This is a genomic window from Streptomyces sp. NPDC024555 (assembly GCF_055559335.1).
Window position 1 is genome coordinate 1 of the sequence record NZ_JBVHKV010000025.1, and the last position, 107,551, is coordinate 107,551.

The window sequence follows — 107,551 nt, forward strand, 5'->3', positions numbered from 1 at the left end:
GGCCCCCCCCCCCCCGCCCCCCCCCCCGCCCGGGGGGGGGGGGCCCCCCCGGGGGGGGGGGCCCCGGCCGGGGGGGGCGCCGGGGGGGGGGGGGGGCGCGCCCCCCCCCCCCGCACCCCTCAGCCGCCGGTCACGAAGGCGCCGAGGACCGCCGCCAGACGGCCCGGGTCGTCCGCCCCGCACAGCTCGCGCGCCGAGTGCATCGAGAGCCCCGGAACGCCCACGTCCACGGTCGGCACGCCCAGCCGGGCCGCCGTGAGCGGGCCGATCGAGGTGCCGCACGGCATCGCGTTGTGGGAGACGAACGGCTGCCAGGGCGCACCCGCCCGCTCGCACGCCGAGGCGAACACCGCGATCCCGGAGGAGTCGGTGGCGTACCGCTGGTTGACGTTGACCTTCACCGTCGGGCCGCCGTTGGGCAGCGGACGGTGGTCGGGGTCGTGGCGCTCCGCGTAGTTGGGGTGCACGGCGTGCGCCATGTCGGCCGAGACGCAGAACGCCCCCGACAGGGCACGCGCCCAGTCCTCAGGGCTGCCGCCCCTGGCCGTCACGGAACGGCTCAGCACCCGCTCCAGCAGGGGGCTCTGCGCCCCGGTGTCCGAACCGCTGCCGACCTCCTCGTGGTCGAAGGCCGCCAGCACCGGCACGTACGCGGGCTCCGCCCCCGAGGCGGCCGCCGCGGTCAGCGCGGTCACCCCGGCGTGCACCGAGACCAGATTGTCCAGCCGCGAGGACACCAGGAACTCCCGCTCCGCGCCCAGATATCCGGGCGGCTGGACGTCATGGAGCATCAGGTCCCAGCCCAGCACCTCGTCCGGATCCGCCTCGGCGGCCTCCGTGATCCGGCGCAGCAGCGCGCCCTCCTCGGCCCGGCCCAGCGACCAGACCGGCGCGAGGTGCCGCTGCCGGTCCAGGGCCAGACCGTCGTTGACGGTGCGGTCCAGATGGATCGCCAGCTGCGGTACGCGCAGCAGCGGTTCGTCGATCTGGACCAGCCGGGACTCGACGCGGCCACCGGGACCGCGCAGCGCGAGCCGGCCCGAGACGCCGAGATCGCGGTCGAGCCAGGTGTTGAGCGGGACCCCGCCGTAGATCTCCACGGCGATCTGCCGCCAGCCCGCCGACGCGGTGTCGGGGCTGGGCTTGACGCGCAGGTTCGGCGAGTCGGTGTGGGTGCCGATGATCCGGAACGGGGTGTGGGCGGGTGTCCCGGACGGGGCGTACCAGGCGATCAGGGCGCCGCCGCGGGCGACGAAGCAGCCCCCGGTCGTGCCCGTCCAGTCGTCGGTGCCGCGCAGCTCGCGGAAGCCGGCCTTCTCCAGCCGCTGGGCCGCGCTCGCCACCGCGTGGTACGGGGACGGGCTGGCGCTGATGAAGGAGAGCAGGTCGTCGGCGTGACTGCGAGGGGGTACCGGCGTCATGCGGTGTCCGCCTTTCCGGAGTGGGAGGGTGCGGGCGCGGGGGACCGGACCGCGGAGCGAGGGGGACGGTTCGGACAGGGGCGCGGGAACGGGGGCGGCCCCGGCAACGTCGGACAACTCACCGCACCGGCCGTCCGTCCCGCAAGCGGCGCGGCCGGGTACCTGCGGAAAAGAGGCGGTGGGGTGCGGGACCGGGCCCGGGACCCGTCCGCCGGGGCCCAGGAGGCGGAAGGGACCGGTGGGGCGGTACGGACCCGGCCCGCCCGGCCCCCGCGCCGCCCGCCGCCCGCCACGCGCACGGCCACGGAGGGCTCCGGCCGCCGCGACGGGGCGTGCGCCACCGGGCCGTACCCCGCGAGATTGGCTGGAATCAGTTGGTCGGGGCAGGGACCGCCGCACCGGTTCACGGCGCCGTCGCCGTCCCGCGCGCGCCCCGCACCCGGATCAGGAAGACCACCGCCACCAGCAGGGCCACCCCGTGCGACCACCCCACCACCGCCAGCGGGCTGAAGCGGTCCAGGGCCGCCGCCACGAGGATCATCCCGGCCCCGAAGCCCAGGTTCTCCACCGTCGCGGAGAGCCCGAAGGCATGCGCCCGCGGCCCGGCCGGCAGGGTCTGGAGATGCGAGGTGTACGCGACCTCGGTGAGCCCGTCGGCGGCCCCGGCGACCAGCGCGATCACCGCCGTGGCCACCGGCCCGAACCCCGCGAACGCCAGGACGAACGAGCCCGACATCAGACAGGTGCCGTAGCCGAAGGCCGCCGCCCCCGGCGCCCGGCCGGTCCGCTTCCCGTACCGCTGGACCGCCCGCTGGGCCGCGATGTTGCCCAGCGCCCACAGACACCAGAAGGCGCTGACGAACACGGCGGGGCGCGCGGCGTCGAGCGTGCTGGAGTAGACCGGCAGCGCCGCGTTGTGCGACGAGGAGCCCAGCGCGTCCACCCCGCGCAGCGCCACCATCAGCGCCATCCCCGGCACGGCGGACAGCGCGGCGAACGCGACGGGCATCCGCCGCCGGGCCGCCGGGGCCGCCTCCTCCGCCCGCTCCGGCCGCCGCTCCCCGCCGCCCGCGAACGGCAGCAGCGCCACCGTCACCGCGCAGACCGTGAACGTCGCCATGTCCACCACGAACGCGGCGGTGTACCCGACGAGCGAGACGACCACGCCCGCCGAGGCGAAACCGGCCACCATCGCCATCGAACGCCCGGTGATCGACAGCGAGTTCGCCCAGGACCGCCGCTCCTCGCCGACCATCTCCGGAATGGAACTGCGCAGCGCCACCATGAACAGCGTCCCGCACCCGCCGACCACCACGGAGACGGAGACCAGCGCCGCCGTCCGCAGGGCGTCCGGCGCGCAGATCAGCAGCAGCATCACCGCCGCCTGCGCGATATTCGTCCAGAGCATGATGCTTTTCGCCGTGAAACGCGCCAGCAGCGCGCCCGCCGTCAGCCCGGCGGCGAATCCGGAACCCAGCCGGACCGCCATGAACAGCCCCAGCGCGAGGGCCCGCCCCGTCGTCTCGTAGACGAACAGATTGAGCGCCACCATATTCAGGAACGTGCCGTACGAGGAGACGGCGTAACCCGCCACCAGGACGCGGTACCGCCGTTCACCGCGCGCGGAGCCGTCCGGCGTTCCGGCGGGGCGGCCGGGGGAGGGGGACTCGGTCTCGGACGTCATCCCGCCATGGTCGTCCGGTCCCCGCGAAGCTCCGCCGCCGGACCGAATGCGCAAAGGTAATCTGCATCCTTGTGAAGGACGATCATTCCCGCCCACCGATGTGTGATTGCCGCGAATCGTCGTCGGACGGCCGCGTGCGCGGCGACCGTCCCGTACCGGAGCGTCCGTGCGAGACGGCGCTCACCGCCTACCGCGGCGCACTGCGCACCGGCGGGCTTCCCGCCCCCGACGTGCCCGACTGCCTGCGGGCCCTGCATCTGATGGTCGCCGACCGCGAGGCCCCGGGACTCCTCATCCCCGTACCGCCCGAGACCGCCTCCCACGCCGCGCTCACCCCGCTCCGGGAAGCCGTCCTCGAACGCCGCCGCGCCCTGCGCGCCACCCGCACCGCGCTCTCCGTCTTCGAGACGCTGTACGCGGACGCGCACCGCACCAGCCGGCCCGAGCTCACCCGGCTCTCCGGCAGGGCCGTCATCAGCAAGGCGCTCGACGCCGGGGTGGCCGACTGCCGCGAGGAGGTGCGCACCGCCCATCCCGGCGGCGGCCGGCCCGCCGGCGTCCTGGAGGAGGCCCTCACCCGGGACCTGGGCAACCTCGGCCGGGGCGTCCACCAGCGCACGATCTACCAGCACACCGTCCGCTCCGACCGGGCCACGCTCGCCTACATCGAGCAGGTGACCGCCGCCGGGGCCGAGGTCAGGACCCTCGCCGAGGTCACCGACCGGGTCATCGTCTTCGACCGGGACCTGGCCTTCGTCCCCTTCTCCGACGCACCCAACGAGGCGCTGCGCATCCAGCACCCGTCCCTGGTCCGCTTCCTGGTCCGCGCCTTCGACGAGGCCTGGGCCCGCGCGGTCCCGGTCCGGCCCGAACGCACCCCGCTGCGCACCCCCGTCATCACCTCCGACCTCCAGCGCGCCATCCTCGTCGCGGTGGTCAACGGCGAGACGGACGCCGCCATCGCCCGGCGCATCGGCATGAGCCGCCGCAGCGTCGCCGAGCACATGCGGAAGGTCTCCGAGCAGCTGGGCAGCACCAGCCGCGCACAGCTCGGCTATCTGGTCGCGACCTCGGGACTGCTCGACGGCTGAGCCCGCGGCCCGGAGTCCCGGGCCGCGGGCCGTCGCCTCAGGCCAGGCCGGGGCCGCGCACCGGAATGCTGGTGAACGTGGGCGCCGGGGCGGGCTCGGTGAAGAAGTCGTTGCCCTTGTCGTCGACGACGACGAACGCCGGGAAGTCCTCCACCTCGATCCTCCAGACCGCCTCCATGCCGAGCTCCTCGTACTCGACGACCTCGACCTTCTTGATGCAGTCCTGCGCGAGCCGGGCCGCCGGGCCGCCGATCGAGCCGAGGTAGAAACCGCCGTGCGCGCCGCACGCGTCGGTGACCTGCTTCGAGCGGTTGCCCTTCGCCAGCATCACCTTGGAGCCGCCCGCCGCCTGGAACTGCGCGACATAGCTGTCCATCCGGCCGGCCGTCGTCGGGCCGAAGGAGCCGGAGGCGTAGCCCTCGGGCGTCTTCGCCGGACCCGCGTAGTACACCGGGTGGTCCTTCAGGTACTGCGGCATCTCCTCGCCCGCGTCGAGGCGTTCCTTGATCTTGGCGTGCGCGATGTCGCGCGCCACGACCAGCGGACCGGTCAGCGAGAGCCGGGTCTTGACCGGGTACTTGGTCAGCTCGGCCAGGATCTCGTCCATCGGCCGGTTGAGGTCGATCCGGACGACGTCGCCCCCGGTGTCCAGGTGCTCGTCGGTGGTGTCCGGCAGGAAGCGCGCCGGGTCCTTCTCCAGCTGCTCCAGGAAGACGCCCTCGGCGGTGATCTTCGCGGTGGCCTGGCGGTCGGCCGAGCAGGACACGGCGATGGCGACGGGCAGCGAGGCGCCGTGCCGGGGCAGACGCACCACGCGCACGTCGTGGCAGAAGTACTTCCCGCCGAACTGCGCGCCGATCCCGATCTTCTGCGTCAGCTCGAAGACCTTCTCCTCCAGCTCCTTGTCACGGAAGCCGTGACCGGTGGGGGAGCCCTCGGTGGGCAGCTCGTCCAGGTAGTGCGCGGAGGCGTACTTCGCGGTCTTCAGCGCGAACTCGGCGGACGTGCCGCCGACGACGATCGCCAGGTGGTACGGCGGGCAGGCCGCGGTGCCCAGCGAACGGATCTTCTCCTCCAGGAACTTCATCATGGAGGCCTCGTTGAGGACCGCCTTGGTCTCCTGGAAGAGGAACGACTTGTTGGCCGAGCCGCCGCCCTTGGCCATGAAGAGGAACTTGTACGCGCCGCCGTCGGTCGCGTACAGCTCGATCTGGGCCGGGAGGTTGGAGCCGGTGTTCTTCTCGTCCCACATCGTCAGCGGGGCCATCTGCGAGTAGCGCAGGTTGAGCTTGGTGTACGCGTCGAAGATGCCGTGCGACAGGGCCTCCTCGTCACCGCCCTCGGTCAGCACGTTCTGCCCGCGCTTGCCCATCACGATCGCGGTGCCGGTGTCCTGGCACATGGGCAGCACGCCCGCGGCGGCGATGTTCGCGTTCTTCAGCAGGTCGAGCGCGACGAACTTGTCGTTCGACGAGGCCTCCGGGTCGTCCACGATCCGCCGCAGCTGCGCCAGGTGGGCCGGGCGCAGATAGTGCGAGATGTCGTGCATGGCCTCGGCGGCCAGGGTGCGCAGCGCCTCCGGCTCGACCTTGAGGAACGTACGTCCGTCGGCCTCGAAGGTGGACACACCCTCGGCGGTGACCAGTCGGTACGGCGTGGTGTCCTCGCCCACGGGGAGCAGATCGGAGTACGCAAACTCTGGCATTACGGCCATTCCTCACTCGGCAGACAGCGGCTGGCCACCCTTGGACAGCGCACCCACCAGGGTAGGACCCCGCGCGGGCACCGGGCTTGTGAGGTAGGGCTCACCGTTCCCCGCGCGGATGTGCGCGACAGGCGGCGTCGCCCCCTAGTCGCGATCTATCGCGTTTGGGTACGCTGGGCCGGTGGACCTCGAAAAGCACCCCCAGCGGCCGGCCGCACCGGCGGAACCCGAAGGCATCCGCGCCTCCGACGCGGACCGCGACCGGATCGCGGACATCCTGCGGGAGGCGATGGCCGAGGGCCGGCTGACCGCCGACGAGCACGCCGAGCGGGTCGACTCGGTCTACCGCGCCAAGACCGTCGGGGAGCTCGAACCGCTCGTGCGGGACCTTCCGACACCGGGCGGCGTCCCGAGGGCGGCGGCCGCCCCCGCAGCCGACGTCCCGGAGGAGCCGGCGGGCCCGGCCGACAACCTGGTGGCGATCTTCAGCAGCTCCACCCGCAAGGGGCGCTGGCGCGTCGGCGCGCGCACGAACGCGTTCGCGCTGTTCGGCAGTGTCGAAATCGACCTGACCGAGGCCCTGTTCGGCCAGCGGCTCACCGTGATCAACGCGACCTCCGTCTTCGGCAGCGTCGAGATCAGGGTTCCGGAGAACATCTCGCTGCGCGGCAGCGGTACGGGCATCTTCGGGAATTTCGAAGTCGTCACGCTGGAATCGCCCGAGCCCGAGGCCCCGGTGGTCGTCGTCAACGGATATTCGGTGTTCGGCAGCGTCGAGGCAAAGCCCAAGCGCGGCAAGTTCATCGCGGATCTCCAGGACCGGGTGCGCAAACACCTCGACAAGCACCTGGACAGGAATCTCGGCAAACACCTCGGCCACTGACGGCGATTCGGCACGGATTCGGCAGCGAATCGGGGTCCGCGCATTTCCGCGGATTCCGAACGGAGTGCCACTCAGTGCATAGGCGTGCGTACAGCGGGTAGGGAGTGCTGCATCGTCTCTCGCTCGCGAAGCCGTCGTCAGGAGTAGACCGTGCTGTCACTGCCGCACCAGTCCCTGCAGGTCGCCGCCGTGCCTCCGCAGCGGTCCCCCGCCCGGGAGGACCAGGCCGGTCCCTGGCACTCGGAGGCGGTGTGCCGCCGGGACGAGGCCGGGCTGTTCTTCGCCCCGTCGAAGGAGCCGACCGCCGCCCGGCTGTCGCGGGAGGAGTCCGCCAAGCGGGTCTGCGCACGCTGCCCGGTGATGACCGAGTGCCGGGAGCACGCGCTGGTGCAGCCCGAGCCGTACGGGGTCTGGGGCGGTCTCACCGCGGCCGAGCGGCGGGTGGCGCTGGCCCGCAGACGCCGGCGCGAGGTGGAGCTCAAGGCCTCCGGGGCGGCCGGCCGCGTCGCGGCGGCGGGCTGAGGCGCCCGCACCGCGCACCCCGAATCCCGACCCCCGTTCCCGGGTTGCCGTTCCGGATCCGGTCCCGTCCGCGCGAAGAGGCGCCCCCACCGCACATGGGGGGCGCCTCTTCGGGCGGACGGGGCCGGGGCGTGCGGACCGCCGCGCGGGGTTCACCCCGCGCGGCGGGGACTCACTTCGCCCGGTCGAAGTCGATGGCGCTGTAGGCGCGCAGCTTCGAGAGCCGGTGGGTGGAGTCGATCTTCCGGATGGTGCCGGACTTGGACCGCATGACGATGGACTCGGTGGTCGCGGTCTCCGAGCGGTAGCGCACCCCGCGCATCAGCTCGCCGTCCGTGATGCCGGTCGCCACGAAGAACACGTTGTCGCCGCTGACCAGGTCGTCCGTGGACAGCACCCGGTCCAGGTCGTGCCCGGCGTCCAGGGCGCGCTGCCGTTCGGCCTCGTCCTTGGGCCAGAGCTTGCCCTGGATCACCCCGCCGAGGCACTTTATGGCGCAGGCCGAGATGATCCCCTCGGGCGTGCCGCCGATGCCCATGAGCAGGTCGACGCCGGTGCCCTCGCGGGCGGCCATGATGGAGCCGGCCACATCGCCGTCGGAGATGAACTTGATCCGGGCGCCGGTCTCCCGGATCTCCTTGACGATGCCCTCGTGGCGCGGCCGGTCCAGGACGACGACGGTGACGTCCTCGGGCATCGAGTTCTTCGCCCGCGCGACGCGGCGGATGTTGACGGAGACCGGGGCGTTGATGTCGACGAAGTCGGCGGCCTCCGGGCCCGTCACCAGCTTGTCCATGTAGAACACGGCGGACGGGTCGAACATGGCGCCCCGGTCGGCGGCGGCCAGCACGGCGATCGCGTTGGGCATGCCCTTGGCGTTCAGCGTCGTGCCGTCGATCGGGTCGACCGCGATGTCGACCTCGGGCCCGGTGCCGTCGCCGACGCGCTCGCCGTTGAACAGCATGGGGGCCTCGTCCTTCTCGCCCTCACCGATGACGACGACGCCGTTCATCGACACGGTGGAGACGAGGGTCCGCATGGCCTTCACGGCGGCGCCGTCGGCGCCGATCTTGTCCCCGCGGCCGACCCAGCGCCCGGCGGCCATGGCGGCGGCCTCGGTGACCCGGACCAGCTCCAGGGCGAGGTTGCGGTCGGGGGCCTCCGGGGAGACCTCCAACTGCGACGGCAGATGATGCTCGGACATCGGAGCGCACCTTTCTGTACGACGACGACCGGATGAGGGTGATGTGACTCTATCGCCACGTCGATAAAATGAGCAGACCGGGTCACGTTTGAGCGGATGCCCCCGGTTCGGGCGCGTCGGCGCTGATGCGACGATGGGTCCGTGGCAAAGCAGCGTGGCAAGCAGACAGCGCGGGACATGTTCCTGTCGGTGATGGTGATCGCCGCCGTGGCGGGCGTCGTCTACCTCTTCGTTCCGCACGACGACAAGGCCGACCCGGTCAAGGCCGTCGACTACCGGGTGGAGCTCCTGACCGCCCGGCGCGCGGCCCCGTACCCGGTGGCGGCCCCCGGCGGGCTGGCGGAGGAGTGGAAGGCGACCTCCGTGCGGTACAACGGCGCCTCCGGCAACAGCTGGCACCTGGGCTTCATCGACCCGGACGGGAAGTACGTCGCGGTCGAGCAGTCGACCGCCGCGGCCGGCAAGTACGTCACCGAGGTGAGCCAGCAGGCCAAGGACACCGGCCGCACCCAGCAGGTGGCCGGGGAGACCTGGCAGCGCTGGGAGGGCCCGCGCTACGACGCGCTGGTGCGCCACGACAAGGGCGCCACGACGGTCGTGACCGGCTCGGCGTCGGCGGAGCGGCTGGCCGAGATGGCGGCGGCGCTCAAGACCTCCTGAGCGGGTACGGAAAAGGCCCCGGAGCGGTGCTCCGGGGCCTTTTCCGTGTGCGTACGCCCCTGGGGGCGGCGGCTCAGACGGTCTTGACGACCTCGTCGTAGGCCAGGCGCGGCAGACGCGGGAACCAGGCGTCCTCGCCCGGCTTGCCGATGTTGACGACCATGAGGAGGCTGTGGTCGCCGTCCAGGAACTCCTTCTCGATGCCCGCGGCGTCGAAGCCGGTCATCGGGCCGGCGGCCAGACCGGCGGCGCGGACGCCGATGATGAAGTAGGCGGCCTGGAGGGCGGCGTTCAGACCGGCGGCCGACTCACGGACCGGGCGCTCGGAGAAGAACGCGTCCTTGGCCTGCGGGAAGTGCGGCAGCAGGGCCGGGAGCTCCTCGTGGAACTCGTTGTCGGCGGCCAGGATCGCGACCAGCGGGGCGGTCGAGGTCTTGGGCTGGTTGCCCTCGGCCATGTGCGAGACCAGACGGGCGCGGGCCTCGTCCGAGCGGACCAGGACGACGCGCAGTGGCGACTGGTTGAAGGCGGTCGGGCCGTACTTGACCAGGTCGTAGATCGCCTGGACCTGCTCGTCGCTGACCGGCTCGTCGGTGAACGTGTTGGCGGTACGGGCCTCGCGGAAGAGGAGGTCCTGGGCGGCGGGGTCAAGAGCGAGGGACATCGTGGGGATTACCTTCCGGACGTACACGGGGGATCGAGCAACGCGGATCACCGTACGGCAGGATTAGGTTAACTTTCAACTAAAACGGCCGGGGAGTGATCCACTCCACAGCGCGGCCCCCTTGCGCCCGCGCACCTACTCGGTACCCGCGGACCGTCCGCCCTCCGGCCCGTCGCCCGGGTCCGCCAGGGCCGCGTCGAGCCGGGCCCGCGCGCCCTCCAGCCAGCGGCGGCACACACCGGCCAGCTCCTCACCGCGCTCCCAGAGCGCGAGGGAGTCCTCCAGCGAGGTCCCGCCCGCCTCCAGCCGGCGCACCACCTCGATCAGCTCGTCGCGCGCCTGCTCGTAGCCGAGCGTGCCCGTCGCCGCCGTGGCGGCGGAGGCCGCGCTCTGGTCGTCCGTCATGTGATCCACCCTATGCGTCGGCTCGGTCGGTCTGATCGGCTGCCGCCTCGTCCGGTGCGGCGACCTGTACGGTGAACTCGCCGCCCGAGACCCGGGCCCGCAGCGCGTCCCCGGCCCCGCCGGCGTCCGCGGGGGAGCGGACGACGTGGCCGTCCGCCCGCTGGAGGACCGCGTAGCCGCGCTCCAGGGTGGCGGCGGGGGAGAGCGCGACGACCCGGGCCCGGGTGTGGGCCAGCTCCGAGTCCGCCCGGTCCAGCAGATGGCCCAGCACCCGCCGGCCGCGGCCGATCAGCGCGTCCACCTCGGCGGCGCGCTCGTCCACCATGCGGTGCGGGTGCTCCATCGAGGGCCGCCCCAGGGCATGGGCCAGTCCCCGCTCCTCCCGGTCGAGCAGCCCCCGTACCGTCCGCAGCGCCCGGTCCCGCAGCTGGCGCACCCGGTCCAGCTCCTCGCCCACGTCCGGCACGACTTTCTTCGCCGCGTCGGTGGGCGTGGAGGCGCGGACGTCCGCGACCAGGTCGAGCAGCGGGGAGTCCGGCTCGTGCCCGATCGCGGAGACGACCGGGGTGCGGCACTGCGCGACCGCACGGATCAGCTGCTCGTCCGAGAACGGCAGCAGATCCTCCACGCTGCCCCCGCCGCGCGCCACGACGATCACGTCCACCTCGTCGAGCGCGTCCAGTTCCTTGACCGCCCGCACCACCTGATTCACCGCGTGCACCCCCTGCACCGCGGTGTTGCGCACCTCGAAGCGGACGGCCGGCCAGCGGCGGCGGGCGTTCTCCAGCACATCGCGCTCGGCCGCCGAGGCCCGCCCGCAGACCAGCCCGATCAGCTGCGGCAGGAACGGCAGCGGCTTCTTGCGGTCGGCGGCGAACAGTCCCTCGCCCGCCAGGGACCGCTTCAGCTGCTCCAGCCGTACCAGCAGCTCACCGATGCCCACCGGCCGTATCTCCGTGGCCCGCAGCGAGAGCTGGCCGCGCGGCGCGTACCACTCGGGCTTGGCGAGGACGACGACCCGCGCCCCCTCCGTCACCACGTCCGCGATCCGGTCGAACACCTGGCGGAAACAGGTCACGCCCACCGAGATGTCGTGCGAGGGATCGCGCAGCGTCAGGAAGACCACACCGGCCCCCGGCCGCCGCGAGAGCTGCGTGATCTGCCCCTCGACCCAGACCGCGCCCAGCCGGTCGATCCAGCCCCCGATCAGCCGCGACACGTCACCGACCGGCAGCGGGGCGTCCGGAGAAGTTTGCAGAGCCATGCCGTGAGCGTATCGGCCGCCACCGACAACGAACGGCGCTACGGCCGTCCCGCCACCCGGCCCCGCTGGGCGAGGAGCACCGCCAGCCCCACCACCAGCCAGCAGGCACCGACGACCTGGGCGCTGCCCGTCGCCTCCACGATCACCGCGATCAGGATGCCCGCCCCGACCACCGGGACCAGGACATGACGCCACCAGACGGGCGGCCCCTCCATCCGGCGCACCGCGAACCAGCCGACCACCGACGCGTGGAGCAGCACGAACGCGGTCAGCGCCCCGATGTCCACCACCGAGACCAGATGGTCGAGACCGTCGTCGCGCCGGGCCGCCCACACCGCCGCGACCAGGGTGATGACGGCCGCGATCAGGATCGCCGGACGCGGCACGCCCGACCGCGCGTCGACCTTGGCCAGCAGCGCGGGCAGCCGGCGCTCCCGGGCCATCGCGAAGACCAGCCGCCCGGCCGCCGCCTGCCCCGCCAGCGCCGCGAACGCCGCCCCGATCGCCTTGCTGACCGCCACGAGGTCGTGCAGCCACGTGCCGACCGCGGAATCCACCGTGTCGTAGAAGGCCGATCCCTGCGCCTCCGGGTCGGCAGCCAGCTCGGCCGACGACATCGGCTCCAGGAGCGCCGCCAGATACCCCTGGGCGACGAACAGCACCCCCGCGAACACCAGACAGAACAGCACCGCGCGGGCCACCTTCTCCGAACCGCCCGTCACCTCCTCGGCGAAGGAGGCGATGGCGTCGAAGCCCAGATAGGAGAGCACCGCCACCGAGACCGCGCCCAGCACGGCCGTCGCCGAGAACCCGGAATCCCCGGTGAGCGGCGACAGCCAGCCGCGCTGCGCCCCGTCCCGGACGAGCACGACCACCGCCGAGCCCAGGAAGACCAGCAGCACGGCGATCTCCATGGCCAGCACCGCGAAGCCGACCCGGGCCGCCGCCCGGACCCCCCACAGGTTGAGGAAGGTGGTGAGGACCACCGCGAGGGCCGTCCACACCCAGCGCGAGACCTCCGGGACCAGGGCGTTCATCGCGATGCCCGAGAAGAGGTACGCGACGGCCGGGATCAGCAGGTAGTCGAGCATCGCCATCCACCCGGCGACGAACCCCGCCCCCTCGCCGAGCCCCTTGCGCGCGTACGCGAACACCGAACCGGCCAGCGGAGCCACCCGCACCATCTGGGCGTAACTGAACGCGGTGAACGCCATCACGACCGTCGCGGCGACATAGACGAGCGCCACGGCCCCGTCCGACTTGGCGTCCAGCGTGCCGAACACGCCGACCGGGGCCATCGGGGCGATGAACAGCAGCCCGTAGACCACCAGGTCCCGGAAGCCGAGCGTCCGCCGCAGGCGCGCCTGCTCCGTGGAGCCGGAATCCGTAGCGTTGCCGGCCATGAGCCCTCCGTAGGTAGCGTCGTGATCAGTCTCCCGACCCGCCGCGCCCCGCGCCCGTCAGGTGCGTCCTTACGGCCCCGCCCGCCGCGGGGGAGGCCGTTACGATGGGGCGCATGACTGCTACGACCCCCCGACGCGTCCTCCTCGCCGCTCCCCGTGGCTACTGCGCGGGCGTGGACCGTGCCGTGATCGCCGTGGAGAAGGCCCTGGAGCAGTACGGCTCCCCGGTCTACGTGCGCCACGAGATCGTCCACAACAAGTACGTCGTGCAGACCCTGGAGAAGAAGGGCGCGATCTTCGTCGAGGAGACGGCGGAGGTCCCCGAGGGCTCGATCGTCATGTTCTCCGCGCACGGCGTCGCCCCGACCGTGCACCAGGAGGCGGCCGAGCGGAAGCTCGCCACGATCGACGCCACCTGCCCGCTCGTCACCAAGGTCCACAAGGAGGCCGTCCGCTTCGCGCAGGACGACTTCGACATCCTCCTGATCGGCCACGAGGGCCACGAGGAGGTCATCGGCACCTCCGGCGAGGCCCCCGACCACATCACCCTGGTCGACGGCCCCGAGGACGTCGCGAACGTCGAGGTACGCGACCCGTCCAAGGTCGTCTGGCTCTCCCAGACCACGCTCTCGGTCGACGAGACGATGGAGACCGTCGGCGCGCTCAAGGAGAAGTTCCCCCTCCTGATCTCGCCGCCCAGCGACGACATCTGCTACGCCACGCAGAACCGCCAGATCGCGGTGAAGCAGATGGGCGCCGACGCCGACCTGGTGATCGTCGTCGGTTCCAAGAACTCCTCGAACTCGGTCCGGCTGGTCGAGGTCGCCCTCGGCGCCGGCGCGGGCGCCTCCCATCTGGTCGACGGCGCCGACGAGATCGACGAGGCCTGGCTGGAGGGCGTCTCCACGGTCGGCGTCACCTCCGGCGCCTCCGTGCCCGAGGTGCTGGTCGACGGGGTGCTGGCCTGGCTGGCCGAGCGCGGTTTCGAGGACGTGGAGATCGTCAAGGCGGCGGAGGAGTCCATCGTCTTCTCGCTGCCGAAGGAACTCCGCCGCGACCTGCGCGCCGAGGCGGCGGAGCTGGCGGCCGAGTAGCCGCGGCGGGGGCACGCGGTTCCTCCGGGCTTCCCGTTCCGGAAGTGGGCGGGCCCGGCTGCCCGTACCGTGGATCCCATGGAGATCTTCGGTGTGGACATCGGTGGTTCCGGTATCAAGGGCGCGCCCGTGGACCTGGACCGCGGCGACCTGGCGCAGCCGCGCCACAAGGTGCTCACCCCGCATCCGGCCACCCCTGAGGACGTGGCCGGATGCGTGGCCGAGGTGGTCGGCCACTTCGACTGGAAGGGCCCGGTCGGCATCACCTTCCCGGGCGTCGTCACGGACGGTCTGACGCGCACCGCGGCCAATGTGGACAAGGGCTGGATCGACCTGGACGCCCGCACCCTGCTCAGCGGGAAGCTGGGCCTCCCGGTCACGCTGCTGAACGACGCGGACGCGGCCGGCATCGCCGAGATGACCTTCGGCGCGGGCCGGGGCCGCAAGGGCACCGTGATCGTGCTGACCCTCGGTACGGGCATCGGCAGCGCGCTCTTCATCGACGGCAGGCTCGTCCCCAACACGGAGCTGGGCCATCTGGAGCTGCACGGCCACGACGCCGAGAAGCACGCCTCCACGAAGGCCAAGGAGGACGAGGACCTGAGCTGGCACCACTGGGCGCACCGGGTGCAGAAGTACCTGGCCCATGTGGAGATGCTGTTCTCGCCGGAGCTGTTCGTCATCGGCGGGGGCGTCAGCCGGAAGGCCGACAAGTTCCTGCCGCTGATCGAGCACGTGCGGGCCGAGATGGTCCCGGCGGAGCTGCAGAACAACGCGGGGATCGTCGGCGCGGCGATGGCGGCGGCGGGGCGCTGAGGCCCCGCCCCTCACTGCGGTGTGGTGCGGCGGGGCGTCCGGCCCGCGGGCCGGGGCGCGGCGGCGGGGGAGCCGGCGGGCCGGCCGGTGTGGGCGGCGATGACGAGCCGCCGCTGCCGGGCCCGCATCAGCCGGACCTTGCGTACGGTGGCGATGATCCCGGCCACGAGGGTGCCGCCGTACAGCCAGCCGGCGTGCACGGCGAGCGCGGTGACGACGGCCATGGTCTGCCCGCCGAAGCCGCCCGTTCCGCCGGCGATCGGGATGACGCCGACGGCGAAGGCGATCGGGACGCTGATCGGCGCGGTGACCAGGTCGGCGGGGCGCACCCAGAGCGCGGTGAGCGCGCTGACCGGCAGGAAGAGCACGCCGTAGACGGTGGGCGAGGCGTCGAGGGCCAGCCAGTCCAGGCAGGCCAGGACGAACATCACGGCGGCGGCGAAGAGCCCCGCCCCGATCCCGGTCAGCCGCGGGTTCGGCAGCCGCCGCAGGACCGGCACGGACGGGCCCCCCGGACGGGCCGCGCCGCCGGTCCCCCGGTGGACGGTCGCCCCGGACCCCTGACCGGCGCGGGCGCCGGCGCCCGGGGCCGCATGGGTTTTGAGCGGGGACAGGGGGGTCTGACGGGTCTGCCTGCGCTGCGGGGGACGTGTCCTGGGCTGCTCCACCGGGACAACGTAGGTCGCCGGGTGCGGGGAAGCGGGTGCGGGACACGCGCTTTGGCCGACCTTGGCGATGAGTTCGATGCCACACGGCCCAACGGGAACCGGTCAGGGCCCCGGCGCAGGGGCGTGGACGGGGAGGTCCGCGCGCCCTCGCGCGGGACGGGGCGTTCCGCGCGACGGCGCGCGCGAACGGGGAGTTCCGCGCTGCGCCTAGACTCGTCCGCATGGTTCGGGCGTCCCGCGGTGAGATGACCCCGGGGATGTGGCGGCGCGAGGCGGGCACGGTGATGCGCCGGGCCGGGGCGCTGCCGGAGCGGCCCGGGGCCCCCGGTGCCGTCGTCGCGGAGTTCCGGGTCGTCCCCGCCCCCACGGAATGGTCGCCGCACGCCCACCACCTGCACGAACTCGTCTGGGTGCGCGGCGGGACGCTGACCTCCCGGGTCGGCGACCGCGTCTTCACCGTGTTCGAGGGACACGGACTGTGGATGCCCGCCGGAGTGGTGCACGCAGGCCGGGCGACGGAGGGCGCGCGGTTCCACGACGCCTTCTTCGCCCCCGACCGCACACCGATCGCGTTCGGGGAACCGAAGGCCATCGAGATGACGCCGCTGCTCACGTCCCTGCTCACCCATCTGGCGCGCACCGATCTCGACGAGGCGGCCCGGCTGCGGGCGGAGTCCGTCGTGTTCGACGTGATCCGGCCCTCGGAGCACCAGCTCGCGCTGCGGCTGCCCGGCGACCCCCGGATCGACGCGATCGCCGAAGCCCTGCTCGACGACCCCGCCGACGGGCGTTCGCTGGAGGACTGGGCGCGGGAGCTGGGGAGCAGCGACCGTACGGTCACCCGCGCCTTCCGCCGGACGACGGGTCTCTCCTTCGCGCAGTGGCGGCAGATGCTGAGGGTGCACCGGGCCCTGATGCTGCTGTCCGACGGATGGGATGTGACGTCGGTCTCCGAGAGCCTCGGCTACGCCCAGCCCAGCACCTTCATCGCCGCGTTCCGGCGGGTCATGGGAACCACGCCCGGCGCGTTCTTCGGCACTGCGGACCCGGTGTCCGGGCGGGCCCCGGAGCCCTTGAGCCCGTGATCCCCTGATGCACCTGATCCCCTGATCCCCTAAAACCCCTGAAGCCCTGATCCCCTGAGGCAGGGCTGACGCGGCCCTCCGGGGTGTCCGGAATCCCGTATCGGGTGGCGAGAACGCCTGATTGTCGGCCCGCTAAGCGGAATATAGACTTCCCGAAGTTAGGTAACCCTTAGTTGTTGCTCGACGTGCTCGGCGCTGCCCGTGTGCGGACGGGCGCGCGGCCCGGCCGGTGACGGCAGGGCGGGGTGCCGCCGCCCGCGCCCCTGCGACCATCCGGACCCTCTCATGCTCACCAGCCCCTTCCGGCGTACCGGAGAACCCCCGGCCCGTTCCGCGACAGCCCCGGCCGCCGCGCTCAACGGGCGCGACCTGGTGCTGCGCTACGGCGGCGAACAGGTCGTCCACGGGGTCTCGGTCACCCTGGAATCCGGCCGGGTGACGGCCCTCGTCGGGCCGAACGGCAGCGGGAAGTCCACGCTGCTGCGCGCGCTCGCCCGGCTGCACCGGGCGGACGCGGGCCGGGTGACGCTCGGCGTCCCCGACGGGCCCGAGGAGTACGACGCGGCGCTGCTCACCCCCCGCCGGTTCGCCCGCGAGGTGACGCTGTTCTCCCAGTCGCGGCCCGCTCCCCAGGGGCTGACGGTCGCGGAGGTCGTGGCCTTCGGACGCCACCCCTACCGGCGCGGCTTCGCCGGACCGGCCCCCGAGGACACGGCCGCCGTCGACCGGGCCATGGGCGTCACCGGCGTACGGGACATGGCGGCCCGCCAGGTCGGCGAACTGTCCGGCGGGGAGATGCAGCGGGTGTGGCTCGCCGCCTGCCTCGCCCAGGACACCGGCGTCGTCCTGCTGGACGAACCCACCAACCACCTGGATCTCAGGTACCAGTTCGAGACGCTCGACCTGGTGCGGGACCTCGTGGAACAGCACGGCATCGCGGTCGGCATCGTGCTGCACGACCTGGACCACGCCGCCCGGATCGCGGACACGCTCGTCCTCATGCGGGACGGCCGGGTGTACGCGGCCGGACCACCCGCCGACGTCCTCACCGCCGAGAACATCGGCGAGGTCTACGACATCCGCGTCGAGGCCGCCATCGACCCGCGTACGGGCCGTCTGCGCATCGACCCGCTCGGGCGCCACCTCTCCTGACCCGCGCCACCCTCCCGGAGCGGCCCGTACGCCGCCCCTTCGAATCGTTTCAGACCGGTCCGTCCGACCGGTCGGAGAAAGAGAACCCTCATGAACCGTGCCCGCCGCCTGACGTCCGCAGCCGCCTCGGCCGGACTCGCCCTGTTCGCCCTCACGTCCTGCGGGACGACCGACGCCGATTCGGTCAAGGCCGGCAGCAGCGCCGACCCGTCCCCCGCGTCGAAGGACTGCGCCCAGGACACCACGGCCACCTCGACCGGGCCGGTCACCCTCACGGACGGCGTCGGCCGCCAGGTGAAGCTCGACAAGCCCGCCAAGCGCATCGCCGTCCTGGAATGGCAGCAGGTCGAGGACGCGCTGACCCTCTGCGTCACCCCCACCGCGGTCTCCGACGTCAAGGGGTACAGCACCTGGGTCAGCGCGGAGAAGCTGCCCGCCGGGGTGACGGACATCGGCACCCGCGAGGAGCCCGACCTCGACACCCTCTACGCGACTGAGCCCGACCTCATCGTCGTCGAGGCGTTCGACGCCAAGGACGAGACGATCAAGAAGCTGGAGAAGCGCGGCGTCCCCGTGATGGCCACGCGCGGCGCGAACCCCAAGGACCCGATCGGGAACATGCGCGAGGTGTTCGGCATGATCGGCAAGGCGACCGGCCGCACCGAACGGGCCGACCAGGTGCTCAAGGAGTTCGACGCCCACCTGGCCGAGGCCAAGCAGAAGGTCGTCGACGCCGACCTGCCGACCCGCGACTTCGTGTTCTTCGACGGCTGGCTGGAGGGCGGCAACCTCACCGTCCGCCCCTACAGCGACGGCGCCCTCTTCACCGAACTCGGCAAGGAACTCGGACTGAAGCCCGCCTGGACCAGCAGCGTCGACAAGAAGCACGGCAACGGAGGCGTCGACCCCTCCTACGGCCTCGCGCAGACGGACGTCGAAGGACTCGTCGCCGTGGGCGGCGCCAACCTCTTCTACGCCAACGACGAGGGCGCCGGCGGATACGTCGCCGCGCTGGAGAAGAACCCGATCTGGAAGACCCTCCCGGCCGTGAAGGAAGGCCGCGCCCACGCCTTCCCGGCACGGGTGTGGGGCGCCGGCGGCCCCCGCTCCAACGAGCAGGCGATCGACGCCTACGTCGACGTACTCGACAAGAAGTGAGCACCGGGCACGGGGCGGGGGCGGAACGGGCTGTGTCGGGACGGGTTGCGTCGGATCGGGCCGTGTCGGGATCGGCTGTGTCGGATCGGGCCGTGTCGGAACCGACTGCGTCAGGACCGGCTGTGTCGGAACCGGCTGTGTCGGAACCGGTTGTGTCGATACCGGCGGTGCCGGACCGGGCAGCATCAGAACCGGCCGCGTCGGATCGGGCTGCGTTGCAACGGCCCATGCCGGACCGGCCCGCCGTACCGGACCGGGCCGCCCCGCCGCGCGAGGAGCGTGGCGGCGGCCCGGCCGGGGCGGCCGTTCTGGCCGCCCTCCTCGCCGCGACCGTCCTGGTGGGCCTCTGGCATCTGACCCAGGGGACCTCCGGCGTCGGCGTCACCGACCTGCTGCGGCATCTCACCGGGCAGCCGGAGAACGCCGGCGGCGCACCCGTCGGCGAGATCCTCACCGGCTCACGGCTGCCGCGCCTGTTCGCGGGCGTGGCGGTGGGCTTCGCCCTCGGCTGCGCCGGCACCCTGCTCCAGTCCGTCACGCACAACACCCTCGCCTCGCCCGACACCCTCGCCGTGTCGGCCGGCTCCTACTGCGCCGTGACGCTCGTCGCCGCCTTCGGCGTCACCGCCCCGCTCTGGGCGTCGGGCGCCGTCGCCTTCGCCGGCGGCCTCGTCGCGGCGGCCCTCGTCCTGCTCCTCGCGGGCCGGGCCGCCGGCACCTCCGGCAGCCGCCTCGTCCTCGCCGGATCGGCCATGGCGATGGCCCTGGACTCCGCGACCGGGATGCTCCTCATCCTGTTCAAACAGAACACGACCGGCCTCTACGCCTGGGGCAGCGGCTCGCTCTCCCAGCTGAACATCGACGCGTCGCTGCGCGCGATCCCGCTCGTCCTCCTGGTGCTCTGCGCCGCCCTGGCCCTCTCCCGGCGGCTGGACGTCATGAACCTGGGCGACGACACCGCGGCCACCCTCGGCGTGCCCGTCCGCTCCACCCGGGTGGCCGCCGTGGTCTGCGCGGTGCTCCTGACCAGCACCTCCGTAACCCTCGCCGGCCCGATGGCCTTCGTCGGCCTGGGCGCCCCCGTCCTGGCGCGCCTGCTCGCCGGGCGGATCCGCGCACTGCGCCGACACCTGCTGCTGATCCCCGCGGCCGGTCTGCTCGGCGCGTTGCTCATCCTGCTCGCGGACGCGGTCCTGCGCGCCGTGCAGGGGGCCGACGGGGCGGCCGCCATCCCCACCGGGGTGCCGACCACCCTGCTCGGCTCCGTCGTGATCGTGGTCCTCGCGCTGCGGCTGCGCGACACGGGCCGGCTGCGGCAGCCCCCGCCGGCCCGGGTCGCCGTGCGCTCCCGCCGCGGCTACCTCCTCCTCGTGGCCGGTGCGCTGGTCCTGCTGGCCGCCGCCGTCCTCGTGGCCGTCCTGGCGGGCAGCCTCTGGCTGCGCACCGGGGACCTCGCCCTCTGGATCCGCGGCACCGCCCCCGGCCTGGTCGGCCAGGCACTCGACGACCGGGTGCCGCGGGTGACCGCCGCGGTGCTCGCGGGCGCGGCGCTCGGACTGGCCGGATGCGTCGTGCAGGGCACGGTGCGCAACCCGCTCGCGGAGCCGGGGATCCTCGGCATCACGGCGGGCGCCGGACTGGGCGCGGCGGGCGTCGCCACCTCGGGCCTGGGCGGCGGGCGCACGGTGCTCATCACGGTCGCCGTCTCGGCGGGCCTCGCCACGTTCGGCCTGATCGCCCTGCTGGCCCGGCGCGGGGGCTTCCTGCCCGACCGGTTCGTCCTGATCGGCATCGGTACGGGGTACGGGCTCAGCGCCGTGACCACGTTCCTCCTGCTGCACGCCGACCCGTACAACACCCCCCGCATCTTCACCTGGCTCTCCGGGACGACGTACGGCCGTACGTTCCCCGACGTCGCCCCGGTCGCCATCGGCCTGGTGCTCGCCCTCCCCGTCCTGCTTCTCCTGCGCGAGCGGCTGGACCTGCTCGCCGTCGACGAGGACACCCCGCGCATCGTCGGCGTCCGCGTGGAGCGCACCCGCTTCACCGCGCTGGCGATCGCCGCGGTGCTCGCGGCCCTCGGTGTGGTCGCCGTCGGCGTCGTCGGCTTCGTGGGGCTCGTCGCCCCGCACCTCGCCCGGTCCCTCGTGGGCGCCCGCCAGGCCCGTGCGATCCCGGTCGCGATGCTGCTCGGCGGCCTGCTGGTCTGCGTCGCCGACGCGCTGGGCCGCACGGTCGTCGCCCCCGCGCAGGTGCCGGCCGGCCTGATGATCGCGCTGGTCGGCGCCCCGTACTTCATCTGGGTGCTCCGGCGGTCGCGGGCGTGAGGCCGGGAAGGTCCGTGCCTCCGTACTTCCCCGTCCCCGACTCCGTCCCCATCCGTATCGCGTCAGGAGAGTTTCGTGCGGTCTGTGCAGAGTGTCGTCGTCATGCCGTACGAGCCGGAGGGGGTGTCGGCGCGGCTCGGGCACCCCGGGGTGGCGGAGCGCTGGCGGTCGGTGGACCGCTCGGCCCATGCCCCGCACGTGGTGGCCGTAACCGGTGAGAGGGGCGACGACTGGACCGCCGCCGCGCTGGTGACGGCCCGTCCGGGGACGGGGTATCTGAAGATCGTCGATGCCGTCGGGGACGTACCGGCGGCCCTCACGGCGGTCACCGCCCATGCGGTCCGCCGAGGACTGGTCCAGCTGAAATGGGAGGGGTGGACGGCGACCCCCGAGGAGGCGGCGGCCGCGGGCTTCACCGCCCTGGACCCGCCGGTCGCGCAGGCGCAGGGCGCGGCGGGCCCGGAGACCGGCTATGTGCGCTGGCTGTACGAGGAACTGGTGGCGGCGCCTGCGGAGGAGGACGCGGCGATGGCGCCTGTACACGAGGGCCGGACGAGGGAGCACGCGTACGCCGACACGGTGGCGGCGCCTCCGTACTACGGGCAGAGCACCCACTTCACCTGCGGCGCCGTCACCGCCCTGGTCGCGCAGGCGCACGCGGGAGTCCTGCCGCGCGAGGCGCTGGACCGCCGGGCGGAGCTGACGCTGTGGCGGGACGCGAACAACGTCATGGCGTGCGAACCCGTCGGTCTGGGGGTCGCCCTGCGCAGGGCCCGGCCGTCGTCCCGTGTCACGGTCCACCTCGACACCGACCGCCCCGTCCTCCTCGACCACCTCGCGCCGGACGACCAGGAGTGGCGCGCCCTGCTCCAGAAGGTGTCCCGCACGGAGGCGGAACGCCTGGGCGTCCCCGTCGACCCGCACCACCTCCCCCTGAGCGCGGTCCGGGAGGCGATCGGCCGGCGCGACCACGTCCTGCTCCTCCTCTCGCTCGCCGCGATGCAGGGGTTCGACGTGCCGCACTGGGTGCTCTGCCACGGCGCCGTGCCCGGCGCCCTCGTGATCGAGGACCCCTGGGCCAACGCCGCGACGGGGGACACCTGGGTCGACGCCCACCTCCTGCCGGTGCCCGACGCGTCCCTCGACACCATGTCGACGATGGCTCCGGGCGGCTTCCGCGGAGCGGTGACCCTCGGCAGCCCGCACCGGTGAACGCCCCCGACCGCGCCGGCCCGGGGGCTACGCTGCCCGGTGCCCGGCACCGCCGTACCGAGCCGCCGCCGTACCGAGGAGAAGACGAAGCGATGGAGATCCGTCCCACGACCGACGAGGACCTGGAGGTCTTCGTCGACACCGTCCACACCGCGTTCGGGAGGTTCCCGGAGACCCCCGTCACGGACGGCGGGCGCTGGTGGTCGGCGCTGGAGATGGAGCGCGCCCTGTTCGCCGTCGCACCGGACGGCAGGCCCGTCGGCACCGCCGCCGCGTACTCCTTCGAACTCACCCTGCCCGGCCGCATACCCGTCCCGGTCGCCGGCGTGACCGCCGTGGGCGTCGTGCCCTCGCACCGGCGGCAGGGGGTGCTCAGCGCGATGATGCGGCACCAGCTCACCGAGGTACGGACCCGGGGCGAGTTCCTCTCCGTACTGCTGGCGTCGGAGGCCCCGATCTACGGCCGCTTCGGCTACGGCCCGGCCACGTCCACCGCCCGGCTGACGGTGCCGAGGGACAGGGCGGGGTTCGCGGTGGCCAGGGGGAGAGGGGCGGGCGCGGGCGTGGGCGCGGGTGCGGGGACCGGTGCGGGCGCGGCGACCGGCATCGGCGATGGCACCGGCATCGGCTCGGGCGCTGGCTCGGGGACCGGCATCGGCTCGGGCGCAGGCTCGGGGACCGACATCGGCCCCGGCGACGGTTCGGTCGAGGTGCTGAAGCGGGCCGACTGCGGCGAGATTCTCGAAGCGGTGTACGACCGGTACCGCCGCGCGCAGCCGGGGGCGCTGTCCCGGCCGCCCCGCTGGTGGGCGCTGGGGGCGGGGCAGCCGCCGGTGTCCCCGGCGCCGCGCTACGTGGCGGTGCACCGGGACGCGGACGGCGTGCCGGACGGGTACGCCAGCTACTCCCTCGGCGAGGAGAACACCCTGACGGTCGACGAGACCGTCGCCACGGACGACGCCGTGTTCACGGCCCTGGCCCGGTGCGTCCTCGGGCACGACCTGGTCTCCCGGATCGTGTTCCGGCACGTCCCGCCCGAGCACCCGCTGCGCTGGCAGCTCGCCGACGTCCGGGCCGGTGAGGTCGGCGGCCAGACGGACTGGCTGTGGGTGCGCCTCCTCGACGTACCGCGTGCGCTGACGGCGCGCGGCTGGTTCGCGGACGGGGAGATCGTCCTGGACGTCGACGACCCGTTCCTCGGGGAGCGGGCCCGCCACCTGCTGACCGTCCGCGACGGGAAGGCGGACTGCGTCCCCACGGACCGGGACCCGGACCTCTCCCTGGACGTGCGGGACCTGGGGTCGGTGTACCTGGGGGGCACCCGCCCGAGCACGCTCGTACGCGCCGGGCACATCACGGCGCACCACCCCGGCGCTGCGGCACTGGCGGACACGCTGTTCGGGACGGAGGAGCCCCCGCACTGCCTGCACTGGTTCTGAGGGTCCGGGGCGAGTCCGCCCCACCCTCATCCACACGAGGCGAGGATCGATCCCGCGTTCGAGGGAGATCTACTCGTCCGTGTCCCTGTACCGTGATACGCGCACGTGGACGCCGATGCGCTCGGGCTCCCGCCCGTAAGGGGGAGCCGGTGGTGCGTCCGGAGTCGCGGCCGACCCCACCCTTCTTGATCCTGAGCGGACGTTTGTGGCATGAGTACTAGTATCGGAATCGTCGGTCTGCCGAATGTCGGCAAGTCGACCCTGTTCAACGCCCTGACCAAGAACGACGTGCTGGCGGCCAACTACCCGTTCGCCACGATCGAGCCCAACGTCGGCGTGGTCGGTGTCCCGGACCAGCGCCTCAACAAGCTGGCCGAGATCTTCGGCTCCCAGCGGCTCCTCCCGGCGACCGTCGACTTCGTCGACATCGCGGGCATCGTGCGCGGCGCGAGCGAGGGCGAGGGCCTGGGCAACAAGTTCCTGGCGAACATCCGCGAGTCGGACGCGATCTGCCAGGTCATCCGGGCCTTCAAGGACGAGAACGTCGTCCACGTCGACGGCAAGGTCTCGCCCAAGGACGACATCGAGACCATCAACACCGAGCTGATCCTCGCGGACCTCCAGTCCGTGGAGAAGGCCATCCCGCGCCTCACGAAGGAATCCCGTCTCCAGAAGGAGAAGGTCGCCGTCCTGGCCGCCGTCGAGGAGGCCAAGAAGATCCTCGAAGCGGGCGACACCCTCTTCCAGGCCGGCATCACCGCCGGCACCGAGAAGGGCCACCTCCTCCACGAGCTGCACCTCCTCACCACCAAGCCCTTCCTCTACGTCTTCAACGTCGACGAGGACGAGCTGGTCGACGAGGACTTCAAGAACGAGCAGCGCGCCCTGGTCGCCCCCGCCGAGGCCATCTTCCTCAACGCCAAGATCGAGTCCGAGCTGATCGAACTCGACGACGACGAGGCCCTCGAACTCCTCCAGTCCATGGGCCAGGACGAGCCCGGCCTCGCCACCCTCAGCCGCGTCGGCTTCGCCACCCTCGGCCTCCAGACCTACCTCACCGCCGGCCCCAAGGAATCCCGCGCCTGGACCATCAAGAAGGGCGCCACCGCCCCCGAGGCGGCCGGTGTCATCCACACCGACTTCCAGAAGGGCTTCATCAAGGCCGAGATCATCTCCTTCGACGACCTCGTCGAAGCCGGCTCCGTCGCCGAGGCCCGCGCCAAGGGCAAGGCCCGCATGGAGGGCAAGGAGTACGTGATGCAGGACGGGGACGTGGTGGAGTTCCGCTTCAACGTGTAGCCGCTGACATATCACCACGTCACTGATCCGGCAAACATACAGGTCAGAGAGGGTCCGACTCTTCGGGGTCGGGCCCTTGGTTTTTTCCCGTGCTGGGATGGTGCTGGGATAGCTGACCACTCGTCACCTGTCATCACCCCTGCTCACCCCTACCGTGCTGGGATCGTGCTGGGATGGGATGGGGATGCCCGTGCTGGGATTTGAGCGAGCGGGGCGCTGGCCGAGTGTGAGGGCAGTGCGGACGTGGCGCTTTTCCTACTCGTTTGACACACTCGGGGTATGGGTGAGACGACGTACAGCATCGGGGAAGGCCCGGCGACGCGGGTGAGCCTGTCGCTGCCGGAAGGGACCGCGGAGGCGATCCGGGCGCGCGTGGGGAAGCGGGAGTTCTCCGCGTTCATTGCCGAGGCGGTCGAGCGTGAGCTGCGCGGGCAGGTCCTGGACGAGTACCTGGCGGACTACGAGAGCCGCAAGGGGCCGGTTTCCGAGCCGGCTCGTCAGCGGGCGCGGCAGGTCTTCGACGAGGTGTTCGCCGAGGAGGCCGAGTGGCCCGCCGCAGGCTGAGTCACGAGGGCTCGCTCGTCCTGGACAGCGAAGGGCTCTCGAAGCTGCTCGCCGATGACGAGCAGGTGGTGGCTCTGATCGCTGAGGCGCGCTCGCGCGGCATGGAGGTCGTGATCAGTGCGCTCACCATCATCGAAGTCGTCCACGTCCGTACGAACAAGTCCCGCCTGAACTGGGTGCTTTCCGGGCTGCGGGTCGTCCCGGTGGGTGATGAGGAGGCGAGGGCTGCCTCGAAGTTGTTGATGAATGCCGGGTTGCACGGACACAAGTACGCGATCGACGCGGCCGTCGCCGAGGCCGCGCTGCGACAGCACCGCCCCGTGGTCATGCTGACTTCCGATATCGACGACATGGCCAAGCTGTGCGGCGATCGGGTCCGGCTCGTGGCGGTGTGATTTCCCTTGGTCCGGCTCAGTAGGAGCGGGGGTTCTTCCTCCAGCTCACGGATCCTCTTGCGGGCTGCGGGCTGCGGGCTGCGGGCTGCGGGCTGCGGGCTGCGGGCTGCGGGCTGCGGGCTGCGGGCAGCTCCGCCTCGACGGCGTCACTACTGCCCGGGACGACGGCCAGCGGCGAGGAATGGGCACCGACCCGACGTCCATCGGCAGCCCGGATCCAGTTCCTCAGCGTCTCGGTATTCACTCCGAGATCGCCGGCGACGGACTTGATCGTCGCGCCCGGCCTCGACCAGTACAACGCGACCGCGTCCGTCTTGGACTCGGCGGGGTAGTGCTTCATCCCCACAGGGACTCCGTTCTCCTGGAGCATCAAGACCCAAGTTTCTCCGGTGTCCAAAATCCGGGGTCAGGGCCCCACTCGTCCACTCGCGGTGATCGAACTCGGCCTCGACAGCCCTGAGCCGGAAGTCTGACGGCAGGCCCGGCCGGGGGCGCCTCAGCCGATCAGGGCCGTGGGTCGTGGTCGATCAGCTTCAGCAGGCGTCAGTGCCTCGGCTTTCGTCTCCGGGGCGTCCATGTCCCAGTGAGCCAGCTCATTCCAGTACTCCTTGACGGCGGTGATGCGGCACATGAGTGGGAGCGTCGGCCGCTCGCAGGTAGGGGTGCGCTCAAGGGGAAGCGGATTCGGCCAGGCTCCGGGAGCGCTGCACGTGGTGAGCAGGCCCGGGCGGCTACGCAGCCTCGTCGCGCATGGCGGACTGGGCCGACTCGCTTTCGACGCCGATGACTTCGACGGTCACGCCGCGAGCGGCGAGGGCCTTCGCGGTCTGGGCCAGGGTGATGGCGGAGAACGGGAAGAGGGAGTCTGGTGTGAGCTTGGCTCCGTCCTTCAGAAGGATCGCGAAGACGACGCGGCGCGGGATGAAGTCCTCGGGGACGCTGCGGGCCGGATCGCTGTTGACGTGTACGGACCGGGCGAACTCCGCGCGTACGGCCGCGTTCTCGAAGAGGAGCTCAACGGAGACGCGCGCCTGGCTGAACAGGTGACTCAGCGGGCTTGAGGAGTGCGCGGGCTTCACGAGGACAAGAGTGTCGTCCTCGGTGAACAGGTCGCAGATCTCGACGGAGTTGCTTGCCCGAAAGGGGTTGTGGACATTCTTCTTGTCCAGGCAGACCCAGCCGCGACGGGCCTGGGCGGCCAGCTTGTTGTAGTCGCCTTCGTCTACGGGACGCATCACGCGCATACCCTTCCTGTTGAGCTTCTCGACGAGCGGCCAGCGGGGGAGATCGACTGAGGGCGCGTCGGGGAACAAGGGAGCCACGGTCTCGTTGACGTTGCGCAGGTAGCCCGCCCCGAGCTCGTACCACTCACCGTCGAGCAGACAGAACGTGCGGGAGCTGAGGGAGAAGGTGGCCTCGATCCACTTCATGGCGGTTTCCTTGGACAGGGCTTCCAGGGAGGCGGTGCGCGGGGCGAGCGCGGTCCGTGCGGAGAGCGTGTCACGAAACAGTTCGACGGTGCCCTGCCGGAGCGCCGTGACGCGGGCGCCTGCCTTGATCACACGGGCCCGCTCCAGGACGTAGTCGAGACTGAACTCGTCACGGAGGTGGGGCGGGCAGGACCCGATCTTGATGGTGCAGGCGGTGGACCGGGGCAGGTCGGTGCTCTGGGAGAAGGGGACGGCGGCGATGATCCGGCCGTCTGCGGGACGGCCGAGCGTGGCGTCCAGTTCCGCATCGAGCGCGTCGATGAGGGAAGCGTCCTTGACCGCGGTGATGTGCTCGATGAAGGCCAGGTCGGGGTGGGGAACGTCGTGCTCGCAGATCGTGGCGATGGCGCGAATGTCCTTGATCAGCGTGGCGGGGGTGGTGCCGAGTTTGATACGGAGACCGATGCCGCCCTCCGCGGACATGGCCCCGTTCCTGGTGCCGCTCCCTGCAGTGAGGCCGACTTCGTCGAGGTAGCCGCCGAGGTGGCGGATGATCCGCCCGTGGTCCCGGAGTCCGAGTGCCGGTGCGGAGGCGCCGGCAGGGATCAGGGAACTGTCGATGCGCGCCTGGCCGAGGAGGCTGGCAGTGAAGTCCCGCACCTGACGCGGGTTGATGGCGCGGATACCGAAGGACAGACCGAAGCGCGCGTCCTTGAGCTGGGCGGGGAGAAGCCGGTAGCCCTGGTCGAAGCCGATCGCGTACACCACGTCGTCGACGGCGAGCACGAGCAGTGCGCCGGTGCGCTGCTCGCCCTGCAGCAGGTCCGATTCGCCGGCGAGCCGGAGGACATCCTTGCCCCAGGCGGCTTCCTCCTTCGCTACGGCGAAGGACACCGCGAGGGCGGGAACTCCCATGTGATCGCTGACGTCGCGCACGACCGCGTCCAGGGTGTCGAGGGCGTCGACGTCGAGGGCTTCGAGCATCGACTCAGGGGTCGCCTTGACGCGGGTCAGGCGGTACAGGGTGCGCTTCGACGCGGTGCTGGACACAGAGGTCTCCTGGGGCGAGGTTGCGGTGCGGTTCGGTAGCACGAGCGGCCTTACGGGACGGGTGGTGTCGAGGCGGACAGGGGTGAGTGCTCGGCAAGGGAGCAGAGGCGCGGCGATGAGGACGCCGGCGCGGTCAGACTCGAATGGGGCCAGCGTCCCGGCGGGTGGTGCCGGGGTGATGGTGGCGAAGGTGCCAGAAGATTGGAGGTGAAATTGTTCGAGAACCTGATAACCCTGGTTATCAATCACTGGCGAGGCTGAGAGCTCGACCGGCTGTAGCGTGTGAGGCGCACTGGGAGAAACGTTCTCGACCGAGAGCACGAGGCAGTCGTCACGAAGGGAGCGGAACCGCCATGGCCAGCACGCGTGAAGCAGCCGTTCCCGTCCTGCCGGAGGAGACCTCCTGGCGGATCAGTTACGCCGAAATTGGGGCTTTGGCCCAGGTGCAACGGCCCGTCGTCACGACCTGGGCGCGCCGCCACGCAGACTTCCCCGAGCCCGTCGCATACGAGGGAGTCAGCCCGCTCTTCGATGGCGGCGAAGTCGCCGAATGGCTTCTGTCCACCGGCCGCGGCAACGCTGATGCCGACCAGATCCGGGCGGAGCTGGTGCTGCACACCCTTTCCGCTTGGCGGCGCGCGATCCCCGCCCGCACGCTGGTCGACACAGTGACCGCGCTGCTCTGCCTGCGCCAGCTCCTCGACGAACCGCTCTCCGAGCTGCCGTGGCGCACGATCCTGGAGCGCGCCTCGGAGACCGACTTCGAGGACACCTACCTCCACAAAGAGCTGCGCGACCTGCCGGACGCCGAACGTCAGGGTCCCCTGCTCGCCGTACTCGCCGACCACCTCACCGAGGCCGCCTACACCCCGGCCGACGCGCTCGAACGGGTCATGGACGCGCGCCGCCGCCTGGGCTGCGACGACCTCGCCGCCGACGAACCGATTCCGCTGGTGAGCCGCACGATGGCCCACCTGACCGGCCTCGCGCGACTGAACGAGCGCGAGGAAGGAACAACGGCCGCCGTCCTGCATCCCCGGAGCGGCGATCTCTTGGTCGCCCTGCACGAATCCGTGTCCGACGCCGAGGACTCACCCTTCTTCCTCTCCGCGGACCCGATGCCGGACCTGGCCCGGCTCGCCCGCCGCCGCCTCATGGCACAGGGCGTCCAGGAATTCGAGATGGACCTTGCCGACGGCGAGGAACTGGCCACGGAAGACTGGGGAAACCCGCACGTCATCGCCTGCTGCCTGCCCTATGAGGCGGCCGAGACCCGCAGCCCGCTCGCCGTCCTGCAAAGCCTGCAGGACCTCACCGACCTCCTTGCCGAGGACCGCACTGCCATCGTCCTGGGACCCGCCGACGCGCTCGTCCGGCCCCTACCCGCCCGCGGGGAAGCGGACCGTCTGCGCCGGGGCTTCCTGGAACAGCACCTCCTCAAGGCCGCGATCAGCCTGCCCGAAGGCGTACTCCCCTTCCGCCCGGCCCACCGCACCGCGATCTGGATCCTGCACCGCACCCCCGAAGACAAGCGCACCGGCCAGATCTTCCTCGCCGACCTCTCCTCACGCCCCCTCACCCCGCAAACCCTGGACGGGCTGGCCGAGGACATCGACATCTTCCGCGACGCCGGCTGGCGGGCGGACAGCCGCCACGAACCGCGCAACGCCGCCGTCGTCCGGGCCACCGCGCTGACCGGCGCACCCGGTGCCGCGTTCACCCCACAGCACCGCCCGCACGCCGACCGCTACACCCGCACCGTCGTCGAACGCCCGGCCCGCATCTCCGAGACCGAACTCCGCCTCCAGCAGCTGATCGACGCCACCCGCAGCGCCCTCGACCACGCGCCCACGATCCGCGCCAACGCCGTCCTGCGCCCCGACGACCAGCCGGCCCGCCGCACCACCGTGGCCCGCCTGCTCAAGGACCGCCGCCTGCGCCGACTGCCCGGCCACCGCATCGCCGCCGAACACCTCCTCGGCGGCGGCGCGGGCCACTACACGGTCCTCACCCCGGCCGAGATCACCGGCAGCGCGCCGGTCGGCAGCCACCGCATCGACCGCGCCGTACTCCACACCACCTACGAGCACGCCTACTTCACCGAACGCGGCGACATCGTCGTCACCGCCACCCCGAGCTTCGGCGCGTACGTCGACGACGAGGGCCTGTCGGTGGTCGCCTTTCCCGCCCGCGTCCTGCGCGCACGGTCCGACGCCGAGCATCCCGTACGGCCCCGCGCCCTGGCGGCGCTCCTGCGCTCGGCGGCTACAGAACACCGGCGGGTGAGCGGCGCGGTCCGCTCCGCCCGCCGCATAGAGGACCTCCTCATCCCCGACCTCCCTGGCGACGAGGCCGAGCGTTACGACGCCCTCCTGGCCGACATCGCCCGCCGTACGGCCCTGCTGCGCCAGCACGCGGCGGCCCTCGACGACCTGACCACCCTGACCGCCGCCGGCCTCGTCGACGGCACGCTGACCCTCACCGAACCCCCTCTCGTCCGACCCTCGTCCGACTCTTGAAGGAGACCCGAGCGCCCATGCCTCCCCGGAAGAAGAAGCCCGCCGACCAGGCGGAGCTGTTCACCGCCTCCACACCCAAGGAGATCCAGGCCATCCTCTGGAAGGCCGCCGACAAGCTGCGCGGCTCCATGGACGCCAACCAGTACAAGGAGTTCGTCCTCGGCCTGATCTTCCTCAAGTACGTCTCCGACGCCTTCGAGGAACGCCGCGAACAGCTCGCCAAGGAGCTCGCGGAGGAAGGCATCGCCGAAGACCGCCTGGAGGAGTTCCTGGAGGACCAGGACGAGTACACCGGGCACCACGTCTTCTGGGTCCCCGAGAGCGCCCGCTGGTCCTCGATCTCCGCCAACGCCAAGAGCGGCACCGTCGGTGAAGTCCTCGACCAGGCGATGGACGCCATCATGAAGGCCAACCCGTCGCTGACCGGCGTCCTCCCCAAGATCTTCAACAAAGACAACGTCGACAAGAAGCGCCTGGCCGAACTCGTCGACCTCATCACCGACGCCCGCTTCGGCGGCAGCGACGACAAGCCCGCCCAGGACGTCCTCGGCGAGGTCTACGAGTACTTCCTCGGCAACTTCGCGCGTGCCGAAGGCAAGCGGGGCGGCGAGTTCTACACCCCGAGCAGCGTCGTCCGCCTCCTTGTGGAGGTCCTGGAACCGTACGAGGGCCGCGTGTACGACCCGGCCTGCGGCTCGGGCGGCATGTTCGTCCAGGCCGCCAAGTTCATCGAGGCCCACCGGGGCCGCGGCCACAAGGCTGACATTTCTGTCTACGGCCAGGAGCTCAATGAGCGCACCTGGCGCCTGGCCAAGATGAACCTCGCCATTCACGGCATTGACGGCAACCTCGCCGCCCGCTGGGGCGACACCTTCGCCGATGACAAGCACCCCGACCTCAAGGCCGACTACGTCATGGCCAACCCGCCCTTCAATATCAAGGACTGGGCGCGCAACGAGTCGGATGCGCGGTGGAAGTACGGCGTCCCGCCGAGGGGTAACGCCAACTACGCCTGGCTCCAGCACATGATCAGCAAGCTGGGGGAGCGGGGGACGGCGGGCGTCGTCCTTGCCAACGGCTCGATGAGCAGCCAGCAGAGCGGCGAGGGCGAGATCCGGCAGGCGCTGGTGGACGGGGACATGGTGGCGTGCATGGTCGCCCTGCCGGCCCAGCTGTTCCGGACAACGGCGATCCCGGCTTGTTTGTGGTTCCTGGCGAAGGACAAGTCGCCGGGGGGTGTGAAGGGACAGAAGGCTGCGGCTGCGGATCGTCGGGGCGAGATCCTGTTCATCGACGCCCGGGACATGGGCGAGATGGTCGACCGTACGGAGCGCGTTCTGACGGAGGTCGACCTCGCGAAGATCGCCGGGACGTACCACGCGTGGCGGGGGACTACGAGCGCGAAGAATTCGGGAGAGACGTACGCGGACGTGCCGGGGTTCTGCGCCAGCGCGGACCTAAAGACAGTGCAGGAGCACGGGTATGTGCTCACGCCAGGACGATACGTCGGGGCGGCTGAGGTCGACGATGAAGGGGCTGAAGCGGTGCCGGACAGAATCGCTCGCCTGACGGGGGAGCTGTACGCGCTGTTCGACATGTCCCGTGAACTTGAGGACAGCGTACGGAAGCAGCTCGGGAGGGTTGAAAGTGACTACTCGTGAAGTTCCTTTCTCGGACCTGCTGAGCTTCGTGGTCGATAACAGGGGGCGTACGTGTCCTACCACCGATGAGGGTATCAAGCTCATTGCAACGAATTGCATCAGCGATGAGGCTCTTTACCCTCGCTACGAGAAGGTTCGGTACGTCTCGCAGGAGACTTACGACGGATGGTTTCGGGCGCACCCCGAACCGGGGGACCTGATCTTTGTGTGCAAAGGATCTCCAGGGAGAGTGGCTCTCGCTCCGGATCCCGTGGATTTCTGCATTGCGCAGGACATGGTCGCCGTTCGCCCGGACGCCTCGAAAATCGATCCGCTCTACTTGTTCGCTATTCTCCGGTCGCTTGAGATTCGAAACAGGATCGAAAATCTGCATGTGGGGACAATGATTCCCCATTTTAAGAAGGGTGATTTTCATAAGCTGATGATTCCGGTCCCCGAGCGCGGGGTGCAGGAGGGTATTGGTGAGATCTATTACGAGATCTCGCGAAAGATCGCCGTCAATGAGCGCGTCTCGGCTACTGCCGATGCTCTCTCTCGCGTGCTCTTCGGTGAAGCTTTGCTGAAGTCAGCCGATGGATTTAGCGATCAGCCTCTGACGGCTGTGGCTGAGTTCATCAATGGACGGGCTTATACGAAGGGTGCCACCGGGACGGGGCGCATGGTTGTGCGGATTGCTGAAATCAACAGTGGTCCGGGGGGCTCTACGGTTTACAACGAAATCGACGTTCCAGATCGGCATTTGGCTCGCCCTGGAGACTTGCTGTTCGCGTGGTCTGGCTCATTGACTGCTGCGCGATGGTTTCGACCCGAAGCGATCATTAATCAGCACATTTTCAAGTGTATTCCAAGGGATGGGTATCCGATTTGGCTGGTGAGTCAACTAGTGCATCGGAAGTTGGATGAGTTCCGTTCAATCGCTGCCGACAAGGCAACCACGATGGGGCACATTCAGCGCAGGCACTTGGATGAGCCTGTACCGGTTCCGGGCCCCAAGGCTTTGGGGGCTTTGGATGGCGTAATCAGCCCTCTCTGGGAGCGCGCGCTGGTAGCTGAACAAGAGTCTCTGAGCCTCGCCACCCTCCGCGACACCCTCCTCCCCCAACTCATGTCCGGCCGCCTCCGCGTTAAGGACGCCGAGAAGATTGTCGAGGACCACGTATGACCACGCACGGGAACGACAACGGCAGCAGCGACACCCCCACCCCCGACAACTTCCGCCTCCTCGAAATCGACTGGGAGTTCCTCGCCCTCGAAGAGCTCGTGGAGCTCGACTGGCCGAAGGCCGAGGGCAATGAGCTCGCGCCCGGCTCCGGCCACCGCCGGTCCTGGGACGACCTGATCCTCTACTCCGATCTCCGCGAGGCCATCGAGAGGCTCAACCCTGCCCTCCCCCCGGAGGCCGTCCGTGAGGCCCTCGCGACTGCCGTGACCCCGACCTCCCAGGACACGTACGAGGAGAACCGGACCGCGCACGGCTACCTGACCGACGGCATCCACTCCGTCACGTACACCGACGCGCTCGGCGCCGAGCACACCCCGACCGTCCGGATCGTCGACCTGGAGCACGCGGACGCGAACACATACCGCGCCGTCCGCCAGGTGACCGTGATCAACGGTGAGCGCAACCGCCGCTTCGACCTCGTCCTGTACGTCAACGGGCTTCCGCTCGCCGTCATCGAGCTCAAGCGGGCCGGCGACCCGAACGCCACCCTGGCCGCCGCGCACACCCAGATCCAGCACTACGTCGAGGAGTTCCCGACCGCCTTCCGCTACAACGCGGTCGTGCTGCTCTCCGATGGGATCACCGCGAAGTACGGCACGCCCTTCACCCCGTACGAGCACTTCGCCCCGTGGAACACCGACGAGTTCGGCGCCCGCGTGGACACCGTGGACGCTGCCGCCGTCCACGCCGACGCCGATGCCGACGTTCCGACCGGCCAGGACCTGGCCCTGCACGGCCTGTTCACCCAGCCCCGCTTCCTCTCCCTCGTCCGGTCCTTCATCAACTTCGTGCCGGCCAAGCGCATGAAGCGGATCGCGAAGCCCCACCAGTACTTCGCGGTTACCCGCGCCGCCGACGCCGTACGCCGCGCCGCCGCGACCGACGGCAAGGCCGGCGTGGTCTGGCACACGCAGGGCTCGGGCAAGTCCGAGGAGATGGTGTTGACCACCAACCTCGTCATGCGCGACCCCGCCCTGCACAACCCCACCGTGGTGGTCGTCACGGACCGCACCGATCTCGACGACCAGCTCTTCGACACGTTCAAGGAGAGCGAGGTCCTGCCGGAACAACCCCACCAGTTCCTCAACCGCTCCGAACTCCGTGAAGAGCTGGCCGCCAAGCGCACCGGCGGCATCCTCTTCACCACCCTCCAGAAGTTCGGCCGCACCAAGCTGGAGAAGGAATCCGGGACCGACCACCCGCTTCTCTCGGAGCGTCGCAATATCGTCGTCGTGGTCGACGAGGCCCACCGCAGCCACTACGACCACCTCGACGGCTACGCCCGCCACCTGCGCGACGCGCTCCCGCACGCCACGCTCCTCGCCTTCACCGGCACACCGATCTCCGAGGCCGACCGCAACACCCGCGAGGTCTTCGGCGACTACATCGACACCTACGACCTCAAGCGGGCCGCCGACGACGGCGCGACCGTGAAGGTCTACCACGAGAGCCGTGTCGTCCAGCTCGTCCTTGACCACGACGTCGACCCCACCGCCATCGACACCGAGGCCGACCGCATCACCGACGGCCTGGACGACACCGAGCGCACCCGCGTCGAGCAGGCCGTCGCCACCATGAACGCCATGTACGGCGCCCCCGCCCGGATCCGCGACCTGACCCAGGACCTGGTCGAACACTGGGAAGCACGCCGTGCGGCCATGCTGCCGTTCGTCGCGGACGCCGACGACGCACCCGGCGGCGCCCCCGGCAAGGCGATGCTCGTCTGCGCCACCCGCGAGATCTGCGTCCGCGTCTACGACGCCCTCAAGATCCTTCGCCCGGACTGGCACACGGACGACCCCACCACCGGCGCCATGAAAATCGTCTACTCCTCGGACTCCCGCAAGGACTCCAAGGAACTGCGCGCCCACGCCCTGCGCGACTCCCAGCGCAAGGCCGTCATCAACCGTGCCAAGGACCCCGAGGACGAACTCCAGCTCCTCATCGTCAACAACATGCTCCTGACCGGCTTCGACGCGCCGCCCATCCACACCATGTACCTGGATCGGCCGCTGCGTGGCGCCGGCCTGATGCAGGCCCTCGCCCGCGTCAACCGCCGCTTCCGCAAGAAGGAGGACGGCCTCCTCGTCGGCTACGCCCCGCTCACCGAGAACCTCCAGAAGGCCATCGCCGAGTACTCCGCCGACGACCAGGCCGACCGGACCCTCGGCCAGGACATCGACCGCGCCCTGGACGAACTCCGCAACGAGTACGACATCCTCGACCAGATGCTTCTCGGCTGGAACTGGCGCGAACGCCTCTCCCGCCCCGACGCGAAGGCCTTCGTCAAGGCGGCCTACACCACGGCCGAGTACCTCCGCAGCCCCGCCACCCCGGGCAACAACCCCGACCAGCTCGACGACCCGAACCAGACCCTCAGCCGCCGCTTCCGCGAGCACGGCTACCGCCTGGAACGCTTCTTCGCCCTCGCCGGCTCCTCCGCCGACATCTCCTCCCGGTTCACCGACCAGCCGTACTGGAAGCGTGACATCCAGTTCCTCGTCGAGGTCCGTACGTACATGGCGAAGCTCGACGCCATGGACCGCGAGGCCCAGGGCCTGCCGGTCGCCCGCGACGTCGCTCTCTATCTCTCCCAGCTCACCTCCGCCGTCGTCGAGACCGGCGGCGTCACCGACCTCTTCTCCGAGGCCGGACTGGACAAAGCCGACCTCACCCACCTCAACGACGCCCTCGTCGGCCGCCTGCAGAACAGCGAAACCCCGCACCTGGCCGCCGAAGCCCTGCGCCGCCTCGTCGAGAAGAAGATGCGCGAGCAGACCCGGCACAACATCGTCCGCCAGACCGCGTTCTCGGAGCGCCTCCAGGACCTGATGACCCGCTACATGCGTCAGCAGCTCACCAGCGCCGAGATCATCGCCCAGCTGGTGGAACTGGCCAAGACGGTCGCGGAAGACGCCCGGCGAGGTGAGAAGTTCACCCCGCCGCTGGGGAACGACGAACTCGCCTTCTACGACGCGGTCGCCGACCTCGGCAGCGCTCGCGACCTCATGGGCGACGAGGTCCTCTCCGGTATCGCCCGGGACCTCGTGGTCCAGGTCCGCAAGAATCTCAAGAAGGACTGGATCGCCCGCGAGCCCGTCCGGGCCAGGCTCCGCGCCACCATCAGGCGCCTCCTGGCTCGCCACGGCTACCCGCCGGAGCAGTCCAAGGAAGCGATCGACCTGGTGATCCGCCAGATGGAACACTTCGCCGACAAGTGGTCCCAGGACGGCTCGGCTGCCGACGCATAGCCCTCGCTCATATCGCTCCTGGCCCCGGCAAGCGTCTGTTTGCCGGGGCGGTCGTCTGCCCGACCGGATGTCCTTCGCGGGGTCGGCAGGGGCTGCGCCCGACCGCCTTACGGCAAAAAGCAAATTCCCGTGCTGCGAGACGTGAGGTGCGTCAGGCCACTACTTTCAAGTCCGCGGAACGAACCGCAGAACTGCTAACTGCTGGTGGAACCGAGGGAGTTGTGGCATGTCGCAGCGAGCGCTGCTGTTGGTGGTGGTCGTCCTGGCATCCGTGGTGGTGGGGCTCGTGGCCGGCATCCTCGATTTCGTGGGCGCGGGAGAGGTCGTCACGGCCATCCAGAACGGTGGTGCCGCCTGCGGAGCCGCTGTTCTTATCGGGCTGGCGGTCGTCTCCTGGCTGAGGTCGTCGTGACCCAGGAGGAATGGGCGAACGAAGAGGGGCGGCTGAAGTACCGGCGAGTGCTGCGGGCCGTCGAGAAGCTACGCAGCGTCGCCGATGCTGCGACGACGTACCGGCTTGCCTTTCAAGTGGTCTACCTTCACTGCTGGTCCCGCCATGGATCACTGGCGGAGGTGGACCGGTTGTGGGGACCGGGTTCGGAGTCAGCGGGGGCCAGGCTCGGCGCAGTGTGGCCGCGTACGCCCGTTGCTCGCGCCCACAGTCTTCCTGCGTATCGCGACGAAGGTGTGAGCCGTCCCTTCGAGCTCATCGACCCGGCCCTCCGTGAGCTGATCGCGGAGGTGCGGCGGCTGGATCCGGACCCGAGGCTCCTTGACGTGCTCCTCGACACGTACTCGACACGCTATGCGCGTGGCGATGACTACTTCACGTCAAACGACCTGGCGTACCTCTTCGCGGGGCTGGCCGCTCCTCGAAGAGGCGAGATTGTTCGGGACCCGGTGTGCGGCAGCGGGCGACTGCTGCGCGCCGCCGCACACCGGGCTCGGGCACAGGGGGGTGAAGTGCGCTTGTCCGGTGCGGATATCAACAGGACGGCGCGTTATGCCGCAGCCGTCAACCTCGCCCTGCACGGATTCCTTGCCGACCTCGGCAAGGAAGGAGCTGACACCCTCAGGGCCGGCACTTCACCGATACCGGCCGACGTGATCGTCGCCAACCCTCCTGTGAATCAGCGGGACTGGGGGCACGGTGAACTGAAGGACGACTGGCGGTGGACCCTGGGGGTGCCACGTCCGGGAAACGCGAACTTCGCCTGGGTCCAGCACATCCTTGCCGATCTCACGCCACAAGGACGGGCCGTCGTTCTGCTGTCTTCCGGCGCGGCGCACAGCAGCAACAGCACCGACGGACTGATCCGCCGTGGGCTGCTGGAGAACGGTCTGGTCGTGGGCGTCGTGACCTTGCCGACGTGGCTCTTTCCGCACGCCAGCGCGAGCACGGCGCTGTGGCTGCTGGCCAAAGGGGAGCGGCCGCACTCCGATCAGGTCTTGTTCGCGGATGCAGGGAAACTGCCAGCAGCGAAGAAGGGGCAGCGGCGCCACTTCGAAAAGGACTCGGCCGAACGCCTGCTGCAGATCTTCGGTGAATGGCAGGGACTTCGACGCCGTGAGGGCGAGGGGAACCCTGAATCCGTCCCATGGTGCCGTGCGGCGAGGTACGAGGAAATCGCTGAGGCGGGCTTCGATCTGACTCCCGCACGCTACGTACGGAACAGGGGCACCGCGCAGTTGCATTCAAATGACGGAGACCGGAACCGGAAGGCCGAGCTGTATGAGTGCATGGATCGTAGCGCCGCAGCCAGGAACCGAGTCCGTGACGCCCTGGAGAGCAGGCATGACTACAGAATCGGATGATGTCCCCACTCCGTGGCCCGTCGTTGAGTTGCGTGAGTTCCCTGGGGTCGAGTACGCCGCCTACGGAATTGCGCGACAGCAGAAGGCATCCGGCGGAATCCCGATGATCCGCGCCACAGAGATCGTCGAGGGAGGTGTGCACGTCCAGGAGTTCACATTTGTGCCTCCCGATGTGGCCAGACGCCACCCACGCAGCACGCTGAGGTCTGGGGACCTCCTTGTCGTGCTCGTGGGGCGTGTGGGGGAGGCAGCAGTTGCAGGGGAGGAGCACGCAGGATGGAATGTCGCCAGGTCGCTCGCGGTCGTCCGCTGGACACCAGAGGGCCGCGCCCAACAATGGGATCTGTGGCTTCGATGGTGGCTGAAGACCTCGCAGAGCCAGAGCTATCTCACGCTGTCCTCGTCGAACGCCGAGCACATGACCTTGCCTCTGCAGGCACTCAACCGACTTCCCGTGCCAGTGCCTCCAGCGCCGGTGCGGGAGAGGCTGCTTTCGCTGATCTCGCTTGCTGAGCGCAAGAATGCGTTGAACACCCGGATTGTGTCTTGCGCGACGGAACTAGCGGATGCGCACTTCATGGAGGCGCTGCAGACGTGCGGGCAAGGTCCCGCTACCGAGCGTGCAGTGGGCGAAGTGTGTCAGGTTACGGCTGGTGCAGCACAGTCTCTGCCGGACAGCGAACAGTCGGCTATGCCGTGGGTGTCTCCCCGCGAGGTACTGAACTGCAAGACAGTACATCTGGGTGCAGTGACTTCACGCACCGTGGCGCAAGCAGAGGTTGTATGCCCGTCCGGCAGCCTCTTGATCGCGCCCCGTCCCGGGGAGGTGCGGACCGTGCTCACTACTACCCCGGTAGTGCCAGGTCGGCGGACGCTCGCGATTTACACAGAGTCCGAGGTCGATCGGATGTGGTTGTTGCACTCGCTGCGTTACCGGAGGCGGGAGTTGACGGCCGTTACGCAGGGTGAGCAGGCCCGCGCGATGAGGCGCAAGGACTTTTCCCGTTACAAGATCCCCTGGCCGACCGATGCGGTGAGGCGGGACTTCGCCAAGCGTGCTGCTGCCCTGCACGACCTCGCCTACGCCTCCGCCAGGGAGCGACACGCGATGGAGGAACTGGTGGTGCACGAGCTGGAGAAGGGGGGCCTGGCGCGTCTCACCTCGGCCAGCTGAATACCGAGCTGATCCACGTTGCTCCTCTCTGGAGCACGGAATCCAACGCTCTGAACGAACGGCGCAGTACCGCGCGCACCGCTTCTCCGCTGGCGGTCCGAGAGAGCCCTGACCAGCCATGTTTGGGTGCCACCGGCAGGACTCGAACCTGCCGCCAAGCGCTTAGAAGGCGCCTGCTCCACCCGCTGAGCTATGCAGGCTGACCTGCGACAGTGCGGAAGCTTCTGACTATGCCCCGCCAAACCGGAGGCATACGGGATCTGTGGACGCTCGCGCCGGCCTCGAGGTCTGGACGTGCATTCTGGGCGGCGGCCAGGCGTCGGAGCTGGCCGCTGACGTCCGGGGAGACCGCGAGTGAGCGCGAGCGCTGTGCTGCTCTGCGAGGTTCGGTGCGGTGGCACGAGTCTGATGTGGCGCTCGTAGAAGTTCCGCAGACTTCAGGCGTGTGCGGACGCTTCCGGGTAGCGTTGGCGATCTTCGGTGTTCTTGTACTTTGTCGCGCATCCCGTGCTGGGATGGTGCTGGGATGCGCCTGCATTTCCGCAGGTCACGGCCTTGTGGTGGAGTTCCGCTTCAACGTCTAAACCTTCCAGCGAAAGGCCGTCTGACCTGCGATGGAGCGGGTTGGGCGGCCTTTGTCTTAGGCCGTCGCCAAAAGCCGGAGGCGCTGGGTCGGCGTTACGAAAGTGGAGGCGAATCGTCTCCGGAGAACACCCCGTATCGCCGAGCTCGTGGAAGGATCGCCGCAACCGGGTGGCGGATCCCCGACTGTGGTTCTGGGGTCACGTGCTCGGAGCCCTTCACGGAGGAGCGCGAGCGGCGACGGGGCGGCTTTGCGCCCAGCGGGTCAGGGGAACTGGACGAACCGGCGTCGCCGGGCGTCGGCCTACGGACGTTCCCAGCCGTTGGCGAACTCGCACTGGAGGTCTGTCCAGCGGCGAAGTTCTGTGGGGCTGTCGCTGGGGTGGCCGAGGCGTCCCATGCCCTCGACCCACTCGTGCCAAAGGCCGTCGGGCTCCGTGAAGCGGGCGGCGTGGTGGGTGCCGAGGTGGGCGTCGAGGCGGAGGAGGGCGCCGAGGGCTGCGGGCTGGTCGTAGTGGAGGTCGGTGCGGGGGAGGTAGTGGTCGAGGTAGGCGGTGAGGATCTCTGCGTCGGCGTGGCTGCCGAAGCGGGCGAGGGCGAAGCAGTAGGCGGCGCCCGAGTAGCGGACCTCGCTGGCCAGGAGCAGGTCGCCCAGGCGCGTGCGGAACCGTTCGCGGCGGTTGACCCCGATCAGCCAGGCGGCGGTGAGGCGTGAGCGCCATTCGAAGGCGAGGAGGACTTCGAGTTCGCCGTCCGTGATCGTGGTGGCGTCGTCGATCAGATGCCGGGTGAAGCGGGTGGTGCGCCGCCATCGGGGGCCCATGAAGTGCCCGCTGTTCAGTACGAGGTAGCGGGGGAAGCCGCCGTACGTCCTCGTCACGTAGCGCTTGACCGTGCGGTTCCGGCCGGTCTCGTCGGGGGGTTGGGGCGGCATCGGGTGCCTCTCCGGGTAGTGGACGGTGCGGTCGATCCAGGTGCCGACGAAGACATCGGCGATGCGTCAGGCGCACCGTCCCCTTCCGGCCGGAAGGGGACGGCGGCATCCGATTCATTCGCAGGACCTCGCGCCTTGCCGCAGAGACCCGCCAGAGACACCGCCGTCCCAACCATCTGGTGCGGCCCCACTGCGTTCAGCTCCGGTGGCCGCGCTTGAGGCCGCAACGGTCGAGGAGCGGAGCTTCCGGAGGTCTTCGGTATCGGTCGAATACACCACCGTACTGATCGCCCCTCGTGTCAGCGGCATCTTGTATGTATTGCGGCTCAGTCGGTCCATCGGGCATTCCGCGCCTCGACCGGCGTGACAGGGGCGGTGTACGAGGGGCTGCACGACGGAGTACGTCGCAAGCACAGGGGCGCCGCGCCGCCTACACGGTGCCCGGACCGTGGCGGGCCATGTCAGAGCCCGTACTCGTCCCTGCTGTTGTCCTCGCGAGGCGATGTGCTGCCCTCCGCCGTCCAGGGCGCGAAGGGGCCGGCATCCGGGCCGGACTGCGGGTCGGGGTGCGAGGACGGAGGCGGTCCGGACGTGGGGGTGCGCGGTGGCCAGGGGCCTGCGGAGGGTTCACCGGTCGGCGGGGGGTTCTCCGCTGTCTCGTCAGGGACAAGGCCGAAGCCCTGCGCGATGTCGTCGGCCGCGTCGTCCAGGCCCTCGGCCCTCAGGGACCGCATCACCCGGTGTACCAGGACCGCATACGCATCCATGTCCGGTTTGAGGCCGGCGACCTCGAGCAACAGGCGGAGCCGGTCGGCGACTCCGACTTCCTCCTCTCTTTCGAACGGTTCCGGGCCGGGGCCGTCCTCGGCCCACAGAGGTGCCCCGACCGGAACCTCGGCGGATGTTCCGACGGGCGGGACGAGGAGATGACGGAAGAGTTCGGGCACTTCCTCGTCCTTGGCCGCGGACGCGATCTGGGCCAGCGGGCCGATCATGGTGACGGCCTTCTCGATCTCGTCCTCGTGACGGGCCAGCCACCACACCACCGCGCTGCCCGCGCTTTTGAGGACGTCGTCGCCGAGATATCGCCGCTTGCTCCGCTCGTACTGACGCTCGTGTTCCCAGAGCTCTTCGTCCTTGCGCAGGTTGTTCAGCTTCCGAAGACGTTCGCGGTCGGCGGGAGCCAAGGTCAGTGTCACATCGGCCGCCATGACCAGAACCCGTTCGTACCGGTCGGGGCGCGCGACGCCCAACTCCCCGTCCAGCAGGTACTGCGCGAAGTTTGCCCGATCGGGTTCCTCGTGGCGTACCAGCTCCCTGGCCCGGGTGACGACCGAGGACACGGCGAGGGCCGGTGAGGCGTCTTCGGACCGGCGGACGTGGTCGGCGACGGGCTTCCACCACACAGTGGCGGAGAAGAGGAAGTCGTAGCCGTCGACCGCGCTCGGCAGCGCCGCGTCGGTGACACGCGTTTCCCTGTACGGCTCCTCCACCGGGGCGGGCGGTTCGGGTTCGCCGGGCTCGTACGGGTCTGCCGCCGCGCGGTCGGAGCCGAGGACCGTCACCAGGAGCAGCAGCGAGCCCGAGGTCGTGACCATGGACAGGAAGCCCCACTGCCACACCGACCAGTGCAGGAGGCCACTGAGCGCGGCCGGTGCGAGTCCGCACACGGCGACGAACAGAATTCGGGCGAAGGGGTGACTCATCGTGTCTCTTCCGTTCTCCGTTGTCCGGCGTCCGCACGGCCGTACTGCGCGTGGTCGATGTGCTCCCAGAAGAGGGCTGCCACCGCCGCCCGGTTCGATTCGTGCTTCGCCCCCGCCCAGACGCAGGCGAGGGTGTAGAGGCGGTGAAGTGCGGTCGTTCCACCGCCGGTCGCCCTGACGATCAGGCCCAGTGCCATCCGCTGAGTGCGGTCGTGGACGGCGGTGTTCAGCCAGCTGTCCACCAGAGGTCCCCAGAGCTCCGTGGGCTGCCGGGAGAACACCCCCGCCCACCCCACGAACAGGTCCGGCCACGTCCGTGGATCCGGCGCCCGATCACTGCGCAGCAGTTCCGTGAGCAGCCGGAGATCAGCTTCGGCATCACGTCCCTGCTGAGCCAGCCGAGTACGCAGGCGGTCGATCAGCAGCCGGAAGAGTCTGCGGTCGTGACCGACGAGACCGAAGAGCGCCTCCCGGGCCGCACTCGCCGCCTCCCCCGTTCGAATGGCCAGATAGTGGAGCCGTACCACTGCCTGGGCCGGATGCGTCGCGCTCAGGCTCTGGACACAGGCTGCAGTCAGCACACGGGCGAGCCCTTCCGACAGGGAGCCGGATCTCGCGGAGTCGTACATCTGTCTCCGGAACCAGCCACCGAACCTCTCATGACCCAGCCCGAGTGCGAGGGCCGCAACGGCGCGAGGGTCGCAGTGCGGGCCTCCCGGCCGGTCGGACCAGCGCACGGTCAGTCCGAAGAGGTCATCGGGCCGGCCGGTGGCCAGGGCCTGCTCGCCGAAGCGGACGACGACACCGACACGCTCGTCGTTGGTCAGCCCCTCCAGCCCGACGGTGTCACCGATCCACTCCCTGAGATCGTCGCGCACCCCGGGGAAGTCCGCCCAGAAGTACGTGCGTACTGCCTCGGCATACGCCAACTGTGCGAAGCGGAGTCTGCCGTCCGTGGCCCGTTCGATCCCGAGCTTGTCCAGCCGCTCACCGAAGCCCGTCCGGGCGAGTTCGGTCGTCGCTTCCTCCTCGTGCCGTACCGCCCTCATCAGACCGTGCCACGCCGCGTAGACCGTGTCGGACGGGGCATCCTCGAACATCGCGGCCGCGAGCAGCAGACTTCGCTCAGGGGTGGATTCGGCAGTTGTGACCTGCCGGCTCACCTCCTTGGCCCGGTCGGTGACCGCGTGCATGGCCTGGTCGAGCCACCCCGGGAAGCCGGAGCCGAACCGGCCGCTGTCCCGGGCATCCCGTACCAGGCTTGCCAGTCCAGCCAACTCGCGCATGGGGGAGCGGTCGCACAGCTGCCGAAGACCGGCACTCGCGAGTTCGGCGTAGCGGAAGGACATCCGGTCCATGCGGAAGCACCGGGTGACCACCGCGATGCCTCTGGGGCGCCCCAGCCTCACCGTGTGCGGTTCGAGCTCCGGTGGGTGGGCGTGCTCCATGCCCGTCGGAAGGGCGACGACCATATGGGCCTTCGCCTCCTGGACCTGTGCACGGATCGTGGACAGGCGACGCTGGGCCCGGTGGTACGCCTCTTCGTCCGTGAATCCCGAGAGGTCGACGAGGAACCGGTCCCCCGCGCCGGGCGCCAGCGGGCTGTCGTTCTCACCCGTGACGGGAAGTTCCTCGAACCGGATCCCTTCCCCGGCGGAGCCCCCGCCCTCGTTGATCCCGTGCAGCAGCATCATGGCCGCGGCACGTCGACCGCTGCCCGGCTGCCCGTGCAGCAGCACCACTGATCCCGGCGTTTCCAGACGGTCGGCGGCGACGCGGTAGCCCATCGGCGGAACGAAGCGGTCGGCCAGCCACTCCCGGTCCTCGCGCGTGATGCGGACGGACTCGGTGCCTCTGCGAACCGAGCGGTCCGATGCGGTGGTGTAGTAGGCGTAGATGTTCTGGGGCCCCGGGCCGTTGTTGACCGGGCCGTGCGCGTCATTGACAGTGACGTGGTCCTGTTGACTCATCGCTCGTCGTCCGAGCGGCGGCGCTCACGCTCGAAACGCTGGTGGACCGTGCCGCTGTTGTTGCCTGCCGTGAACTGAACGCCAGTGTTGTCGCCCTCGAAGTGGGGGGCGTTGTACTGATTCCCCCGGCCGGTGTTGACGGGCCCCTGCGGCCGGTTGACGAAGGTGCCGGAGAGGTCGCCGTTGAGGTTTCCGATGCCACCGTCCACATGCTGTTCGACGTCGTGCGCCCGTAGCCTCGTGTGTCCGGCGTCCCGTTCCGACGCTTCGCGGGACTCCGCCTCCGTCCGTTCCCGCTTCGCTCGGGCGTCCTGGTCGGCCGCACCCAGCTCAGGCAGAAGCCGGGCGAGAGTATCGCCGAGCCCCGACAGGTCCGCGCCGGCGTTGCGGTGGTCGAACCGCCGGTACTGGCAGTCCGCCAGCTCCAGCAGATCGTCCGGGAGGACCGCGCGGTCGATCCGCGTTGCCCTGCCCACGAGCACGGGGATCACCAGGACGCCGCGATCGAGTGCGGTCTGGATCTCACGACGGGTCCAGTCCTTTTCGGCGTCGAGCGCGGGGCGGCCGTCGGCCCCCCGCACGTCCGCCCAGCGCGGACCGATCACGGCGAGGAGGGCCTGGCACTCCTCGACCGCCTTGAGCAGTTCCGCCGGGTAGCGGTGGCCGGGCTCGATCGAGCTGCTGGCGAAGAAGATCCGCTCTTCACCGAACCGGCGGACAAGTTCCTGAGCGATCATGGTCGCCGCGGATTCCTCGTCACCTGTGCGGTAGTTGACGAAAACGTCGGACATGAAGGTTCCTTCCGTGAGTGGAGTACGGGGTGTGCGGGCACCGGACGGCGTCGGCACGGGATCGTGGACAGGGAGCCCGGTCCGCCGGTGCACAGGCCAGGCCGTGCGACATCAGCTCGGGACACGGGCACGGGGACAGGACGCGTCGTCACACGCGGGAAGCCGGAGCGGCACGCGCCCGGACATCAAGGCCGGGCGGGTGAGGAAGAGGGGCACGAGGCTGCCGGAGACCGGGAACGACGAGGGGCCGTGCGAAGCGGCGCGCCGTACGGTTCGACCGGTGGCAGGTCGTGAGCTGAGCGTCAGTCCTGCGCGGGTGCGAGCACGCGTGCGAGCGCGGGCTGGACGTCGCGGACGGCGCGATTGTTCCGGAAGCGGGAGAGTTCCCGGGCAAGACGCCGGACGTCGCTGTTCACCGTCGCGGAGGGTACGGCGGGCATGACGGCGAGAAGATCCTCGGCGATGGCGCATGCGTGCTCGACCTCGCCGGAAGCAGCGTGGGCCAGGGAGCGGCGGAAACCGTACCGGGTGCGCGTGCGGAGCGCGTGCGCGGGCAGCCGGTGCCATTCCCGGTCGAGTACCTCGGCGGCGGCTTTGGGGCGGCCGAGGTCGTACAGACACCAACCGGTCGACATCTCGGCCTGATCGGCGACATGGGTGGTGCCGATGGCGGGCTCGGTGGCGCTGTCCTCGTCGTGGCCCGAGAGCAGTTCACGGGACCGGTCGAGGCTGCGCAGGCAGTCGACTTCGTTGCCGACGAGCGCGTGCCCCTGAGCTTCCCTGCCTGCCGCGAGTCCCCGGATGCGAGGCGGGAGCGAACTGCTCTGGGCACGTCGGGCCAGAGCGACGGTGGTGGCGGCGTCCCCGCCGTACATGGTGACCAGGGCACGACGCACGAGAGCGTAGGAACCGAGGTGTGGGTCGCCCCCGGCACGTGCCAGTTCCGCGGCCTCGCCCGTCCAGCCGAGTGCGGCCTCGCTGTTCCCGGCCTCCTGGGCCATCCAGCCGGTGAATTCGGCGAACCGCGACGCGAGCAGGAGGGCGGGGATCCGGGAAGCCGACCGAGTCTCGGCGGCGAGCCCGGCGACCATGTGGGTCTGGGTCTCCAGCAGCGGCAACAGAGCCTTGGGCGCTGTGGACTGCCCGAGCTTCCGTAACTGATCGAACTGCAGACGGAACGACGGAAGGAGGGGCTCGATCGTCGAGGAGCGGGATTGCCCGCCGAGCCTCATTCCCAGATCGGTCAGTGCCCCCGTCCCTGCTGACAGCACCGCTCGTCGCCCGACGGCCCAACGGCTCGGACCGGAAGCATCCGGGCCGGCCCCGGGCCGAGCGGCAAGGCGCTGCAGCTCGCCGTCCGCGCCGAGGAACGCGTCGCACCTCCGCGCCAGGTCCGCGGAAGCGGAGCGCTCGCCCCGTTCGACTTTGCTGAGGTGCCCCTTGTCGTAGTTGAGTGCCACGGAGAACTCGGTCAGTGTCAGCCCCGCCTCCACCCGTAGACGGCGGAGTTCCGGGCCGAAGCCTGAAGTCGTGCTCATCGTCAACCTCCCCTTGGGCCGTGTGCGTGAGAACCGTCCGTCCTCACACGAGCCGCCGTCCGGTCTTCACCGGCCGACGCGCAGCCGACAGCGGACACACGCAGTAACGGCATCGTGTCGCTGCGGATCCGAAAGGAGTCTGGCACGCGGCGTGGCTCGGGGATCAGCGATCGAAGGCGTTGCCTGTTGCCTCTTTCGGTCTCCCCAGTTCGTCGTTCGTTCCAAGGGAGACGAGATCGCTCAGCATGGGGAGGGGGGGCTTGGCCCGGAGCTCCGCCGTGTACGGGTGGAGCCGGGGCCTGTACGTCGCCGGGATCAGGGGCTCGCATCGCTGTTCGCCCACCGGCGGCGCGGCATCCTGGCGCGGGTCGGACATAGGCGATGCCTCTGGGCGCCCGGCACCCGTCTCGCCCCCGGTGGATCCGTCGGCTCGGCCGGGTCGCGGCCGTGAGGGCCGCCCCCCGACCCCTACCGCTTTATCCCCACCCCCGCCAGCAGACTGATCTGCGCGTCCGCGATCTCTCCGCCGTCCGCGCCGAGGCCGTTGGCGCGCCAGCGGTGGCAGCAGACGATGCCGGGGGTGATGAGGTCGAGGCCGTCGAAGAAGCGGGCGACGTCGGTGTGGGAGCGGAAGTGGACCGGGGTGCCGGACTTCGTGTAGACCTCGGCGACCTGGTTCCAGGTCGGGGGGTCGAAGTCGGGGGTGCAGTGGTTCATGGCGAGGGCGCTGCCCGCGGGGAGGGGGTCGAGGAGGCGGCGGACGATGGCGTACGGGTCGTTCGGTTCGGTGATGAAGTGCATGAGGGCGTTGAGGGAGAGGGCGACGGGGCGGGTGAAGTCCAGGACTCCCGCCTCCTCCACGGCGCTCATCAGGGCGTCGGGGTCCGTGGCGTCGGCCTCGACGTAGGCGGTGCGGCCCTGGGCGGTGCTGCGCATCAGGCGCTCGGCGTACTTCAGGACCAGGGGGTCGTTGTCCGCGTAGACGACACGGGCCTCGGGGACCACGGACTGGGCGACCTGGTGCAGATTGGGCTCGGTCGGGATGCCGGTGCCGATGTCCAGCCACTGGCGGATGCCGTGCTCCTGCGCCAGGACCTTGGTGGCCCGGTGCATGAAGGCACGGTTCTCCCGGGCGGTCAGATAGAGCCCGGGGTGGGCCTCGGCCGCCACCAGGGCCGCGTCCTTGTCGACCTCGAAGTGGTCCTTGCCGCCGAGGAAGTAGTCGTACATCCGGGCCGAGTGCGGCCTGCTCGTGTCGAGGTCCCGGCCCGTCTGCCTGGCGCTCATGTGCGTCCCTTCGTGCCTGTGTCGGTGTTGCTTCCCGTGCTGCTGCCCGTGCCGGGAACGGGGCCGGCGGCGTCGTCCCCGCCTACGCGGCCCCCGGATCCCGCGCCCTCAGCCCGCCGCCAAGTGGTCCGCCAGCCCCGCCTTGACCCCGCGCACGAACGCCGCGATCTCCTCCGGCGCGTAGATCAGCGCGGGGCCGGCCGGGTCCGTCGACTGGCGGACGGCCACGCGGCCGTCGTTGAGCTGCTTCGTCTCGACGCACTGGCCGCCGTTGGGCCCGCTCCAGGGGCGCTCCCAGCCCTGGTCCCCGAGGTCGGTGGCGGGCATTCCGTTGTAGATGGACTCGTCGGTGATCGTCATGATGCGTACTCCTTGCGCATGCGGTCCAAGAGCGCCCGGCTGGCCTCGGAGGACGTCAGCAGGGCCATGCGGGTGTGTGCCTCGAGATGGGAGACGACGTCCGCGCGCTGGTCGAGATAGACGGAGGCGGACAGCAGCTCGCTGTAGACGATGTCGGGCAACTCGGGTTCCTCGAAACGGAAGTACGTGAACGGGGCGCACGCGCCCACGTGCGCGCCGGCCGAGAAGGGCACGATGTCGAGGCTGACGTGCGGCAGTTCGGAGAGGTCCAGGAGGCGGTCGAGCTGCTCCCGCATCACCTGGGGTCCGCCCACCACGCGGTGCAGGACCGCCTCCTCCATGACCACCCACAGGGTGGGCGCGTCCTCGCGTTCCAGCAGGCTCTGGCGGCGCAGCCGCAGCTCCACGCGCCGTTCCACCTCCTCCTCGCTGCCGTGCGGGAGGCCGCCGCGCAGTACGGCGCGGGCGTAGTCGGGGGTCTGCAACAGGCCGGTGACGTACTGCGGTTCGTAGGTGCGCAGGGTCTTCGCGCCGGTCTCCAGGCTGACGTAGGCGGTGAACCAGCCGGGGACGGCGTCCCGGTACGAATGCCACCAGCCGGGCCGGTTGGCCTGCTCGGCCAGGTCGACGAACTCGTCGATCTCCTGGCGGTCCGCGCCGAAGGTCTCCAGAAGCTTCTCCACGTAGAGGGGCTTCAGGGCGACTTCGGCCTTTTCGAGACGGCGGATCGTCAGGGTCTTCACGCGAAGCGCCTTCGCCGCGTCCTCCAGTGAGGCCCCGGCGGCCAGCCGCATGTCCTGGAGCCGGCGGCCCAGGATCATGCGCAGGACCGTCGGCGCACTGGTGCCGGAACGGGCTTCGCTCACGCCCTACCTCCTGAGGGGCCGTCAACATGGTCATTCTCGCACCGACTTGATGCATACACCAGGTTGATAACAGCGCCGCTGAAATTATCAGGGAGTCGGTTGCAGCATGAATGCGTCCGCGCGCATAGTGGGGGTGTGAGCGGTGGGTCACAGCTCCGCAGCAGGGTCCGGCCCGGAGGGGACGCGCGACGCCGACGGTGTCGCCCGCACCCCGCCGCCGTACGCCTGCTCCGACGCACGTCCCCTGCCGCTCGTGTTGGGCCCGCATCCCCTCACCGCGCCCGCCCCCCCGGGGCAGCGCTGGAAGGCGACAACCGTGACGACGTCCACGCCCCCGGCCCCCGCCTTAGTCCGGGCCGGGTCGCGCCGGGAGTACTGGTTCGGCCTGCCCGCCCTGCGCACCAGCGCCAGAGCGGCACGCGACACCGTGCGCGACCGGCTCCGCGCCTGGGAGCTGCCCGGCGACACCTGCTGCGACGCGGTGCTGCTGGTCTCCGAGCTGGCCACGAACGCCCTCCTGCACACCGGCAGCGGCCATCTGCTGTGCGGGCTCACGCTGACCGGCGACGGGCGGAGCCTGCGCGTCGAAGTCCACGACGAGAGCAGCGAGCCGGTCCACCCGCCCGGACGCCGCAGCGGCCCCGGCGAGGAGGGCGGGCGCGGACTCCTCCTCGTCCAGCAGCTCGCGGACCGCTGGGGCTCCGCCCGTTCCACACTGGCCGAAGGAAAGGCCGTCTGGGCCGAGTTGACCGTTCACGCCTAGGACACCTGTTCCGGTGCCGTCGGACGCGTCCCGCTCCGCTCCCGACGGCCCCGGTGACGGTACGTCCCCGCCGCGCCCCTCCGTGCGGCGGGCGCACCCCTCCCCCCTCGAACCGTCCGCAGAAGGCGCCCATGACTTCTTCGACCCGTACGACGTCCTCGGACTCCCCGATTCCCCCCGGCCCCGGCGGACGCGTCCGCCCCGTCGTGCTGTACGTGTGCGCGGACCGCACCACCGGGACGTCCGGGGAGGCGACGCGGCGTGCCCAGTCCGAGGGCCGCGCCTTCGCCCGGGAACGCGGTCTGACCATCGCCGAGGTGGTCACCGACGTCTACGGCGAGCCGGACCCGGCCCGCCGGCGGGGCTGGCGGCGGGTGCGGCAGCTGGTGCAGAGCGGCGACGTCACCGCCGTCCTGGTCCGCTGGCCCAGCGCCATCGCCCCGGAGTCCGCCCGCGCACTGCGCCGCCGCGAGGCCGCCTGGCTCCGCGACCGGGGTGTGCGCGTGCGCTACACCTGGGCCCCGCTCTCCGCCCAGGGCGCGGAAGCCCGCTGAACCGGCGGCCCCGGCCGCCCAGGCCGAAGCGGTCACTCCGGCCGCCTCGCGGGGCGGCGCGGGGCGGACGCGCCTACGCCGTCTCCAGATACGTGCCGTCCACCACCACGCAGTCCTCCAGGTCCTCCAGCTGACCCTCCAGGTAGGCGACGAAATCCGCCGCCGTGGGGCCGCTCGGGCCCACCTCGTGGTCCATGTCGAGGATCTGGCCGCGGCTGCCGTCCGCACCGGGGTCCAGGTCCAGCACCGCGCCGTTCCCGGAGCCGTCCGCGTCCAGCGAGATCCAGCCGGTGTTCCACCAGCCGCGCCGGAGCGCCCGGACGTCGCTGTTCTCGTCCGCCTCGAAGTCCGCCACGTCGTCGAAGTCGCCGGAGTCCAGCAGCTCCCGCCAGATCCCGGTCTCGCGCACCATCTCCGCGCAGGACAGCAGCGTGCCGCCCGGCCAGCCGTCGGACGCGGTCCCGTTGTGGCGCAGGAGCGAGACGCGGACCGCCTCGGGCAGGGTGACGCCCAGCTCCTTCTCGGCGGCGGCTATCTCCTCGGGCGTGGCCGGGGGCAGCAGGAAGCGGGACGCGTCCTGTTCCGCGTACCACGTCTCGATCTTCTCCCACGCGGCCGAAACGGCTTCCCCGACCTGTCCGGGCATGGTGGCTCTCCTCATCGACGCCCAACAACGCTCAAGGCGTCGCAGCCTAGTGCCGGGGTCGGACACCGGGGCCGGGGCAGCCTCCCCGGCCCCGGTCGGTCAGGGCCGGGTCACCGTCAGTTCCCGTACGCCCGTCGGCGCGGCCGGATCCGCGGAACGGACCGTCAGACGCACCTGACGGGCCACCGCCCCCGCCCGGAACGGCTCCCAGCGGCGGCCGTCCACGGAGGTCTCGATCCGGGACGCGGCGGGGCGCACGTCCGTCCAGGAGGGCTCGGCGGACGCCACCGGGGCCGCGCTGCCCAGGTCGACCGTCAGTGAGCCGGTGGCCCCGTCCGGGGACCAGGCCGTCGCCGGGCTGCCGTCCACCGCCGCGGCCGCGTACAGGCCCGGCGCCTCGGACGTCGCCGTCACCGGCCGGCAGCGGGCCGCGTCCCGGGTCGGCGTCAGATCCGGGCGGCGGGTGGGCAGTGTGAGTACCGAGGAGAGGCGGCGCGGGCCGGCGGGCGTCGTGACGGTGAAGGGGGCGCCCGACGTGAGCCGGACCCGGGTCGTCCGGGGGCCGATCCCGATGTCGTACGTACGGCCCCGGAAGCGCAGCCCCGTCAGGGTCACGCCCTCGCCCAGCTGCGGCGGCAGCATCGGATCCAGCCGGATGCCGTCCTCCCGCAGCCGCAGACCCGTCAGCCCGTGCGTGAACACCTGGAGGAAACCGCCCTTCCCGGTGAGGAAGTCCTCCGCCGGGAACCCCGAGAGGGGATCCTGCGCACCGGCCTTCGCGCCGCGCGCCTCGCTGAACAGGGCGTACGGACCGCGCATGAACGGGCGTACGGACCGCTGGAGATAGGTGTACGTGGCGCAGCCCGGCTCCCCGGTCGTCGCCGCGTCGATCGCGTGCACCGAATCGGTCATCGCCGGACCGTCCGGATCGGTGCGCTCCGCGTAGTAGTCGAGCGTCGCGGCGGCGGCGCCCGGCTCCATCGGCCACTCCAGCGGATAGACCAGCAGCACGGTGTCGGCCTGCTTGATCGTCGAGCCGTCGTACCCGGCGTACTGGAGGAACAGCTTCCGCTCGGGGTCGTACGGAATGCGCAGCCCGTCCGCGACCCGGGTCCAGGGGGGCGGGGCCGCGTGGCCGAGGAGCGCGGCCGCGCGGGCGGCGTGGCGCAGGGCGGTGGCGGCGCCCGCGTTGGTGAACACCCCGTCCGTGACGCCGTTGCTGTACTCGTCGGGGCCCGCCACCTCCTTCACCGAATAGCTGCCGTCGTCGTTGGCCGTGGCCCGGGAGACCCAGAAGTCCGCGATGCCCCGCAGCAGCGGCCAGCCGCGCTCCGCCAGCCAGGCGCGGTCCCCGGTGGCCAGGTAGTACTGCCAGACGGCCAGCGACACATCGCCCTGGAGGTGGTTCTGGGTGACGCAGTGCGGCGGGTTCCAGCTCTGGCACTCCGACCAGAGGTCGCCCCGGCTCGCGCTCGTCCAGGGGTAGAACAGCCCCTGGAAGCCCAGCTTCCGCGCGTTGGCGGCGGCCCGGTCGCGGGTGCGGTAGCGGTACTCGACGACCGAACGGGCCAGCTCCGGGCGGGTGGCGAGCAGCCCCGGATACATCCAGGTCTCCGCGTCCCAGAACACCATCCCCGCGTACGCGTCCCCCGTCAGCCCGGCCGGGGCGACGCTGTCGCGGGCGCCGGGCCGGGTGGAGGCGAGCAGCCCGTACTGGGCGGAGCGCAGCCACCGCTGGAGCTCCGGGCTGCCCGGCACCGCCACGTCCGCCGACCAGTCCCGGCGCCAGGCCGCGGCGTTGCCGGCCAGCACGGCGGACCAGCCGCGCCCCGCCGCGCGCCGCGAGGCCCCGCGCGCCGCCCGGAGCGGATCGCGCGCGGTGAGCGCGGTGTCCACCCCCACGTACTTCTCGAAGGTGTACGTCCGCCCCGCCCGCACCCGGGTGGCCCGCCCGTCCGCCCCGGCCGGCCGCACGGTCCGCGCGATCGCGCCCGCCGTTCCCGTGCCCCGGGTGCGGAAGGTCCCGTCGTCCTTCAGGTCGATGCGGCGCGCCCCGCGCGGGTCCAGCCGGCCGCTCACCGTCGCCGTGCCGCTCCACCGGGGCGTCAGACGCAGCCGCACCGCGCCGGTGTGCACGTCCGAGCGGTCCGCCAGCACCTCGTAGTCGAGGTCCGTCTCCCGGCCGTCGGCCGCGGTCCAGCGCAGCGAGGTCCGCACCAGTCCGCAGCGCAGGAACACCGTCTGCCGGTAGTGCGAGACCCGGCCGGCCGGGGTGGCGGAGCCGAAGGTCTCGCCGCCGACGCGCACATCGAGGTTCGTCCAGCCGGGCAGCGCGGCGATCACTTCGCGCCCGGCCGCCAGGTCCTTCTCGCGGCCGTACAGCCCGGCGACGAACGCCCCGTCGTAACGCGGGGTGAACAGCGGCCAGCCGGTCTTCTCCGCCCGTTCGGCGTACCCCGCTCCGGCCGGCGGGACGCGGTGGCCCAGATAGCCGTTGCCGACGTACGGGTCGTAACCGGCCGCCTCCCCGTACGTCGTGGACGTCAGGGCCCAGGCGGGGTCCGTGTCCCGGCCGCAGGCCGCCGCCGCCGGGGCGGACGGCGCCCGCGTCCGGTCGCCGGCGGACGCGACGGGCGGCAGCGGCGCGACGAGCGCGCACGCGAGGAGACCGGCGAGGAGGGCAGCGCGGGAAGGACGGGAGGTACGCGAGAGGCTCACGGTACGAACGTAGGGACGCCGGCCCGGCGGGGCGGGGCACGGCGCGCGGGTGAACGGCTGACGTGACGACGGCCGGGCGCCCGGGGCCGGTCCCGGGCGGGGCCTGGGCGGACCTGCTCATCCGCTTCCGCCGCGACCCGCCCGGGGCCGGCCCCGTCGCCTCAGGCGGCCGTCCCCGTCTTCAGGCCCGCGCCGCACAGCGGGACGACGATGTCGGCGTCCCGGCGGTCGCCCACCGCCGCCCAGCAGGCCACGCCCGTCGTCTCCACGAAGAGCCCGCGCGCGGCCAGTTCGAGCTGGGCGGCCCGGATCCGGTCCTCCGGAACGGTGAGGAAGGTGCCGCCCGACTCCCGTACGGCCGCCAGGATCGCGCGGGCGCGCGGCGGGCGGGTGATGGCGATGCCCTCGGCGAGGGTGGGCGCGGCCCCGGCCGGGGTGTCGAGGAGGTCGTCGGCGCCCGCGTGGAAGGCCGCCGCGAGCGGGGAGACCGCCTCGGCCTGGACGGCGATCAGCGCGGGGCGGCGCGTGATCAGTCCCTGGGCCAGCAGTTCCGCCGTGGCCAGGGCGGCCCCGAGCAGCAGCGTGCCGTTGCCGACGGGCACGGCGAGGGCGTCCGGGAGGCGGCCCCCGAGGTCCTCCCACAGCTCGTAGACGTAGGTCTTGGTGCCGTGCAGGAAGTAGGGGTTGAAGACATGGGAGGCGTAGAAGGTGCCGGGGGCGTCGGCGGCGGCGCGGGCCGCCAGGGCCGTCGCCTCGCGGTCCCCGGCCACGGTCACCAGCTCGGCGCCGTGGGCGCGGATCTGCTCGGTCTTCTTGGGCGAGGTGCCCTCGGGGACGTACACCGCGCAGGGCAGTCCGGCGCGGGCGCAGTACGCGGCGACGGAGGTGCCCGCGTTGCCGCTGCTGTCCGCGACGACGCGCTCGGGGCCGAGCCGGCGGGCCAGTTCGGCGAGCATGACCGCGCCCCGGTCCTTGAACGACAGCGTCGGCATCAGATAGTCGAGCTTGGCCGAGACCGTGGCCGTGAGCGGGACCAGCGGGGTGCGGCCCTCGCCGAGGGTGGTGGCGGGGGAGGAGAGCGGCAGCACCTCCTCGTACCGCCACAGGGAGTTGACCCGGCCCGGCAGCGCGGCGGCGCGCAGCGGCCCCGAGGGGGTGAAGTCCAGGTCCCAGGGGCCCCGGCAGACCGGGCAGCACCAGGGTGCCGACGCGACGTCCGCGCGGGTGCCGTCCTGCGGGCAGTGATACGTGGTGGCCATGACGGCCAGCATGCCAGGGGGACTCCGGGGCGGCCGCGTACCGCGCGACCGCCCCGGGGCGTTGTCCGTACCGGACGGGCCTTCGGCTACCGCCTGTTCAGCCCGCGGTCGACGGCCTTCGTCAGCTCGCCGTCCTCCGTGTCGCCGTCCAGCGACCAGAACATCGCGCCGCCGAGCTTGTGGTCGCGGATGTACGCGGTCTTCGTCCGCAGGACCTGCGGGTCGTCGTACGTCCACATCGTGGTGCCGTCGAAGAGCCAGGCACTGCCGTCGCGGACATTGCGGTGGACCTTGAACGCACCGGATTCGGCCAGCTTCTTGAGGACCTTGTAGTCCTCGGAGCCGGCCGCCCAGGTGGCGGGCGCCGGGCCGGCCGCGGGCTGCCCCATGCCGGTGCCGCCCCCGGTCACGCCGGTCCAGCCCTGGCCGTAGAACGGCATGCCCATCACCAGCTTGCGGGCCGGAGCGCCCCGCTTCAGCCAGTCGCGCACGGTCCGGTCGACGCTGAAGTCGTCCTTCTTCGCGTACAGCGCGGACTGCTGGGCCGTCGTCTTCTCGCCCGAGACATGCAGGTCGTAGCCCTGCAGGTTCACGAAGTCGAAGTCGCGCATGAGGCGCGGGACGTCGAAGCCGGCGTCGATCTTCCCGGCCGACGCGGGCACGAAGGCCGAGAGGTCGTAGTGCTTGGGCTTCGGCTTCGGGCCGTGGTGGCCCTTGCGGGCGGCGGCCGCGTCGCTCTTCGCGTAGGCGTCGAGCTGGACGCGGAACTCGTGCACCAGCGCGGTGAAGTTCCGCTTGTCCTCGGGGCGGTAGACCGTGTCGGTGTCACCGGCGGATCCCGGCCACTCCCAGTCGAGGTCGACGCCGTCGAAGAGACCGGCCGCCGCGCCCTCGCCGCCGCGTGCCCCGTCCACCGGCAGATTGCCCTTGATGTACAGGTCGATGCAGGAGGAGACGAGCGCCTTGCGGGAGGCCGCGGTGCGGACCGCGTCGGAGAAGTGCGTGGACCAGCTCCAGCCGCCGAGCGAGATCATCACCTTGAGGCCGGGGTGCTTGGCCTTGAGCTCGCGCAGCTGGTTGAAGTTGCCCGCGAGGGCCTGGTCGTCGGTGTCGGCCACGCCGTCCACCGAGCCGGCCGCGTCCAGCGGGCGCTGGTAGTCGGCCCAGGCGTCGGCCTCGCCGGCGATGTTGCCGGTGAAGCACTTCCCCTCGGCGTTGATGTTGCCGAAGGAGTAGTTGATGTGGCTGAGCTTGGCCGCCTGGCCGCTGGTGTCCAGGTCCTTGACCTGGAAGTCGCGGCCGTAGACGCCCCATTGGGTGAAGTAGCCGACGCGCTTGTAGGCGGGGGAGGAGCCGTGGTGGCTGCCGCCCCGGTGGCCCTTGCCGTGGCCGCCGTGGGCGCTGGCGGTGGGGGAGACGGTGGCCGCCAGGGTGAGGGCGCAGGCGGTGATGGCCAGTCCGGACAGGGTTCTTCGACGCATGAGGCCCGTTCCTGTGCGTATGCGGAGACATGTGCGGGAGAGGTGCATGGTCGTGCTGTCTGAGGAAGTTATTGGTCTGGACCAAAAAGGGTCAAGGGGTCGGACGGACCGGTTTGGCCGAATGCCCTGTGGTGGCGGAGGGGAACCCATGCCTGCGCGGACGAGGAATCATCACATCAGGTGAAACTCTGGCCTTCGCTTGCGATCCGGAACCGACGGTTGCGACGCTGTTGCAGTCTGTCAACCTCTTGGGGAGTGGCCTGTGACTTTCGGTGAGCAGCCCGCCTATCTGCGTGTTGCGGGCGATCTGAGAGAGAAGATCGCCAACGGTTCGCTGCCGCCTCATACGCGCCTGCCCTCACAGGCGCGCATCCGTGAGGAGTACGGGGTCTCGGACACCGTGGCGCTGGAGGCGCGCAAGGTGCTGATGGCCGAGGGGCTGGTCGAGGGCCGGTCCGGCTCCGGCACCTATGTGCGCGAGCGCCCGGTGCCGCGCCGGATCGCCCGGTCCGGCTTCCGTTCGGAGTCCGGCGCCAGCCCGTTCCGCCAGGAGCAGACGGCGGAGGGCGCGCGGGGCACCTGGGAGTCCCGCAGCGAGCAGGAGGAGGCCGGTGCCGAGGTCGCCCAGCGGCTCGGCATCGAGCCGGGGGACCGGGTGATGCGGACGCGCTACGTGTTCCGCGACGGCGGCGAGGCGATGATGCTCTCCACCTCCTGGGAGCCCCTGGCCATCACCGGGCGGACCCCGGTGATGCTGCCGGAGGAGGGCCCGCTGGGCGGCTGCGGGGTGGTCGAGCGGATGGCCGCGATCGATGTCGTGGTGGACAACGTGGCCGAGCAGGTCGGCGCGCGCCCGGGGCTGGCGGAGGAGCTCCTGGCGCTCGGCGGGGTGCCGGGCCATGTGGTGATGGTGATCGAGCGGACGTTCTACGCCTCCGGGCGCGCCGTCGAGACCGCCGACGTGGTCGTTCCCGCCGACCGCTACCGGGTCGCCTACCATCTGCCGGTCCGGTGACCGGGCGCGGCGGCCGCGGCCGTCCGTCCCGGTGGGCGCCGGGCGGCGGGTCCGTGCCCGGTGGCGCCGTGTCCGCGCGTCCGCGGCGGTCCACCGATATCCGGGCGGGCGCGTCCGGGGCGTGTGACGGCGAATTAACCGCCGCCCGTCCCCCGTAACAGCCGGGCAATCGTCCGCCGTGACGGCTTGTCATGTCCCGCTCCTAATTTCCCGTCCGGACCCGCACACCGGCACCGACGAACGGGAAGTCAGCGATGACGGACACCGCCGTACCGAAGACGCAGCCCGCCCCCGGGCCAGGACCCGGGGGCGGGGCCGCGCCCCCGCCGCCCCGGCGCAGCTATGCGCGGCTCGCCGCCGACGAGAGCCGCGAGGACTACTCCCTGCGCTACGCCCCGCACTCCTTCCGGCGCTGGTCGCCCGGGACGGTCGCGGGCACCGCGCTCGGCGGGATCGCCTATCTCGCCGACTTCGCGATCGGCGCCTCGATCGTGTTCACCTACGGATTCACCAGCGGACTCGCCTCGATCCTGGCCGCCGCGACGATCATCTTCCTGACCGGCATCCCCATCGCACGGGCCTGCGCCCGCTACGGCCTGGACATGGACCTGGTCACCCGGGGAGCCGGATTCGGCTACTTCGGCTCGACCCTGACCTCGCTGATCTACGCCTCGTTCACCTTCATCTTCTTCGCCCTCGAAGGCTCGATCATGGCGCAGGCCATGCACCAGGCCGTCGGACTGCCGGTCGAGGCCGGCTATCTGGTGACGACGCTGATCGTCATCCCGATCGTCTTCCGCGGCATGGGCGCCCTCGCCAAGGTGCAGGCCTGGACCCAGCCGGTCTGGATCATCGGCATGGTGCTGCCCTTCCTCGTCCTGGCCTTCGAGGCGCCGGACGCCTGGGGCGCGTTCGGCTCGTTCACGGGGACGGAGGGGGCGGCGCCCGGCTTCTCCTGGATCGGCTTCGGACTCGGCACCGGCGTCGCGCTCTCGCTCATCGCCCAGATCGGCGAACAGGCCGACTACCTGCGGTTCATGCCGGCCCGTACGGAGGCCAACCGGCGCCGCTGGAACCTCGCGGTCCTCGCCGCCGGCCCCGGCTGGGTGATCATCGGCGCCGCCAAGCAGCTCGGCGGCGCGCTGCTCGCCTTCGCCGCCCTGGAGGCCGTCGGCACGACCCACGCGCTGGAGCCGATCGCCCCGCAGATCGAGGCGCTCCGGCCCTGGCTCGGCTCCTTCGCCCTGCCCGCCGCCGCGGTCTTCGTGATCGTCTCGCAGATCAAGATCAATGTGACCAACGCCTACAGCGGCTCGCTGTCCTGGTCGAACTTCTTCTCCCGCGTCACCCACCGCCACCCGGGCCGGGTCTGGTACATCTTCCTCAATCTCGTCATCGCGCTGACGCTGATGGAGATGAACATGTTCGCCGCCCTCAACAAGCTGCTGGGCTTCTACTCGAACGTCGGCATCGCCTGGATCGCCGCGGTCGCCGCCGACCTCGTCATCAACAAGCGGATCGGGCTGAGCCCGCCGTACATCGAGTTCAAACGCGCCTATCTGCACGCGGTGAACCCGGCCGGATTCGGCGCCATGGTGATCGCCTCGACGGTCTCGATCCTCGCCTTCTTCGGGCTGTTCGGCACCTACGCGGAGGCCTTCTCGACCTTCATCGCGGCCGGGCTCTCGCTGACGCTCTGTCCGCTGATCGCCTGGGCCACCCGGGGGAAGTACTACCTGGCCCGCCCCAACCCGGTGAACGGGCCCGGGGTCGAGGTCCCCGACATCACCGCCACCCACACCTGCGCGGTCTGCGCCACGGCGTACGAACTGCCCGACATCGCCGACTGCCCGGTGCAGTCGGGGCCGATCTGCTCGCTGTGCTGCTCCCTGGACGCCGAATGCGGCGACGCCTGCCGCAAGGACCCCGCCGCCGGACCGGTGCTCCTGCCGCTTCCGGTGGTGCGCGGGGAGGCCCCGGCCTGACGGCCCCCGGAGGACGCCTCAACTGCCCCAGGGGGCGCATTCAGTCGGATGCGCCCCCTGGGGCTTGTCCGATCCTGGCCGGATGAGTATCTCTTTGTGCAATCACGTATCCGGTGAGTGAAGGTCAGGCGTAGGCTCCGGCATATGCGTACTGCGGTTTCCTGGGGATGCTTAGAAACGTGCACATCGTTCGAGGGAGGGGCGCGATGCCCGGGAGGGACACGATGAGCGACAGCGGTGCCGTGCTTCCCTGGCTGGTCATACGGCAGGACGACAACGGCAACCGGTACCGCGTGGGCCGTTACGCCACGCAGGACGAGGCGCAGCGGATCGCCGACAAGCTCGACCACCGCGGACACGAGCAGCTCTACTGGGTGGAGCGCGTGGGGCAGGCCGCCACCTCCTGAGGGGTGGACGGGTGCGCGGGCGCACGCCCTGCGCCGCTCTGTCGGGGGTGGCGACAACCGGGCATTACGCTCCGCACCATGACTGAACGCGTGGTGGTGGCCGGAGCCGTCTACGATCGGGGGCGGCTCCTGGCCGCGCGCCGCAGCGCCCCGCCGGAGCTGGCCGGGCGCTGGGAGCTGCCCGGAGGCAAGGTGGAACCGGGCGAGAGCGGCGAACAGGCCCTCGTCCGCGAGCTCCGCGAGGAGTTGGGCATCGAGACGAGGCCGCTGGAGCGCATCCCCGGCGAATGGCCGCTGGGGCGCGGCCGGGTGCTGCGGGTGTGGACGGCCCGGCTGGTCTCCGGTGTGCCCGCCCCGCTCCAGGACCACGACGAACTGCGCTGGCTCGGCCCCGGCGAGATGGACACGGTGGACTGGCTGGAGCAGGACCGGCCCGCCGTCGAGGAGGCCGCACGGCGGCTGCCGGACGGCGCCCGCCCCTGAGCGGAGCGCCCTGCCCCCGTCGGTGTGCGCCCCTTTCCCCCGCCGTACAGCCGTTCGTGCGTACGGCATTGCCTCCGTACGCCCCACGTGCCGACACGGGCGGTATTTCATCCGTTATTACGGGTATGTGATGATTAGTCCCCGGATGCGGGACGGTCCTCTGCCGTGCTCTGGGAAGTGGTCGGCGTGATCGGAACCGAAGGCGACTGGGCCGAGTGGAGCTTTCCGGCTGTTCCCGGCGCCGTGCGCTCGGCACGGCACGCCGTCCACGAGGTGCTGCGCGGCTGGGACCTCGACTCCGCCGTCGGTGATGTGGCGGTTCTGCTGGTCAGCGAGCTGGTGACCAACTCCATGCAGTACACGGCCGGTCCCATCGGACTGCGTCTGGTGCGCCCGCACCCCAACGGGGACGGCCCCTCCGCGCACCCCGGACTGCTCGTGGAAGTCTCCGATCCGGTTCCGGATCCGCCCACCGAACGCCGTCCCGGACCTGATGACGAGGGCGGCAGGGGGCTGCAGCTCGTGGCCTGTTCGGCCCGGCGCTGGGGGACCAGGAAGGGAAAGACCGGCAAGACCGTGTGGTTCGAGCTGGCCCTGCCTGGTTAGGAGTGAGGTGGGACGAGAAAGCGATCACGGCGGTCGGCCGGAACCTGGCCGAAACGGACTGAGACCGTGCTGTGATCGTGAACGCCGTGTCGGTCGGGGCCGTAGTGCTGAATACTGCGGGCAGGACCGGTCCGGTGTGTGAGCTGGAGGGGACGGTCGCGTGAGCGAAATACCTGGGACAGCGGGCGACGTCGTATGGCAGAGCAGTCCGCCTGGCTCGATCTACGACTACATCAGGGTCGCCTCCTTCTCGATCGGCCCGGACGGCCGGATCGAGCAGTGGAGCCACCGGGCCGCCGGTCTCTTCGGCGTTGCCGCCCACGACGCGGTGGGAAAGGACCCGGTCGAGGCCTTCCTGCCCGGTGCGCTGCGCGGTGACGCCCACCGCCGGATCGGCGAGGTGCTCGACGGCCGGGAGTGGACGGGGCTCGTCCCCTTCCGGATGCCCGGCGGGGACGGCCTCGAAGGACTGGCCGAGATCTATGTCATGCCCAGCGAGACGGCCACCGGCGAACGCGCGGCGGTCTGCATCGTCGTGGACGTCCGCGCGCTCCGCCTCATCGAGACGGACCTCGCCGCCTCGCAGGCGATTTTCGGTCAATCTCCGTTCGGATTCGTGCTGTTCGGCACCGACCTCGCCGTGATCCGGGCCAACCAGCGCTTCGCCACGGTCTTCGGCGGCCGCGCCGACGACCACCGGGGCCGCACCGTCGAGGACTACCTCGCCGGCAGCGAGGCCGACCGGCTCACCGCCACCCTCGAACGGGTCCTGGCCACCGGCGAATCCGTCACCGACCTCCCCCTCGTCGGCACCGTCCCCGGCGACAGCGAGCGGCGCCACTGGTCCATGAACCTCTACCGGGTGCACAGCGGCTCCGGCCGCCCCATCGGCATCGCCGGACTCGCCACCGATGTGACCCGCCGCCACATCGCCGCCCGCGAGGCCGCCAGCGCCCGCCGCAACCTCGCCCTGCTCAACGAGGCCAGCGCCCGCATCGGCAACTCCCTCGACCTGGAGACCACCGCCCGCGAACTCCTCGACGTCGCCGTCCCCGGCTTCTGCGACCTGGCCTCCGTCGACCTCTACCAGGCCCTGCTCACCGGCGAGGAGGCCCCGCCCGGCAGCGCGGGCTCCCCGCGCCGCGAGGCCGTCGGAGGCTCCGCCGAACTGCGCCGCGTCGCCTTCGCCAGCGCCGTCTCCGACGCCCTGCCCGACCCCGGCCCCGACGGCCTCGGGGACGAGGCCTCCGGGGCCCGCGGGGAACCGGGCGCCCCCGCCCTCGGCGCCGTCCACCGCTACGCCTTCGGCTCGCCCGGCGCCATCGCCCTGCGCACCGGCCATGTGGAGGACGTGCCGGGCGACGACCGGGGCTTCGTCCAGTCCACCCTCGCCGTGCCGATGGTCGCCCACGACACCGTGGTCGGCCTGGTCCGCTTCTCCCGGACCAAGGGCAGCGAACCGTTCGGCGAACGGGACCGCGCCCTGGCCACCGAACTGGCCGCACGGGCCGCCGTCTGCATCGACAACGCCCGCCTCTACCGGCGCGAGCACGAACGCGCCCTGATCCTCCAGCGCAGTCTGCTGCCCCCCGGCGACCCCGAGGCCGCGGGACTCGACATCGCCTGCCGCTATCTGCCCGGCACCACGGCGACCGAGGTGGGCGGCGACTGGTTCGACGTGATCGAACTGCCCGGACACCGCACCGCGCTCGTCGTCGGCGACGTGATGGGCCGCGGTCTGCGCGCCGCCGTCGCCATGGGCGAACTGCGCACCGCCGTACGGACGCTGGCCCTGCTCGACCTGGAGCCCGCCGAGGTGCTCTCCGCGCTCGACGAGGTCGCGCGGGGGCTGGGCACCCCGGGCGGCTCCGGCGGGCTCGGCGGCAGCCAGTGGCCCGCGCGCGGCTCCCACAAGTCCCGGGACGCCGACCTCTCCGAGGTCTACCTCGCGACCTGCGTCTACGCCGTCTACGACCCGGTCACCCGGCGCTGCACCTTCGCCAACGCCGGCCACCTCCCGCCCGTCGTGGTCGAACCGGGCGAGGCCGCCCTGCTCCTGGACGTACCGCCCGGCATGCCGCTCGGCGTCGGCGGCGAACCCTTCGAGGAGGTCGAGGTGGAGCTGAAGGAGGGCGCCCTGCTCGCCCTCTACACCGACGGGCTCGTCGAGTCCCGCGACCATCCGCTCGACGAGGGCCTGGAGGCCCTGCGGGCCGCCCTCGTCGAACCGGCCCGGCCGCTGGAGGACGTCTGCGACCAGGTGCTCGGCTCGCTCGACACCCGCCACGGCGAGGACGACATCGCGCTCCTGATGGCCCGGATCCAGGGCCTTCCGGCCGAGGCCGTCGGCGACTGGCGGCTGCCCCGCGAGCCCCGCTCGGTGGGCCGCGCCCGCGAACTGGCCCGCGGCCAGCTGATCGCCTGGGACCTCGACGAACTGGTCGACACCACCGAACTGCTGGTCAGCGAACTGGTCACCAACGCCCTGCGGTACGGCGAGGGCGAGATCAGGCTCCGGCTGCTGCGGGACCGCACCCTGGTCTGCGAGGTCTGGGACGCCGGTCTCGTCCAGCCCCGGCGCCGGCGGGCCCGGGACACCGACGAGGGCGGCCGGGGGCTCCAGCTGGTCGGACTGCTCAGCACCGGCTGGGGATCCAGGCGGACCCCGCGCGGCAAGACCGTCTGGTTCGAACTCCCGCTGCCCGACGGCCGGCCCGCCGCCGAGCCCACCGTGGAGGAACTGCTCAGCATGTTCTGAGGCCCGCCCGCGCCCCTGGCGCGGGGCGCGTTCAGGAGGCCGCCTTCAGGAGGCCGCCTTCAGCGCGGCCAGCCGGGCCTCCACCTCGGCGCCCTCACCCATCGCGTCCAGCTGCTCGAACTGCGCGTCGAGAGAGGAGGCGGCCAGCTCCTGCTTGCCCAGGGCCTTCGCCTCCTCACGCCGGACCTTGTCCTCGAAGCGGCTGATCTCGCTGGTCGGGTCCATCAGGTCGACGCTCCTCACCGCGTCCGTCATCCGGTTCTGCGCCTCGGCCGACTTCGACCGAGCCACCAGCTCGTCCCGTTTGGCCTTCAGCTCGGCGAGCTTGGCCTTCATCCGGTCGAGCCCGGTCCTGAGCTTGTCCACCACCTCGGTCTGGAGGGCGATGGTCGGCTCCGCCACCTTCGCCTCCTTCTCCGACTGGAGCTGCCGCCCCAGCGCGACCTTCGCCAGATGGTCGAAGCGGTCGGCGTCCGCGCCCGCCCCGCCCGCCCGCAGCTCATCGGCCTTGCGGCTGGCGGCGAGCGCCTTCTGCCCCCACTCCTCGGCGGCGGCCACGTCCTCGCGGTGGTCCTGTTCCATCAGCCGCAGATTGCCGATGGTCGCCGCCACCGCGCCCTCCGCCTCGGCGATGTTGGAGGTGTAGTCGCGGATCAGCTGGTCCAGCATCTTCTGCGGGTCCTCGGCCTGGTCGATCACCGCGTTGATATTGGCTCTGGCCAGCTGAGTGACGCGGCCGAGAATGGTCTGCTTGCTCATGGCACCTCTCCTGGATGGTCCTGTCGTCACGTGTGCGTACGCCCCGCCCGCGGCCCGGCCGGTCAGAACCGGCCCCCACCGCCCCGCCGGCCGCGGGTCCCCCCGCCGCCGAAGCTTCCCGGCCCGCCGCCCCCGCCGCCGAACCCCCCGCCGCCGAAGCCGCCGCCGAACCCCCCGCCCCGGCCGCCGCCCAGCAGCCCGCCGAGGATGATCCCGCCGAGCACGGCACCGCCCATGCCCCCGCCGCCTCCCGGCAGTCCGCCGCCCGACCCGCCGCGGCCCGCATACGCCCGTACGTCCTGTTCGGCCAGGCTCCGCGCCTCCCGGGCCAGCGCGTCCGCCCGCCGCGCCTCCTCCAGGGCGGACTGGGCCTCGCCCGAGGCCGCCGCGCCGGCCCGCTCCAGCAGCCGCTGGGCCTCCGCCAGCCGGGTGCGGGCCTCGGCTCCGACCGCGCCCCGGTGGGTCTCGACGTAGTCGGCGGCCGTGCCGACGGCCGAACGGGCGGTGAGCAGGGCCTGGTCCAGCAGCGAACGGGCCCGCCGGCCGCCCCGCTCCCGCTCGCGCGTCTCGATGAGCGCCTCGTCCAGCGCCGCGTCCGCCTCCTCCACCCGGCGCAGCGCGTCCACCGGGTCGTAGCCGCCCGCGCCCCGCTCCTCGCGCACCTCCGTCCCCACCGTCCGGGCGCGGGCGACCCGGCCGCGCAGAGCGGCGGTGGGGACGCCGTCCGCGGTGCCCTCCAGGAGCCCGCCCGCCTCCGCGAGATCGGCCTCCAGCTCGGTGAGCGCGGCGGGCAGCCGCCCGTCGGCCGCCTCCAGTTCCCCGGCGAGCCGGCCGACCCCGTCCACGAGGGTGGCCGCCTGGCCGACCGCGCCCTCGGCCGCCCGGACGAAGACGGCGGCCCCGGCGGTGTCGCCGCCGTCCACCGCCTGCCGGGCCCGGTTGAGCGAGGAGGTCGCGAAGACCAGCCGGTCCTTGGCCTGGTCGACCGCGCCTGCGGCGGGGGCCGAGGCGGCGGGCGCGTACCGCTCGCGCAGCCCGGCGAGCGAGGTCTCGGCGTCCGCGACCCGGCCGGTCAGCTCCCGGAACGCGGTCTCGGCGGCCTCCAGCGCCTGCGGGGCGTCGCGCTCCAGCTCACGCAGCCGGTCGAAGTCGGCGGCGACGGCGTCCAGCCGGGCATCGGCGTCGGTGCAGCGCGTGACGATCTCCTCCAGCATCCGGCGGCGGCTGGCGTCGTCCTCCGGGTCCGCGTCGTCGAGCCGCTGGCGCAGCCGGAAGGCCGCCGTCAGCTCGCCCCTGGCGAAGGCCACCGCCTCGGTGAACGGGGCCGCGGCCTCCTCACCGAACTGGGCGGTGGCGAAGCCCAGTTCCTCGTCGCTCGTGCGGACCGCGTCGTCCGTCTCCACGAGCAGCCGCCGGGCGCGTTCGTCGAGCGCGGGCAGCGGCTCCCCGTCCCGTCCGGTGTCCGCCGGCCCCCAGCCCGTGGCGGCCGGGGTGGTGCGGGTGGCGGTCCGCCGGCGGCGCCGGGTGAAGGCGTACGCCGAGGCCGCCGCCGCTGCGCAGACCACCACGATCGGCAGCACCAGATCACCGGTGCTCGTCCCGCCGGACCTCCCCGCACCGGGGTCGGCGGCGCCCGGTGTGATCGAGGGGGTGGGCACGGGCCGGCCCGCCAGCACCGCCGCGTAGCCCTGCGCGGCGCCGATCGCGGCGCCCGCCCAGTCGAAGCGGCGCAGCGCCGGTTCGATCGCGGTGTCCGCCACGTCCCGGAGCTGGGCGTCGGTGAGACGGGAGTCCTGGTCCACCGAGTAGGCGTACTGGCGGTCGTGGGTGGCGACGGCCAGCAGCAGGTCCTCGCGGCCGAGCCCGTTGCGTCCGGCCGTCGCGTCGGCCCAGTCCTGGGGCGGGCGCCCGGAGAAGTCGCGGACGTAGACCACGAAGAGCTGGAGGCGCCGCTCGTCGTAGAGCCGGTCGAGGGCGGTCACCACCTCGGGCCTGCGGTCGCCGAGCGCCCCCACCCGGTCGGTGATCTGCCCGTCCCGGGACAGCGCGACCGGATCGTCGGCGCGGGCGCCGGACAGCGGCGACAGGGCCAGCCAGGCCACCGCCAGCAGCACGGTGAGCAGGGCCCGGCCGGGTATGAGGATCCGGGTGCGGCTCTCGGGCGGCGTCACGTCTGCGAGGCTAAGTCCGCCCCCGGGCCCCCGCGACCCGGCCGGGCGGTCCCGGGGAGGGGGCCGTGCCCGCCCGTGCCCCGCTGCCCGTTCCCGGACCGCCCCGGCGTCCGGCCCCGCCGTTGGTACGGCCGGGGGACACCGGGGCGGCGGCGGTGCCGGGTCAGATGCCGAAGCGCTCCTTCGCGAGCAGCGGGCGCACCCGGGCGCGGAAGCCACCGGTGCGGAACGGCCGCTGGAGCAGGCCGGGGCGCAGCGCCTGCGCCAGGGCGGCGGCGATCATCCCCTGGTCGAGGGCGAGCGCGAAGTCGCTGACCCGGCCGGTGGAGACGTTCACCGAGTCCCGGAAGCCGTACCCCTCGTGGTACGCGCCGAAGTCCCGGTCCAGCGCCCGCAGATTGGCCATCGCCTCGGCCGGGGCGTGGGGCAGGGCGAGGAAGGAGGCGTGCGGGGTCACCACGCCGTTGGTGAACGCCGACGGGGGCGGCAGCGGGGCACCGTCCGTGGTGTACGTGCGGTCGGTGTTGGACGCGTACCCGTCGAGCTGCATGCCGAGCGCGTCCACGCCGTACTCCTGGTAGCCGCCCTCGGGGACGTTGGCCGGCGAGAAGCCCCAGTAGCCGTACTCCGCCTCCTTCAGACCGTGGTCGATCTGGCCGCGCACATAGCGCGCGTGGGTGCGCCCCCAGGAGTGCGGCGACCACTCGGCCTCCGGCACGAACAGCGGGACCATCAGCGCCTCGAACATCGAACCGCCCCAGGTCGGCACCAGCTTGCGGCCTCGGTGGGTGTAGTGGCCCTGCCAGACGCGGATGCCGTCCATCGCCACGTAGCTGCCCTGCGGCTGCTGCTCCTGCTCGTTGCCCGGGACCATGGTCCGCAGCAGGTGCCAGTAGTGGTCGGCGGGCAGCGAGCCGTCCGCGATGCCCAGGTAACTGGCCATGCGGGGCTCGGTGTTGAGCGCCCCGTAGTGGTGCCCGGTGGGTTCCTCGGTGTCGGTCCAGAAGCCGCCGCGCAGCTGGCCCGGCCCGGCGACCGGGTCCGCCGGGTCGTACGGCGTGTAGTAGTACGACCAGTCGGCGTCCGCGAGGATGCGCGCGATCCGGGGGCGCAGCGCGGGGGCCGCGTCGGCGGCGATCCGCAGACCGGTGACCAGCCAGGCGTTGTCGACGGAGGAGAGGAAGGGGCGGACCGGGTCGCCGGTGCCCGGCCACTCGGTGAGCACCGAACCGTCGTGCGCGTCGTACCAGTTGAGCCAGAAGCCGTGGTGGCGCTCCAGCCGCTCCACGGACCGCACGGTCAGCTCCAGCCGCTCGTGCATCGTCGCGTCGTCGATGACGCCGAGACCGGCGGCGGCGACCGTGGACCAGAGCCCGCAGCCGATGTTGGTGGGGGAGGTCTGGCGGGACGGGACGGGGGCGCCCGGCCCGCTGAGGTCGATCTTGTCGACGGCGAGGCCGATGCCGGTCGTCATCGCCTCGATCGAGCGATGGGTGTCGCGGAACCAGCGGAGCAGCAGCTCCTGGTCCGGGGTGCGGGCGAGCGGTGCGGCGCCCGCGGCGGACGCCGTGACGGCCGGGAGGGCCAGGGCCGCGGCCCCGGTTCCGGCGGCGGTGAGAAACGTGCGACGGTCCATGGATCCGGCTCCCTGTGGCAGAAGGGGGAATGGCGGCGTTGCGTGGTGTTGCTCGGATGCGGGGTGCGGCGTAGACGTACGGGGGCCGGCGGAGGTCAGGTTCCGCCGGCCCCCGTACGGGGTGGGAGCGGTCAGGTGCTCCCGGTCTCGGGGCCGGCGGTCAGCCGGCGGTGCGCGGCAGGGCGCGGGTGCGGCCCATCTCGCCCAGCCAGACGGCGGAGGGCTTCGGCAGCCGCTCGAAGGTCTCCGGGTCCCAGCCGATGAGGCCGAAGGTGGGCGCGTAGGAGCCCCACTCGTAGTTGTCGAGCGCGCTCCAGGCCAGATAGCCCTGGATGTTGAGGCCGTCCTCCAGCGCGGCGGCGACCTCGTTGAGCGCGCCGGTGTAGTAGTCGACGCGGCGGCTGTCGACGTCGGTGGCGATGCCGTTCTCGGTGACGATCAGCGGCATGCCGGGGCCGGCGATCTCGGCGGTGTGGCGCAGCGCGTGCCCGACGGCCTCGGGGTAGTACTCCCACTGGGTGAGGGTGCGCTCGGCGTCGTCCGGGGTGGGGATCGGGCCGTCGGTGCCGATCCGCGTACGGGTGTAGGACTGCACGCCGATCCAGTCGTCGCCGCGGGCGGCCTCGATGAAGACGTCCTCGCGGGGATGGCGGTAGGCGGCGGTGATCTCCTCGGCGCCGGGAAGCGCCTGGTAGACCTGGTTGGCGATGGTCCAGCCGACCTGGATGCCGGGGTTGATCGCCCTGACCTCCTTGACGGCCGCGTGGTGGGCGGCGATCACGGCGGCGGTGGTCTCGTCGTCGGGGGTGGGCAGCCCGGCGGGCGGGAAGCCGATCTCGCCGCGCTTGGCGAGCCCCGCCATGACGGCGATCATGTTGGGTTCGTTGATCGTGCAGACGTGGGTGACGTCCGTGCCGATGACGGGCGCGCAGGCGGCGACGTACCGGGCGAAGAGTTCGGTGGCGCCCTCGGAGGTGAAGCCGCCGCGGGCCTCGAACCACTGCGGGACGGTGAAGTGGTGCAGGGTGATCATGGGGCGCAGACCGCGCGCGACGGCCCCCTCGACCATCCGGCGGTAGTGGGCCAGCTCGGCGCGGGAGAACTGCCCCTCGGCCGGCTCGATGCGGGCCCACTCGATGGAGAACCGGTAGTCGGTGAAGCCGAGACCGGCGAGCACGTCCATGTCCTCGTGCCAGCGGTGGTAGCTGTCGCAGGCGTCCAGGCTGGGCTCCTGGATGTGGGTGCCCGCGGTGTGCTCCTTGACCCACCAGTCGCTGTTGGTGTTGTTGCCCTCGATCTGGTGGGCGGCCGTGGAGGCGCCCCACAGGAATCCTTCGGGGAACGGGACCTGGGTGTGCGTCATCGCAAACTGTCTTTCTGGGTGCGTGAGGGGTGCGGCCGGCGCGGGGTGGTGGGGCGGCGCGGCCTCGTGGAAGTCGGTGGGGCGGCCCGGGAAGGGGGTCCGGGCCGCCCGGGGCGGGCTACTTCATGCCCGCGGTGGCGATGCCCTGGGTGAAGTGGCGCTGGAGCGCGATGAACACGACCAGGACGGGCAGCACGATCAGGAAGGACCCGGCCATCAGCACGCCGTTGGATCCGCCCGCCTTGTTGGGGTCGGTGGCGAACGTGGCCAGCGCGACCGGAAGGGTGTACTTGTCGGGGTCGTTGGTCGCGATGAGCGGCCAGACGAAGTTGTTCCAGGAGCCCAGGAACGTGAAGATCGACAGCGTCGCGAGGGCGGGCTTGACCAGCGGCATCACGATGCGCCAGAAGATGTACCACTCGCCGGCGCCGTCCATCCGGGCCGCCTCCAGCAGCTCGTCCGGGATCGACTGCATGAACTGGCGCATCAGGAAGACCCCGAAGGCGCCCGCCGCGAACGGCAGCACCAGACCGGCGTACGAGTCGATCAGGCCCATCTTGCTCATCAGCACGAACAGCGGCAGCAGCATCAGGTTGCCCGGCACCATCAGGGCGCCCAGCACCAGACCGAAGATCTTGTTGCGGCCGGCGAAGTTCAGCTTGGCCAGGGCGTACCCGAGCATCGAGCAGAACACCAGGTTCGAGACGGTGACCAGCACCGCCACGATCACCGAGTTCATGAAGTACAGCGGCAGATCGAGCTTGTCGAGCAGCTCCCGGAAGTTGTCCAGGGTCCACTCGGTCGGGATCCAGACCGGCGGGCTCGCGGTCAGTTCGCTCTGCGTCTTGAACGCGGACAGGGCCATCCACAGGAACGGCGCCGACATGATCAGCAGACCGACGGAGAGCAGGACGTAGACGAGGACCCGCCGCACCGAACGGGGCCGCTTGCGGGCGGCGGGGTCCGGGGCGTTCCAGGACTTCTGCGACGGCGCCGTCGGGACGGCGCCCGGTGCACGGGTGGCGCTCATTTCGTGTTGTCCTTCAGCAGTCGGAGCTGCAGCACCGTGATGCCCATGATCACTACGAAGAGGACATACGCCATGGCGCTCGCATAGCCCATGTGGAAGAAGTTGAAGCCCTCGCGGTACATGTTCAGCGAGACGGTGAGCGTCGAGTCCGAGGGACCGCCCTGCGTCATCACGAAGGGCTCCTCGAAGACGTTGAGGTAGCCGATGGTGGTGATCACCGTGGCGTAGAGCAGGGTGGGCCGCAGCAGGGGCACGGTGATGGACCGGAACTCCTGCCAGAGGTTCGCCCCGTCCAGCCGCGCGGCCTCCCGCACCTCGGTGGGGATGGCCTGGAGGCCGGCGATGAAGAGGACCATGACCGTGCCGAGGTTCCGCCAGACCGCCATCGCGATCATGGAGGGCATGGCGAGCTTCTCGTTGCCGAGGAAGTCGGGGGCGGTGAGGCCCACCTCGGAGAAGAGGCCGGCGATCAGACCGTCGCTCGGATCGAGCACGAACCGCCAGACGACGGCGACCGCGACGATCGTCGTGACGACCGGGGCGTAGAACCCGACCCGGAAGAAGGTCCGGGCCCGGTCGATGCCGTTGTTCAGCAGCACCGCCACGACCAGTCCGAGGAAGATCGTGAGCGGGACGCCGACGACCACGAAGTACGCCGTGTTCCACAGCGACTTCACGAACTTCTCGTCGCCGAACAGCTTCGTGTAGTTGTCGAAGCCGATGAAGTTCGCGTCCATCGGGTGGGTGACGTTGCGCAGGCCGAAGTCCGTGAAGCTCATCACCAGCGTGGCGATGATCGGGACGGCCATGAAGACGAGGAACAGGACGAGGAACGGGGTGGAGAACAGCCACCCGGCCAGGTTCTGCCGGCCCAGCGAGGCCTTCTTCCGCCGCGTCTTCCCGGGCCCGGCGGCCGGGGACGCGGTCCCCGGCCCGGCCTGCACCTCGGCCGGCTGCGCGGCCCTTCCGGTCATGGTGCTCATGGCTCCTACTTCACGAGGCCTTCGATCTGGGACTGCGCGGTCTTCAGCGCGTCCTCGGCGGAGGCCTTGCCCTGGGTCACCTTGGCGATGGCCTGGTCGACCTTGTCGGTGATCTCGGTCCAGTTGGACAGCGACGGCGAGGACTTGGCGGTGTCCATCTGCTTCTTGAAGACCTGGAGGTCGGCGTCGTCGGCGAGGGCGCCGGAGGTCCAGGCGGAGGTGTTCGCCGGCAGGTCCTTGGTGCGCTCGTACCAGTCGGCCTGGCCCTTGGTGTCCGTGAGGTACTTGATGAACTCGGTGGCCGCGGCCTTGTGCTCACTGTCCTTGGAGACGACCAGGGAGGAGCCGCCCGCCATCGAGACGGAGGACTGGTCGGCGGGCACGTTGGCCACCGCCCACTTGCCCTTGATCTGCGGCTGGCCCTCGTTGAGCAGGGTGACGTGCCAGGGGCCGCCGAAGAACATCGGGACGCGGCCGTTGCCGAAGTCCTTCACGACGTCGTAGCCGGGCGGCACGGACTTGTTGGACAGGCCCTTGTCGAAGTACGAGCCGTACTCCTTGAGCGCCTTGACGGCGGCCGGGCTGTCGATGACGACGTCGCCCTTGCCGTCGACGATCTCGCCGCCGGCCGAGTACAGGAAGGAGTAGAAGTTCTGCACCGTGTCCAGGCCGCTGGGCTGGATGGACAGGCCCCACTTGCTACCGGCCTTCTTCTGGTACGCGGTGGCGAGGTCCTGCATCTCCTTCCAGTCGGTCGGAGCCTTGGTGATCCCGGCCTTCTCGGCCAGGTCGGTGCGGTAGTAGAGGACGCGGGTGTCGACGTACCACGGCACGCCGTACGCCTGGCCGTCGACCTCGCCCTGCTGCCAGCCGGCCGGGAAGAAGTCCTTCTTCTGGAAGGTCTTGGTGTCGACCGGCTCCAGCACGCCCAGCTCGGCGAACTCGCCCATGTAGCTCCCGCCCATCTGGGCCACGTCCGGCATGGTGCCGGCGGCGGCCGCGGAGACGAGCTTCTGGTGGGCGACGTCCCAGCCGACCGGGGTCACCTTGACGGTGATGTTCGGGTGGGCCTTCTCGTACTCCTTGGCCACATCCGTGAGCTTCTCGCCCTCGGCCCCCATGGCCCAGACGGTGAGCGTCTGCTTGCTGTCCGCGGCGACGTCGTCGCCCCCCGAGCTGCCGCACGCGGTGAGACCGAGGGCGAGCACGACGGCGATACCGACTCCGGTGGAGGCGTTTCTGGCGGTGCGGGACATGGAGGGCTCCTCCTTGAGCAATCCGGATGTATGCGCTGCCTGTAAGCGCATACATCACTCTGCGGCAGAGATTCGGAAATCCGCAAGAGGGTGCTGGGTCACACTCGTGCAACGTGCCGGTCACATAATGGGTCAGCTTGAAACGGTACGGGGGGTGTAGGGGTGAAAGGGGATGATGTGACCGATTACGCATGGTTGGCCCGGGGCCCGGAGGGCGCCCGCGGATGACCGGCGGATGCCCCGGAAGGTGCGGAGGATGCCCGCGAACGCGCTGGAGGGGCGCGGGATAGTGTCGTGATCATGACTTCGTTCGTGCATGACTTCCCCTTCGACCCGGCCTACGGGCACACCCTCGACGACCTGAGGGCCGTGCCCGCCCCGCCCGCCCCCGAGGACTTCGCGGCGTTCTGGCAGGCCCGCTACGAGGCCGCCCTCGCGGTGGACACGGAGCCGGAGCTCGGTCCGGTGGAGGAGGAGCGCGACGGGGTCCGGATCCACTCCGTGACGTACACCTCGGTCGGCGGCGTCCGGCTCGGCGGCTGGGTGGCGCTGCCCCTGGAGGCCGGGCCGGTGCGCCACGGCTTCGTCATCGGCCACGGGTACGGCGGCCGGCAGGACCCCGGCCCCGAGGTGCCGCTGCCGCTGCCCGGCTCGGCCGCGATCCTGCCGTGCGTCCGGGGCATGGTGACCCGGGGCACCGTCGAGTCCATCCCCGAGGTCTCCTCGGCCCATGTGCTGCACGGCATCGCCTCGCGCGACACCTACGTCATCGGCGACTGCGTGGCCGACCTCTGGTGCGCGGCCTCCGCGCTCCAGGAGCTGGTGCCCGAACTCGCGGGACCGGGGCGGCTGGGCTACCTCGGCGAGAGCTTCGGCGGCGGCCTCGGCGCGCTGGCCCTGCCCTGGGACCCCCGGTTCGCCGCGGCCCAGCTGACCGTGCCCACCTTCGGCAACCACCCGCTGCGGCTCACGCTCCCCTGCGCGGGCAGCGGCGAGGCCGTGCGCGGGTACCACGCGGACCACCCCGAGGTCGTGGGGGTGCTCCGCTACTTCGACGCCGCCACCGCCGCCGGATTCGTGGAGCTGCCGACGCTGGTGGCCGCCGCGCTGTTCGACCCGTACGTGCCGCCGCCCGGCCAGTTCGCCGTGCACAACGCCCTCGCGGGCCCCGCGGAGCTGAGGGTCCTGGAGGCCGGCCACTTCGAGTACGACGGCCTGGCGGCCGAGGTGGCCGCGCTGGTGGCGGCCCGGCGGGAGTTCTTCGGCAAGCACCTGGCGTAGGGCGCGCGGAGCGGGCCCCGGCGCGTGCGGGGCCCGCCGGGGCCTACGAGGTCTGTCGCCCTCAGCCGCAGCCGCAGCTCGCGCGGCGGACCGGGGAGACCGGGAGGGTGAGGGAGACGGGCTCGCGGCCGGTGTTGTTGAGCCGCTCGACCAGCAGCTCCACGGCCTGCTCGCCCAGCTGCCGGATCGGCTGGCGGACCGTGGTCAGCGGCGGCTGGACGATCCGGCTCAGCGGGATCCCGTCGAAGCCGGTCACCGCCATGTCCTGCGGCACCCGCACCCCGCGCCGGGCGAGCGCGCGCAGCGCGCCCACGGCCATCTGGTCGTTGGCGAAGAGCATCGCCTCGGGCGGCTCCCCGCCCCGGTCCAGCAGCGCCTCGGCGGCCGCGGCGCCCTCGGCCTGCTTCATCATGGGGGTGCGCAGCGCCGGGGCGTCCGGCACCGGCAGTCCGGCGTCCCGGCAGGCCTCGCGGAAGCCCCGGAAGCGGGCCTCCGAGTCCGGCGAGTCGGTCTCGCCCGCCACGAAGGCGAGCCGGCGCAGCCCGTGGTCCTCGATGAGATGGCGGGCCAGCTCGCGCTCGCCCTCCTCGTTGGCGACGACGATGTGGTCGAGGTGGTCTATCTCACGGGGACCGGCGAGCATCACCACCGGCAGCCGGCGCGAGATCACCTCCAGGTCCTCGGTCGGCACGGTCTGGGCGAGGACGGCGAAACCGTCGACCCGTCCGGCGACCTTCGCGACCAGGGACTCCGGGCCGCCCTCCAGGGACGCGGCGATCAGCAGCGCGTACCCGTGGCGCCGGGCGGCCCGCTCCATGCCCCGGATGATCTGGTCGGAGTAGAGCATCACCGCGTCGTCGGCGTCGCTGTCGGCCTCCGCGTCGGCCTCGGCGTCCGGGTCCGCGTAGTCCGGGAAGCAGAGACCGAGCACCCCGGTCGTCCGGCTCGCCAGCCCCCGGGCGTTGCCGCTCGGCACGTAACCGAGCTCCCGGGCGGCCTCCAGGACCCGCTCACGGGTCTGCGCGCGCACCGAATCGGGGGTCCGGTAGACCCGGGACACCGTGGCAATGGAGACGCCCGACCGCTCCGCGACGTCGTACACCGTAGGGGCGCTCACTCGACCGACCGTCCGCTTCTTCTTCGTACCGGGACGTGCCGCGACGGAGGCCCGCGCACACGTTTTGAAAGCGCATTCACCCTAGATCGCGGGACATGTCAAGGGCAAGGGTGACCCGTATCGCGCCGAATCGTCCCGCTGAAGTCGACAGGCAACCTTGCAAGATTTCCTGTGCATCTCGTACGGTGGCGGCATGGCCCGACCCCCCGGAACCGCCCCCGCCGACCCGACCCCCGAGGAGGTGGCGGAGCAGCTCGCCTCCGTGGTCGGCCGGCTGCTGCGCCGGCTGCGCTCGACCTCGTCCGAGAGCCTGCTCACACCGACGCAGCGCTCCGCGCTGGCCCGGCTCCACGACATGGGGCCGACCACCACGGCCGGTCTGGCCCGCGCCGAGTTCGTCCGCCCGCAGTCCATGCGGCTGACCCTGGGTGCGCTGGAGGAGCAGGGACTCGTCGCGCGCTCGCCCGATCCGGCCGACGGCCGCAAGTCCGTCATGTCGCTCACGGACACCGGCCGCGCGGCCCTGGCCCGGGTCCGGGCCGCCAAGCGCGACTGGCTGGCCGAGGCGGTCGCCGCCGAACTCGACGGGGCGGAGCGGCGCACGGTCACCGAGGCCGTCGCGCTCGTCGAGCGGCTGATCGGTTCCTGACCGGCCCCGCCGACCCCGCACCGCCACCCCCGTACCGCCCTTCCCGGCACCACCCGCCTCGTACAGACCGGCACCACCCCCCCCGTACCGCCCCTCAGGCACCACCCCGCAAGGAGCCCCGTATGACCGCCACCACGCTCGATCCGGCCACCGCGCTGATCGTCGTCGACCTCCAGAAGGGCATCACCGGACTGCCCGCCGCCCATCCCACCGCCGAGGTCGTCGCCCGCGCCGCGACGCTCGCGGACGCCTTCCGGGCCAAGGGCCTCCCGGTCGTCCTGGTCCGGGTCACCGGGGGTGCCCCCGGCCGCACGGAGGGGCCCGCCCGCTCCGGCGGCGCCCCGGCCGCCGACTGGGCCGAGATCGTCCCCGAGCTGGGCCCGCGCGAGGGCGACCTCGTCGTCACCAAGCAGCAGTGGGGCGCCTTCTACGGCACCGACCTCGACCTCCTGCTGCGCCGCCGGGGCATCACCCAGGTCGTCCTGGCGGGCATCGCCACCAGCATCGGCGTGGAGTCCACCGCCCGCGCGGCGCACGAGCACGGCTACCACGTCACCCTCGCCACCGACGCCATGACCGACATGAGCGCCGAGGCCCACGACAACAGCCTCGCCCGGATCTTCCCGCGCCTGGGCGAGTCCGACACCACGGACGCGATCGTCAAGCTGCTCGGCTGAGCCCGGACCGTGGGGGGGGGCGCCCCCCCCGGCGGGTCGGTCAGTAGCCGGCGACGCCCAGGTCGCGGCAGATCTCGACGAGTTCGGGGTGCACATAGCGCCCGTTCTCCTCGATGGCGACGCCGTCCAGGTAGATGGACGGGCCCAGCACGCTGCCGTCGGTGTGGGCGGCGGCGACCCACGGCTCGCCGCCGATCCAGGCGCCCTTGGTGCCGATGCCGAGTTCGACGCAGCCGAAGACGCGCTCGTCCTCGACGATGCGGCCGGTCGGGGCGAGGACGCCGGGGTTGAAGCCGAGCGACCAGTGCGCGATGCGGAACATGTTCGGGTCGTCGAACGACTCCATCCAGCGGCGGAAGGTGTCCGCGTCGGCGCCGCCCTCGATCGTGGTGACGACGCCCTTCTCGACGGTGCAGCGGACCGGGGAGCGCAGCAGGCCGATCTCGTCCGGCGGCCACAGGGCGCCGTCGAAGACGAGGACGCCGTCCTGGGTCTCTTCGAGGGGGTTCCAGGAGATCTGGCCGGAGAGCATGACGGTCTCGCCGGGCTTCTCGGCGGGCTTGCCGCGCAGGTTGATCGGGCGGTCGCCGTTGCGGCCGACCAGGTCGGTGCCGTTGGCGGAGGTGATCCGGACCTCGTCGGCGGCCTCCAGCAGGGCGACCAGGGCCTTGCCGAGGCGGATGACGCCCTGGAAGTCGGGGCGGCCGACGGTGGCGACCAGCATCTGGACGTCCATGGCGGTGAGGTTGGTGTAGCGGCAGCCGTTGGCCATCGCGGCGCGGAAGGCGTCGGAGTGCATCAGGTACGAGACGGCGAACTCGATCCACACGTCGGCGTCGGCGATGGCGCCGGCGACGGGCCGGGGCGGCTCCATGGAGGCGCCGGGCAGCGTCTCGTACCAGACGATGACGGGGTGCGCGCCGGCGGCGGCGACGGCCTGGGCGGTGGCCTCGACCACGCGGCGGTCGCTGCTGGTGTCACCGGTGAGGACGACGTGCTCGCCGCGCTTGACGAGCATGACCTCCTCGACGAGCTTGCGGGCGGCCAGGGCGAGTTCGAAGCCGAGGTACTCGGGGCGCGGTTCGAGCCTGCTGTACATGTCCACGGTGGGGGTTCTCCTTGCCATGCGGGTGGTGCTGTGTGGTGCGGAAGGTGGTTGCGGGGCGGCCGTCAGGTCTTGAGGATCTGGGCCGAGTCGCCGAGCGAGCTGCCGGCGATGAGTCCGGCGCCGACCAGGTTGAGTTCCTCGTCGGCGGAGGGACCGCGGAGCCTGCGGTAGGCGACCCGGACGACGAGGGCGCCCAGGACGAGCCAGCAGGCCTGCGGGGTGAGGATGAGGAGGCCGGTGGCGAGCATGACGCCCATCTGGCGGCGGGTGCCGCCGATCAGCTGGACGGCGGCGCCGGGGAGGGCCCAGAGCAGCATGGTGCGCACCGCGTCGGGGTCGCCGAGTCCGCTCTTGATGGTGTCGGCGTAGACCTTCGCGACCGGCGGGATGAGGCCCTGGCCGAAGTAGGAGCGCCAGGCCACGGCGACGACGACGAGGGCGACACCGAAGCCGATCAGCGCGGCCAGGAACTGCTGGCGGCGGCCCTCGCGCTCGAAGGGGTCCCAGGGGCGGTGCTCGCGGCGCAGCAGCCAGCCGGCCTTGAGGTCGTAGCCCATGTCGGCGAAGGCGGGTCCGGTGGCGGAGACGTAGCCGATGAGCAGGGCGAGCGGGACGGACGGGATGCCCATCGCGAGACCGAGGACGAGGAAGATCAGGGTGACCGCGAAGGACGGGAACCAGCCCGACTGCATGGCCGCGAGCCCGACGATCAGTTCGTGGACCAGGGCGGCGAACGCGGCGAACAGCACCCAGCCGACGATGCCGAGCGGGCTCATGTCGCCGACCAGTCCGCCGAGGACGGCGAGGACGACGGCGCCCGCGGTGAAGAGCGCGTAGCCCCGGATCAGGGAGCGGCGCAGCGCGCGCTCGTCGACCGTGTAGGCGGTGGTGGGGTCGGCCTGCCGGAGCGTGGCGGCGCTCTCCTCCGCCTCCCGGCCGGCCTCGTCGCGCTTGCGGACGCGGCGGCCCGCGAGCATGTGGACGGCCTGGCCGAGGGCGACGATGCCGGCGCCGACCATGATGCCGTGCGGGATGTACCCGGCGCCGAGGTCGGTGTGGAAGAGATCGGGGCTGTACTGGCGCAGCATGAGCCCGATGCCGAACATCATGAGGGCCCAGACGTTGCCGAGGAAGGCCACGCCGGCCGCGGAGAGCGGCAGGCTGAAGAGGGTGCCGACGAGTCCCGCGGCGGTGCCGCCGGCGAGGATCAGGGCGCGGCGTCCTCCCCGGTCGCCGGCCTTGATGGTCTCGGCCGCCGCGGTGCCGGGCGGCCAGGCGGCGTCGGCGGGCAGCAGCCGGGAGCCGAAGGCGCGGTAGAGCACCCAGGCGTCCACGACGAGTCCGATGGTGGCGCCGGCCAGCATCGGCCAGACCAGGTCCTCGCGGCCGAAGACATAGGGCACGGCGACGGAGGTCAGCAGCGCGTTGGCGGAGGCGAAGGTCGCGGCGGAGATGGCGCTCTGGGCGAGGTTCTGCCGGTGCACGGAGCGCATCCGGCGCAGGAAGCCGAGCGGGATGCGGCCGATCAGCATGGCGACCAGGGCGCCGACCACCGAGGTGTTGGCGGAGATGCCGAGCTTGGACACCAGGTCGATGCCGATGACGGCGCCCACCGCGGCGAGCACCACGAGGACGACCAGCAGGACGGGTTCCGCCACGCGCGGGTGCGGCCGGGACTCTTCGGAGCCCGGCGGCGGGGCAGGGTGCGGCGCGGAGACATGGTGCGCCATGGGGCACCCCCTTCGGTGAGCAGGGCTGGGTGGGGCCGGGCCCCGGCGGTTCGGGCGGGGGCCGGCGGAAGCGGTGTGCGGGCGCGGGTCAGCCGCCGAGGGCGGCGGTGATGTCCGCCGCTCCGGCGCGTACCAGCGGCACGAGGGTGTCGGCGGCCCGGTCCACGCGGTGGGAGGGGCCGATGACGGTGAGGGAGGCGGCGACGCCGTCGCCCTGGAAGACGGGGGCGGAGACCGCGGTGACGGCCTCGTCGTACTCGCCGTGGCTGATGCAGTACCCGTCGGTCCGGACCCGGGCGTAGCAGTCGAGCAGCGCGTCCAGGTCCGTGATGGTGCGGTCGTTGAACCGGGTCAGTCCGGTGGCGCCGAACATCTGCCGGATCTCGCGTTCGGGGTGGTACGCGAAGAGGGTGTGGCCGGAGGCTCCGGCGTGGCCGGGCATGACGGCGCCGATGATCGCGGTGTAGCGGACCGGGCCGGTGCCGTCGACGGCGGCCTCGCAGCGGTAGCTGCCGCCGTGCGGGACGTTGAGGACGATGCTCTCGCCGGTCTCGCGGAGCAGCCCGGCGAGTATCGGGCGGGCGAGCGAGGAGAGCACCCCGCTGTGTTCGCTGACCCGGGCCAGCCGGGAGAGGGCGGGTCCCGGGCGGTAGCGCCGGCTGTTCCCGTCGCAGAGCAGGAAGCCGCGCGCGCTCAGGGTGGTGAGCAGGCGCTGCACGACGGCCTTGTCCCAGCCGTGGTGACGGGCCAGTTCGCTGACGCCCCATTCGGGCCGCTGCTCGGTGAAGGTCAGCAGGACGAGCAGGGCCCGGTCCACGGTCTGGAGGACTCCGGGGGCCTGCCGTCCGGCAGCGGCCTCGGGGGTGGTGTCCGCGCCCTTCTCCGCCATGGGCCGGGCCTCCTTCGTGCAGGTCGTGCGCGTATCGGTGCGGAAATCGCAACGGCGTTGCGATTTCTGGCGAAAGGATGCGGGCGCGTCCGGCGGGTGTCAAGGGTTTCCCGGAAAGAGCCGGACCGGGGCGTTCCGGCGGGCCGTCCCGGCTCCCCCGGGCGGGGGCCGCCACCCCGCCCGTTCACCCGTTCGGCGTAATTCGGTGAGCCCCGCCGCGCCTCCGCCCTGCGGGGCCTGCGCCGACGCGGCGCGGGTGCGCCCGCCGGTGCCGGGGGCACGGGCGGTTGCAGCGTCCATCCGGGTGAGGCGCGATGGAAGCCGGACGCGCCTCCCCTGCTGGACCCACCCACAGGACGCGCCCGAGCGAGGAGGAATCGGCCATGGGAGCCGCTGACGGTTTCACGGATTCCGGAGAGCTCGACGGCCTGACGGCGTACGACGCCGCGGGTGAGAAGATCGGCAACGTCGGGCGGGTGTACGTCGACGACCACACCGGCCGGCCGGACTGGGTCACGGTGAAGACCGGTCTGTTCGGCATGAAGGAGAGTTTCGTGCCCCTCGCCGGAGCCCGCCGGGTGGGCTCCGACCTCCACATCTCGCACACGAAGGACCAGGTCAAGGAAGCCCCCCGGGTGGACGCGGACGCGCATCTGTCCGTCGCCGAGGAGGAGGAGCTCTACCGGCACTACGGCCTGACCAGGAACACCACGGCCTCGATGGAGGACCGCGCGGGGTCCGGCGGCACGAAGGGCGCCGACGCCCCGACGGCCGCGGGGACGGGCACGATGGGCGCGGCCGGCGCCGGAGCGGGTGCGGCGGCCGGGGCCGGGGCCATGGGCGCGGCGGACACCGACCGCACCGCGGCCGCCGGCCGGACGACCGCGACGCCCTCCGCCTCCGGAACCACGTCCGCCGGCACCGCCGCGGCCGGCATGTCCGGCGCGGACGCCGGTGCGGGCTCGGGCCGGCACCGCGACACCGCGGCGGCGGACACCTCCCGGCCGCTGGTCGGCGCGGGGGCCGAGCGGTCCGCCGGCGACCTCGGCGACAAGGAGGAGATGATCCGCTCCGAGGAGCAGCTGCACGTCGGCACCGAGGAGTACGAGAGCGGCAGGGCCCGTCTCCACAAGTACGTGGTCACCGAGAACGTCACCAGGACGGTGCCGGTGACGCACGAGGAGGTGCGGGTGGTCCGCGAGCCGCTGCGTCCGGGCGACAAGGCGGCCCGGTCGGACATCTCCGAGCAGGACGTGGAGGTCACGCTGCACGCCGAACGCGCCACCATGCGCAAGGAGACCGTGCCCGTCGAACGGGTGCGGATGGAGACGACGAGGGTGACGGAGCAGAAGGAGGTCTCCGCCGAGCTGCGCAAGGAGCAGATCGACTACGCGGACGGCACCGGCAAGAGCGGGAAGGACATGCCGGGCAAGGACATGCCGGGCAGGGACACGGGCGGCGACCTGGGCAATGGGCGGCACCGCTGACGGCCCCACCGCGGCCACCGGCCGCCGCGCTCCGCGCTGACGCGGGGGCGGACCCGCACCGGGTCCGCCCCCGCGTCCCGTGCTCGCACCGCCCGGTCGCCCCGGCCGTCCCGGTTCTCCGGGCGGTCCCGGCTCGTTCTCACACCGGCTGCGGCAGGAAGCGCACGGAGGGCCGGTTCTCCGGTCCCTCGGGGGTGACGACCGCCCGCACCCGGTAGACCTCGGCGATCAGCTCCTCGGTGACGACCTCGGCCGGGGTGCCGGCGGCGACCACCCGGCCCCGGCTGAGCACCGCGATCCGGTCGCAGAACATCGCGGCCATGTTGAGGTCGTGGAGCGCGATCACGGCGGTCAGCGGCAGGGCGGTGATCAGGGACAGCAGCTGGAGCTGGTGCTGGATGTCCAGATGGTTGGTCGGTTCGTCCAGCAGGAGTTCGCGCGGGCCCTGGGCGAGCGCGCGGGCGATCTGCACGCGCTGGCGCTCACCGCCGGACAGGGTGTGCCAGGACTGGGCGCGCCGCCCGCTGAGGCCGGTCCGCTCCAGCGCCGCGTCCACCGCCGCCTCGTCCTCGGGCGTCGGGGCCGACCAGGCGCGCCGGTGCGGGATGCGGCCGAGCCGTACGACGTCCACGACGTTCAGATCGGCCTCGGTGGCGGCGTGCTGGTCGACGACGGCGATGCGCCGGGCGGCCGTGCGCCGGCCGATGCGCGCGAGCGGATCGCCGTCGAGAGTGACCACGCCGGTCTCCGGGGCGAGCACCCCGGCCAGGATCCGCAGCAGGGTGGACTTGCCGGAGCCGTTCGGGCCGATCAGTCCGGTGGTGCCGCCGGGCGGCGGGGCGAGCGAGACGCCGTCCACGACGAGCCGGCCGCCCGCCCGGCGGGCCACCCGGTCGGCCCGCAGACCGCCCGGCTCCCCCGCGCTCACGGCGTCCGCCGGGTGCGGTGCAGGACCAGGACGAAGGCGGGGACGCCGATGAGGGCGGTGACGACGCCCACCGGGACCTCCTGGGGGTCGAGAACGGTACGGGCGAGGGTGTCCGCCCAGACCAGGAACACGGCCCCGGCGAGCGCGGTGACGGGCAGCAGCCTGCGGTGCCCGGATCCGGTGAGCGCGCGGGCCGCGTGCGGCAGGACGAGGCCGACGAAGCCGATGGCCCCGGCCGCCGCCACCAGCGCGGCGGTCAGCAGCGCGGTCGCGCACAGCAGCACGATCCGGGTGCGTCCGACGCGGACGCCGAGCGCCGCCGCGGCGTCCTGGCCGAAGGCGAAGGCGTCGAGCGTACGGGCGTGGCCCAGGCAGACCGCCAGGGTCACGGCGAGGACCGCGGCGCACGTCCCGGTCTCGGTCCAGCCGACGCCTCCGAGCGAGCCGAGCAGCCAGAAGAGCACGCCCCGGGTCTGTTCGGCGTCGGCGGCCGTCATCACGACGAAGGAGGTCAGCGCGGAGAAGAGCTGCATGGCGGCGACCCCGGACAGGACGACCCGGTCGGTGCTGCCACCGAGGCTGTGGCTGAGCAGCATGACCAGGGCGAAGGAGCACAGGGCCCCGGCGAAGGCACCGGCCGACAGCGACACCGCTCCCCCGCCGGCCCCGAGGACGACGACGGCGACCGCTCCGGTGGAGGCCCCCGAGGAGACTCCGAGGACGAACGGGTCGGCGAGCGGATTGCGCAGCAGCGACTGCATGACGGTGCCGCAGACGGCGAGCCCCGCGCCGCACACCGCGGCGAGCAGGGTCCGGGGCATGCGCAGGTTCCAGATGATGCCGTCGCGGATCGGGGAGAGCTCCGCGGTGCCGAGGCCGAGGTGGGCCCCGACGGCGGACCAGACGTCGGCGACGGAGATCCGGGCGGGGCCGATGGTGACGGCGACGGCGACGGACAGGGCGAGCAGGAGCAGTCCGCCGGTCCAGCCCAGTCCTGCGCGCAGCGCCCGCCCCGCTCCGCGGACGGCCGGGCCGGCGGCCCCGCGCGGGGCCGCGGCCGGTGCGGTGTCGCTCATCCCGCGAGTCCGAAGGAGCGCAGCGCGGCCGCGACGCGTTCCACTCCCTCGACGGTGCGGATCGACGGGTTCATGGCCTGGCCGCTGAGCAGTACGTACCGCTTGTGCCGTACGGCGTCCATGGTCCGGGTGACGGGGTGGGACTCCAGGAAGGCGATCTTCCCGGCGGCGCTCTCGGCGGTCTGGGAGCGGCGGGTGAGGTCTCCGATGACCAGGACGGACGGATCGCGGTCGGCGACGGTCTCCCAGTTGATCTGCGGCCATTCCTCGTGGGTGTCGTCGAAGACGTTCTTCGCGCCGAGTTCGCGGGTGATGATGCCGGGGGCCCCGCAGCAGCCGGCCAGGTACGGGGACGTGGAGTTGGCGAACCAGTACATCAGCGTGGTGCCGGAGGCGTCGACGGTCGCGGCGGCCTTCCGGATCCGTGCGCGGAGTGCGGAGATCAGTTTCTCGCCGCGTTCCGGGACGCCGAACACCCGGGCCAGTTCCCGTACTTCGGTGTAGACGCTGTCCATGCCGAGGGTGCCCGTGCGCACCCCGTCGCCGTCCTTGCTGTTGTCCTTGGCGGTGCAGTCGGCGGGCGAGACGTAGGTGGGGACGCCCAGCTTCTCGAACTGTTCGCGCGGGGCGACGCCGCCCTTGGCCAGGGTGGAGGCGAAGGAGGCGCTGACGAAGTCGGGTTCCCGGTCCAGGACCTTCTCGGAGGAGGGCCGGTTGTCGGATATCCGGGGGACCGTGGCGTTGGCCTTCTCCAGGCCCTTCATCACCGGGTCGGTCCAGGTGGCGGTCGCGGCCATCCGGTCGGCGAGGCCGAGCGCGAGCAGGATCTCGGCCGAGCCCTGGTCGACGGGGACGGCGCGTTCGGGGGCGCGGTGCACGGTGACGGTGCGTCCGCAGTTGCTGAGGGTCACGGGGTAGCCGGTGGCGTCCCCGTTCCGGGCGGCGGGTGTGCGCCCTCCGGTACCGCAGGCCGTCAGCAGGACGAGCGCGGCGGTGAGCAGGGCGGCGGTGCGGGCGTGGCCGGACAGGGGCGGCACGGAGTACCTCGTCGTCTCGGGGCCCATGCGCGGGGCCCGGGGTACGGACTCCGCGGCCCGGTCCGGACCGCGGGTGCCAGCAGGTCTTCGGACTCGGGTTCACGCGGACGGGGCGCCTTCCCGGGAAACCGTGGTCTCCCAGTGGCCGTGGCCCCGCCCGTCCCCCTCACCGCTGCGCGTCAGTTCCGGATTCGCACCGGATTCCCTGACTCCAGGCTGGAGTTCGACTGGCACCGGGCACGCTACCACGAGCTTCCGCGCAGCTCAGCGGCGGTGCGGGCCGGTGGCCGGGGGGCACGGCCCCCTGCCACCGGCCACCGCGCGGGCATCGGGACGCACCGGTCGCGGCCGGGCCCGCAGGTCACCGCCGGGGCGGTGGGCGGGATGCGCGACAAAGCGCCTCTGCCCGGTCACCCCTTGGGGCGAACCGATTCGCCACCGAAGCGGGCAGTCTCCTCGCGGTATGTCCCGGACCTTCCCGTCGGCTTCTCGGCGGGCCGGGTGTTCCAGGAGGCCTCCGGGTCGTCGTAGGCGTCGGTGTACCGGGGGCCCGCGATGGGCCAGTCCGCGAGGAGTTCGCCGGGCAGCGCGAAGGCCGCGGCCAGCTCCGGCAGATGGGGGGCCACGGCGGCGATCAGCTGCTCGACGGCGTCGGTCAGCCCCTCGACCTGGGCGGCGGTCAGCCGTCCGTCGGCGAGCAGGTCCCCGCTGTTGCGGGCGATCCAGCGCAGGGCGAACAGCCGGGCCAGCTCCCCCAGCCGGTCGCGCGCCGGCCCCTCGGGCAGCTCCTCCAGCGCCTGCGCGTACGCCTCCGCCGCGTGCCGGCAGGCATGGGCCTCGACACCGCGCAGGGCGGGGCCGGACGCCGCGTTCCAGCGTTCCTTCGGGTCCTCGTGCGCCACCCGGGCCGTCCGGCCGGCCGCCCGCGCGAACCAGAGCTGCTCGATCCGCTCCAGCAGGGTGCCCAGGAAGCGCGGATCGGCGAGGTCGCCCGGCACCGGGTGGTCCGAGGGCTCCTGCGGGGCGCCCCGGACCGCGTCCATGAGCAGGCTCGCGGCGGCGCGGGAGTGGATGGCCAGATTGTCGCCCTCGGCGGTGATGGCGCCCTCGACCCCGGTGACCAGTTCGGTCATCCCGTTGTGCTCCAGCAGCCCCTGGGCGCCGCAGCGTTCACGGCTCTCGACGATCACGGACCGGGCCTGCCAGGTGATCCAGCCCTTGGCGACGTCGACCAGGCGCTCGGCCGCCGCCCGGTCGGCGGCCCCGGCCCGCTCCGCCCGCTCCCAGCGGTCGAGGGCGCGGCGGTGCAGCAGGCTCATCGCGAAGACGGTGGACATGGCCTCGGCGAGGGGGCCGTGGTGGCTGCGGTGGGCCGAGACCGGGACGGGCGGGGCGCCGCGCCCGCCGGAGACGAAGCGGTGTCCGCCGTAGCGGACGGCGACGGCGAGCGTGGCGCGGGCCGAGCCCACCGCGCTGGCGCTCATACAGATCCGGCCGGCGGTGACCCGGCGGATGGAGACGAGGAAGCGGCGCCTGCGGCCCTCGGTGTCGCTGCGGAACACCCGGTCCTCGCCGATCCGTCCCTGCACTCCGCCGAGCATCGCCCCGCGCGGGACGAAGACGCTGTCGAACGAGGTGAGGCAGTGGTCGACCGGGCTGCCCATCCGGGCGGGCAGCAGCCGCACCCGGATGCCGGGCAGGGCCCGGGTGGCGTCCGTGAGCGGGACCAGGAAGAGGAAGACGCCCTGGTCGACGCCCTCGACGACGAGCCGGGCGGCGACGAGCCCCGACTTGGGGCCGCCCGCCGGGCTGGTGTTCGGCATGAACTTCTGCGCGCCGGCGTGCGGGGTGTGCAGGACGAAGCCGTCCCGGTCGGGGTCGTAGGCGGCGGTCGTCTCGACGGCGGCGGCGTCGTTCCCGTGCGCCACCTCCGTGCACAGGAAGGTGCCCATGCGGCGCAGCGCGAGGAAGTCCGAGAGGTCGCGGGGGTGGTCGGAGTCGTGGTCGAGGAGGCTGCCGAGGAACAGGTTGTAGTGGATGCCCGCGACGGTGGCGAGCGCCGGGTCCACCGGGGCGAGCCATTCGTGCATGGCGGCCAGGGCGCGCACGTCGCTCGCCGGGCGGGCGGCGCTGTCCAGCGCGTTGTTGAGGACGCGGAGCCGTCGGTGGGCGAGGGCGAGCCGTTCCCCGGGCGTGGGCCCGGGGGCCGGGCCGGTCGGGCGGCGAAACGGTTCGGTGGCCACGAGCCGCCGCCAGAAACCGTGTTCGCGGTGGGTGTCCGGGCCCAGGAGGACCCGGGTGAGCCGGTCCGTGACCGGCCGGGCCACGGCCTGCGCCGGACCCTCGGTGTCGAGAAGGGTGGTCATACGATGAAAACGAGCAGGAATCGGCCAGGACACCCGGAAACCTGCATAAGCGAGCGATTTCCGTACACCCGTGGGTGTCGGGTACCCTCCGCCCTCCGTCTCACCTGTTTGCAGCAGTCCGCCGCGCCCGTCACGCGCCCAGGGCATCCCCTGGGTTCATGGAACGGGACCCCGACGGGCCGGACGCGGCCGGCGAGCACGCCGAACTCGAAGCGCTGCGCGTCCGGGTGGCGCAATTGGAGGCCGGGGCCCCTCGGAGCCACGGGCACCGCGTGCGCTCCTTCTTCGCGGTGCTGCTGGTGCTCGTGGCCGCCGTGCTCACCCCGCTGAGCATCGTGTCGAGCTGGGCGAGCGACGTCGCCGGGGACACGGACCGGTATACGGCGATGATGGATCCGCTCGCCTCCGACCCCGACGTCCAGGCGGCGGTGACCGACCGGGTCACCGCCGCGGTCATGGACCATCTGGACCTGGACGCGCTGCTGGCGGACGTGGCCCCCGCCGACCGCCCCGTCGTCGACAAGGCGCTCGGCAGGCTCGGCGATCCGCTCACGGCCGGGGTGACCTCGCTGGTGCGCGGCACGGTGGACCGCTTCGTCACCAGCGACGCCTTCGAGCGGGTCTGGCACGAGGCGAACGCGCGGGCCCACGCCTCCGTGGTCAAGGCCCTGACGGGGCAGGGCGGCGGGGCGGTGAAGCTGACCGACGACACCGTGACGCTCGACCTCGCCCCCGTCATCGACCAGGTCAAACAGCGGCTGGTGGACCGTGGCCTGACGGTGGCGGGGAAGATCCCCGAGATCCACACCGATTACACGCTGCTGACCTCGGACGCGGTCGGCCGGGCCGAGAAGGGGTTCCGCGCCCTGCAGATCCTCGGGTTCTGGCTGCCGGTGGTGACGCTGGTGATCGCCGCGGGCGGGGTGCTGCTGGCGGTACGCCGCAGGCGGGCCCTGGTCACCGCGGCCCTGGCGGTCGCGGCGGGCGCCGCCCTGCTCGGCGTCGTGGTGTGGGCGGGGCGCGCGTTCTACCTCGACAGCCTGCCCTCGGACGTGTCGCAGCCGGCCGCGGGCGCGGTCTTCGACGCGCTGGCCGGATTCCTGCGCGCCGGGGTCCGGCTGGTCGTGACGGTCGGCGTGGTGGTGGCGCTGGCCGCCTGGCTCACCGGCCGCGGCCGGGCGGCCGCCCGGGTGCTGGCGATGTGGAGCGGCGGGATCGGCGCGGTGCGGCAGGCGGCGGGCTTCACCGGGGGTCCCGTCGGGCGCTGGGTGCACCGGGCCCGGCGGCCCCTGAACTGGACGGTGGTCGTGGTGGCGGTCGCGGTGCTGGTGGCCTGGGACCGGCCGACCGGGATGGTCACGGTGTGGATCACGCTGTGCGCGCTGGCCGCCCTCGCGGTGATCGAGTTCCTCGACGACGACGGGGCGCCCCGTCTGGCGGCCCCGGTCTGACGGCCCCGCCCGGTGGATCTGTCATGTCCCGGTCGTCCAGTAATGCCTCGGTAACGGGGAGCGGATACAACTCCGGCAGTGCGGCGACGCCGGGCGGTGAGGGGTGCAGCATTCTCCGGAGCCACCGCTCCGGCAGCGTCTCGCCGCACGATGACGGTGCCACCGTCCCCGTGGGGGGTGGCGGTGGCACCGTCGCCCTCACTCCCGCCGTGGGCCGTGTCCGGAGGATCCCGTGACACCGCCCAGTGCCGCTTCCAGCTCCGCGGCGTCGGGCGGGGTGGCGCCGGCCCGGGAGACGGTCACGGCCGCCGAGGCCACCGCGTACCGAAGGACGTCGGTCACGGTGGCCCGGTCCGGCGACCGCAGCCGTTCCCCGCCGGTGGCCCCCAGCAGCCCCCGGCCGGCCAGCGCGTGCAGGACGCCGGACATGAAGGCGTCGCCCGCGCCGACCGTGTCCGCGACCGCGACGGGCGGTGCCTGTACGGTCAGCGGGCCCCCGGGCAGGAGCGCGCACGCGCCGTCCGCGCCCCGGGTGACCAGCACCAGACGGGGACCCCGGCCCAGCCACCGTCCGGCGGCGCGCACCGGGTCCTCCCCCGGGTAGAGCCACGCCAGGTCCTCGTCGCTGGCCTTCACCACATCGGCGAGCGCGACACAGTGCTCGACGCGGCGCACGGCCTCCGCGTGGTCGCCCATCAGCGCCGGCCGCACATTGGGGTCGTAGCTCACGGTCGCCGACGCCCGCAGCGACTCCACGGCCGCGAGCACCGTCGAGGCCCCCGGTGCCGTGACGGCCGCGATCGATCCCGTGTGGACGTGCCCGGGTGCCCGGTCCAGCGCGACGGGACCGAGCGACCAGCCGATCGCGAAGGCGTACGAGGCCCGGCCCGCGCCGTCCAGCGTCACGGCGGCGGACGGAGTGGCGACGTCGGCGCCGTCGGTGCGGACCTCGACGCCCGCGCCGGCCAGATGACCGCGGATCAGCCGCCCGTGCGCGTCCGCGCCGAGCTGGGTGAGCAGCGTCGTCGGGTGTCCCAGGCGGGCCAGTCCGCAGGCGACGTTGGCGGGGCTGCCGCCGGGGTGGACCCGGTCGGCCGCACCGGGCAGGCGCACGATGTCGGCGACGCATTCGCCGATGACCAGCAGGTCGGTTCCGTCGGGCATGGGCGGGGTCTCCCGGGGTGCGGTGGCGTCGGTGTCCGGGCGGGCGCGGGGGCCCTGGAGGACGTCGGGTCGATCCCCGATCCTGCCGTACCCGGGGCGTGCCGGAGCCCTCCGCCCCGGTGGGGTGGAGGGCTCCCGCACGGAAACGGCTCAGGACGCGGGGGCGCCGCCCTCCTGGCCGTAACGGCGCTCGAACCTGGCGATCCGGCCCTCCGTGTCCACGGCGCGTGCCTTGCCGGTGAAGAACGGGTGGCTCTCCGCCGAGATCTCCACATCGATGACGGGGTAGGTGGTGCCGTCGTCCCAGTCGATCGTCCGGTCGCTGGACGCGGTGGACCGGGTCAGAAAGGCGTAGCCGGCCGAACGGTCGCGGAAGACCACGGGGCGGTAGGTCGGATGCTTGTCCTGCTGCATGCCTGCTCCTGGGAAGGTACGGGTTCGGGCCTGTCCGGCCGCGCCCGGCGGACGGGAACGGCCGGACAGGCCCAGGGGCGCGGGACCTCCCGGCCAGCCTCGCGAATCCGGGCCGTCCGCGCGATCCCCACGCGTCCGTACGGGGCACCGCCGCACGGGGCGGCGGGTGCCGGTCAGGCCTCCAGGGCGTCGGCCACCCGGCCGAGGAAGCGGGCGTGGGCGCGGGCGCTGCACACCGGCTCCGGGTTCCAGGGCACCACCCGGGCCGCGTTCCCGCCGGCCGCGGCCCACGGTCCGCCGGGCGGGAGGGAGGCGAGTCGAGTGGCGTGGGCCCGGGAGTCGGCGAGGACGATGTCGGGCAGGGGCTCGGCGGCCTGTTCCCAGCCGGCCGTGGACCAGTTGGCGCCCGGTCCCTCGGGCGGCTCCACCAGCTCCACGCCGAGTTCGGTCAGCACCCGCAGTTCGGGCCACATCCGGGGGCGGGCCAGGTGCACCCGGTCCGGGCCGTCCGGGGAGAGGGCGAGGACCCGGGCGCGGCGCGGCCCCGCCGTGAGCGCGCGCAGCCGGTCCCGGGCGGCGTCCCGCTCCCGTCCGGCGCTGCCGGGCTCCGCGCCGCCCAGGGCGCGGGCCAGTTCGGCGAACCGCCCGGTGATCTCCGCGAGGGTGCGCCCCTGGCCCACGTCGACGACCACGACCGGGACGTGCCCCTCCAGGTGCTTCGCGGCCTCCGGGTCGAGGCCGTAGACCTGGCCGCCTCCGTAGGTGACGGCGACCACGAGTTCGGGCGCCCCCTCCAGCAGGGTGTCGACGTCGAGCGCGGCGCCCGCGCCGATGTACGTGACCTCGGCCGGCGGCAGCGCGCCGGTCTTGGCCGGGTCCGGGACGGCCGGGTCGTCGTGGCCGGAGCCGAATATCGCCCGGGGGCGGATGCCGTGGTCCCATAAGGTCGCGCCGGCCTGGACGTAGGCGAGGACCCGTTCCGGGCGCCGCCCGGCGGCCGACACCTGCCCCCGGTCGTCGGAGAACTGCCATACCGTCCGCTCACCCATGCCATCCACCTCTCGCCACCGGCCGTCCGCCCCCCGTCGCGGTCTCGTCGAGGTCTTCCTGCCCAGCCTCCGGCCGGAGAACACGGGGACGGGTCAGAGGCCGGGGTCCGTGGAGCGCACCAGGTAGGTGACCGGTCCGGGGTCGGGGACGGCGATCTCGGTGAAGCCGAGCCGGTCGTAGAAGTGCCGGGCCGGGGTGTTGGCCGTGAGCATGGACAGGTGCACGCCCTTGACGTCCCGGGCGGCCAGGGCCGCGAGGAAGGTGCGCATGAGCTGTCTGCCCCAGCCCCTGCGCTGCCAGTCGGGCAGCAGGTCGATGTGCAGGTGGGCGGGGTGGCCGGCGAGTTCGGGCAGGACCATGCGCTCCGGGTCGTGCAGGAGGCGGATCATCTCCTCCGCGGGGGTGGCCGGTGCCCGGTCGGGCCGGGGGTAGCGGTCCTCCACCAGGGGCAGCCAGCGCTCCCTGAAGTCCCGTACGAAGCGCGGGGTGTCGGCGGTCCCCAGGATGTAGCCGACGGCCCGGCCGGTGCCGTCGTCGAGGACGAAGGCCAGCTCCGGTTCGAGGTGGGCGTAGGGCGCGGCGAAGATCGTGGGCATCAGCGCGTGGTCGGGGTAGAGGTGCCGGGAGTCGCCGCCGTTGTCGGCGGTGCGGACGCAGATGTCGTCGAGGGCGGCGCGGTCGTCCGGGTGGTAGGGCCGTGGGCCGGGAAGCGCGGTCATGCGGTCATCCTGCGGCTTTGGGAGCGCTCCCACAAGGGGTTGGGGGCCCCGTCCCGGCGAATCCACCGAACGGCACCGTGTCCCGGACCGGTCCGGGCGGCGGAGCTGCGTAGAGAGGACGGGGGCCGGCACCGCGCCGGCACCGCGGCCGAGGAGGCACCACCGTGAAGCACTACCTGCTCAGCGTGATCACCCCCACCGACGGCGTCCCGCCCTCCCCCGAGGAACTGGAGCAGATCATGCGCCGGGTCGGGGCGTTCCACCAGGAACTGCTGGACTCCGGGGCCCAGGTATTCGACGGCGGGCTCGCCGCACCCGACACCGCCACCGTCGTCCGCGCGCGGGACGGCGGCGGCACGGTGCTCGACGACCGTCCGTGGACCGAGGGACCGCAGTACGTCGGCGGGATCAGCATCGTGCGGGCCACCGACCGGGAGGAGGCGCTGGACTGGGGCCGCAGGGCCGCGCTGGCCATCGGGCTCCCGGTCGAGGTCCGCGCCTTCGAGGGGGACGCGGAGGGGTGAGCCCGGTCAGCCGTTGACGGCCGTCAGCAGCACCACGGCGTCCTCCAGGGCCAGCAGTCCGTGCCGCTCCTGGGGGATGGGGTGCAGCCGTCCGCCCGCGAGGTCCACGTCCCCGGAGGGGGCGGTGAGCCGGACCGCGCCGCGCAGCACCTGGAGGGTGGCCGCGGGCGGGGCGTTGTGCTCGTCCAGCGCGCTGCCCTCGGTCAGCGCGATGACGGTCTGGCGCAGCGGGTCCTCGTGGAGGAGCAGATGGGCGCTGCGGCCGTGCGGCGAGGTGCGGGCCTTCGCGAGGTGTTCGTCGGCCAGGGCGTTCAGGTCATGGGGTGCGTCCATGTGCCCACTGTGCCGCAGCCCCCGCTCCCCCGCGATCCTGCCGGGCCCGGCCGTGCGCGGGGCACGGCCGGACCGGCGGGTGCGGGCGCGGCGGTCAGACGCGCAGCCAGACGGCGGTGTCCCGGGGCAGGCGGCCGTCCTCGTCGAGCGGGCCGCTGGCGAGCAGGAGCGCGCGGTGGGGCGGCAGCCCGGCGGGTTCGGCGGCCAGGTTGACCACGCAGACCAGGCCCTCGGTGCGGGCGAAGGCGAGGACGCCGGGCGCCGCGTCCAGCCAGGTCAGCGTGCGGATTCCGGCCTCGCCCCCGGTGGCGAACCCGGGTTCGGTGCGGCGCAGCCGCAGGGCCTCGCGGTAGAGGGTGAGCATGGAGTCCGGGTCGCCGCTCTGCCGGTCGGCGGCGTAGGCGGACCAGCCCTCGGGCTGGGGCAGCCAGGGTTCGGCGGCTCCGCCGAAGCCGACGTGCGGCTCCCCGGCCCGCCAGGGCAGCGGGACCCGGCAGCCGTCGCGGCCGGGGTCGGTGCCGCCCTTGCGGAAGTGCATCGGGTCCTGGATGCGGTCCAGCGGGATGTCGGCCTCGGGGAGCCCCAGCTCCTCGCCCTGGTAGAGGTAGGCCGCGCCGGGCAGGGCCAGCGAGAGGAGTGCGGCGGCGCGCGCCCGCCGGGTGCCGAGGGCGAGGTCCGTCGGGGTGCCGAAGGCCTTGGCCGCGAAGTCGAAGCCGGTGTCCGCACGGCCGTAGCGGGTGACGGTGCGGGTCACGTCGTGGTTGCACAGGACCCAGGTGGCCGGGGCGCCGACCGAGGCGTGCTCGGTGAGGGTGTCGTCGATCGCGGTGCGCAGCCGCGCGGGGTCCCAGGGGCAGGCCAGGAAGTTGAAGTTGAAGGCGGTGTGCAGTTCGTCGGGGCGCAGATAGCGGGCGAACCGCTCGGTGTCCGGGAGCCAGACCTCGCCGACGAAGACCCCGTCGTACTCATCGGCTATGGCGCGCCAGGAGCGGTAGATGTCGTGCAGTTCGTCGCGGTCGACGTACGGGTTGGGGTCGCGGCCCTCGGTGAAGTCGGGCAGCTCCGGGTCCTTGGCGAGCAGGGCGGCGGAGTCGATGCGTACGCCGGCGACGCCGCGTTCGAACCAGAAGCGCAGGACGTCCTCGTGCTCCTGGCGGACGGCCGGGTGGGCCCAGTTGAGGTCGGGCTGCTGGGTGGCGAAGAGGTGGAGGTACCACTGGCCGTCGTCGAGCCGGGTCCAGGGGGTGCCGCCGAATTCGGAGACCCAGTCGTTGGGCGGGATCTCGCCGTCGTCGCCGCGCCCGGCGCGGAAGTGGAACAGCTCGCGCTCGGGGCTGCCGGGTCCGGCGGCCAGGGCGGCCCGGAACCAGGCGTGCTGGTCGGAGACGTGGTTGGGCACGATGTCGATGATGGTGCGGATGCCCAGCGCACGGGCCTCGGCGATCAGCTTCTCGGCCTCGGCGAGGGTGCCGAAGGCGGGGTCGATGGTGCGGTAGTCGGCCACGTCGTAGCCGCCGTCGGCGAGGGGCGAGAGGTACCAGGGGGTGAACCAGAGCGCGTCCACGCCGAGTTCGGCGAGGTAGGGCAGTTTCGCCCGGACCCCCGCGAGGTCGCCGGTGCCGTCACCGTCGCCATCGGCGAAGCTGCGCGGGTAGACCTGGTAGATGGCGGCGTCCCGCCACCAGTTCGTGGTGGCGTCGGACGGACGGTTGGCTGCCACGTGACGTTCCTTTCGGGCAGGTGGGACTCCGCCGCCGGCCCGTCGGGCGGGGCAGGATGGGAGAGCCGGCGGCGGAGTGCTGGGGGGAGGGCGGCCGGGCGGGGCCCCGGGTCGCGGGGCGCGGCCCGGGAAGGGGCTAGCCCTTGAGACCGCCCGCGGTGAGACCGCTCATGATGTTGCGCTGGAAGAGCAGGAAGATGAGCAGCGTCGGGATCGACGCGATGGTGAGGGCCGCGATGAGCACGTTCTCGGGCACACCGCTGGCCAGGGAGTAGATGCCCACGTTGAGCGTCTGCTTCGACGGGTCGGGCAGGGTGAGCATCGGCCAGAGGAAGTCCTTCCAGACCCCGACCACGGCGAAGATGGAGACGACGCCGAGGATCGGCCGGGAGATCGGCAGGATGATCGAGCGCAGGGTGCGCAGCGGCGAGGCCCCGTCGATGGAGGCGGCGTCCAGCAGTTCGCGCGGGATGGAGTCGAAGAAGCGCTTCAGCAGGAAGATGTTGAAGGCGTTGGTGACCGACGGCAGCCAGATCGCCCAGGGCGAGTTGACCAGGTTCCGCTGGAAGACGGGCACGTCCAGGACCGTGAGGTACTGGGGCACGACCAGCACGGTCGCCGGGATCATCAGGGTGGCCAGCATCATGCCGAGGATGGCCTTGCCGAAGACCGGCCGGAGCTTGGAGAGCGAGTAGGCGGCGGCCACGTCGAAGACGAGCTGGAAGGCCAGCGCGCCGAAGGCGTAGTAGAGCGTGTTGAACAGCAGCTTGGACAGGTCCATCACGTTCCAGGCCTGGCTGTAGTTCTCCGTGTGGACCGATCCGGGGAAGAAGGTGGGCGGACTCTGGACGACTTCCTGGGTGGTCTTGAGGCCGCCGGTGACCATCCAGTACAGCGGGCCGAGGAAGACCGCCGTGAAGACGATGATCACCAGGGCGAAGACCGTCCAGTAGACGGCCCGGCCGCGCGGCCGGGCGAGCTGGGCCGGCGAGACGAGGGTCCGCTGGCGGCCGAGTTCGGCGCGTCCCTTGGAGACCCCGCGCCGTTCCTTGCGCGCGCTCCCGCGCCGGGAGACAAACGTGTTCGATGCCATGGTCCTGGCTCCCGTCCTAGTCTTCGCTGCTGCGGCTCAGTCGTACGTACACCGCGGAGAATCCCGCGAGGACGACGAGCAGGACGAGGCCGAGTGCCGCCGCGCTGCCGTAGTTGTTGAAGTTGAAGGCGTACTGGTAAATGAGGTAGACGACGGTGGTGGTGGAGCCCTCGGGGCCGGCGCCGTTGGTGAGCAGGAACGGCTCGGTGAAGACCTGCATCGTCGCGATGATCTGCATGAGCAGGAGGAGCGAGAGGATCAGCCGGGTCTGCGGGATGGTGACGTGCCAGATCTTGCGCAGCAGCCCCGCCCCGTCCAGTTCGGCGGCCTCGTACAGCTCTCCGGGGATGCCCTGGAGGGCGGCCAGGTAGATGAGCGTGGCGCCGCCCATGTTCATCCAGGTCGCCGCGATGACGACGGAGAGCATGGCGGTGTCGGTGTCCTGGAGCCACTGCTGCGCGGGCAGGTGGAAGACGTCCAGGATGCGGTTGAAGAGGCCGTATCCGGGGTCGTAGAAGTACTTGAAGAGCAGGACGGACGCGACGGGCGGCAGCATCACGGGGAGGTAGACGAGCAGCCGCAGATAGCCCTGTCCGTGGCGGAACTCGTTGAGCACGACGGCGACGACGAACGGGACGACGAAGCCGAGGAGCAGCGCGAGGACGGTGAACAGCAGGGTGTTGCGCCAGGCCTGCCAGAAGGCCGGGTCGTTGAAGACGTAGGTCAGGTTGGACCAGCCGGCCCAGGTGGTCGTGCCGTCCTCGGTCTTCTGGAAGGCCAGGACGAATTCCCGGACCATCGGATACCAGGAGAAGAGCGAGAAGCAGAGCACCGCTCCGATGAGGAAGCCGTGGGCCGAGATGTTGCGGCGCACGGCGCGCAGGAACTCCTCCCGGCCGGAGGTCCGGCGGGCGGGGTCCGGGTGTCCGTGGCGAGGCCTGGTCGCCTTGCGCGGGGACAGGGTTGGGGCCGACATGGTGTCTCCTCGGTGCCGTTGAACTGAGCGGGGCGGGTGCGGGGCCGGGTCCGGGGGACCCGGCCCCTCGCGTCCCTTACTGGTTCGCCAGAACCTGGTTGACCTGCTGCTCGGCGGTGGAGAGCAGCTTGTCGATGTCGGCGCCCTTGTTGGTCAGCACGCCGGACATGGCGTTGTCGAGGATCTTGTAGATCTCCTGGGCCTTCGGCGGCTCGGCCTTGCCGGGGACGGGGTTGTCCATGAAGGCCTTGAAGTTCTCGACGGGCATCGTCGCGTTCTCGGCGCGTGCGGCGTCGTCCTTGGTCTTGCTGTCACCGAGGAAGAAGTTCGGCTGCGGGAGACCGACGGGGAGCTTGTCGGCCTTGGTGCGGGCCCAGTCGAACTGCCCCTTGCCGACCGAGAGGTTCTTGAAGTTGAGCCAGGCGATGGCGGCCTTGATCTGGTCGGGCGAGCTGCCCTTCTTGATCAGGTAGTTGTTGCCGCCGAAGAGGGTTCCCTTCGCGCCGGGGATCGGGCCGAGGCCGAAGTTCTCGTACGAGGCGCCGAGCTGCTGCACCATGTACGCGATGTCGTCGGGGGCGGCCAGGAACATGCCGAGCTTGTCGCTGGCGATCTGCTTCTGGAGGTCGCCCCACTTCAGCAGCTGGGTCTTGCCCATGCTGTCGTCCTCCCAGCGCATGTCGTGCAGCTGCTGGAGGACCTGCCGGCCGGTGTCGTTGTTGAAGGCGGCCTTCTTGCCCGAGGCGTCGACCATCTCGCCGCCGAGGCCGAACTGGGTGGCGGCGAAGTGCCAGCCGCCGTTGTTGCCGGCGCTGTACTCGCCGTAGCCGGAGATGCCCTTGCCGAGGCCGGCGATCTTCTTGGCCGCCGCGCGGACCTCGTCCCAGGTGGCCGGGGGCTTGTTCGGGTCGAGACCGGCCTGGGTGAACAGCTTCCGGTTGATCATCAGGCCCATGGTGTAGTTGCTGGTCGGCAGGCCGTAGAGCTTGCCGTCCTTGCGCGCCACGTCGACGACCTGGGGCTGGATGTCCTTGAGCGCCGGGACCGTCTTGTCGGTGACGTAGGCGGAGATGTCCTCGGCGCCGTCGTTGTCCAGGACCTGCTGGAGGTCGCTGAAGTAGGCGTAGAAGACGTCGGGCTGGGACTTGCCCTTCAGCATGGCGGTGAACCGGGGCGGCTCGTTGCACTGGCCGGGGGTGGACTTCCCGTTGATCGTGACGTTCGGGTAGGTCTTGTTGAACGTCTTGATGTCCTCGTTCCACTCGCGCAGCTCGGCGGCCTTGGCCGCCGGCGGCATGCAGTCGATCGAGATCGTGACCTTGGTCTTCGGGTCGAGCGGGGCCGAAGGGTCGGACGACCCCTTCGAGGTGCTGTTCGAGTCGCTGTCCTTGCTGCTGCTCGTGCCGCAGGCCGCGAGCGAGGTCAGGGCAAGGGCGGTGACAAGGGCAGCCGCGGAGGCACGGCTGATACGGCGTGTGCGGTGCAACCCGGCACTTCTCATCGATGGTCCCCTTCGGGCATGAGCGTGGAAGGCCCTCGGCCGGCTCTCTGCCGGGGCGAGGCACACTCAACCAGCGCCGACATGTGAGCGCAATATCTCGCGCAGTTTTCGTAAAAGTTTGACAGTCGTTCGCACGCGGCATGCGTCGTCCGGTGCGGGCGCAGCGCGGGGCGCCGCCCGGCGAACCGGACGGCGCCCCTGGGAGCAGGCCCTGCTACGGGTTGATGTTGATCTTCATGGTGGAGGTGGTGTTCTTCACGTCCAGCGCGTTTCCGCTGAGCCTGAGCCCGTTGAACGTGACCTCGCCGACGGCCGGGCCCTGGCCCGCCTCCGGCATCTCGTTGGCCCACAGACCGAAGCCCGACTTGGCGTCGTAGGCGTCACCGCTCTTGCGGGCGCCGGTGATCGAGATGTCGGTCAGGATCGTGTCCTTGATCGGGAACTGCGGCTGGCCCCCCACGTAGTTCGTCTGGAACATGATCCCGCTGTACGTCGGGTCGACGATGTCCACGTGGTTGATCCGGATGCCCTGGAAGACCTTGGAGGCCGAGAACAGCCAGATCCCGGGGAAGGTCTGCGACCCCCAGAAATGACCGCCCGCACGGACCACGGAGACGTTCTCGACCGTCGTCGGATCGGTCCCGAAGCCGTTCATCGGGTAGCCGAAGTCCAGCGAGCTGACCGTGATGCCCGAGTAGACGAGGGTGTCGGCGATGTGGATGTTGCGGAAGGTGTTGTTGTAGCCGCCGTAGACGGCCACGCCCGCGGCGCGCCAGGTCAGGATCGCCGTGAGGTTCTCGTAGACGTTGTTCTTCATGTCCGCGCCGCCGGAGTCGATCGCCGAGAACAGCGCGAAGCTGTCGTCGCCGGTGGCCCGCGCCTCGTTGTTGACGACGTGGTTGTCCGTCGAGCCGTTGGTCATGTTGATGCCGTCGGCGAAGGTGTCGCGGATGCGGGAGTTCTTGATGGTGATGCCGTCGGTGTTCGCACCCCAGTACAGGCACACCGTGTGCTCGTTCCAGACGTTGTCGATGACCATGTCCGAGACGTTGGAGAAGTCGAACACCTTGCCGGGGCCGTCGATGCGGGAGGTGTAGTTCCCGAAGTACGCGAAGTTCGCGAACGTCGATCCCTTGGCACTCGCCTCGGCGCGGAAGCCGATGTCGGTGTTCTCCTGTCCGGAGGGGGCGTGGAACCTGGTGTACCAGGGGCCCGCTCCGACGACCCGGACGGCCTTCCCGTAGACCTGGAACTTGCTCGCGGTCTGGTAGTCGCCGGCCGGGAGGTAGACGCCCACGAGCGTGCCCGTGGTGTCCATGCGCACCTTGTCCAGGGCGTTCTGGACGTCCTGGTGGGTGAAGCCGGCCGGAACGGCGTACGCCGCCGGGTCGGGGTTGGCGATCTGCGCCGCCTGCTCCAGGCTGACGAAGTCGATCGCGTAGGTGCTGGTGTTGGCGCTGTCCTTCTGGAGGCGGATCCTGCTGCCGGCCGGGACGGTCCGGCCCAGCATCACGTTGGCCTCGTCGTAGATGTGCCGCGGCGATCCCGCACTCGGGGAGTTGCCCGGACCGGTCTCGGCGCCGTACAGCCAGGCGTACTTCGAGGTGAGGTCAATGGCCTTGAGGAAGGTTCCGTCGACGTAGACGTTCAGCGTCGAGTCGATGCCTCCGCCGCCGGGCGCGTCCGGGATGGAGAAGCGGGTCACCAGGGTGTTGGTGCTGGCCCGGGTGGTGAACTCGACGTAGTTGCCGGTGTTGTTCAGCGTGACGGCCTTGCGGCCGGACGCCTCGCCCGCCACGTCGCCCACGGTCCGGTTGGGGCCGACGACCTGGGCCCCGCCGCCGGTGACGCCGTCCTCGGCCTCGTACATGTCGTACGGCATGTTCGCGCCGCGGCCGACGAAGAGCGAGCTGGTGGTGGTGTTGTTCTCGCGCTTGACCGGGAGTTCGTTGGCGTCGTCCGCGACGACCGTGCGCACGGTGTACGAGCCGTTGGCCGCCGTCCAGCTGCCCAGGTTCACCGGGGCGGTGGTGGCGCCCGCCGCGATGGCGCCGCTGTAGCTGCCGGTCAGGGTCTTCACGGTGGCGCCCTTGGCGTCGAGCAGGGTCACCGTGACGGCGTGGGCGCCGGCGGCGGAGGCCACCGTGCCCTGGTTCTTCAGCGCGACGGAGAAGCTGACGTCGTTCCCCGCCGAGGGCGCCGACGGGGAGGTGCTGACGCCCGCGGACACCAGGTCCGAGCTGGCGACCGGCTTGACGACCAGGCCGGTGGCGCTGGTGTAGGTGTTGTCGGTCTCGTTCTGCTCGATGACCTCACCGGCCGCGTCGGCCACCGCGCTCAGCGCGTAGGTGCCCGCGTCGCGCGCGCCGATGTCCGCGCTCACCTGGGCCGAGGCCCCGGCCGCCAGTGCGCCGACGGAGGCCGTGGCGACCTTGGAGCCGCCGAGCCGGAACTCGACCTTGCTCGCCGGGGCGGCGACCGCGCCGCTGTTGCGCACCGTCGCGGTCAGGGTCACCGGGTCGGACTCGACCGGTGCTGCCGGGGCCGCGGTCAGCGAGGTGACCTGGAGGTTCGGGTTGGGTGCCGGGGCTCCCAGGACCTGGAACTCGGCGACCTGGCCGGCCCCCGAGCCGGTGTTGGCGGTGAACTTCAGCTGGACGTCGGCGACGCGCGAGGAGACCGGAATGGTCACCGTGTTGCCGGTGGCCGGGCTGAACGCGTACTCCTTCGCGGCGACCAGACCGGTGAACGACGTGGCGCTCTGCTCGCGGCCGAGGACCTGGATGGTCTGGGTCCTGGCCCCCCAGCTGCTGTCCGGGTTGAGCTTGACGACGACGTTCTCGGTGTCGGCGTTGGCCCCCAGCTTCACCGTGAGGGTGTTGGGGTAGCTGCCGCCGGCCCCCTCCCAGTAGGTGGTCACCTGGTTGTCGTTGGCGTTCTCCGCGACGAAGGTGTGCACCACGGAGGAGGCGGTGATGGGCTTGCCGACCGCCAGGTTGGAGGCCGCGCCGGTGCTCCCGTTGCGGGTGACGGTGTTGCTGTTCCCCGAGACGTTGCCCGCCGCGTCCCTGGCCCGGACGTAGTACGACACGGTCGTGCCCGCGGACTGGGTGTCGGTGTACGTGGTGACGTCGCCCGCCACGCTCTTGCGCAGCACGTTGTTGGCGTAGACGTCGTAGCCGGTGACGCCCTTGTTGTCGGTGGACGCCTGCCAGACCAGCTTGATCTGGCCGGAGGCGGGCTCGGTGAAGCCCAGGCCGGCCGGCGCGGTGGGTGCCTGGGTGTCCCCGGTGTCCCCGGTGCGGGTGACGGTGTTGCTGTTCGCGGAGACGTTGCCCGCCGCGTCCCTGGCCCGGACGTAGTACGACACGGTCGCACCGGTGGGCCGGGTGTCGGTGTACGTGGTGACGTCACCGGCCACGCTGGTGAGCAGCTGGTTGTCGGCGTAGACGTCGTAGCCGGTGACGGCGGTGTCGTCCGTCGAGGCCTTCCAGGTCAGCTTGATCTGCCCGGTGGCCGGTTCGGTGTACGCGAGCTGCGCCGGCGCGGTCGGTGCCTGGGTGTCGCCGCCGTCGGGGCCGTAGATCTCCAGCTCGGAGAACTGGGCGCCCGGCTGGACGGTGTTGGCGCTGACGAGCACGCGCACATAGCGGGTGGTGGTGGCGTCGAAGGAGACCGTCGCCGTCTCGCCCGCGGTGGGGCTGAAGGTGTAGGCCTTGGCCTGGGTGAGGTCGTTGAAGTCCGTGCCGTTGGCGCTGCCCTGGATCTTCAGGGTCTGGCTGCGGGTCTCCCAGCCGTCGGGCAGCCGCATGACGACCCGGTCGACGCGGACCGAGGAGCCGAGGTCGGCCTGGATCCACTGCGGCAGCTCGTTGTTGCGGCTCTCCCAGTAGGTCGCCGTGTTGCCGTCGTTGGCGTGGGACTCGACGTAGTCCTGGGTGTGGCTGCTGGCGGTGAGGGTCCGGCCGGCCGCGAGGTTCACCGAGGACTCGGCGGCCGCGCGGACCTCCATCTCGGCGAGCTGGCCGTTCTTCGCGACCGTGTTCGCGGTGATGTCCGCCCGGACGTAACGGGTCCGGGTGGCCGGGATGTCGATGGTCACCGTGTTGGAGCTGCCCGGTGCGAAGGTGTACGCGGCCGAGGTCTTCAGGGTGGTGAAACCGGTGCCGTCGGCGCTGCCCTGGAGCGAGAGCGTCTGGCGCCGGCTCTTCCAGCCGGCCGGGAGCTTCAGCGTGACCCGGTCGATGCGGGTGACCTTGCCCAGATCGCTCTGGACCCACTGGGGGAGGTCGTTGCCGGAGCCCTCCCAGTACGTGGAGGGGTCGCCGTCGGCGATGTTCCCGGCGCTTCTGCCGCTCAGCGCGCTGCTGGCGGCCGTCCGGTGCCCCGCGGCGATATCGGGCCCGCCCGCCGCCGACGCCTGGAGCGCCGGCCAGCCGACCATCAGCAGGCTCGTGGTGACGGTGGCGGAGAGGACCCGCCATCGCCGGCGTTGCGTTCTCATATGTCCCCGATCTTCGGCCTCGGCGCAGGGGACGGCCGAGGCGCGGCTCTGTCTGCTTCCCTGCTGGCATGGATTCCTGCAACCAGCAGGATGGACTTTTGCGTTTTGCGGTCAGAGAGTTGCAGAGAATTGAAGGGGAGTCCACTGTTCCGACAGAAGAAGAAAGCACGGGCGATGGCGGTGTTCCGCCTCAACCTCCGGCACATTCAGGGCATTTGACACCACGCTGACCAGGGCCGATCCCCGGTCCGTGAATGCAAGAAATTTGCGTCATGATGAAAGGCGCTGAAAGCTCCCAGCTCGGAGGCGCGGCCCGGCGACGCCGTATCCGGGCATACGAAGGGGCGGGGTCCACGTCCGCGGACCCCGCCCCTTTCTCCGTTCCGGTACGTCCTCCGGTTCAGCCGGAGGGACTCCAGCGGTAGCGGACGTCCGGTTCGTTCTCCTCGTTGCGCCCGCCGTCGTCGAAGGCGACGGCGGTGAATCCGTGCCGCTCGTAGAAGGAGCGCGCCGCCGTGTTGCGCTGGAAGGTGTGGAGGGCGAGCCCTCCGGGGCTCAGCTCCCTGGCCTTCTCCAGCAGCAGGGTCCCGATGCCCCGCCGGCGCACATCGGGCCGGAGGTAGAGGTGTTCGAGTTCCTGGCCGTCGAGCGAGACGAAGCCGGCCGGTTCCCACGCTCCCCCGGCCCCGGGGAGTTCGGCCACCCACACCTCGGTGCCGGGCAGGACGACGTGCTCCATCCACGCCCGGGTGTCCGCGTCGCTGTGCACGCGCGGCAGATACGGCAGCGCGGTGGCGCGGGCGTCGAGGAAGACACGGGTGAGGGCGTCCGCGTCGTGCGGCCGCCCCTTCCGCAGCCGTGCGGGGCCGTGCGAGGGCATCGGTTCTCCTGTCCGAGGGGGGCGGTGGCCGGCGCGCCTCCGGAACTCCCGTACGTCCGGGGCGACTCGGCCGTTCGGGGCCGACCGTACGCCGGACACCCCGCGGACCTCCATAGGATATGACCCGGCCCGCCCCGGGCCGCCCGAGCCAGCCGTCCCGCGAAGGAATCGACGTACCGGTGTACCAGCCCGAGACTTTCACGTTTCCCGAGGACGGCCACCGGGCACCGGTTCCGCGTCCGGGCGACGGCGCCCCCTCGCTGTGGCTGGTCGACGTGGCCGCCCAGGGCGGCGCGGCGGCCCGCCTCGCCCCCGGGATCCTCGACACCGCCGAACGCGCCAGGGCCGCCCAGCTGGTGGCCCCGGCCGACCGCGCCTGCTACCTCACCGCGCACACGGCGCTGCGGCTGCTGCTCGGCGCCCGGCTCGGCGTCGCCCCCCGGGACGTGCCCCTCACCCGTGAGCCGTGTCCGTCCTGCGGCGGGCCGCACGGCCGCCCGGCGACCGGCGGCGGCGTCCACTTCTCGCTGTCGCACACCCGGGGGCTGGTCCTGCTCGCCTTCGCCGGGGTGCCGGTGGGGGCGGACGTCGAACTCCTCCAGCGGCCCTCGGTGATCGCCGAGATCTCCGGCCAATTGCACCCGGCGGAGGTCCGGGAACTGGCGGAGCTGTCCGGACCGGAGCGGCCGGCTGCGTTCGGCCGGGTCTGGACGCGCAAGGAGGCCTACCTCAAGGGCGAGGGCATCGGCCTGGCCGAGGGGCTGGCCGCCGGCTACGTGGGCACCGGCCCGGAGCCCGCCGCCGGCCCGGCCGGATGGGCGGTCACCGACGTCCGCGTCCCGGACGGCTACGCGGCGGCGGTGGCGGTCCGCGCGGCGGGGCGGGCGCCCGCCGGCCCCGCCGACCGGCGAAGATGACGGGGCGGGCCCGACCGCACCGACCGACCGATACGGAGGAGTGGCAGATGCCGCACGCACGAGCCGGACAGCAGGCGCGTCCGGAGGACCTGACCGATGTGGCACGGCTGGTGACGGCGTACTACACGCTCCATCCGGACCCGGCGGACCCCGGGCAGCGGGTGGCGTTCGGCACCTCGGGGCACCGCGGGTCCTCGACGGCCACCGCGTTCAACGAGGACCACATCGCGGCCACGAGTCAGGCGATCTGCGAGTACCGGGAGCAACAGGGCACGGACGGGCCGCTGTTCCTGGGCGCCGACACCCATGCCCTGTCGGAGCCCGCGCGGGTCACCGCCCTCGAAGTGTTCGCCGCCAACGGCGTGGGCGTGCTGATCGACTCCGCCGACGGCTACACCCCGACGCCCGCGGTCTCGCACGCGATCCTCACCCACAACCGGGGACGCACCGCGGCACTGGCCGACGGGGTCGTCGTCACCCCGTCCCACAATCCGCCGGGCGACGGCGGGTTCAAGTACAACCCGCCGAGCGGCGGGCCGGCCGGCTCCGACGCGACGGGGTGGATCCAGGACCGGGCGAACGAGATCATCACGGGCGGGATGAAGGACGTCCGGCGGATGACGTACACCCGGGCGCTCGCCGCCTCCACGACCGGCCGGTACGACTTCCTCGGCAGCTATGTGACGGACCTTCCGTCCGTGCTGGACCTGGACGCGGTGCGCGCGGCCGGGGTGCGGATCGGCGCCGATCCGCTGGGCGGTGCCTCGGTCGCGTACTGGGGCCGGATCGCCGAGCAGCACGGCCTCGATCTGACCGTCGTCAATCCGCTCACCGATCCCACCTGGCGGTTCATGACGCTGGACTGGGACGGGAAGATCCGGATGGACTGCTCGTCGCCGTACGCGATGGCCTCGCTGATCGAGGGGCGCGACCGGTTCGCGATCGCCACGGGCAACGACGCCGACGCGGACCGGCACGGCATCGTGACGCCGGACGGGGGGCTGATGAACCCCAACCACTATCTGGCCGTGGCCATCCAGTACCTCTTCGCGCACCGCGACCGCTGGCCGTCGGGGGCCGAGGTCGGCAAGACGCTGGTGTCCTCCGGCATGATCGACCGGGTGGCCGCCGATCTGGGGCGGCGGCTGGTGGAGGTGCCCGTCGGGTTCAAGTGGTTCGTCGACGGACTGGTGGACGGCTCGCTCGGGTTCGGCGGCGAGGAGTCGGCCGGGGCCTCGTTCCTGCGCCGGGACGGTTCGGTGTGGACGACCGACAAGGACGGCATCCTGCTGGCCCTGCTCGCCTCGGAGATCCTCGCGGTGACGGGCGAGTCCCCGTCCGCGCACTACGCCGCGCTGACCGAGCGCTTCGGCGCACCGGCGTACGCGCGGATCGACGCCCCGGCGGACCGTGAGCAGAAGGCGGTGCTGGCCCGGCTCTCGCCCGAGCAGGTCACGGCCGACACCCTGGCGGGCGAGCCGGTCACCGGCGTCCTCACCTCGGCACCGGGCAACGGGGCGGCGATCGGCGGGATCAAGGTGACCACCGAGAACGCCTGGTTCGCGGCGCGTCCCTCGGGCACCGAGGACGTGTACAAGATCTACGCGGAGTCCTTCAAGGGCGCCGACCACCTGGCCCTCGTCCAGGAGGAGGCCAGGGCCGTCGTCTCGGCGGCGCTCGGCGCCTGAAGCGCGGGGGGGGGGGGGGCGGGGGCCCCCCCCCCCCCCCCCCCGTGCCCCCGCCCCCCCCGGGCGCCCGGGGGGGGCCCCCCGGGCCCGGGGGGGGGGCGCGGCGGGGGCGCCCCCCCCCGGGGGGC

87 protein-coding genes, 1 tRNA gene and 1 riboswitch are annotated in these 107,551 nt (G+C 71.8%); of the genes, 38 read left to right on the forward strand and 50 right to left on the reverse strand.

From position 1 onward, the window contains the following. Positions 1-119 precede the first annotated feature (119 nt). Entirely contained in the window at positions 120-1,421 is a 1,302-nt protein-coding gene (locus tag ACZ4FH_RS32175) for a M18 family aminopeptidase (protein ID WP_467309314.1), read from the reverse strand. A 403-nt stretch (positions 1,422-1,824) separates the two neighbouring features. Further along, positions 1,825-3,015, reverse strand: coding sequence for an MFS transporter (locus tag ACZ4FH_RS32180; protein WP_467309387.1), 1,191 nt, complete (start codon positions 3,013-3,015; stop codon positions 1,825-1,827). Between the two features lie 161 nt (positions 3,016-3,176). Here ACZ4FH_RS32180 and ACZ4FH_RS32185 point away from each other — a divergent pair, with 161 nt between their 5' ends. Then, positions 3,177-4,196 (forward strand): LuxR C-terminal-related transcriptional regulator, encoded by a 1,020-nt coding sequence (locus tag ACZ4FH_RS32185; protein ID WP_467309315.1) that lies wholly within the window; start codon positions 3,177-3,179, stop codon positions 4,194-4,196. Between the two features lie 37 nt (positions 4,197-4,233). On the opposite strand, the gene ACZ4FH_RS32190 is transcribed toward ACZ4FH_RS32185, so the two are convergent. Then, complete coding sequence (locus ACZ4FH_RS32190; protein WP_467309316.1) at positions 4,234-5,910, reverse strand: fumarate hydratase; 1,677 nt, start codon at positions 5,908-5,910, stop codon at positions 4,234-4,236. Between the two features lie 172 nt (positions 5,911-6,082). On the opposite strand from ACZ4FH_RS32190, the gene ACZ4FH_RS32195 reads away from it, so the two are divergent. Together ACZ4FH_RS32195 and ACZ4FH_RS32200 are read left to right on the forward strand one after the other, a co-directional pair. Then, positions 6,083-6,784 carry a DUF1707 SHOCT-like domain-containing protein gene (locus tag ACZ4FH_RS32195; protein WP_467309317.1) on the forward strand — a complete coding sequence of 234 codons (702 nt, stop codon included), beginning with the start codon at positions 6,083-6,085 and terminating at the stop codon, positions 6,782-6,784. Positions 6,785-6,934: 150 nt separating this feature from the next. Further along, positions 6,935-7,306: a WhiB family transcriptional regulator gene (locus ACZ4FH_RS32200; protein WP_467309318.1), complete on the forward strand. Its 372-nt coding sequence runs from the start codon at positions 6,935-6,937 to the stop codon at positions 7,304-7,306. A 172-nt stretch (positions 7,307-7,478) separates the two neighbouring features. Here the strand turns inward: ACZ4FH_RS32200 and glpX are convergent, their stop codons facing one another. Further along, entirely contained in the window at positions 7,479-8,510 is a 1,032-nt protein-coding gene (glpX, locus tag ACZ4FH_RS32205) for a class II fructose-bisphosphatase (RefSeq protein WP_467309319.1), read from the reverse strand. A gap of 141 nt (positions 8,511-8,651) precedes the next feature. On the opposite strand from glpX, the gene ACZ4FH_RS32210 reads away from it, so the two are divergent. Next, a complete protein-coding gene (locus tag ACZ4FH_RS32210) occupies positions 8,652-9,170 on the forward strand; it encodes a DUF4245 domain-containing protein (RefSeq protein WP_467309320.1) in 519 nt (172 codons plus the stop codon). 73 nt (positions 9,171-9,243) lie between these two features. On the opposite strand, the gene ACZ4FH_RS32215 is transcribed toward ACZ4FH_RS32210, so the two are convergent. The 4 genes from ACZ4FH_RS32215 to ACZ4FH_RS32230 all read right to left on the reverse strand — a co-directional run bounded on the left by ACZ4FH_RS32215 (position 9,244) and on the right by ACZ4FH_RS32230 (position 12,906). Further along, positions 9,244-9,834: a malonic semialdehyde reductase gene (locus ACZ4FH_RS32215; protein WP_467309321.1), complete on the reverse strand. Its 591-nt coding sequence runs from the start codon at positions 9,832-9,834 to the stop codon at positions 9,244-9,246. Between the two features lie 135 nt (positions 9,835-9,969). Further along, positions 9,970-10,239, reverse strand: coding sequence for an exodeoxyribonuclease VII small subunit (locus tag ACZ4FH_RS32220; RefSeq protein WP_467309322.1), 270 nt, complete (start codon positions 10,237-10,239; stop codon positions 9,970-9,972). A gap of 10 nt (positions 10,240-10,249) precedes the next feature. Beyond that, positions 10,250-11,503: an exodeoxyribonuclease VII large subunit gene (gene xseA, locus ACZ4FH_RS32225; protein WP_467309323.1), complete on the reverse strand. Its 1,254-nt coding sequence runs from the start codon at positions 11,501-11,503 to the stop codon at positions 10,250-10,252. Positions 11,504-11,541: 38 nt separating this feature from the next. Beyond that, positions 11,542-12,906 (reverse strand): APC family permease, encoded by a 1,365-nt coding sequence (locus ACZ4FH_RS32230; protein ID WP_467309324.1) that lies wholly within the window; start codon positions 12,904-12,906, stop codon positions 11,542-11,544. Between the two features lie 104 nt (positions 12,907-13,010). On the opposite strand from ACZ4FH_RS32230, the gene ACZ4FH_RS32235 reads away from it, so the two are divergent. Continuing rightward, the gene (locus ACZ4FH_RS32235; protein ID WP_383634485.1) at positions 13,011-14,000 is read left to right on the forward strand and encodes a 4-hydroxy-3-methylbut-2-enyl diphosphate reductase; all 990 of its coding nucleotides are present in this window, start codon (positions 13,011-13,013) and stop codon (positions 13,998-14,000) included. 78 nt (positions 14,001-14,078) lie between these two features. After that, positions 14,079-14,816: a polyphosphate--glucose phosphotransferase gene (ppgK, locus tag ACZ4FH_RS32240; RefSeq protein WP_467309325.1), complete on the forward strand. Its 738-nt coding sequence runs from the start codon at positions 14,079-14,081 to the stop codon at positions 14,814-14,816. A gap of 11 nt (positions 14,817-14,827) precedes the next feature. Here the strand turns inward: ppgK and ACZ4FH_RS32245 are convergent, their stop codons facing one another. Beyond that, entirely contained in the window at positions 14,828-15,484 is a 657-nt protein-coding gene (locus ACZ4FH_RS32245; RefSeq protein ID WP_467309326.1) for a DUF6542 domain-containing protein, read from the reverse strand. Between the two features lie 221 nt (positions 15,485-15,705). On the opposite strand from ACZ4FH_RS32245, the gene ACZ4FH_RS32250 reads away from it, so the two are divergent. The 9 genes from ACZ4FH_RS32250 to ACZ4FH_RS32290 all read left to right on the forward strand — a co-directional run bounded on the left by ACZ4FH_RS32250 (position 15,706) and on the right by ACZ4FH_RS32290 (position 26,115). Continuing rightward, positions 15,706-16,569, forward strand: a complete 864-nt coding sequence (locus tag ACZ4FH_RS32250) for a helix-turn-helix domain-containing protein (RefSeq protein WP_467309327.1) — start codon at positions 15,706-15,708, stop codon at positions 16,567-16,569. A gap of 285 nt (positions 16,570-16,854) precedes the next feature. Beyond that, positions 16,855-17,721, forward strand: coding sequence for an ABC transporter ATP-binding protein (locus ACZ4FH_RS32255; RefSeq protein WP_467309328.1), 867 nt, complete (start codon positions 16,855-16,857; stop codon positions 17,719-17,721). Positions 17,722-17,811: 90 nt separating this feature from the next. Then, positions 17,812-18,879: an iron-siderophore ABC transporter substrate-binding protein gene (locus ACZ4FH_RS32260; RefSeq protein WP_467309329.1), complete on the forward strand. Its 1,068-nt coding sequence runs from the start codon at positions 17,812-17,814 to the stop codon at positions 18,877-18,879. Between the two features lie 227 nt (positions 18,880-19,106). After that, complete coding sequence (locus tag ACZ4FH_RS32265; RefSeq protein WP_467309330.1) at positions 19,107-21,206, forward strand: iron ABC transporter permease; 2,100 nt, start codon at positions 19,107-19,109, stop codon at positions 21,204-21,206. A gap of 102 nt (positions 21,207-21,308) precedes the next feature. Beyond that, positions 21,309-22,418: a peptidase C39 family protein gene (locus ACZ4FH_RS32270; protein ID WP_467309388.1), complete on the forward strand. Its 1,110-nt coding sequence runs from the start codon at positions 21,309-21,311 to the stop codon at positions 22,416-22,418. 92 nt (positions 22,419-22,510) lie between these two features. Continuing rightward, the gene (locus ACZ4FH_RS32275) at positions 22,511-23,857 is read left to right on the forward strand and encodes a GNAT family N-acetyltransferase (protein ID WP_467309331.1); all 1,347 of its coding nucleotides are present in this window, start codon (positions 22,511-22,513) and stop codon (positions 23,855-23,857) included. A gap of 210 nt (positions 23,858-24,067) precedes the next feature. Further along, complete coding sequence (ychF, locus tag ACZ4FH_RS32280; protein ID WP_383634501.1) at positions 24,068-25,156, forward strand: redox-regulated ATPase YchF; 1,089 nt, start codon at positions 24,068-24,070, stop codon at positions 25,154-25,156. A 279-nt stretch (positions 25,157-25,435) separates the two neighbouring features. Then, positions 25,436-25,720 carry a hypothetical protein gene (locus ACZ4FH_RS32285; protein ID WP_093721254.1) on the forward strand — a complete coding sequence of 95 codons (285 nt, stop codon included), beginning with the start codon at positions 25,436-25,438 and terminating at the stop codon, positions 25,718-25,720. Continuing rightward, positions 25,702-26,115, forward strand: a complete 414-nt coding sequence (locus ACZ4FH_RS32290; RefSeq protein ID WP_467309332.1) for a PIN domain-containing protein — start codon at positions 25,702-25,704, stop codon at positions 26,113-26,115. Before ACZ4FH_RS32285 ends, ACZ4FH_RS32290 begins: the two co-directional genes overlap by 19 nt. Before the next feature lie 16 nt (positions 26,116-26,131). On the opposite strand, the gene ACZ4FH_RS32295 is transcribed toward ACZ4FH_RS32290, so the two are convergent. Both ACZ4FH_RS32295 and ACZ4FH_RS32300 read right to left on the reverse strand, forming a co-directional pair. Next, positions 26,132-26,485 (reverse strand): transposase, encoded by a 354-nt coding sequence (locus ACZ4FH_RS32295; RefSeq protein ID WP_467309389.1) that lies wholly within the window; start codon positions 26,483-26,485, stop codon positions 26,132-26,134. A 361-nt stretch (positions 26,486-26,846) separates the two neighbouring features. Continuing rightward, positions 26,847-28,595, reverse strand: coding sequence for a DUF6119 family protein (locus tag ACZ4FH_RS32300; RefSeq protein WP_467309333.1), 1,749 nt, complete (start codon positions 28,593-28,595; stop codon positions 26,847-26,849). A 353-nt stretch (positions 28,596-28,948) separates the two neighbouring features. Here ACZ4FH_RS32300 and ACZ4FH_RS32305 point away from each other — a divergent pair, with 353 nt between their 5' ends. From ACZ4FH_RS32305 to ACZ4FH_RS32335, 7 genes are all read left to right on the forward strand, one after another. Beyond that, positions 28,949-31,114 carry a hypothetical protein gene (locus ACZ4FH_RS32305; RefSeq protein ID WP_467309334.1) on the forward strand — a complete coding sequence of 722 codons (2,166 nt, stop codon included), beginning with the start codon at positions 28,949-28,951 and terminating at the stop codon, positions 31,112-31,114. Positions 31,115-31,131: 17 nt separating this feature from the next. Continuing rightward, the gene (locus ACZ4FH_RS32310; RefSeq protein WP_467309335.1) at positions 31,132-32,775 is read left to right on the forward strand and encodes a class I SAM-dependent DNA methyltransferase; all 1,644 of its coding nucleotides are present in this window, start codon (positions 31,132-31,134) and stop codon (positions 32,773-32,775) included. Positions 32,776-32,803: 28 nt separating this feature from the next. After that, on the forward strand, positions 32,804-33,937 hold the full coding sequence (locus ACZ4FH_RS32315; protein ID WP_467309390.1) for a restriction endonuclease subunit S: 1,134 nt from the start codon (positions 32,804-32,806) through the stop codon (positions 33,935-33,937). Further along, positions 33,934-37,248: a type I restriction endonuclease subunit R gene (locus ACZ4FH_RS32320; protein WP_467309336.1), complete on the forward strand. Its 3,315-nt coding sequence runs from the start codon at positions 33,934-33,936 to the stop codon at positions 37,246-37,248. Before ACZ4FH_RS32315 ends, ACZ4FH_RS32320 begins: the two co-directional genes overlap by 4 nt. A gap of 226 nt (positions 37,249-37,474) precedes the next feature. After that, on the forward strand, positions 37,475-37,660 hold the full coding sequence (locus ACZ4FH_RS32325) for a hypothetical protein (RefSeq protein WP_018100890.1): 186 nt from the start codon (positions 37,475-37,477) through the stop codon (positions 37,658-37,660). Beyond that, on the forward strand, positions 37,657-39,063 hold the full coding sequence (locus ACZ4FH_RS32330; protein WP_467309337.1) for an N-6 DNA methylase: 1,407 nt from the start codon (positions 37,657-37,659) through the stop codon (positions 39,061-39,063). The genes ACZ4FH_RS32325 and ACZ4FH_RS32330 overlap by 4 nt, the downstream gene beginning before the upstream one ends. Next, positions 39,044-40,237: a restriction endonuclease subunit S domain-containing protein gene (locus ACZ4FH_RS32335; RefSeq protein WP_467309338.1), complete on the forward strand. Its 1,194-nt coding sequence runs from the start codon at positions 39,044-39,046 to the stop codon at positions 40,235-40,237. Before ACZ4FH_RS32330 ends, ACZ4FH_RS32335 begins: the two co-directional genes overlap by 20 nt. 123 nt (positions 40,238-40,360) lie before the next feature. Here ACZ4FH_RS32335 and ACZ4FH_RS32340 read toward each other — a convergent pair. From ACZ4FH_RS32340 to ACZ4FH_RS32380, 9 genes are all read right to left on the reverse strand, one after another. Next, a tRNA-Arg gene (locus tag ACZ4FH_RS32340) sits at positions 40,361-40,434 on the reverse strand. Positions 40,435-41,123: 689 nt separating this feature from the next. Beyond that, complete coding sequence (locus ACZ4FH_RS32345) at positions 41,124-41,753, reverse strand: DUF6000 family protein (protein WP_467309339.1); 630 nt, start codon at positions 41,751-41,753, stop codon at positions 41,124-41,126. 461 nt (positions 41,754-42,214) lie between these two features. Further along, positions 42,215-43,459 carry a hypothetical protein gene (locus ACZ4FH_RS32350; RefSeq protein ID WP_467309340.1) on the reverse strand — a complete coding sequence of 415 codons (1,245 nt, stop codon included), beginning with the start codon at positions 43,457-43,459 and terminating at the stop codon, positions 42,215-42,217. Beyond that, positions 43,456-45,429: a hypothetical protein gene (locus ACZ4FH_RS32355; protein WP_467309341.1), complete on the reverse strand. Its 1,974-nt coding sequence runs from the start codon at positions 45,427-45,429 to the stop codon at positions 43,456-43,458. The genes ACZ4FH_RS32350 and ACZ4FH_RS32355 overlap by 4 nt, the downstream gene beginning before the upstream one ends. Then, complete coding sequence (locus tag ACZ4FH_RS32360) at positions 45,426-46,220, reverse strand: toll/interleukin-1 receptor domain-containing protein (protein WP_467309342.1); 795 nt, start codon at positions 46,218-46,220, stop codon at positions 45,426-45,428. The genes ACZ4FH_RS32355 and ACZ4FH_RS32360 overlap by 4 nt, the downstream gene beginning before the upstream one ends. A 302-nt stretch (positions 46,221-46,522) precedes the next feature. Next, complete coding sequence (locus tag ACZ4FH_RS32365) at positions 46,523-47,758, reverse strand: helix-turn-helix domain-containing protein (RefSeq protein ID WP_467309343.1); 1,236 nt, start codon at positions 47,756-47,758, stop codon at positions 46,523-46,525. A gap of 468 nt (positions 47,759-48,226) precedes the next feature. Beyond that, positions 48,227-49,045, reverse strand: coding sequence for an SAM-dependent methyltransferase (locus ACZ4FH_RS32370; protein ID WP_467309344.1), 819 nt, complete (start codon positions 49,043-49,045; stop codon positions 48,227-48,229). Between the two features lie 108 nt (positions 49,046-49,153). Then, on the reverse strand, positions 49,154-49,405 hold the full coding sequence (locus ACZ4FH_RS32375) for a DUF397 domain-containing protein (protein ID WP_467309345.1): 252 nt from the start codon (positions 49,403-49,405) through the stop codon (positions 49,154-49,156). Continuing rightward, positions 49,402-50,271, reverse strand: a complete 870-nt coding sequence (locus ACZ4FH_RS32380; protein ID WP_467309346.1) for a helix-turn-helix domain-containing protein — start codon at positions 50,269-50,271, stop codon at positions 49,402-49,404. Before ACZ4FH_RS32380 ends, ACZ4FH_RS32375 begins: the two co-directional genes overlap by 4 nt. Before the next feature lie 316 nt (positions 50,272-50,587). Here ACZ4FH_RS32380 and ACZ4FH_RS32385 point away from each other — a divergent pair, with 316 nt between their 5' ends. Next, positions 50,588-51,034: an ATP-binding protein gene (locus ACZ4FH_RS32385; RefSeq protein ID WP_467309347.1), complete on the forward strand. Its 447-nt coding sequence runs from the start codon at positions 50,588-50,590 to the stop codon at positions 51,032-51,034. Positions 51,035-51,165: 131 nt separating this feature from the next. Next, complete coding sequence (locus ACZ4FH_RS32390; RefSeq protein ID WP_467309348.1) at positions 51,166-51,588, forward strand: hypothetical protein; 423 nt, start codon at positions 51,166-51,168, stop codon at positions 51,586-51,588. 73 nt (positions 51,589-51,661) lie between these two features. Here the strand turns inward: ACZ4FH_RS32390 and ACZ4FH_RS32395 are convergent, their stop codons facing one another. The 4 genes from ACZ4FH_RS32395 to ACZ4FH_RS32410 all read right to left on the reverse strand — a co-directional run bounded on the left by ACZ4FH_RS32395 (position 51,662) and on the right by ACZ4FH_RS32410 (position 57,692). Beyond that, complete coding sequence (locus ACZ4FH_RS32395; protein ID WP_467309349.1) at positions 51,662-52,234, reverse strand: SMI1/KNR4 family protein; 573 nt, start codon at positions 52,232-52,234, stop codon at positions 51,662-51,664. A gap of 99 nt (positions 52,235-52,333) precedes the next feature. Beyond that, positions 52,334-54,952, reverse strand: coding sequence for a glycosyl hydrolase family 65 domain-containing protein (locus tag ACZ4FH_RS32400; protein ID WP_467309350.1), 2,619 nt, complete (start codon positions 54,950-54,952; stop codon positions 52,334-52,336). Positions 54,953-55,113: 161 nt separating this feature from the next. After that, positions 55,114-56,211: a threonine synthase gene (locus ACZ4FH_RS32405; RefSeq protein WP_467309351.1), complete on the reverse strand. Its 1,098-nt coding sequence runs from the start codon at positions 56,209-56,211 to the stop codon at positions 55,114-55,116. 86 nt (positions 56,212-56,297) lie between these two features. After that, complete coding sequence (locus tag ACZ4FH_RS32410) at positions 56,298-57,692, reverse strand: glycoside hydrolase family 18 protein (protein WP_467309352.1); 1,395 nt, start codon at positions 57,690-57,692, stop codon at positions 56,298-56,300. A gap of 262 nt (positions 57,693-57,954) precedes the next feature. Here ACZ4FH_RS32410 and ACZ4FH_RS32415 point away from each other — a divergent pair, with 262 nt between their 5' ends. The 6 genes from ACZ4FH_RS32415 (at position 57,955) to ACZ4FH_RS32440 (ending at position 64,946) form a co-directional block, all read left to right on the forward strand. Next, positions 57,955-58,707: a GntR family transcriptional regulator gene (locus tag ACZ4FH_RS32415; RefSeq protein ID WP_467309353.1), complete on the forward strand. Its 753-nt coding sequence runs from the start codon at positions 57,955-57,957 to the stop codon at positions 58,705-58,707. Positions 58,708-58,961: 254 nt separating this feature from the next. Continuing rightward, on the forward strand, positions 58,962-60,692 hold the full coding sequence (locus tag ACZ4FH_RS32420) for a purine-cytosine permease family protein (protein WP_467309354.1): 1,731 nt from the start codon (positions 58,962-58,964) through the stop codon (positions 60,690-60,692). Positions 60,693-60,898: 206 nt separating this feature from the next. Continuing rightward, positions 60,899-61,099, forward strand: a complete 201-nt coding sequence (locus ACZ4FH_RS32425) for an SPOR domain-containing protein (protein ID WP_467309355.1) — start codon at positions 60,899-60,901, stop codon at positions 61,097-61,099. A gap of 78 nt (positions 61,100-61,177) precedes the next feature. Further along, positions 61,178-61,582, forward strand: a complete 405-nt coding sequence (locus tag ACZ4FH_RS32430; RefSeq protein ID WP_383634529.1) for a (deoxy)nucleoside triphosphate pyrophosphohydrolase — start codon at positions 61,178-61,180, stop codon at positions 61,580-61,582. Between the two features lie 177 nt (positions 61,583-61,759). Next, on the forward strand, positions 61,760-62,188 hold the full coding sequence (locus ACZ4FH_RS32435; protein ID WP_467309391.1) for an ATP-binding protein: 429 nt from the start codon (positions 61,760-61,762) through the stop codon (positions 62,186-62,188). Positions 62,189-62,348: 160 nt separating this feature from the next. Next, on the forward strand, positions 62,349-64,946 hold the full coding sequence (locus ACZ4FH_RS32440; protein ID WP_467309356.1) for a SpoIIE family protein phosphatase: 2,598 nt from the start codon (positions 62,349-62,351) through the stop codon (positions 64,944-64,946). A 45-nt stretch (positions 64,947-64,991) separates the two neighbouring features. On the opposite strand, the gene ACZ4FH_RS32445 is transcribed toward ACZ4FH_RS32440, so the two are convergent. From ACZ4FH_RS32445 to ACZ4FH_RS32475, 7 genes are all read right to left on the reverse strand, one after another. Further along, on the reverse strand, positions 64,992-65,705 hold the full coding sequence (locus ACZ4FH_RS32445; protein WP_467309357.1) for a PspA/IM30 family protein: 714 nt from the start codon (positions 65,703-65,705) through the stop codon (positions 64,992-64,994). A gap of 62 nt (positions 65,706-65,767) precedes the next feature. Continuing rightward, positions 65,768-67,876, reverse strand: coding sequence for a TPM domain-containing protein (locus ACZ4FH_RS32450; protein WP_467309358.1), 2,109 nt, complete (start codon positions 67,874-67,876; stop codon positions 65,768-65,770). A gap of 163 nt (positions 67,877-68,039) precedes the next feature. Further along, the gene (locus tag ACZ4FH_RS32455; RefSeq protein WP_467309359.1) at positions 68,040-69,512 is read right to left on the reverse strand and encodes a glucoamylase family protein; all 1,473 of its coding nucleotides are present in this window, start codon (positions 69,510-69,512) and stop codon (positions 68,040-68,042) included. A 160-nt stretch (positions 69,513-69,672) separates the two neighbouring features. Next, complete coding sequence (locus ACZ4FH_RS32460; RefSeq protein ID WP_467309360.1) at positions 69,673-70,875, reverse strand: glycoside hydrolase family 1 protein; 1,203 nt, start codon at positions 70,873-70,875, stop codon at positions 69,673-69,675. Between the two features lie 118 nt (positions 70,876-70,993). Beyond that, positions 70,994-71,905 (reverse strand): carbohydrate ABC transporter permease, encoded by a 912-nt coding sequence (locus tag ACZ4FH_RS32465; protein ID WP_383634541.1) that lies wholly within the window; start codon positions 71,903-71,905, stop codon positions 70,994-70,996. Continuing rightward, a complete protein-coding gene (locus ACZ4FH_RS32470; RefSeq protein ID WP_467309361.1) occupies positions 71,902-72,888 on the reverse strand; it encodes a carbohydrate ABC transporter permease in 987 nt (328 codons plus the stop codon). Before ACZ4FH_RS32470 ends, ACZ4FH_RS32465 begins: the two co-directional genes overlap by 4 nt. 5 nt (positions 72,889-72,893) lie before the next feature. Next, a complete protein-coding gene (locus ACZ4FH_RS32475; RefSeq protein WP_467309362.1) occupies positions 72,894-74,144 on the reverse strand; it encodes a sugar ABC transporter substrate-binding protein in 1,251 nt (416 codons plus the stop codon). Between the two features lie 300 nt (positions 74,145-74,444). On the opposite strand from ACZ4FH_RS32475, the gene ACZ4FH_RS32480 reads away from it, so the two are divergent. Next, positions 74,445-75,425: an acetylxylan esterase gene (locus tag ACZ4FH_RS32480; protein ID WP_467309363.1), complete on the forward strand. Its 981-nt coding sequence runs from the start codon at positions 74,445-74,447 to the stop codon at positions 75,423-75,425. A gap of 61 nt (positions 75,426-75,486) precedes the next feature. Here ACZ4FH_RS32480 and ACZ4FH_RS32485 read toward each other — a convergent pair whose 3' ends face one another. After that, positions 75,487-76,542, reverse strand: coding sequence for a LacI family DNA-binding transcriptional regulator (locus ACZ4FH_RS32485; protein ID WP_383634549.1), 1,056 nt, complete (start codon positions 76,540-76,542; stop codon positions 75,487-75,489). A gap of 193 nt (positions 76,543-76,735) precedes the next feature. Between ACZ4FH_RS32485 and ACZ4FH_RS32490 the strand changes: the two genes are divergently transcribed. Together ACZ4FH_RS32490 and ACZ4FH_RS32495 are read left to right on the forward strand one after the other, a co-directional pair. Next, positions 76,736-77,191, forward strand: a complete 456-nt coding sequence (locus tag ACZ4FH_RS32490) for a MarR family winged helix-turn-helix transcriptional regulator (RefSeq protein ID WP_467309364.1) — start codon at positions 76,736-76,738, stop codon at positions 77,189-77,191. A gap of 122 nt (positions 77,192-77,313) precedes the next feature. Further along, positions 77,314-77,868: an isochorismatase family protein gene (locus tag ACZ4FH_RS32495; RefSeq protein WP_467309365.1), complete on the forward strand. Its 555-nt coding sequence runs from the start codon at positions 77,314-77,316 to the stop codon at positions 77,866-77,868. Between the two features lie 40 nt (positions 77,869-77,908). Here the strand turns inward: ACZ4FH_RS32495 and ACZ4FH_RS32500 are convergent, their stop codons facing one another. The 3 genes from ACZ4FH_RS32500 to ACZ4FH_RS32510 all read right to left on the reverse strand — a co-directional run bounded on the left by ACZ4FH_RS32500 (position 77,909) and on the right by ACZ4FH_RS32510 (position 81,595). Beyond that, positions 77,909-78,967, reverse strand: coding sequence for a 2,5-dihydroxypyridine 5,6-dioxygenase NicX family protein (locus ACZ4FH_RS32500; protein ID WP_467309392.1), 1,059 nt, complete (start codon positions 78,965-78,967; stop codon positions 77,909-77,911). Between the two features lie 71 nt (positions 78,968-79,038). Continuing rightward, positions 79,039-80,706 (reverse strand): OPT/YSL family transporter, encoded by a 1,668-nt coding sequence (locus tag ACZ4FH_RS32505; protein WP_467309366.1) that lies wholly within the window; start codon positions 80,704-80,706, stop codon positions 79,039-79,041. Between the two features lie 88 nt (positions 80,707-80,794). After that, the gene (locus ACZ4FH_RS32510) at positions 80,795-81,595 is read right to left on the reverse strand and encodes an IclR family transcriptional regulator (RefSeq protein ID WP_467309367.1); all 801 of its coding nucleotides are present in this window, start codon (positions 81,593-81,595) and stop codon (positions 80,795-80,797) included. A 383-nt stretch (positions 81,596-81,978) separates the two neighbouring features. Here ACZ4FH_RS32510 and ACZ4FH_RS32515 point away from each other — a divergent pair, with 383 nt between their 5' ends. After that, a complete protein-coding gene (locus ACZ4FH_RS32515; RefSeq protein WP_467309368.1) occupies positions 81,979-83,082 on the forward strand; it encodes a PRC and DUF2382 domain-containing protein in 1,104 nt (367 codons plus the stop codon). A gap of 139 nt (positions 83,083-83,221) precedes the next feature. Here ACZ4FH_RS32515 and ACZ4FH_RS32520 read toward each other — a convergent pair whose 3' ends face one another. From ACZ4FH_RS32520 to ACZ4FH_RS32535, 4 genes are all read right to left on the reverse strand, one after another. Next, positions 83,222-84,010, reverse strand: a complete 789-nt coding sequence (locus ACZ4FH_RS32520; RefSeq protein WP_467309369.1) for an ABC transporter ATP-binding protein — start codon at positions 84,008-84,010, stop codon at positions 83,222-83,224. Beyond that, positions 84,007-85,086: a FecCD family ABC transporter permease gene (locus ACZ4FH_RS32525; RefSeq protein WP_467309370.1), complete on the reverse strand. Its 1,080-nt coding sequence runs from the start codon at positions 85,084-85,086 to the stop codon at positions 84,007-84,009. Before ACZ4FH_RS32525 ends, ACZ4FH_RS32520 begins: the two co-directional genes overlap by 4 nt. Continuing rightward, positions 85,083-86,150 carry an ABC transporter substrate-binding protein gene (locus ACZ4FH_RS32530; protein ID WP_467309371.1) on the reverse strand — a complete coding sequence of 356 codons (1,068 nt, stop codon included), beginning with the start codon at positions 86,148-86,150 and terminating at the stop codon, positions 85,083-85,085. The genes ACZ4FH_RS32525 and ACZ4FH_RS32530 overlap by 4 nt, the downstream gene beginning before the upstream one ends. A 34-nt stretch (positions 86,151-86,184) precedes the next feature. Further along, positions 86,185-86,370, reverse strand: a riboswitch (cobalamin riboswitch). A 163-nt stretch (positions 86,371-86,533) separates the two neighbouring features. After that, complete coding sequence (locus tag ACZ4FH_RS32535) at positions 86,534-88,489, reverse strand: acyl-CoA dehydrogenase family protein (RefSeq protein ID WP_467309372.1); 1,956 nt, start codon at positions 88,487-88,489, stop codon at positions 86,534-86,536. Positions 88,490-88,647: 158 nt separating this feature from the next. On the opposite strand from ACZ4FH_RS32535, the gene ACZ4FH_RS32540 reads away from it, so the two are divergent. Beyond that, on the forward strand, positions 88,648-89,940 hold the full coding sequence (locus ACZ4FH_RS32540) for a hypothetical protein (RefSeq protein WP_467309373.1): 1,293 nt from the start codon (positions 88,648-88,650) through the stop codon (positions 89,938-89,940). Positions 89,941-90,138: 198 nt separating this feature from the next. Here ACZ4FH_RS32540 and ACZ4FH_RS32545 read toward each other — a convergent pair whose 3' ends face one another. The 4 genes from ACZ4FH_RS32545 to ACZ4FH_RS32560 form a co-directional block, all read right to left on the reverse strand. After that, positions 90,139-91,104: a carbohydrate kinase family protein gene (locus ACZ4FH_RS32545; RefSeq protein ID WP_467309374.1), complete on the reverse strand. Its 966-nt coding sequence runs from the start codon at positions 91,102-91,104 to the stop codon at positions 90,139-90,141. Positions 91,105-91,254: 150 nt separating this feature from the next. Then, positions 91,255-91,518 (reverse strand): type B 50S ribosomal protein L31, encoded by a 264-nt coding sequence (locus ACZ4FH_RS32550; protein WP_467309375.1) that lies wholly within the window; start codon positions 91,516-91,518, stop codon positions 91,255-91,257. A gap of 173 nt (positions 91,519-91,691) precedes the next feature. Then, positions 91,692-92,567 carry an ABC transporter substrate-binding protein gene (locus ACZ4FH_RS32555; protein ID WP_467309376.1) on the reverse strand — a complete coding sequence of 292 codons (876 nt, stop codon included), beginning with the start codon at positions 92,565-92,567 and terminating at the stop codon, positions 91,692-91,694. Between the two features lie 93 nt (positions 92,568-92,660). After that, positions 92,661-93,287, reverse strand: a complete 627-nt coding sequence (locus tag ACZ4FH_RS32560) for a GNAT family N-acetyltransferase (protein WP_467309377.1) — start codon at positions 93,285-93,287, stop codon at positions 92,661-92,663. Between the two features lie 164 nt (positions 93,288-93,451). Between ACZ4FH_RS32560 and ACZ4FH_RS32565 the strand changes: the two genes are divergently transcribed. After that, complete coding sequence (locus tag ACZ4FH_RS32565) at positions 93,452-93,811, forward strand: YciI family protein (RefSeq protein ID WP_467309378.1); 360 nt, start codon at positions 93,452-93,454, stop codon at positions 93,809-93,811. A 6-nt stretch (positions 93,812-93,817) separates the two neighbouring features. Here the strand turns inward: ACZ4FH_RS32565 and ACZ4FH_RS32570 are convergent, their stop codons facing one another. The 7 genes from ACZ4FH_RS32570 to ACZ4FH_RS32600 form a co-directional block, all read right to left on the reverse strand. After that, on the reverse strand, positions 93,818-94,144 hold the full coding sequence (locus ACZ4FH_RS32570; protein WP_467309379.1) for a cupin domain-containing protein: 327 nt from the start codon (positions 94,142-94,144) through the stop codon (positions 93,818-93,820). 94 nt (positions 94,145-94,238) lie between these two features. Next, entirely contained in the window at positions 94,239-95,864 is a 1,626-nt protein-coding gene (locus tag ACZ4FH_RS32575; protein WP_467309380.1) for a glycoside hydrolase family 13 protein, read from the reverse strand. 136 nt (positions 95,865-96,000) lie between these two features. After that, positions 96,001-96,957 (reverse strand): carbohydrate ABC transporter permease, encoded by a 957-nt coding sequence (locus ACZ4FH_RS32580; protein WP_467309381.1) that lies wholly within the window; start codon positions 96,955-96,957, stop codon positions 96,001-96,003. A gap of 16 nt (positions 96,958-96,973) precedes the next feature. Continuing rightward, positions 96,974-97,933, reverse strand: coding sequence for a carbohydrate ABC transporter permease (locus tag ACZ4FH_RS32585; protein ID WP_383634168.1), 960 nt, complete (start codon positions 97,931-97,933; stop codon positions 96,974-96,976). Between the two features lie 76 nt (positions 97,934-98,009). Beyond that, complete coding sequence (locus ACZ4FH_RS32590) at positions 98,010-99,434, reverse strand: extracellular solute-binding protein (RefSeq protein WP_467309382.1); 1,425 nt, start codon at positions 99,432-99,434, stop codon at positions 98,010-98,012. 214 nt (positions 99,435-99,648) lie between these two features. Then, entirely contained in the window at positions 99,649-103,938 is a 4,290-nt protein-coding gene (locus tag ACZ4FH_RS32595; RefSeq protein ID WP_467309383.1) for a discoidin domain-containing protein, read from the reverse strand. A gap of 400 nt (positions 103,939-104,338) precedes the next feature. After that, a complete protein-coding gene (locus ACZ4FH_RS32600; RefSeq protein WP_467309384.1) occupies positions 104,339-104,818 on the reverse strand; it encodes a GNAT family N-acetyltransferase in 480 nt (159 codons plus the stop codon). Positions 104,819-104,997: 179 nt separating this feature from the next. On the opposite strand from ACZ4FH_RS32600, the gene ACZ4FH_RS32605 reads away from it, so the two are divergent. Beyond that, positions 104,998-105,735, forward strand: a complete 738-nt coding sequence (locus ACZ4FH_RS32605) for a 4'-phosphopantetheinyl transferase family protein (protein WP_467309385.1) — start codon at positions 104,998-105,000, stop codon at positions 105,733-105,735. A 47-nt stretch (positions 105,736-105,782) separates the two neighbouring features. Further along, the gene (gene pgm, locus ACZ4FH_RS32610) at positions 105,783-107,423 is read left to right on the forward strand and encodes a phosphoglucomutase (alpha-D-glucose-1,6-bisphosphate-dependent) (protein WP_467309386.1); all 1,641 of its coding nucleotides are present in this window, start codon (positions 105,783-105,785) and stop codon (positions 107,421-107,423) included. The last annotated feature ends 128 nt before the right edge of the window (positions 107,424-107,551 follow it).

Bases quoted from the DNA above. Each gene is read 5' to 3' on its own strand.
- ACZ4FH_RS32175 (WP_467309314.1), bottom strand. From the start codon at position 1,421: ATGACGCCGGTACCCCCTCGCAGTCACGCCGACGACCTGCTCTCCTTC.
- ACZ4FH_RS32190 (WP_467309316.1), bottom strand. From the start codon at position 5,910: ATGGCCGTAATGCCAGAGTTTGCGTACTCCGATCTGCTCCCCGTGGGC.
- glpX (WP_467309319.1), bottom strand. From the start codon at position 8,510: ATGTCCGAGCATCATCTGCCGTCGCAGTTGGAGGTCTCCCCGGAGGCC.
- ACZ4FH_RS32215 (WP_467309321.1), bottom strand. From the start codon at position 9,834: ATGTCCCTCGCTCTTGACCCCGCCGCCCAGGACCTCCTCTTCCGCGAG.
- ACZ4FH_RS32220 (WP_467309322.1), bottom strand. From the start codon at position 10,239: ATGACGGACGACCAGAGCGCGGCCTCCGCCGCCACGGCGGCGACGGGC.
- xseA (WP_467309323.1), bottom strand. From the start codon at position 11,503: ATGGCTCTGCAAACTTCTCCGGACGCCCCGCTGCCGGTCGGTGACGTG.
- ACZ4FH_RS32230 (WP_467309324.1), bottom strand. From the start codon at position 12,906: ATGGCCGGCAACGCTACGGATTCCGGCTCCACGGAGCAGGCGCGCCTG.
- ACZ4FH_RS32235 (WP_383634485.1), top strand. From the start codon at position 13,011: ATGGGGCGCATGACTGCTACGACCCCCCGACGCGTCCTCCTCGCCGCT.
- ppgK (WP_467309325.1), top strand. From the start codon at position 14,079: ATGGAGATCTTCGGTGTGGACATCGGTGGTTCCGGTATCAAGGGCGCG.
- ACZ4FH_RS32250 (WP_467309327.1), top strand. From the start codon at position 15,706: ATGGTTCGGGCGTCCCGCGGTGAGATGACCCCGGGGATGTGGCGGCGC.
- ACZ4FH_RS32255 (WP_467309328.1), top strand. From the start codon at position 16,855: ATGCTCACCAGCCCCTTCCGGCGTACCGGAGAACCCCCGGCCCGTTCC.
- ACZ4FH_RS32260 (WP_467309329.1), top strand. From the start codon at position 17,812: ATGAACCGTGCCCGCCGCCTGACGTCCGCAGCCGCCTCGGCCGGACTC.
- ACZ4FH_RS32265 (WP_467309330.1), top strand. From the start codon at position 19,107: ATGCCGGACCGGCCCGCCGTACCGGACCGGGCCGCCCCGCCGCGCGAG.
- ACZ4FH_RS32270 (WP_467309388.1), top strand. From the start codon at position 21,309: ATGCCGTACGAGCCGGAGGGGGTGTCGGCGCGGCTCGGGCACCCCGGG.
- ACZ4FH_RS32275 (WP_467309331.1), top strand. From the start codon at position 22,511: ATGGAGATCCGTCCCACGACCGACGAGGACCTGGAGGTCTTCGTCGAC.
- ychF (WP_383634501.1), top strand. From the start codon at position 24,068: ATGAGTACTAGTATCGGAATCGTCGGTCTGCCGAATGTCGGCAAGTCG.
- ACZ4FH_RS32285 (WP_093721254.1), top strand. From the start codon at position 25,436: ATGGGTGAGACGACGTACAGCATCGGGGAAGGCCCGGCGACGCGGGTG.
- ACZ4FH_RS32295 (WP_467309389.1), bottom strand. From the start codon at position 26,485: ATGCTCCAGGAGAACGGAGTCCCTGTGGGGATGAAGCACTACCCCGCC.
- ACZ4FH_RS32305 (WP_467309334.1), top strand. From the start codon at position 28,949: ATGGCCAGCACGCGTGAAGCAGCCGTTCCCGTCCTGCCGGAGGAGACC.
- ACZ4FH_RS32310 (WP_467309335.1), top strand. From the start codon at position 31,132: ATGCCTCCCCGGAAGAAGAAGCCCGCCGACCAGGCGGAGCTGTTCACC.
- ACZ4FH_RS32320 (WP_467309336.1), top strand. From the start codon at position 33,934: ATGACCACGCACGGGAACGACAACGGCAGCAGCGACACCCCCACCCCC.
- ACZ4FH_RS32325 (WP_018100890.1), top strand. From the start codon at position 37,475: ATGTCGCAGCGAGCGCTGCTGTTGGTGGTGGTCGTCCTGGCATCCGTG.
- ACZ4FH_RS32335 (WP_467309338.1), top strand. From the start codon at position 39,044: ATGACTACAGAATCGGATGATGTCCCCACTCCGTGGCCCGTCGTTGAG.
- ACZ4FH_RS32345 (WP_467309339.1), bottom strand. From the start codon at position 41,753: ATGCCGCCCCAACCCCCCGACGAGACCGGCCGGAACCGCACGGTCAAG.
- ACZ4FH_RS32350 (WP_467309340.1), bottom strand. From the start codon at position 43,459: ATGAGTCACCCCTTCGCCCGAATTCTGTTCGTCGCCGTGTGCGGACTC.
- ACZ4FH_RS32355 (WP_467309341.1), bottom strand. From the start codon at position 45,429: ATGAGTCAACAGGACCACGTCACTGTCAATGACGCGCACGGCCCGGTC.
- ACZ4FH_RS32360 (WP_467309342.1), bottom strand. From the start codon at position 46,220: ATGTCCGACGTTTTCGTCAACTACCGCACAGGTGACGAGGAATCCGCG.
- ACZ4FH_RS32365 (WP_467309343.1), bottom strand. From the start codon at position 47,758: ATGAGCACGACTTCAGGCTTCGGCCCGGAACTCCGCCGTCTACGGGTG.
- ACZ4FH_RS32370 (WP_467309344.1), bottom strand. From the start codon at position 49,045: ATGAGCGCCAGGCAGACGGGCCGGGACCTCGACACGAGCAGGCCGCAC.
- ACZ4FH_RS32375 (WP_467309345.1), bottom strand. From the start codon at position 49,405: ATGACGATCACCGACGAGTCCATCTACAACGGAATGCCCGCCACCGAC.
- ACZ4FH_RS32390 (WP_467309348.1), top strand. From the start codon at position 51,166: ATGACTTCTTCGACCCGTACGACGTCCTCGGACTCCCCGATTCCCCCC.
- ACZ4FH_RS32395 (WP_467309349.1), bottom strand. From the start codon at position 52,234: ATGCCCGGACAGGTCGGGGAAGCCGTTTCGGCCGCGTGGGAGAAGATC.
- ACZ4FH_RS32405 (WP_467309351.1), bottom strand. From the start codon at position 56,211: ATGGCCACCACGTATCACTGCCCGCAGGACGGCACCCGCGCGGACGTC.
- ACZ4FH_RS32410 (WP_467309352.1), bottom strand. From the start codon at position 57,692: ATGCGTCGAAGAACCCTGTCCGGACTGGCCATCACCGCCTGCGCCCTC.
- ACZ4FH_RS32420 (WP_467309354.1), top strand. From the start codon at position 58,962: ATGACGGACACCGCCGTACCGAAGACGCAGCCCGCCCCCGGGCCAGGA.
- ACZ4FH_RS32425 (WP_467309355.1), top strand. From the start codon at position 60,899: ATGCCCGGGAGGGACACGATGAGCGACAGCGGTGCCGTGCTTCCCTGG.
- ACZ4FH_RS32430 (WP_383634529.1), top strand. From the start codon at position 61,178: ATGACTGAACGCGTGGTGGTGGCCGGAGCCGTCTACGATCGGGGGCGG.
- ACZ4FH_RS32445 (WP_467309357.1), bottom strand. From the start codon at position 65,705: ATGAGCAAGCAGACCATTCTCGGCCGCGTCACTCAGCTGGCCAGAGCC.
- ACZ4FH_RS32455 (WP_467309359.1), bottom strand. From the start codon at position 69,512: ATGGACCGTCGCACGTTTCTCACCGCCGCCGGAACCGGGGCCGCGGCC.
- ACZ4FH_RS32460 (WP_467309360.1), bottom strand. From the start codon at position 70,875: ATGACGCACACCCAGGTCCCGTTCCCCGAAGGATTCCTGTGGGGCGCC.
- ACZ4FH_RS32465 (WP_383634541.1), bottom strand. From the start codon at position 71,905: ATGAGCGCCACCCGTGCACCGGGCGCCGTCCCGACGGCGCCGTCGCAG.
- ACZ4FH_RS32470 (WP_467309361.1), bottom strand. From the start codon at position 72,888: ATGAGCACCATGACCGGAAGGGCCGCGCAGCCGGCCGAGGTGCAGGCC.
- ACZ4FH_RS32475 (WP_467309362.1), bottom strand. From the start codon at position 74,144: ATGTCCCGCACCGCCAGAAACGCCTCCACCGGAGTCGGTATCGCCGTC.
- ACZ4FH_RS32480 (WP_467309363.1), top strand. From the start codon at position 74,445: ATGACTTCGTTCGTGCATGACTTCCCCTTCGACCCGGCCTACGGGCAC.
- ACZ4FH_RS32490 (WP_467309364.1), top strand. From the start codon at position 76,736: ATGGCCCGACCCCCCGGAACCGCCCCCGCCGACCCGACCCCCGAGGAG.
- ACZ4FH_RS32495 (WP_467309365.1), top strand. From the start codon at position 77,314: ATGACCGCCACCACGCTCGATCCGGCCACCGCGCTGATCGTCGTCGAC.
- ACZ4FH_RS32500 (WP_467309392.1), bottom strand. From the start codon at position 78,967: ATGTACAGCAGGCTCGAACCGCGCCCCGAGTACCTCGGCTTCGAACTC.
- ACZ4FH_RS32505 (WP_467309366.1), bottom strand. From the start codon at position 80,706: ATGGCGCACCATGTCTCCGCGCCGCACCCTGCCCCGCCGCCGGGCTCC.
- ACZ4FH_RS32510 (WP_467309367.1), bottom strand. From the start codon at position 81,595: ATGGCGGAGAAGGGCGCGGACACCACCCCCGAGGCCGCTGCCGGACGG.
- ACZ4FH_RS32515 (WP_467309368.1), top strand. From the start codon at position 81,979: ATGGGAGCCGCTGACGGTTTCACGGATTCCGGAGAGCTCGACGGCCTG.
- ACZ4FH_RS32525 (WP_467309370.1), bottom strand. From the start codon at position 85,086: ATGAGCGACACCGCACCGGCCGCGGCCCCGCGCGGGGCCGCCGGCCCG.
- ACZ4FH_RS32530 (WP_467309371.1), bottom strand. From the start codon at position 86,150: ATGGGCCCCGAGACGACGAGGTACTCCGTGCCGCCCCTGTCCGGCCAC.
- ACZ4FH_RS32535 (WP_467309372.1), bottom strand. From the start codon at position 88,489: ATGACCACCCTTCTCGACACCGAGGGTCCGGCGCAGGCCGTGGCCCGG.
- ACZ4FH_RS32540 (WP_467309373.1), top strand. From the start codon at position 88,648: ATGGAACGGGACCCCGACGGGCCGGACGCGGCCGGCGAGCACGCCGAA.
- ACZ4FH_RS32545 (WP_467309374.1), bottom strand. From the start codon at position 91,104: ATGCCCGACGGAACCGACCTGCTGGTCATCGGCGAATGCGTCGCCGAC.
- ACZ4FH_RS32550 (WP_467309375.1), bottom strand. From the start codon at position 91,518: ATGCAGCAGGACAAGCATCCGACCTACCGCCCCGTGGTCTTCCGCGAC.
- ACZ4FH_RS32555 (WP_467309376.1), bottom strand. From the start codon at position 92,567: ATGGGTGAGCGGACGGTATGGCAGTTCTCCGACGACCGGGGGCAGGTG.
- ACZ4FH_RS32560 (WP_467309377.1), bottom strand. From the start codon at position 93,287: ATGACCGCGCTTCCCGGCCCACGGCCCTACCACCCGGACGACCGCGCC.
- ACZ4FH_RS32570 (WP_467309379.1), bottom strand. From the start codon at position 94,144: ATGGACGCACCCCATGACCTGAACGCCCTGGCCGACGAACACCTCGCG.
- ACZ4FH_RS32580 (WP_467309381.1), bottom strand. From the start codon at position 96,957: ATGGCATCGAACACGTTTGTCTCCCGGCGCGGGAGCGCGCGCAAGGAA.
- ACZ4FH_RS32585 (WP_383634168.1), bottom strand. From the start codon at position 97,933: ATGTCGGCCCCAACCCTGTCCCCGCGCAAGGCGACCAGGCCTCGCCAC.
- ACZ4FH_RS32590 (WP_467309382.1), bottom strand. From the start codon at position 99,434: ATGAGAAGTGCCGGGTTGCACCGCACACGCCGTATCAGCCGTGCCTCC.
- ACZ4FH_RS32595 (WP_467309383.1), bottom strand. From the start codon at position 103,938: ATGAGAACGCAACGCCGGCGATGGCGGGTCCTCTCCGCCACCGTCACC.
- ACZ4FH_RS32600 (WP_467309384.1), bottom strand. From the start codon at position 104,818: ATGCCCTCGCACGGCCCCGCACGGCTGCGGAAGGGGCGGCCGCACGAC.
- pgm (WP_467309386.1), top strand. From the start codon at position 105,783: ATGCCGCACGCACGAGCCGGACAGCAGGCGCGTCCGGAGGACCTGACC.